We start from the raw sequence: 115,343 nt of genomic DNA, 5'->3' as shown, positions 1-115,343 counted from the left end.
ACGCACTAAGCAGGCCTGATGTATCGCGTCTTTGGCTGACATGCCTTGTTCGCGTTGGGCTTGCAACGCGAAGTCGACCATCAGAATACCGTTTTTCTTCACTATGCCTATCAGCAGAATAATGCCAATAAGCGCCATAATGGAGAAATCCAGCTGCCAGGCCCACAGCAATAAAATGGCACCTATAGCAGCCGAAGGCAGAGTAGACAAAATAGTCAGAGGGTGGACAAAACTCTCGTACAACACACCTAAAATGATATACACCGCTAGTAAAGCTGTGAAAATCAGTAAAGGTTGCGTCGCCAGAGAATCCTGAAAGGCCTGAGCTGCACCCTGAAAAGATCCGGACACAGAGGCTGGCATTTGTAGCTCTGCTCTGGCTTGCTCTAACGCATTCACTGCATCGCCCAAAGCCACACCAGCAGCCAGGTTAAAGGATAAATTCGCCGCAGGCTGCATACCATTGTGCGCAATAACTACCGGGCCACTGGTCGCTGGTAATATTTTGGCAAAGGCTAGCAAAGGCACCATATCCCCTGTAGTGGGTGAACGTAAGTGGAAATAGTTTAAGCTGTCCGCTGTACCACGCTGCGCTGGGTCCAGCTCCAGTATCACATTGTATTGGTTGGTTTCTGTCTGGTATTCGTTAATCTGGCGCTGACCAAAGGCATCGTACAAGGCCTGATCCAAATCAGCAGCGGCAAAACCTAAACGCGCGGCTTCCTGCCGGTCCAGCTCCAGCTTAATAATATTGGCGTCCCACTGCAGATCATTGGATAAGTCGGTAAAGATCGGATTTTGTCTGAGCTTAGCTGTTAAAGCCTGAGTCCAGGTCGCCAACTCTTCACTACTTAACGCCTTAAGCACATAACTGTATTGAGCACGGCCTGGGCCTGCGCCAAGGTTGATATCCTGCGCTGCCCGCAAAAACACCTGCAAGCCTGGTATTTGGGCAAATTGCGGTCTTAACCTATCGATAATTTCACTGGCGCTGGCATCCCGGTCGTCCGGGTCGTTTAAGACTATCCAGACCCGGCCAGAACCTGTGGAATTATTGCCCCCAACCAAATGGTTAAAGCCTGTGATATCGGGATCCTTTTTCAGTATGGCTTCCAGCTGTTTATGTTTGGCCACCATATCTTCATAAGAGATATCAGAAGCGGCCTGAGTGATCCCTATGACAAAACCTGTGTCCTGCAGTGGGAAAAAGCCTTTGGGTATCGCCATAAAACTGGCGACACTACCTGCCACTGTCAGGAAAAACACGCCAAGCATAATGCGCTGATGATCCAAAGCCCAGCTCAGCACTTTGTCATAACCTTTGACTAAGAGATCAAAAAAACCAGGATTATTTGGGTCATGAGCCGGTGCTTTATCCATAAAAATAGAAGCTAAAGTCGGCGCCAGCGTTAAACACACCACTACTGAAATCAAAATGGCTGCTGTGGCTGTTAACGAAAACTCTAAAAACAACTTGCCGATAATGCCGCCCATGAACAGCAACGGAATAAAAGCAGCCACTAAAGACACGCTGATAGAAACTACAGTAAAACCAATTTCCTGCGCCCCTTTCAGTGCTGCCATTCGTTTGGTCTCACCCGCCTCTAAATGCCTGTGTATGTTTTCAATCACCACTATGGCGTCATCAACAATAAAACCTACGGCTATGACGATGGCCACCAAAGTGAGGTTGTTCAGGCTAAAACCTGCCAGATACATAAAAGCGCAGGTGCCAATCAAGGACACACCAAGCACAGCAGACACTATTAAGGTAGCGGACCACTGGCGTAAAAACGCCGCCATCACAGCTATCACCAGTATCACAGCGATAGCCAGCGTCAGCTCCACTTCATGCAAGGAAGAGCGGATAGTCCGGGTTCTGTCGTTAAATACTTCAACTTTGACGTCTGCAGGTAAAGCAGCGGTCAGTTGAGGTAAAGCTGCTCTGATCCGGTCTGCTGTGGCTACTATATTGGCACCAGGCTGACGGCGAATAATCAAAGCCACACCTGATTCGCCATTCGGCCAAATCTGCACAAAATCGTTTTCTGCGCCAAGTTTCACAGTGGCTACATCGCGCAAATACACAGGGGCACCGTTGTTATAACTGACGATTAGATCAGCATATTCATCGGCAGAAAAAATCTGGTCATTCACAGTAAGAGTGGACACTCTGTTCGAGCCAAATAAAGCCCCTTTAGGTAAGTTGACGCTGGCGCGTTGCACTGCGGCACGAATATCCGCCAATGTAATGCCAGCAGCAGCCAGAACTTCGGGTTTGGCCTGAATACGAATGGCTGGTTTTTGCTGACCACCAATAAATACTTCACCCACGCCGTTGATTTGGGTCATTTGGCGCGCCAACACAGTTTCAGCTAAATCGCTGATTTCAGTGCGGGATAAGGTTTCAGAGGTGACCCCAATAATTAAGATAGGACTGTCAGCCGGGTTTACTTTACGCCAGGTCGGTAAGTTGGGCATATCAGGCAAACGACCTGCCGCCTGATTCAATGCTGCCTGTACTTCCTGCGCTGCAGTATCGATATTTTTTTCCAGCACAAACTGCAGCGTAATGTCGACTGAGCCCAAAGCGCTGCTTGAAGTCATTTCGGTAATACCAGGCACTGAACTTAAGGCCACTTCCAAAGGCGTAGCAACGGATGAGGCCATAGTTTCTGCACTGGCACCAGGCAAGCGCGCATTAACCTGAATAGTTGGAAAATCAGCCTCAGGTAAAGGCGCTATGGATAAACGGGGGAAAGCCAATACGCCCAATAAAATTAAGGCGAAGGTTAATAATACTGTGCCTATAGGGTGGTCCATACACCAGGCAAATATACTGCGGCTTTTCATGCTTTATTGCTCCACAGCAGCAGTTTGCGGGGCTTCAGTTAATATTTTCAACTCAGCACCTTTGCGTAGCCTGCTTTGACCATCCACTATCACTTGCTGACCTGTTTTTATGCCTGTGACTACCACCTGGTTTTTGTCCTGCAATACCACTTCAACAGCAGCAGTGGCGGCTTTACCTTGTTCGTTAAACCAGACAAAAGCCCCTTCAGGCCCTTGTTGTAATGCTTTGGCCGGAATAGTTAAAGCCTGTTCCAGCACCTTGCTTTGCAAGGCAATAACCACGGACTGACTTGGCCATAAAGCCATATCCGGGTTGGCAAAATCGGCTTTCACCCTGATAGTGCCAGTCGCAGCGGCCACTCTGTTGTCTACCACTTTGAGCTGGCCCTGAGCTAAAGGCTCTGCACCTTCCTTTAAATAAGCTAAGACTGGCACAGTTTGGTTTTGGCGGATTTGTTGGGTCAGTTGTTGCAGTTCAGGCAAACGCGACTGTGGCAAGGCAATTTCAATACTAATAGGGTCCAGCTGCACTACAGAAAATAAACTACTGGCATCACTGGTTCTGACATAGTTGCCGGCATCCACATTACGTATACCGACCTGACCTGAAATAGGCGACAGAATTTGGGTATAAGACAACTCCACCTGCTGTGCATTGATAGTCGCCTGCACGCTGCGCAGTTGTGCTTCCAATTGCTGCACTGTGGCTTGTTGCTGGTCGGCCATCTGCGCCGACACCGCCTGATCTTTACGTAAATTCTGATAACGTTTTAAATCAAGCTTCGCCACATCCAGCTGAGCTTGCACTACAGCTAACTGAGCTTTGGCTTGTTCATAAGCGGCTTTAATACTGCGATCATCAATCACCGCCAACAAGTCACCTGCTTTCACCAACTGGCCTTCTTCCACCAGAATACGCTGCAATATGCCGTCCACCTGAGGGCGAATTTCAACACTTTGCTGCGCTTTGACTTGTCCTATGGCCCGGATCCAGACAGGCACGCTCTGCTGTTGCACTAAAGCCGTTTTGACCGGCACAGCCGGGCCTTGTTGCGCCACCACAGCACAGCTCAGCCAAAGGCCGGATATCATCACTAGCTTTACCAATTTCATGCAAAAACTCCGTTTAATTCTGTAGTACAAACAGCCTGATCAGGCCAGCTTAGCATAGCGAATACCAGCATAAGTGACAGCACTGTTTCTTGTGTTGATTCAATATTTTGTAGCATTCTGACAAGCTAAACGATTTGGGCTCCACTAAGGATCAGCCAATGCGGTCAGGTGCAAAAAATAGCAGACCAGCAGAAGATTGTTTCACAGCGGCATTTACTCAGCTGTAAAACCCAAAAGATCCGCTATAGTTATTTAACCATTTATTAACAGGCGGAGTTCGGGATGAAACCGCTTTTGTATTTGTTGTTTTTCTGCAGTTTTACCCTGTTGGCGCAACAACAATGGCCAGCGGCGGAGTGCGATAAAACCGTAAAAAAACTGCAGCAGCTGGAACAAAAAATCAGCTCGGGTTACAGCCTAAAAGAAGCAGAGCAATTAAGCCTGGATCAACGTCTGCTGGAAAAACAGCTGGACCAGTTTTGCCAAAAACCTGTCTTAGCCTCAGACCCGCAAAAACCCAAAGCCAAAAAATCAGAGGCAAAAAAGACGGCCAAAGTAAAAGCTGCGGCAGATCCTTTGGCCGACATAGCCAAAGGCCCACAGCTTTATGTCAGCTCAGTGTCGGTCAAAGCCCCTTATCAGGGCAAAAAACTACAGGCATGGCTGGAGTATTACTCCGAACCTAAACAATGTTTTGGAGTGCGGGACAGCCGGCAAATGGTCTGGTGCGTGGAGCAACGTCAACAAGCCAAAGCGAATTTTGAGCGACAATGGCAGCAAAAATTCGCACTATCGCAACCAGAATGATAAGCTCCGACCAGTTGAACTCTGGAGCTTACTTTTATGAACGCCTTAACAAAAGCCAACTTACAACTCTGGTGGTTTGGATTTCGTTATATTCCGCTGATAGGTTTTTGCAAACCAAAAATTCTGGAATTAACAGACGAACGCACTGTGATCCGGATGCCACACCACCGTCATACCAAAAACCATCTGGGCAGTATTTATTTTGGTGCTCTGGCCATAGGCGCAGATTTAGCCGGTGCTTTTTTAGTGTTTTACAAGGCGCGGCAGAAAAAGCTGAATATCCATTTTGCCTTTAAAGACGTACAAGGCGAGTTTTTAAAACGCCCGGAAGCAGCAGTGCATTTCACCAGTGACGATGGAGCTTTAATCGATCAGATCATCCAGCAATCACTGGATACAGGGGAGCGGATTAATCAACCCGTCACTATTAATGTCACCTGCCCTTCCTTGCATGGCGACGAGTTAATGGCGAAATTCACTTTAACTTTGTCGGTGAAAGCGAAAAAGAAATCCTGAACCAACACCAAGCCTTGTTTGCAGCTCAGCCCGGACAAGGCTAAAATCGCCTTTTGATTGTAGAAGGTGGCAGGCATGCAGGACTTATTAGGTAACTTATTTATTATTTCAGCGCCAAGCGGGGCGGGAAAATCCACGCTGATTAACGCGCTGTTACAGCAACATGCCGATATGCAGCTGAGTGTGTCTCACACTACCCGTTCGCCGCGTCCGGGCGAAACCAATGGTGTACAGTACCATTTCACTGATGTGCCAAGCTTTAAACAACTGATTGCAGAAGACCAGTTTATTGAATGGGCTGAAGTCTTTGGCAATTATTACGGCACATCTAAAGCTGCTTTGGCTGATAAGCTGGCGCAGGGTATAGATGTGTTTTTAGATATCGACTGGCAAGGCGCCCGTCAGATTAAACAGCAACTGCCTTTTGTCACCAGCATTTTTATTCTGCCGCCCAGTGTTGACGCTTTAGAGCAACGGCTGAATCAACGTGGTCAGGATAGTGCCGAAGTCATTGCTGGCCGCATGGCCAAAGCCCGGGATGAGATCAGTCATGCCGATGAATACGATTATTGGGTGGTGAATGATGATCTGCAGCTGGCGCTGCAGCAGTTTTCCGGCATTATCCAGACTCAACGCTTAAAACAACAGAAGCAGGCGATACGGCAACAGAAGTTAATTTCTGGCCTGTTGGCGAACGAAACGAAATAGAGTAGACTATGCGGTCTTTATTCAGACCCAGATTAACCGGAGTGGCAGATGGCTCGCGTAACAGTTGAAGATGCAGTAAATAAAATTGGTAACCGCTTTGATTTAATTCTGGTGGCCTCACGTCGTGCCCGTCAGTTAGCTGTTGAAGGCAAAGAGCCAATGGTTGATCCGGAAAACGATAAGTCTACCGTGGTTGCCTTACGTGAAATCGAAAAAGGTTTTATCACCAACAACATTCTGGACCAGCAGGAACGTCGTGAACAGTTACAGCAAGAAGCGTCAGAAATGGCAGCAGTGGCTGCAATTATCGGTTCTGACGAATAATCTGAGCTTGTACCCTCTGCCAACGGTATCCGGCCGTTGGCAATAGTTTGAAATCCACGTATATTCAAAGGAACACGCCAAAGCGTTGTGCGTATTGGGGAGTTTCGGATGTATCTGTTTGAAGGCCTGAAAAATCAAATCAGTGCTTACCTGCCACCTGAGCAGGTCGTTCTGGTGCAACAGGCTTATGTTGTCGCCCGCGACGCGCACGCGCCACAAATTCGCTCCAGCGGCGAACCTTATATTACTCATCCTGTTGCAGTCACCAGTATCCTCGCTGAAATGCGGATGGATTACGAAACCTTAATGGCCGCGTTACTGCATGATGTGATTGAAGATACACCGGTCAGCAAAGAAGACTTAACCCGAATGTTTGGCGAAACAGTAGCCGAACTGGTGCAGGGTGTCAGTAAACTCGACAAAGTAAAATTCAAAGATATCAAAGAGTTCGAAGTTACTAACCTGCAAAAAATGTTTATGGCAATGACGCAGGATATCCGCGTTATTCTGATTAAACTGGCCGACCGCACTCATAACATGCGCACTATAGGTGCACTCAAACCAGAAAAACGCCGTCGTATTGCCCGTGAAACTTTAGAACTCTATGCTCCTATCGCCAACAGGTTGGGTATTCACAACATTAAAAACGAGCTGGAAAACTGGGGCTTCCGCGCTTTATACCCAATGCGGTATCGCGCTTTAGAAACTGCAGTCAAACAGGCTCGTGGTAACCGCAAAGAAATTATTGAACGCATTCAGTCAGAAATAGAACAGCGTATTAAAGCCGCTGGTATTGAAGCTGAAGTAGCTGGTCGTGAAAAACATCTGTATAGCATCTATCGTAAGATGAAAAGCAAAGAGCTGATGTTTAACGATGTGATGGATATTTATGGCTTCAGAGTCATTATCAATAGCATAGACAACTGCTACCGCGTACTGGGTGTAGTGCATAACCTGTTTAAGCCAATAGAAAGCCGCTTTAAAGACTATATCGCCATTCCAAAACAAAACGGTTACCAGTCTTTGCACACCTCCCTGATTGGTCCACACGGTATTCCGGTGGAAATTCAGATGCGTACCCGCGAAATGGATGAAATGGCCGATAAAGGTATTGCCGCTCACTGGTCATACAAAGGCGCAGGCGAAAACAAAAATACCACTGCGCAAATTCGTGCCCAGCGCTGGATGCAAAGTTTACTTGAGCTGCAACAAAGCTCCGGCAACACTTACGAATTTGTTGAAAACGTTAAATCCGAGCTGTATCCGGACGAGCTGTATGTATTCAGCCCTAAAGGTCAGATTGTTGAATTACCTATAGGTGCCAATGCGGTCGATTTTGCCTACACAGTGCATACCGACATAGGCAACAGATGCGTAGGCGCACGGGTGGATCGTAAACCTTACCCACTGAACAAACCTTTAGAAACAGGCCAGACGGTAGAAATTATTACCAGCCCTGGTGGAAAACCTAATGCCAACTGGCTGAACCATGTCGTCACCAGCCGCGCTATTTTAGGTATTCGTAATTATCTGAAAAAACAGCAACTCAGCGAGGCTGTTGGCTTAGGTCGCCGTTTGCTAACTTCAGCTTTAGGTGATGTAAAGCTGGAGAATATTCCGCCAGAACGTATTGAGCAGGTACTGCAAAGCACCACGCAAAAATCGCTGGATGAACTGCTGGTTGAAATTGGTTTAGGTAATCAACTGCCTATCGCTGTGGCCCGTCGTTTAATGGGTGGTTTTGATTCTGGCGAAGAAGCTTTGCCAGCTGAAAATCCGGCGAATCAAAAAACCAAAGCTTTTATTATTGGCTCTGAAGGTATGTTACTGACCTTCGCCAAGTGTTGCCGTCCTATTCCGGGTGATGAAATTGCCGCTAACGCCACGCCAGGCAAAGGCCTGAACGTGCATCGTGTTGAATGCCGCAATATTCGTGGCTGGGAAAAAGAGCCGGGTAAATACTTCCCGGTGAAGTGGGATAAAACAGGCGACAAACAGTTTTTATGTGATATCCGGGTCTTTATTGTCAACCAACCCGGCGTGTTGGCTAAACTAACAACAGTGATAGCCTCACAGGATTCCAATATTCAGGACTTGTCGACCGACGACAGAGACACTGGCGAATATGTGATTAAAATCACTTTGTCTGTGCGTGACCGTATTAATTTAGCCAACGTCATGCGCAAAATCCGTGTCTTGCCTGAAGTACTTAAAGTTTACAGAAGGAAATAGCTGTTATGTCAAAAGTGATCATCAGTACAGATAAAGCCCCTGCCGCTATAGGTACTTACAGTCAGGCCGTTAAAATTGGCACTACTGTGTATTTATCTGGCCAGATCCCTTTAGTACCAGAAACGATGCAGATGGTGTCTGAAAATTTCGCTGAACAAACCCAGCAGGTATTTGAAAACCTGACTGCCGTTTGCCAAGCCGCCGGTGGCAGCTTAAATGATATGGTCAAAGTAAATATCTTCCTGACTGATCTATCCAACTTCGCTACAGTTAATGAAATTATGAGTAAACATTTCAGCGCCCCTTATCCGGCGCGTGCCGCAGTGCAGGTCAGTGCTTTACCCCGTGGTGCTCAGGTGGAAATTGACGGCGTGATGGAAGTGCCGTCTACAAATTAACAGGGATAGCAGCTGTTTTAGTCCTGTAAGGCAAAACTGAGTGAATAAAATCCTATGTTGTCTATTGCTGTTAGTTTTTCCTCGTCTGGCAGCCGCAACAGAGATACCAGTCCTCACCTGGTGTCTGGATCATTTTTCACGCTTTCATGCCTATGAAACAGGCAAAGCTCCGTATGGGCCTTCTGTTGATTTAATGCAAGAGTTGGCCAAACGCGCAACGTTTCAACTGCAATTCAGTCCTAAAACCCCTTCAGCCCGCTGCTTCCGCCAAATGCAGACGGGCGAAGCGGATTTAATGACTAATCTGAATTTTACTGAGGAAAGGGCAGACTATATGTTTCTGCTGCCCTACAACGAACGCATTCCTGAGTCTTTATATTTACAAGCTGGTGACCAGCGCCACATCCGTAACTTCAACCAACTGCCCTCTTTAACTCTGGCGACTGTACGTAATTACGCCTATCACCCCAGCCTGATGCAACTGATTAAAACCTCTAAGCGCCATGTTGAAATTGACAGTATAGAAACTGGCTTTGAAATGTTACAACGTGGCAGAGTGGATGCATTGGTGGCCCCCACGCAAAGCTCGCTGGATGTGATTGCAAGCCACGCAGATATGCATTTTCAGTTTCAAAGAGCGCCTGTCGATTTTTCAGTGGTCGAAAAGCGTTTTATCAATATTGGTTTGTCGAAAAAGAGTCGGCACCTGGCACTAAAAGACCGCATCGAACAAGCCATAGCATCTATGGTGCAAGACGGCACAGTAAAAAAACTCTACGCTTTTGATCCACTCAAACATGGGCCTACCTACCTCGCTGGTTCACAACCTGAACAGCAAAAGTAGTCCCGAAACATAGCTAAAACAGCTCTGTGGCTATGCCTCCTGTCAATCACAGGTTAAACTGCCTGTTATCAGCCACTTAGCACGGTCTTTCTTTTGACAGTAACAGCACTGGATAGCCTATCCGTCAGCCAGCTAAAAGGTGTTGGCGCCAAAGTCAGTGAACTGCTGCATAAGCTGGGTATTCAGAGTGTGCAGGATTTGCTGTTCCACTTGCCTTTACGTTACGAAGACCGCACCCGCCTCTACCCCATCGCCGATTTATGGCCGCAGCAAAGCGCCACAGTACAAGGCGAAGTGATCAGTAGTGAAATTACCTTTGGTAAAAGACGTAGCTGGCTGGTGTCCATTCGTGATGGTTCAGGTCATTTAACCCTGCGCTTTTTCCATTTTAATGCAGCACAAAAAAATGCCGTCACTCCAGGCGTCACCTTAAGAGTGTTTGGTGAAGTCAAACGGGGCATGCGCGGTTTTGAAATGATGCACCCCGAATACAAAGTATTAAAAGACGAGCAGGCTCAGGATGTGGCAGAAACCCTGACTCCTGTGTACCCAAGCACCGAAGGTTTAAAACAAAACAGCTGGCGCAATTTAACAGACGCTGCTTTGCAGGTATTACAACGCAGCAGCCCAACTGAATACTTAGCGCCAGTGTTGGGCCAGAACAGCTGGTCTTTGTCCGATGCGTTATTTTATCTGCACAGGCCACCACCAGATGCATCCTTGCAACTACTGGAACAAGGCCAACATCCGGCGCAGCAGCGACTGATTTTTGAAGAATTAGTCGCTCAGCAGCTGTCGATGCTGCAATTACGCCAACAATGCCGCGTGCAACAAGGCCGCAGTTTTGTAGTGGATGAAACCCAGAACCAAGAGTTTTTAGCCGCTTTGCCTTTTGCACCGACTGGTGCCCAACAGCGGGTTATTAACGAAATCCGTCATGATTTAGCCCAAACCGAACCTATGTTACGTTTAGTCCAGGGCGACGTCGGCTCTGGTAAAACGCTGGTTGCGGCTTTATCGGCTTTAACTGTGTTGAGCCGTGGAGCTCAGGTTGCGCTGATGGCGCCCACAGAGCTGTTGGCAGAACAGCATGCCAATACCTTTAAAGCCTGGCTGGAACCTTTGGGTTATCAAATTGCTTGGCTGGCAGGTAAAGCCTCAGCCAAACAAAAACAACTGCAACTCTCTGCCATTCAGAGTGGCGACGCGAAAATGGTGATCGGCACTCATGCCTTGTTTCAGCAGCAGGTGCAGTTTCAGCAACTGGCCTTAGTCATTATCGATGAGCAGCACAGATTTGGTGTACACCAGCGGCTGGAACTGCGGGAAAAAGGCGCTGATACTGGTTTTTACCCTCATCAACTAGTAATGACAGCCACACCTATACCCCGCACTTTAGCCATGACAGCTTATGCTGACTTAGATACCTCTGTAATAGATGAACTGCCACCGGGTCGCACTCCTGTCACTACTGTGGTATTGCCAGACAGCCGCCGTGCTGAAGTCACAGAGAGGGTGCGTCAGGTGGTGCAGAATCAGGGCAGGCAAGCCTATTGGGTATGTACTTTGATCGAAGAGTCAGAACAGCTGCAATGTCAGGCGGCAGAAATGACAGCAGTTGAACTGACTGCAGCTTTACCGGATTTACGCATAGGTTTAGTGCATGGCCGGTTAAAAGCCGCTGAAAAACAACAAGTGATGGCCGATTTTAAAGCCGGTGAACTGGATTTACTGGTGGCCACTACTGTGATTGAAGTGGGTGTAGATGTGCCAAACGCCAGTTTAATGATTATCGAAAACCCGGAGCGTTTAGGTTTAGCTCAATTGCACCAGTTACGAGGCCGGGTCGGTCGTGGCAGTGCAGTCTCGCATTGTGTTTTGCTTTATCACGCGCCTTTATCGCCCACAGCTCAGGCCCGCTTGTCAGTGCTTAGAGAAAGTAATGATGGTTTTGTCATAGCGCAACGCGATTTAGAAATTAGAGGTCCAGGTGAGCTACTCGGCACCAAACAAACAGGCCAGGTCAGTTACCGCATCGCCGATTTGAGCAGGGATGCACAGCTCATTCCAGCAGCTCAACAGGCCGCTGCATTGCTATGGCAGCAGTATCAACCAAATTGTGCTCCGCTAATCCGCCGTTGGCTGGGTTTTAAAGAAATTTATGCCCAAGCCTGATCTGTTGTAATTTTCTGAAACACCACAACAACAGTTAATTACACAACTTCATTGCAGAACGCCCGATGATAGGATTCAGCCCGGCTCAACGGCTGAAATTTACTCAGAGGATTATCAGATGAAACACAGTGCGCTATGGCTTGTATTAAGCCTCTTTTCCGCTGTTGCTTTGGCAAAGGACGCTGAACTAGTTTCAGCGCAAGCTTTCTCGTCCGTGCAGCCTTTTTCCGTCAGTGGCGCTAACCCCAGAGCCTGGACATCCACTCTGAGTTTTGGTCCATGGCATAGCGCCAAAGCAGTACAGGGACCCACTTTAGGCTTTGGCCTGAAGTTACTTGGTGTTTCACTTGGCTATAGCAGCCAGGCCTATCAGCTGAGTCTGACCGATGGCAAAGACTGGCAACATATGGAATGTATCAGCGCCGCTGTGACGGGAACTAAAGATGGCTGGACTTTGGATCTGAGTCTGGGAGAAAAACCCGTTTTTGCCTGTGGTATTCAGGGAAAAGTGAATTCAACTATGCAGCTAAAAGCCAAGTGGGATAATAAGCTGGAAGGGACCTCTCAACTCTCTGATCGTGTAGTCCGTATCAACTCCTTACATCAGCTGAAAGGCGCAGCTTTTGACAGTATGGATCCTGTCGGCTACTTGTTGTCAGATCACCAAGGGCCACTGGCTCAGGTCGAAGTGATTAATAGCGGTAAAGTCTGGATCGATCCCTCTTTACCCGGGAATATACAGCTGGAGCTGGCAGCATTGGTCGCAGCTTTGTTATTGTATGTACCTGACAACAGCAATGATGACTTCTAAATGTTCCGAATTGCGCAGATAGACCATGTGGTACTCAGAGTGAAAAACCTGCAGCTGATGCTGGATTTTTATCAGCAGGTATTAGGCTGTACTCTGGAGCGACAGGAAACCGACTTAGGTTTATATCAGCTAAGAGCAGGCAACAGCCTGATTGACTTAGTGCCGGTCGAACAGCCACTGGGGCAACAAGGTGGAAAAGCGCCAGGTGCAGAAGGCCACAATATGGACCATTTGTGTTTACGTATCGAGCCTTTTGAATCAGAAACTCTGCAGCAGCATTTTAGAAGTAAAGGCGTCACAGCAGGGCCAGTGGAATCACGTTATGGTGCCGAAGGTAAGGGTCCGTCGATTTATATTCAGGACCCTGAAGGCAATACAATCGAAATTAAAGGTCCGCCCACCCTTCTTACTTAAACCCGCAGCGTTGTTGACTACTCTCTGTCGCCCCAGTCGCATAAGACCACTATGCTCTTGGGGTCGCCATCGCTTGTCGCCTAGCTGCTGCTTTAATTAATTTGGGTAATTTAAAGGACCTGAACTGCTGGTTTTTTCCGTAAAGCCAGATAGGCATCCAGTGAATAAACAATCAGCGCCAACCAGATAAAACCAAAGGTCACCAGTTTTGCCGCCGTCAGCGGTTCGTTATAAAGCCAAACCCCAAATACAAACATAAAACTTGGGCCTATGTACTGGAAAAAGCCCATAGTTGACAGTTGCAACCGCTTCGCCGCCGCGATAAATAGCAATAAAGGCACTGTAGTGACAAAACCTGCGGCCATCAGCCATAAGTTTAAACTCCAGCTGTTTTGACTCAAATCAGCCGCACTGCTGTCGGCAAACTGCCACCAGTAATACAAAGCCAACGGCAACAACAATAAAGATTCAACAAAAAGCCCGGTAATAGCATCGATCGCCAGCTTTTTCCGAAACAAACCATAAAGCGCAAAAGTACCGGCCAAAGTCAGGGCTATCCAGGGCACAGAACCAAAAGTCACCAATTGAATGACAACGCCTGTGACAGCCAGTGATAAAGCCAGCCACTGAAATTTGCGCAAACGCTCGCCGAGGAAAAACATGCCCAGCAATACATTCAGCAAGGGATTAATGTAATAGCCAAGACTGGCATCCAGCATATGATGGTTATTCACAGCCCAGATAAATAAGCCCCAGTTTCCGCCTAAAATCAGCGAAGTCCCTAACAACGCCAGCACCAGTTTAGGCTGGGCTAAAATCTGCTGCACTTTGTTCCACTGTTGCATTGCAAATACGATCAACACCAGCAAGACAAAAGACCAAACCACGCGGTGGATCAATATTTCCTGCGCAGGCACAAAATCGATTTGTTTAAAATAAAGCGGAGCTATGCCCCACAAGGTATAAGCGCCAGCGGCAAAAGCACCACCCAGTTTTTGCGCAGGACTTAACGTCATCAGTATCCCCTCGGTCCGCCGGACAGCTCCGGTTTATGCCGCGCATTGTACGTGACGCCAATGACAAAGGTAAGTCAACTCAAGCCAGTGGTTGCACTCTTGGCCGCAAACTGATCAAAACAGGCTTAAACCTATGCATAACGCAGTTCTTTTTGAAACTAATAACAGGGACGGCAAGCCCCCTGTAGGGAGCATCACCGTTTTTTTTAGTCAAAACAGCCAGAGAGCTCAGGCTGTGGCAGGTAGTTGAAATCTTTTAACTGCAGTATCCAATGTCCCGGCCATACTAGTCAGCTGCTGACTGGCAGCGGCCACTTGTGTCACCAACTCTGCATTATGTTCAGCAGCCTGATGCACCACACTGACACTGACATTAATCTCTTCAATAGCACTGCTTTGCTGTTCCGCTGCACTGGCTATCTGCAGGCTCATATCCCGTACCTTATCAATCGACATATTCACCTGTTGCATCAGAGCACTGGATTGACCTGAGAATGTAATAGTTTTGCCGCCTAATTCGCTGCTTTGCTGCATCTTTAGCACAGCTTGCTGAGCACTGTGACGGAAGGCACTGATCATAGCTTCTATTTCAGTGGTTGAGGTTTGAGTGCGCTGAGCTAGATGCCTGACCTCATCCGCAACTACGGAGAAACCTCGCCCTTGTTCACCCGCTCTGGCCGCTTCAATAGCAGCGTTTAAAGCCAGTAAATTGGTTTGATCCGCTATGGCCTTAATCACCACCAATACGGCACCAATGTTCTCACTGTTTTTCTCAAGCTCGGATAAAGAGGCAGAGCTTTCAGCGAGGCTTTTCACCAGCAATTCAGTACTTTGCACTGCTTGCGTATTGATGGCCTGACTGGAAACAGAATTCTGTGCCGCTTCTTCGCTTGCACAATGGGTAGTGGAAACACTTTGTGCGACTTCATGTGCTGTCGCCGACATTTCATGCATAGCAGCAGCAATTTGTTCCATCTGCAAACTTTGTTGCTGCACATTGTCCTGCACGCCCAAACTGCTATCTGCTAAAACAGTGGCTGCACCTGTGACTTCAACTGTAGAGCGCTGAACTAAAGTTAACAACTGTGCCAGGTCTTGTCTGGTTTGCTCCATTAGCTTTAGCATTTCGCCAATTTCTGCAGGCTCATCGGCCACTACAACCTGGCTGAGATTCCCCCGCTGCAACTCTTTTAGCGCTGCCATAGCCTTCGCCAGGCCTCTTTGAATAGCTTTGCGAGTGGAGCGACTGATCAGCACAGAAATCAGCATGACCAACACAGCGGCGATCACCACCTGCTGCTCTAAAGATTTAGTTTGCTCGTCAATACTTTGAATTTCGGCTGCTGTGAAACTTTCTACATTATGCAGCAAGGTTTTAATATCAGTCATTAACTTGTTATCTATCTGTGCCAGCTCCGCTTCCAGGTCCTGGGCTTGCTGCCCTGCCCCTGCTCGCTGAATTAACTGTTCAGCAAGAAGGTCCCACTCTGTGGACAAAGTCTTTATCGAATGCAGCAATGCTGTGTTTTTCTCCACCATAACCAGCTGTTGTTCCGTCATGCTTGCGGAAGGTTTCAGATATGGCTCAGCTTCGCGTAATGCATTTTTAAGCTGCGCAGAGCGATCGTTAAATTCTGCCTTGATGTGCTGAAACTCTGAGGTGCTTTGTGAGGACTGATGAGGGATATAACGCAGTTCTTTTTGTAACAACAACTCCTGAGCGTATTGCTGCTCGGTAATTTCCGTCAGTTTATCAATAGCGGGAGTATCTCTGTGCACTACATCAGCGAGATGGGCTTCTATTTTAGCCAGCTGTATAAACACAAAAGCAGTCATGACAACTACTCCGACACAAATCACGCCAACAGATAGCATCAGTCTTTGTCTGATAGACAGCTGCATATAACCTCCTTCATCTTAAAATTGATCGATCACATCCATGCAAAACCGACTAAGTAATGGAAAGTGGTACAACAAAACAACCATGCTGTTTTGCTTTTCATCTAGCACAGGTTTCATTATTATCAATTTGTCCTATTTGTCAACAGAAAGCAGCAAGGGCATATGGATAACTCGTAATAAAAAAGGTTACGAATATTAGGTATAGCTCATGGAAACAGAGCGCAGTGGAAATAAATCATGGAGATTCAGATAGGTAATATAAAAGCTATATGTCAGCTTGTGAGATTCTGGAATATCGAGTGGATAAAACAGTACTGCGCAGCGTAGGAGAAAAAACTCAACCCACCAGATAAGTACCGGTACCCAAAGCGATGTGAGTGCCCTGCTCGTTGTGCAATTCCATACGGCACACACAAACTTTATTACCAGTGCGGATCACCTGGGCTGTGGCAATAAACTGCTGGCCACGACCAGGTCTTAAGTAGTCGGTGCGAATATCGATAGTGCTCATTTTTCCGAGCTTTTCTGCTAGTTCAGTGTCAGCTATATCGCCCAATCGGGTTAAGGCACTGGACACAGCCATTAATCCGCCCACCACATCCAACACTGAGGCTATAACGCCACCATGTAAAATTTGCTGCACCGGATTACCCACCAACTGGCCTGCCCAGTCGAAACGCACTTCCGCTTGTTGCTCATCAAAACGGGTAACTTTTAAACCTAATAAACGATTAAAAGGCATTTGATCAAAAGTATCGGCGATAAAAGGTAATAACTGATCGGTGTGCATAAGGTTCTCAACTTCACTGGTAAGAGCAGTATGCAATCTACTCCAGCAGAGCCAATGACACAATGCCCAAGACAGCATCTGTAGTTTTGATTACAATGCGCCAGTTTTTTCGTAACGCAGCAGCGCACTTTGCCACAACTATTGTTCGACACCTTAAAACAAGCTTTTGGTTACAGCCAGTTCCGTCATGGACAACTGGAGGTGATCCAGGCTTGCCTGAGCGGTCAGGACAGTTTTGTGTTAATGCCAACAGGTGGCGGAAAATCGCTGTGTTATCAGTTACCTGCGTTGTTATTGCCTTATGTGACTGTAGTAGTTTCGCCCTTAATGTCGCTGATGAAAGATCAGGTCGACGCTTTGCAGGCCAATGGCATAGCGGCTGAGTTTATAAACAGCAGCCAAAGCAGAGAAGAAATTCAGGATGTGATCCGGCGTTTACGCCAGCAGCAGCTAAAACTGTTGTATCTGGCGCCAGAGCGTTTGTTGCAACCGGACTTTATGGCACGCCTTGCGGAAGTGGGTGTCAGTTTATTTGCCATAGACGAAGCACATTGTATTTCGCAGTGGGGCCATGACTTCAGGCCTCATTACACTGAACTGGCGCAGCTCAAGCAGTATTTCCCGCATGTGCCTATGATGGCGCTGACAGCCACAGCAGATCCGGCCACGCAAAAGGACATCAGTCGTCAGCTGAATTTACAGCAGCCTTATGTCTCCATAGGTAGCTTTGACAGACCCAATATCCGTTACACAGTACAGGAGAAATTCCGTCCGCTGGAGCAGGTGGTCAATTACCTGAAACAACAAGAACAACAAAGTGGCATTATTTATTGTGCTTCACGCCGCAAAGTGGATGAACTGACAGAACAACTTTCGGGCAAAGGTTTTCAGGTGGCGGCTTATCATGCAGGCTTAACCAATGAGCAGCGCAACTCAGTACAGGAAGCCTTTAAAAAAGACCAAATTCAGCTGATTATCGCCACAGTGGCTTTTGGTATGGGCGTCAATAAATCCAATATACGCTTTGTGATCCACTTTGAGCTGCCGCGCACTATCGAAGCATATTATCAGGAAACAGGCCGGGCTGGCCGTGACGGTGTGCCAGCCGAAGCTTTGATGCTGGTTGACCCTGCAGATATAGCCAGAATGCGCAGCTGGATAGAAAAAGATGAAAACAACAGCAGAACAGAAGTGGCTTTGCAACGCTTTAACCAAATGGCTGCTTTTGCACAAGCCCAAACCTGCCGGCGTTTAGTGCTGCTGAATTATTTTGGTGAGTCCAGCCAGAAACCTTGTGGCAACTGCGATATTTGTATAGACCCACCCAAACAATTTGATGGCACTGAACTGGCCAGAAAAGCGCTGTCCTGCGTGTATCGGGTTAATCAAAGTTTTGGTATGAACCATGTGATCGACGTGTTACGTGGCAGTCAAACCAGTCGTATTCATGAACTGGGCCACGACAAGTTATCTACTTATGCCATAGGCAAAGATGAATCCCACGATTATTGGCTGAGTATTTTGCGCCAGTTAGTACATTGCGGTTTATTACAACAAGATATCAGCCAGCATTCGGTGCTAAAGCTACAGGAAGCAGCCCGCGCTGTGCTACGCGCCGAGCAAACTCTGCAGCTGGCAGTGCCACGCTTAGTTCAAACCAAAGCCAGTAGCAGCAGTAAAACCACAGCGCCTCAAAACTACGACCGTAAGCTGTTTGCCCGCTTAAAAGTGCTGCGTAAAGCTATTGCAGAACGAGACGACGTACCGCCTTTTGTGGTGTTCTCAGACGCCACGCTGATAGAAATGGCGCAGGCGTGCCCAACCAACAGCGTGGAGTTTTTAGCCATCAGTGGTGTTGGCCAAACCAAACTGGGCCGTTATGGCGCTGATTTCCTTGATTTAATTAGTGATTATTTAGCAGGCGATTAACCCTATTGACAGATGGATGTAACCCAAAAAGCTAAGGATAGAGGTATGCAAAAACATAGTTTTCGTTTCATTGTTCTGTTGACGAGTGTGGTATTGATGGCTGGATGCAGTAGCTACGCCCCTAAGCAGGCTGCTGATGATTTTTTCGAAGCAGCAAACAATAATTCTGAACCCAACGGAAAAAATACAACACAACATCAACAAGATACAGAGCATTCATTAATAGCCGACGGCATAGTGGGTGGTTTATATGTTGGTTTTCAATGGTTAAGTTCGTTAGGACAAACGACCACAAAAAATTGAGCATTTGCCTGAATCTCCGTTCAGGCAAATGGGATCAAGATCACAGACAAGATTATTTCCCGGCATTTAACCCTGAAAAATACGCTGCTAAATCCAGAATATCGGCATCAGACAAGCCTGCCGCCATTGGCGACATCACCGCATGTTTACGTCCGCCATCACGGTAAGCTTTAATGGATGTCTCCAGATACTTCTGTTTTTGACCTGCCAAATTGGGGTAATCCGGCAAAACCGAAATTCCTTCAGCACCATGACAAGCCGAACACACCGCAGCTTTGGTTTTTCCAGCTACTGCATCCTGAGCTAAAACCGGTGCAGACAGCCCTACTAACACTAAGATTATCAAAGGTATAAATCGCATTATTGTTATTCTCCCTGACGATGGACTTGGGTTTATTTTTACTATGTTTTTTCCATTAAAGACCTAAGTACTTGTTTATACAAGCTGGATGACAAAATTCAGCCAAAGCATCAATAAAAAGCGCTTGAGCTAAGCAGATACAGCAAGGACAATGGGCCATTGCCGTTTTGGGGTTTGTTATGCCACTTCTTTTAAGTTCCACCTATGCATCAGCTTTACCCGATTTAGTCAGCGCAGTCAGCGTTACTGCTTTTGAGCAGCCAACACTTTTAGCCTACAGCGCTGACACCGCCGCTTTGTTACAACTCCCCGCTGCATTTTTTCAGCAGACAGATGCGGCTGATTACTTAAGTGGCAAAAAGTTGTTTGCAGGCAGCAAGCCGATAGCGCAAAAGTATGCTGGCCACCAGTTTGGTCAATACAATCCCGAATTAGGTGATGGCCGGGGTTTGTTATTAGGGGATGTTAAAGGCTCTGATGGTAAAAGCTATGACCTGCATTTAAAAGGCGCTGGTCGCACCCCTTATTCACGTTTTGGTGATGGCCGTGCTGTATTACGCTCCAGCATTCGCGAATTTTTAGCCTCCGAAGCTATGTACCATTTGGGTATTCCAACTAGCAGAGCATTAAGCCTGGTCGGTAGCAACGAGCCTGTACAACGAGAAACCATAGAACAAGGCGCCATGGTGATCCGGGTTTGCCCCAGCCATATCCGCTTTGGCCATTTTGAACACTGCTTTTATACCGGCGATAAAAACCAGTTACAGCGCTTGGTCGATTTTACGCTGCAGCAGCATTTTCCGGATTGCCTGAACACAGAGAATCCAGCTTTGGCTATGCTACAACAAGTGGTAGTGCGCACGGCAGAACTAATAAGCCAATGGCAGGCTGTTGGCTTTAACCATGGTGTGATGAATACCGACAATATGTCGATTTTAAGCCTCAGTTTTGATTATGGCCCTTATGCCTTCCTGGACGATTACGAACCAGGTTATATCTGCAATCACTCCGATCACAGCGGCCGTTATGCCTTTGACGAACAGCCTGGTATAGGCTTGTGGAATCTTAACGCCTTGGCTCATGCCTTATCACCTTTAATTAAGGTGGACGACTTGCGCACTGCGCTTGGCTTGTATGAACCGACACTGGTCAGCCATTACATGGCTTTGATGGGAAAAAAGCTGGGCCTTGTCAGCACAGAGCCGACGGATCGCGCTTTAATAGGTCAATGGCTGGCGTTATTACAGCAACAAAAACAAGACTACACTTTAAGCTTTCGCCGTCTGGCTGATTTCTCTGATGACGCCAAAGGCTCCTCCATCCGCGATCATATGCTGGACCTGGAGGCTTTTGACCAATGGGCAGAATTATACCGCGCGCGCCTGGCGAAGGAATCTGCTACAGCAGCTGAACGTAAAACCCAAATGAACAGCATCAACCCTTTGTATATACTGCGGAACTATCTGGCCCAGCAAGTAATTGAAGCAGCAGAACAAGGGGATACAGCACCATTGCATGAACTGATGCAGGTGCTACAACAGCCTTATCAGCTGCAGCCTGGTAAGGAAGCCTTTGCCGCTCCACCACCAGATTGGGGCAAAGGTATGGATATATCCTGCAGCAGCTAACGGAAGTTTTATGAATAACGAAACAACGAACAGTTTTATTGTACCAACTGATGAGACGCAGCTGTTGCTTGCGAAAATACGATGAGCAACTCCGCTATCAACAGCTTTATTGTACAAATTGAAGATAAACAGCTGCTACTGACGCCTTTATGGCCAATGGGTTTTGAGCAAGTACAGCGATGTAAAGAGTGGTTTGAACACAGCGCGATCAAAGCCGGTACTTTAGCTTATGGTGCAGACAGAGTGGAGCTGGGATTAAACTTTGCTAATGAAGTGTTTACCTTTTGTTACGAAGACTATAGCGAAAGTTTTTGGGTCACAGCTGACAGTGCTGGTGGCGCTATGCTACTGTCAGAATTAGCAAAAGAATTCAGCAACTTGGAGATTAGATGACAGTAAAACTGCAGCATGGATTAAAGCTATGGTGGCTTATGCTGCTGATGTTTTGTAATGGTGCTTTTGCTTTTCATGCTCAGGTCAATAGTTTTGATAAACTGCTGACCCGCCAGGAGCTGGGTCCTGCGTTGTATTTTCAACAGACTCATAAAGCCTTACCGCTGGAAGAACTTATTTTTGACCCCGAAAGACATCACGCTTTTCGTTTGGTCAGCGAATACAAAAAATCGCTGCAAAGCGCCGATCAGTCGCTGTGGTTGTTTACCCGTTTACATTACACAGGCCAGACCCCCATTCAGACCCTTGTGCACTACGATTTTCCATTAGCTGATGTTGTGCAGGTGTATAGCTACAACAGAGCAAAAAATGACTTGCAGCTATTGAGCAGTACCGGCGCTTCAGTGCCTTTTTATCAACGTGCCCTCGCCTACCGCAGCTTTGCTTTTCCACTGAATTTTGAACCAGGTCAGGAACTGGACTTGTTTATCAAAATACAGGATGCGGCTATCGCCCCTGTAGAGCTGACATTATGGCAACACAATAATTTCGTGTTGGATCAACTCTATAAAAACATTCTGGATGGCCTGTTGTGTGGTGTTTTATTGCTGATGGCTATCTACAACCTGTTTTTGTTTTTTTCCTTGAAACAACGGCTGTATTTGTATTATTCCGGTTTTTTTATTAATTGCGCTTTGGTGCTGGCAATTTTAAATGGTTTGGCTTTTGCGATGTTATGGCCTGATTACCCGGAAATTAATCAGGCAATTTTGTATGTTGCAGCAGGGGCGACCTTCACGTGCCTGACCCTCTTTAGTTGGCATGTACGCAAGCAACAAGGGGGTATTCTGGGACGGTTTGGTTTTTACCTGTGTTTAATCAGCGCCTTGTTATTGCTGTTCAGCCCACTCTATGCCAGCAGCCAATTAAGGTTCTGGGGTTTGTTGGTTGTCACCGCTTTGTGTCTTGGCGTCAACACCATGTTTGCACTGGTTTATGCCATCAAAGGGGATCGCACCGCTAAAACCTTTGCTTTAGGCTGGTCTTTTTTCTTTGGCTGTATAGTGGTGCTGGCGCTATCCCAGATAGGTTACTTACCAACAGCTCAGGCATGGCAATACCTGCTGTTAATGGCAGTCATGGGTAGCATGGCACTGATGAGTTTTAGCTTGCTGCAAAATATCAAAGGCGCCCAACAACAAAGTATTGATCATCAACGTCTCGCCAACGCACATTTACAGCAGTATTACGACATCTACCACAATGCCGTTGAAGGTATGTTTACCAGTACCTTGCAAGGCCAGTTAATTACTGCCAATCAGGCACTGCTGAGCATGCTGGGTTATCAAAGCCTGCAACAAATGCAACTGGATGTAGCAAAAACCGGCATGGCGCGTTATTACGCCAACCCGGAAGACAGAGCCCAAATACTGAAACAATTGCAACTGGGTGATAATAAGAACTTTGAAATACGGGGTTTACGTGCTGATGGCTCGGCATTTTGGGCTTTAATGTCAGCACGGCTGGCCGAAGGTGACGGTGCACAAAGTGCTTATGTGCATGGGTCTATAGTGGATATCACTGCCCATAAACAAAATACTGAACAGCTGGCTTACTTAGCAACTCACGACCCGCTCACCTCTTTATACAACCGGCATTATTTTATTGAACAGCTGGAACAGACGCTGCGATTTGAGCATAAAGCCACACTGCTTTATCTGGATATAGACCAGTTTAAGCTGATCAATACCACCTGCGATCACACAGCGGGTGACGCCTTGTTATGCCAAATCAGTAATCAGATGCAGCGGGTACTGGATGGCAGAGGTATTTTAGCCCGACTGGAAAGCGATGAATTTGTCGTGTTGTTACCTCACTTAACCAGTAATGAGGCTTTTGCTATAGCCCATCAACTGCTGGATACAGTGAAAGAATTCCGTTTTATCTGGCTGGATAGTGTGTTTCGCATTAGTGTAAGTATTGGTCTGGCAGAAAACTCAGACGGCAATAAAAATACAGAACATTGGTTAAAACAGGCAGATTCAGCCTGCTTTGTCGCCAAGGAAAAAGGCCGTAACCGCATTCATATGTTTAATGCAGAGGACGAAGAATTACAGCGCCATCAGTCTGAAATTCAGTGGTTAAAAACCTTACGCCAGGCACTGGAGCAAGATAACTTTGTGCTCTTTATGCAGCCTATTACTGCAATTCAGCAAGCTCAGTCTGGTTTGCATTATGAGTTGTTGCTGCGTTTATCTTTACCAGAGCAAGGTTTAATAGCACCGGGCAATTTCTTAAGCTCGGCCGAGCGTTATGGTCTGATGCCACAAATAGACCGCTGGGTGATCCGCAACTATTTCCGTTGGCTGGCACAACAACCTGCCCATCTGGCGGAGTTGAATTTGGCCAATATCAATTTATCCGGCGCTTCGTTAACTGACCCGCTATTCAAAGCTTATGTCAGCTCATTGTTCCGTGAGTATCGCATTCCTTTTTCTAAGGTGTGTTTTGAAATCACCGAAAGTATGGCGATTTTAAATGTGCACCAGACACTGGATTTTATTTCCCACTTCAGAAATCTGGGCTGTAAGTTTGCTTTAGACGACTTTGGCAGTGGTTTTTCTTCTTATGGGTACCTGAAAAATTTCCCGGTCGATTTTGTCAAAATTGATGGCAGCTTTGTCCGCGACTTACTGATCGATCCTTTTGACTGCGCCATAGTGCAGTCTATTCACGATATTGCCCGCGCTATGAAAATTCAAACCGTAGCCGAATACGTTGAAAACATGGAGATTTGTCACAAGCTGACCGATATGGGAATCGACTTCGCTCAAGGTTATGGTCTGGCCAAACCCCGCCCTTTATACCAGCAGGAATAACGGTTTATTCGCTGCTGTTTTTGCCATAAAAACTATATTTGTTTGCCCCTATTGCTGAGTCTCAAGAGCTGTCATTACAATAGCGCCCCGCCCCAGAGGGGTAATGCTGTTTGTTCGGAGAACCTATGCAGCAGCTGCGCGACACCGCTTCCCGGTTAATGATCCTTAACGACGAAATTGCCCAGACTTATAGTCGTTATCAAAACGATCGCAAGCTGTTTTGCCGCAGTGGTTGTGGTGAATGTTGCCTGCATCCGGGCATTGAAGCTTCAGTGCTGGAAATGTTGCCTTTGGCGGTGTATTTGTACGATGCAGGCCTTGCAGAAAGCACACTGGAGGCTTTGCAACAGCATGAGCAGGATGGCTGTTTTTTTTATCAGGCTTCCTCCGAAGATCGTAAAAGTGGCCAGTGTGGTGTTTACCCTTACCGCCCGGCAGTATGTCGTATGTTTGGTGCTGCAGGCTATCGTGGCCGTGAAGGCGAAGTTTTGCTGTCGATTTGCAAAGTGATACGCTCTGATGAACCAGACGCAGTGATAGCGACACAACAAAGCTTGAGCAGCGAAACCCCACCTATGATGCGTAACCACAAAGCCCAAATTGCTCAGCTGGATTATGAGCTCAGCAAAGAAAATATGCCGATTAAACAAGCGACAGCAGCTGCATTGGAAAAAGTGTTAACCAAAGCTTATTACGCTTCTTTTGCTGAATAACCCTTAGTTTTTCCCTGGAACTGCAGCAGGTTCTCTAGCTACTGCTTCCTGAGCAACAACGGGTTTCTCTGCATTCGGTTCAGGCTTTTTATCCGGTTGTTTGTCCGGCTTTTTATCCAAAACAGGAATTAAAGCTGCCACATTGGCATGGGGGATCAGCTTGACCTGATCCTGATGGTAAATCCATAAGTAGCTGACGGTGCGGGTAATAATCTGTACTTCATTCAACTGCCGGATTTCTTTGCCACCGGGGTGGATAGGATAAATCAGGCTGAGCTGATATTGTCCGGTTTGATGGGCTTTAATGGCTTGGCTTATTTTTGGTGTGTCTGAGCTACTAAAAAACACCAAATAAAAGACAAAAGCACTTAACCCCCACACCCAATTCGGCAGAAACGAGCTTGAACGATAGTACTTATCTATCCATAAGGCATACCGCTGGTACTTTTTCCTGCTTAGGCGCTCAAACCAAACGGTAAATGCCACAGAACAAATTCCTGTCATTAAATAAATTGCGGTTTGTGGATGAGCAATAGCTGCCAGCAAAAAGTCACTTAACTCAAGATAAGGCAAGGCATTAAACTGAAACTTATCCAGTAAGGATATAGTAAAAATCAGCCCCATAATGCTCGCGGTCAAATAACCAAAGGTTAAAGCCAAACTAGGATGCTTTAGGAAAAAGCGGCGTAAATTTCTTAGTTCAGCATCAGACTGTTGGTCCATTTGCTGGCCATAACTTAGCTTGGCCACTTCGGCAGGCAAGTCAGTAGTGTCCGTCGTCCGTTTTAACTCATCCATGGCAAAGTCTTATTTACATGATCATTACATGACTTTAAAGCAGCCCGTATCACAGAGCAATAACAAAATATCGTTAAGCTTTTGCTCTGTATTGGTTTTCTAAAAGGTGGATCAGAGGCGCTGCAAAAATTGTTTGGCGTAGCTCAGCGCTGTGTCGGTGTGGTTAAAATGTTGTGGCTTGTGCGAATGCTGGTATTTCATCTCCAACAACTGCTGCTGAATAGGGTTTAGGCCAATAAAACAGCGTAACACGCAGCCATGTTGATCTTCCCATCCACTAAAGTCTGTCATCATACTGATGGCATCTGGCGTTGCCAGCTCCCAGCCTTGCATATCCATAACCCTGGCCCATTTTTTACCAGCGAATCCTTGTACCGCAGCTTTTAAATCTTCAATGAGTTGCTCTGAGCCTTCTTTATTCCAGGCTCCCTGAATTTCACACAACAAAACTTCGCCTTGAGGTGTGACACTGAATTTACCATGGGCAATAGAATCGGTCATTGGTACTGCTCCTGTTCACTAACCATTTGAGTATAGACAGCTTTAGTCATCACCCAAATCAGTCAGCGCATAACGTTCAATTTTCTTCAGTAACCCCTGACGGGAAATACCCAAAGCTCGCGAGGCCTGGCTCTTATTGCCTTTATATTGGGTCATCGCCTGCTGAATTAAACGGATCTCCAAAGCTTTCACCTGCTCATCCAGACTGCTTAAGTCAGATCCAAGTACCAGTTCAGTGTCTGTATCCATGCTTTGATGCTCCAGATGCAGCAACTGAATATCGGCAACCCGGATCACACCTTGCTGTGCTATAGCAGCGACACTTTCCAGCGTATTCTTTAATTCGCGTACATTACCAGGCCAGTGCTTTTGCAAAAACCAGCTGATCGCAGCCGACTCCAGCTGAAGCTTCTGACCATACTGCGCACTGAGTTGCTCCAGGAAAAACTGAATTAGCAGTGGAATATCTTCGCGTCGCTCATCCAAAGCCACAGTTTCGATAGTGACACCTTTGATGCGGTAATACAGATCTTCGCGAAATTTACCTTGTTTGACTAAATCCGGCAGATTGGCGTTAGTCGCAGACACTAAGCGGATATCAATTTTTTGCTGCTCTCGTCCACCGACCGGATAAAAAGTACCTTCCTGCAACACCCGCAGCAGTTTCACCTGCATCGCCAATGGCATTTCACCTATTTCATCGAGAAACAAAGTGCCGCCATCGGCCAGTTTTAATAAGCCCTGCCGGTCTTTATCTGCGCCGGTAAAAGCCCCTTTGACATAACCAAACAGCTCACTTTCTAATAAATCAGCCGGAATAGCGCCACAATGCACTGAGACAAAAGCCTTGTCTGCGCGAGGGCTGAGTTCATGCAAAGCTCGCGAAATCACTTCTTTACCAGTACCGGACGGTCCTGTCACCAACACCCGAACTTCGGTTGGTGCTATACGTTGCACTAAGGTACGAACCGTCTCCATATGCCGCGAATGACCAGCTAACTTCGGCAAAAAACTATGTTGTTGCAAGCCTTGCTTTAACTGCCGTACTTCTTTCTCCAGCTGATGTTTAGTGATAGCGCGTTTCACCACTACAGCCAGTAATTCCGGGTCTATTGGCTTGGCAATAAAATCCCATGCACCTTGCGCTATGGCCTGCAATGCCAGCTCCCGATCAGCATGGCCAGTTAAAATAATCACAGGCCGTGTGGAAAACTCTGGCACTGAAGCCAAGGTATGAGCCGGGTCAAATTGAGGAGGTAAAGCCAGATCGAGCAAAATTAAATCTGCATCAAACTGCTGTAGTTTAGTGCGGGTTTCGTCCAGATTAGCGGCTCCGGCCACCTGATACCCCTGTTGCTGTAAAAAACGTTCCGCTAATAAACGAAAGGCTGGCTCATCATCGACAATTAAAATGCGCGCCTGATTAGGCGTTGTTGCGCTAAACATGGTGGATATCCTTTGGAAACAAAAGTTCAAAACTGACAGGCCAACCCAAATCAGTACGGAAGCTGATCTGGCCCTGATGGGCATCCATAATACGTTTGACAATGGCTAAGCCTAAACCGCTGCCACCACTGCGTTTACTGATAAAAGGCCGGAATAATTGTTCGGTGGTTAAGCTGAGATCCAAAGCAGGGCCATTGTTATGCACCTGCACCCGGATCACATCCCCGACTAAGGCCACTTCGACACTCAAGGTTGCATCGGCCTGATTACGTAAAAAAGCATTGGCGTTATCAAACAAGTTTAAGAACACCTGCTGCACTCTGTGCTGATCAGCCCGCAGCATCAAACCAGATGGAACCTTCAGCTCCAGTTTGACCTGCTGCCAGTCAAACTGTTGCAACAAGCTTTGCAGCAAAGGCTCCAGCTCAATCTGGCTGTATTGCAACTGCAAACGGCCTGAGTACACCAGCATATCGGAAATTAACCTGTCAGCTCTTTTCAGTTGCTGCTGAATATGGCCTCGCAATTCAGCATCAACACCAGCGGATGCCATAGAAATAATATTCAGCGGGTTACGTAATTCGTGCGCCATCGAAGCTGCCAGCGCGCCCATTTCCACCAGATGCTGCTGCGACAACTGCTGCTTTTCAGCTTCGGCCAGCTGCAACGACTGCGCCAATAGCTCACAGCTACTACCAAGCAATGAACCAAACACCTGAGCGACTAAACGGATACCGGGCGTCATATCATCCCAGCCCAGCAAATCCACCTGCCATCGCCCCTGTTGGGTATAACAACGGATTTTTAATTGGCTTTCACTGGCAAACAGACCTGAAGCTGCCGGCAATTCGACTTGTACATTTTGCTTAAGCGCAGCAGAGAGCAACTCTGATGCTTTTTCACTTAACCCGAGCCAGTTTTGACACAACCCCAATTGCTGACGCCAGGTGTTGATCAAGGCCTGATCCAAAGTAGCTCCAGGGTAAATTAATCGTTCAGCCAGTTTGGCGACAGGCCGGTAACAGGCTGCAGTAAGTAATAACACCAGACTGGAATACAACCACAACTGCCATCCAGGCACGTTTGCCAGCGCTTTCATACCTAACTGACCAAAAATGGAGCTGACCAAAGCCATCAGTAACAGCAATAACAAGGACATCACCAGCCAAAGTAAAGCTCTGTTTGCCAACGCATTTACCGCCAGCATCTGGTAACGCACTACGCCATAGACCAGCAATACCGGATAGCTGGGCAACAACAACATAGGATAAGGGAACCAATCCAGGCCAAAAGAAGGGAAGACCACAGGAGTAGCCAGCAATAAACCCCAACCGCCTGCTAAAAACATCGCGACAATAGAGCGTTTTTTATTACCCTGATGATAACGCCAGCCATACCACAACACAGCGTGGGCCAAAATACCCAGAGCGACTGTATACAGCAGATTTAAAAAACCATAGGAATGAAATACAAAAACCTGGCCCAAAGCTATGCTTTGCAGCACATCACCGGCGTCCAGACTCCAGCTCAGTAGCACAACCAATGCGGTCAGAAAATACAACCAGCCAATATGGCGTCGCGCCCAGCTTAACCAGGGGGCTTTTACCTGATCCTGTTCAACAAACCTCAAGGCAAAATGCAGGAAAAAGGTCGGCATCAGTGGATTGGCCAATAACAGGTAACGTCCCAGCTCTGGCTGGTCGTGTATGACAAAAACATGACCTAAACACCAAAGCGCCATCATGGCACCAAAGCCTGCTAAACCTGCCAGTGTCTGCTGATAACGGGAATGCCACCAGAGCCAACCCGACATCAATGCAGCGCAGCCACTGCTGACTAACATCATCAACTCAAAAGCTAAAATCAAATCCACAGCTCACCGTCAACGTTGTTGTCATCACTTTGGCTTTAAATCGTAAATCAAGTTAACACCCACTGCAAATCTTAAATTTTATTGATTTAGAATCATAAAGTTACAAATAAATAAAATTATGGCCTGATTCTGGCAATACAGGGATAAGCAGCGTTCTTGCTGCATAACTTGTCAACAAAGAGAACATTATGCCAGACCTGTCTATTCTTGCTGCCGAACTGCTGACCATGTTGCTGTTATTGTCTGTGGCGCTTGCGCCATCTGTGCTAAGCCGAGTCAAAGCCCCTAAATAACGAGGTTTGTATGGAACTTGATGTCAGTATCCTCTCGCGTATCCAGTTTGCCTTTACCGTAAGCTTCCATATTATTTTTCCGTCCATCACCATAGGTTTAGCCACGCTGATTGCGATTTGGGAAGGCTTATGGCTGAAAACCGGTAACCCACAGTATCTGCAACTGGCCAAGTTCTGGATCAAACCTTTTGCTATTACCTTTGGTATGGGCGTGGTATCCGGCATAGTGCTGTCATATGAGTTTGGTACCAACTTCTCTAAATTTTCTGAAATCGCAGGCGCTGTGCTTGGGCCTCTGATGGCTTACGAAGTACTGACGGCTTTTTTCCTCGAAGCAGGCTTTTTAGGTGTGATGCTATTTGGCTGGCAACGTGTTAGCGCCAAAATGCACTTTTTCGCCACAGTCACAGTAGCTATAGGCACCTGGATTTCTGCTTTTTGGATCATCGCTGCCAACTCCTGGATGCAAACGCCACAGGGCCATCAGATAGTCGACGGTAAATTTGAAGTCGTCAGCTGGCTTGAAGTCATTTTTAACCCCTCTATGCCCTATCGTTTAGTGCATATGTTACTGGCCGCTTTAATCACCGCAACTTTTGTGGTGATGGCCACTCACGCCTGGTATTTACGAAAAGGCCAGCATAAAGAATTTGGCCGCAAAGGTTTATCGATGATGTTGTGGTTCGCTTTAGTGCTGACACCACTGCAAGCCTGGGTGGGTGACTTACATGGCTTAAACGTGAAAGAACATCAACCGGTGAAACTGGCTGCAATGGAAGGGATCTGGCCAGAAAAAGAAGCCAATGTACCGCTGCTACTGTTTGCATTGCCTGATATGAAAGCCGAAGAAAACCACTATGAAGTTGCAGTGCCTGGTGTAGCCAGCCTGATCTTAACCCACGACTGGCACGGTGAATTACAAGGTTTAAAATCTGTTCCGGCAGAGGACAGACCTAATGTGCCTATGGTGTTCTTTAGCTTCCGCATTATGGTCGGTCTTGGCATGTTAATGATAGGTGTTGCAGTGCTGGGGGCTTATCTGCGCTGGCGTGGCACTTTATATCAAAGCAACTGGTTCCTCTGGCCTGTCAGCTTTATGGCTCCCACAGGTGTGATTGCTGTGTTAGCCGGCTGGTATGTGGTGGAAATTGGTCGTCAGCCCTGGATTATTTATGGGTTGGTGCGTACCAGTGAGATTGTCAGCCCCTTACCTGCTGAGCGGGTGCTGTTTTCGCTGACCTTGTTTGTCTTGACCTACAGCCTGCTGTTTGGTGTCTATCTGTACTTTATGCGCAAGCTGATCAAAAAAGGCCCAGCCCCTATAGAACATCTGGAACAACAACGCATCGGTGTCAAAGCCTCTGGTTACGCCTTGTCCTTTACCAAAGCTTTAGCAACTGACGCTGATGCAACTTCAACAAAAGGAGCCAACTAATGGAGCTGGAACTGAGTTTAGGCCTGTTTTATTTGCTACTGCTTGGCTTTGCCATTCTGATGTATGTGCTGCTGGATGGTTTTGACCTGGGTATGGGTATTTTGTATCCATGGTTTGATACAGACGCAGAACACGATCATTTAATGCGTTCCATAGCACACGTCTGGGATGGCAATGAAACCTGGCTGGTCTTTGGTGGCGTGATTTTATTTGGTGCTTTCCCTGCAGCTTATGCCTCTATCGCCTCTACGTTTTATCTGCCAATTATGCTGATGCTGATAGGTTTGATTTTCCGAGGTGTAGCTTTTGAATACCGTTTTAAATCAGATACTTCAAAAAGATATTGGAATACTGCCTTTGCTGTTGGATCCAGCCTGGCCGCTTTTTGCCAGGGCTTGATGCTGGGTACTTTAGTGCAAGGTGTACCGGCTGATTTTATTCATCAGTCCAGTTTCAATTGGCTTAGCCCGTTCAGCTTGTTTTGTGGTTTAGCTGTGATGGCAGGCTATGCACTGCTGGCCTGTTGTTATCTGGTGATGAAAAGCCGTGGTGAGCTGCAACAAAAAGCAGCGCGTTATGGCCAACGTTTACTACTGATTGTGATGCTATCCATGCTGCTGGTCAGCTTATGGACAGTCTGGATTGAGCCGGAGATCCGGGCTCGTTGGTTTGGCGGCTGGCATGCTTTATGGTTAATCCCACTGCCTCTGTTGTCGGTGCTTGCCGCCCGTTTATTATTCCGTGACTTAGGCCGGGTGAATCGCAGCCATAAAGCGGAAACTGCAGTGCATGAACGCCATGAAGAACGGCCATTCTGGCTGGCGTCTGGATTATTCCTACTGGCCTTTGTTGGCTTATTGGTTAGCGTATTCCCTTACCTGTTACCACGCCAGTTAACCTATATGGAGGCCGCAGCACCAGATAGCAGTTTGATATTTATGTTGCCTGGCATCTTCATTTTTGTGCCACTGATTTGCGCCTATACGTTGTGGGGTTACAAAATTTTCGCCGGCAAAGTAGAAGATTATCAGGAGGGCTATTGATGAAATTCGTTGGTAAAAAGTTGTCTCAAACCCAGTGGTTTGTCGTTTTATACCTGTCCGGCTTTTTAACTTTAACTTTAATTGCCTGGCTACTAAAACAAGGAATGAAGTTTTTATAGAGCCTTTAAAAATCAAGCATTTTTGCTCAAAAAATAACAGGATTTTATTGATCTGACACAAAAAAAGTGTTGATCAAAAGGCCTGTTATTTTCATTTTTTTCATTTTTTTTATTTGCATTTTAAAAAACACTGCTGCTATAGTCAGGTAAAGACCGAGCTGTTTTGGTCCTTACTGGGTGCGAAAGATGAAGTATTTAAGTTTTATCGCAGTGTTGTTTTACCTGAGTTTGCTGTTTCCTACGGCAGGTCACTCTGCATCCAGCAGTTGGGTAGACTTACAACAAGCGAATAAAAACTTCACAGTTGCCTTGGTAGCATCAGCCACCCATTCCTCGGTAGACTTAACAGAAACACCAACTGATGACGATAAAAGCTCTGTCAGCTGGAATAGCTTTGAATTTCCTGTAGCGCAGAATCGTTTTTATCAACAACCAGAAACTAGCTTCAATACAGTTCAGCAAAGCTGTTATGCAGCGCGTGCCCCACCTTTATACCTCTCTTAATTCATTGAAATAGTCAGAGTTTCAGGCTTTACCGCCGCCAGATCTGACGACATCTATTAATTGTATTGATATCCGGTTCGCTGCCTCTGAGCGGACTGATGAGAGGTTTCTATGAAAAAGTTAAATTTATTCAACGTTGATGTAATAGATCATTTAGTTCAGCCAGCCGAATTTGCCGAAGCAAATTTAAACTCAGCAGCGCTGGATTTCCTGTCTGATTTTAAAACCAACAGCCCTATGATGATTGATGCCAGTACCTGTGCAGTCGAAGCAGAGGATATGATGAATCATGAACATACCAAATTAAAAGTGGTGATAGACGCCAATCAGGAAATGATTGGTTTAATCAGCTACGAACAGTTGTCTATCCAGAATGTTCTGCAACGTTTAGGCAAAGGCGTCAACCGCACTGACCTGACAGTAGGCGATTTAATGCGTCCACGCGACGAAATTAAAGCGCTGGCTTATCAACAAATTAAACACTGCACTATCGGTGATGTACTGAACACTCTGCAACACAATGGCGAACAGTATTGTTTAGTGATCGATACCGAATCTCACCACATAAGGGGAGTGATATCCGCAAGCGATATCGCCAGCCGTTTGCATATTCCGGTTCATATTGAAAAAGCACCGACTTTTTTAAATATTTTCGACCGTATGTATGCCTGATCAACCTTTAGCGGGTAGTTAACTCGGCCCGTTAAAGCATGTTTTCTTCCTGGTTTTCCCCGTTTCGTAGTCATTCCCGCGGAACGGGGTTTTTGATAGCCGCCACAGAGCACAGGTACCTCCAAGACCTCCCCTCTGCCTGCATTGCTGGTTCATGGCGGCGTTTTCCAGATAACAAAACACTTGCACTTCCAAAGTACTTGCTTTCTACTCCAGTTGACTTTCAGTTTATGTCAATGAATGAGAAAAAGTTTGTTAACTGAGTCCTACCCACAAATGCTGAAGAAGCTTTTTAACCTGAGATCGGTTTAACGAGCCATGACTGTGTTCGCATTAAACTCCGCTTTAGTGATGTTCGATTGTGGCTTATTGTCCTTCAATTGATAGGCAATAAGTCCTGCAATCATGTTCAGTATAAAGCCATGAACGCTGCGGTGTCTGGAGTGTTCTATCTGTGAGGTATTTTTCAACTGGTCGTTGATAATTTCGATGATAAAGCGCCTGGAGAGCATAGCTCTGTCCCACAAGGATATGGCCTGTTGAAGATAGATACCAGCAACGCAGCACAGTGATCGTCAGCCAATTACCGGTGAGTAAATGGTATGGATTAATGGAAAATCCAACGGTGGCGGATGCTCTGTTAGATCGATTGATCCACAACGCCCATCGGCTGGAATTAACAGAAGAATCGCAACGGAAAAAAGTCTGGCTGAACCGACTGAAGTAAGTCAAAAGTGAGGAGTTACGAAGAAAAGATCAGATGGCCGGACGATACCGAAACAGCTGGCCGGACAAACCGAAATACGCATCTAGTGAGCATTAGTTCTCTACGGACATAGCCCCGACCGAACGATCACCGCCTCCATAGGAGGTGGTTTAATATTGACAATTAAATATCTTGCCTACAAAGATCATGAGTTAAATTATTCAATTGAATCATTTTCACTTGGTAATAGCTGTCTCTCTGCAGATCGAGGCGTCGCACCTGAAAAATTGTTATATGCATATATTTGTTTTGTTTCCCGAGACGAAAAAACCACTTCAAACTCTTGATATTGGCTGATCCCTCTGGCGGCAGCCATATCAGCCAAACCAGCACTCATCAATGTCGAGCCAAAGCCCCCCAAAGATGCCAGCAATTGCCCACTTACGGCAATACGTTCAACCTCTTCACCATCGTCCGCTGATAAAACAAAATAACTGCTAGTAGAATCGCCCTTGCGATACAAATCTTCTTGCAGCTTACTGAAGTCAAGATATTTATTCATCAATGGCTGCAAATCTTTAACTTGGATACCCAACACATCAGCTAACTCTTGCTGCCTTTGATCTAATAGTTGCTTTAATTCAATTTGTTCTTCAGCACTCAGATCCTGATAGTTTTTACTTAACGCATTTCTTACTTGAGGCAAAGCAAGAAGATCAACCTCAGGCTGTAATTGCTGAGCCTTGAGTTTCTCCATCGACTGTGCAAAATGCAAATATGCCTCGGTATCAGAGAAACCAAAAAAAGTAGCATAAGGTGTATATGAGGAAAGAGAGGTTTCCTTTACTGGCGCAGCTTGCAATGTTGAAGCAATGCCAATGCTTAAAACAAAAGCAGAAAACTTGATTATATTCATACTAAACACTCCATATTTAAAGTTAATGAAAAAAACAACCATGCAACATTAATCAACAATTTCACCCAAATCAACAACAAAGTTCCTAAAAACACATATGAATTAATGGCTTGAAATTTTACGTCGCATGTGAAAATAGGAGCCGCTCTGACGTTTACCTACCACATAGCACGATGTTCATGCATGACGGCGTTTTCCACAATGAAGATTTATGTCTTCAATTCAAAGAATCACCCGAAATAAACACCATCCCCCAGTGATTTCGCTAAAGCTTTCTTGTTTGCGGCAGATACATAAGCATCAGGTTTAACTGCTGTTGATAAGGAGATACAAATGAACGAAGCCAGCCGCTTACAAAGAATGCGTGAACTTGGAGTACGTCTCCAGGAGCTGCGTTTGCTGCCTTCACATTCTGTAAACTCTTATGCCGGAGCAGCTATTAACTTCTTGTTCCAGAACTATCAAATTGAAAAGCCTGCAGGCGCACCTTTGGATGTGACCCTACGAGCTTTAGCTACAGGCCTTGCCTTGAAACACAATATGCAAACCCGCCCTGATCCGGACAAAGTGATCGACTTTTTCTGTCGTCATTATCAGGTGCATTAACCACAATGCGTTCCGACTAAAGCTGCTGAAAAGCAGCTTTTTGCGTTATAAGTCAGGCTTTTGACCAACATTGGCTTTGGCTCAATCCTTTACACTGCTGCTTATATTTTATTACCTGGTGACGCTGATGCGAAGCAACCTGGATTGGTTTCGTCATGCTTTTGCTTATGAATGTGGCGCTATAGTTCTGAGAACTTTATGCACTTTGGCTGTGGCGGATACAGCTCTTGGTAGCGCTTCTGCTTTTTCGTTATTCAGCTCATTTACTGTGTTTTTGCTGACCTTAACTCACACTAAAGTGTTTGATTACTTCTTATGGCGCTCCACTGGCTCTTTAGCCAAAACAGGCAAAGTGCGGCTTTTGCATTGCGTCAGTTATGAACTGGCCGGCGCAGCACTTAGCATTCCTTTAACCTTATGGCTGCTGGACTTTAATCTGACTCAGGCCTTATGGCGTGAAGCCTTGATCTTTGTCGTGTTTTTGCTGTACACCTACCTGTATAACTATGGTTATGACTATTTTTTCCCGGTAACCCATGCCAAAACTTATTCTCAAAATAATTGATGTTGCAGCGCGGCGACAAGTGAATGAGTCCCCATGAGCATAGTTAACCTATGCGATTGGGGCGAGAGCATGCAGTCAACAAAGCAGCAGCTTCAAGTATGATGAGAATATCGATTCGCGCTTATACCCCTGAACTTCAGAGCCACAGCCATGATCACCATCAGTTAGTGTTGCCTCTGTCTGGCCGGCTCAATTTGCTGATTAATCAGCAACAATTTCAGGTCGCTACTGCAGAATGTCTGGTGATCCCAGCAGGCACTGAACACGGCTTTTCTGCCGCTGAACAATGCAGGTTTTTAGTTGTAGATTTAACCCATTTACCCGCCCATTTGCTGCAGTTAGCTCAACCTGTGTTTCAGCTGTCCGGCCGGATGCAACCGTACTTATTGGTATTGGAAGCGTTGTTAATAGAGCAGGATCAGCAATTGTTGCCAGCAGCACAGCAGTTTTTCCTGCAGTTGCTGGACGCTGAACAACCAGCACCAGCAGTGGATAAAAGGTTACGTCTGGCTCTTCTCTACATGCAGGAGCATCTGGCAGAAGAGTTAGATTTAGTGAAGCTAGCCAGTAAAGCCAGCCTGAGTTTAAGTCAGTTTAAACAACTGTTTCGCCAGCAGTTAGGCCGAAGCCCGGGCCAGTATTTAACGTCTTTACGAATGCAGCACGGCCGTACTTTAGTGTTGTTTTCTGATCTGGCAGTGCAGCAGATTGCTCTGGAATGCGGCTATCAATCGGCGTCTGCCTTTAGTGCGCGTTTTTCGCAGCTTTTTGGACAAAGCCCACAACAGTTCAGAGGACAGCAGTAAAGAGATTCTGCTAAAGCTGAATCAGCTCCACAGCACCACGTTTTTGCATAGTGACATAAAGTAAGGTCGGGTCTTTTTGCGAAAAAGTGACATTAGTCGGAAACTCGCCTTTGAGCTTATATTCCTTCAGCAACTTGCCATCCGGGCTGACCTTGGCAACAACAGCTTTACCATAACGGGCTATATATAAACTGCCGTTGGCATCGGTACGCATGCCGTCCAAACCAAAATCCGGGAACTGGATCAACAGCCTTTTGTTGCTGGCGTTCAGTTGCTCATCCAGATCGTAGACCCAGACCTTACGCTGCGCACTTTCGTTGACATACAAAAGGCGTTGATCCGGGCTGATCTCTACACCATTAGTGGTCCCCATGTCTTTTTCCACCAGCCTGGAGCTGCCGTCTGTATCAATGCGCCATAACTGACCTTTGTTGTTTTTCCAGTCCGGATCACTGGCAAAAATAACGCCATTAGTCGCTATAGTTAAATCGTTCGGCTGAAACATCTGAGGCTGATGAGCGTGTAACTCCAGCTTTTTACCGTCATAACGCCAGATATTGTGGCCGGTATAATCTGCTATAAACATTTGGCCTTTCTGGTCAAAACGAATGCCATTGCCAATGCTGCCTTTAGGTAAAGTCAGGGCTAAACTGACCTCACCTTTGGTACTGACTTTGCCAATAGTGCCTTCCACACCATAGTTCACTGCATATAAATTGCCGTCTTTGTCTGTAGCAGGGCCTTCTATAGTGGCATGGAAAACGCCGTCCGGCACAAAGTCGGTACTGTCGATCTGCGTTGTGGCCTGAGCGGTCAAACCGGAAATAGACAACAATAAAATCAGTAACTTATGCTTCATTCCTTTTATCCTTTGCTGTTTAAGCGGGCTGAATTCCCTGGCTGAACCTCAACAACTGTTCCGGGTCGTAACGGCTTTTCAACTGCTGCAGTTTTTCATAATGAGCACCATAATAAGCCGCAGACCAGTTTTTAATCAAAGCATCAGTGTAATTTAAATAAGCGCCACCCGTACTGTAGGGCTGCATCATACTTCGCATCTGGTTTACCCAAACAGAGGCTCGTTTAAGTTCAGCCTCCGGACTGCCAACAGGCCGGCTAACCAGATACTGAGCACTAAAAAGCGCATCTCTGTGGGCAAAAGCTGTCTGTTCGGCAGGTACTGAGCTGATAGCGCCCCCCATCAGGGTTAATAAAATACCGCCGGACAATCCTTGTTGCTGGCGTTGCTGCACTTGCTCCAATAAAGCTTCCAAACCTGCTCTGCTAATGACTTTATTGAAAAAATCTGAGCTGCCTGCCATAGCCACACGTTTCAGTTTGGCCTGTTCAGATTGATGCGGCAGTTTGCACTCTGGCATCTCCAAACCTGCGCAGTCGGTCAGCATATATTCGCGGTAATTATGCAGCACCACATCTTGCTCAACGGGCTGTACAGGTAATCGTCTTAACCAATTCACCCATTGCTGCTGTAATAATTTAATCTGGCCTACACTGATCACCCGTATTTGCAACTGGGGCTGATGGCCTTGTTCACCACTCCACCATAAAGCCGCCTGAGACCACAAAGCTTCAGGCAACTGGCGACTCCAGTGTTGCCATAAATTTAATACGGGCAAAGCGTCTTTTAAGGCAAAATAAGCATGACAACTTAAGATATCGGCCGTAGCAAAGGTTTGAAACTTCAGGCGGGTGACTATGCCAAACTGACCACCGCCACCTCCTCTTAAGCCCCAGAATAAATCGGCATTGTGTTGCTCATTACAACGTAATACGTCGCCATCTACTGTCACTACTTCAGCTTCAAGCAAGGCGTCGCAAGTTAAGCCATACAAGCGGTCAGCAATACCAAAACCCCCGCCCTGAGTTAAACCGGCAATGCCAACGCCAACACAGCTACCACCCGGAATAGAGCGGCCTTTTTGACTTAACTGGTCATAAATATCACCCAGCTTAGCGCCTGCCCCTATCCAGGCAGTATCCTCTTCCGGCTCAAGCTGAATATCCGCCATTAAAGCTAAATCCAGCAAAATTCCTTTGGTGCTGGAATAACCTGCATAGTTATGACCACCGCTGCGGCCTGTGATTGGCAGTTGAAACCTGCGGGCAAAAGCTAACACCTGCTGTACATCGGCGGTAGTAGCACAGCGAGCTATCACAGCAGGAATAATGCTGTCATAGCGGGAATTGGCGGCTTTATAAAATCGGCTAAAACCAGCATCCGAAGGGAACAATAACTGACCGGAAAAATCAGCTTTTAGCTGCTGCCAGTCGCTGCTTTCAGGCAAAGAGTGGGCAGGACTGAACTGGCAACCCGATACCGCAGCTAAGGCAGCTGCACTGCTTAAAGTTAAAAAATGACGTCTGTCCAAAGTGAAGTCTTTTCAAAATAACAACCGCAGGCAAAGTAGCATAAATTGGAGGGATCTTCTTGTGGCTTAGTTGAAATGACAAACAAAGGCTTTAAAAATGACTGATAGCCTCGTCAGATTTGAGCTTTCCCTTAATAGAAGAATTTTTAACAACTCCATCTAAACCTTCAGGCTTGATACTACGACTAAGCTATTTTACTTCGGATAAAAATAGATGAAAAAACTAATTACAATCAACGCATTACTTCTAACATCCACCATAGCCTGCGCCAAACCTGAAGTAGATTGCACAGTCTACCCCAACCAACAAAGCTCAGATTATCTATTGCCCTATCAGGTGGGCGAAGCCTTTCCTGTTGTCGTTTCGACCGGGCATTACCGGGCAGCAAATCAGGGTGTTGGTCTTTATGCGATCGACTTTGATATGCCTATAGGCACAAAAATAGTGGCCTCGCGATCTGGTGAAGTAGTGGCTGTCCGCGAAAATTTTCATGATGGCAATGGCAAAGATTTAGAAGAAAACTATGTTTTTATTCGCCATAGTGACGGCAGTGTAGCCCGCTATTTTCATCTGACCCACAATGGGGTTTTGGTGAACGAAGGTGACAAAGTCAAAGCCGGTGAACTGATCGCCCTCAGTGGTGATACAGGCCAAACTCTAAGCCAGCATCTACATTTTGATGTGCAGCAATGCGGCCCTAACCTGCCTCCAGGTTATAACAAAATGCCCTGCGGCCAAACCCTGCCTGTCACTTTTAAAAACACCAGCGATCATAGCTGCGGTTTAGAGGAAGGTGTTAGCTACAAAGCCTTGTAGGCTTGGTTGAGTTGGACACTGGTTAGATCGTCGTATTCTTACGCAACTTATGGAATAAACTATGCTTTGATAGGTAAGCTTTGCCTCAATTTAATCTAAAAGATTCTGTTGCGGCCTCTACGGTATAGAGTCACAAAGGATAGCGCAATCAAACTAAGTCTTTGTGCAATAAACTCAAGAGTCCTAGACAATACCCACAATCAAAGTTATCACAAAAGATAACAAGGTAGGGATTACCTATGAGTTGGAAAATTGATTTTTATGCTGGTGTAGAAGAACAGATCCTCGACATGCCAGCCAAAATTCAGGCAAGGATGATTAGGCTATTAGAGTTAATGGAAAAACATGTAGCAAATCAAGGCCCTCCGCATACCTAGTCTATGGGTAATGGCTTATTTGAAATATGAGCTAAAGCTCAGGAAGGGATTGGGCGCGGGTTATTTTGTTACTTAAAAGGCAAGCATATCTATGTGCTGCATGCCTTTGTAAAAAAGTCTCAAAAAACACCTAAAAATGAGCTGGAACTTGCTCGCGAACGACAAAAAGAGGTTCAACATTGATGAGTCTGCAAAAACTAAAACAACGTGCTTTAGATAATCCTGAAGTGAAAGCTGAATACGAGCAATTGGAGGCTGAATTTAACTTTATCGATCAACTCCTCTCCATGCGCACTAAAGCCGGGCTCACGCAAGAACAGGTTGCACAAAGGATGCAGACACAAAAGAGCAATATCAGCCGCTTAGAAAAAGGTAACTCCAACCCCAGCTGGTCTACGCTGGTGAAATATGCCCACGCCTGTGGTTTTGAGCTTTCGATTAAGTCGCATAAGATTTGAGTTTTCCCAGAACATATTACATTGCCCGGCGCAATCAGCATCAGATTGCCACGCATTATCCATAAAGGTTAATTAATTGATTTTTAATACTAAGATACGAGTTCCTCTATCCATAAACTAATCCGTGGAACACGGCGTAAAACTGGCCCCAGATCGGGTCGGGATAAACCCGACCCCTACAATTTTTTATCAGCTTTTAGGGAAACTTTAAGCCGGTGATTACCACAAATTAGCTCGCAGAAACCGCAAGCCTGAAACAACAAGCCCACCAATTTCCCCTTGCCGCCTGAAAAAAAGCTGTTTATGCTGGCTGCACTTAGCTTGTCGGAGTGCTGCACAAACCTGGTTTGTCAGCTGAGACCGCCCTTGGGCGGAATCCGTGGAACCTGAACAGGATAATACCTGCGGAGGGAAACAAGAGCGCAAACAGTGGCGGTGATCCGTCTGCCTGTTGGCGCACTCATTCGGCTCATCTGTTGATGGCTGTCCACGCTTTTCCCAAGCTCTGTTGAAAATTAACTATTTAATTATTTCACCGGAGTTTATATGTCAGAAAATCAAAACCGTCGCGCCACTCGCGCCGCTGCCGAACAATTTATTCAGCAGTTGCAGGGCCAGCCTTATCCTGCCAGCCGCAAGGTCTATATCGAAGGCGACTTGCCAGGCGTGAAAGTTGGTATGCGTGAAATTGCACTGCAGCCCAGTTTAATTGGCGGCACTAAAGACAAGCCGTTATTTCAACCCAATGCACCGGTTCGGGTCTACGACACGTCCGGTCCTTATTCCTGCCCTGATGCTCAAATTGATATACGTAAAGGCTTGCCCCCCCTTCGTACTAACTGGATCAAAGAGCGTAACGATACACAACTGGTGACAGACTTCGGTTCTGTCTACAGCAAAGAGCAGTGGTTGGATGAAAGCCTGCAAAGCTTAAGATTCGAGGCTTTAACAGAAAGACGCAAAGCCAAATCAGGTGTGTCAGCCACTCAACTGGCCTATGCCCGCCGTGGCATTATTACGCCGGAAATGGAATACGTGGCTATTCGGGAAAACTTAAGTCGCGCCAATCTGGCTGCAGCCACTGAAGCCCGAACTCAGCATAGCACCCAGCATCCGGGCCAGAGTTTTGGTGCCCACTTACCCAAACAAATTACTGCTGAATTTGTCCGGCAGGAAATAGCAGCAGGCCGCGCCATTTTGCCTGCCAATATCAATCACCCTGAAATTGAACCCATGATCATCGGCCGCAACTTTCTGGTGAAGGTCAACGCCAATATCGGCAATTCAGCCGTTAGTTCGTCCATCGAAGAAGAAGTGGAAAAACTGCTATGGGCCACCCGCTGGGGCGCAGATACTGTGATGGATTTATCCACTGGCCGTTATATTCATCAAACCCGCGAATGGATTATTCGCAACAGCCCTGTGCCTATTGGTACTGTGCCTTTGTATCAGGCGCTGGAGAAAGTTGGTGGCATAGCCGAAGACTTAAGCTGGGAATTATTCCGCGACACCTTAATTGAGCAGGCAGAGCAAGGGGTGGATTATTTTACTATTCACGCCGGAGTGCGCTTAGCTTATGTGCCTATGACGGCCAAACGCCTGACCGGCATAGTCTCGCGTGGCGGCTCTATTATGGCCAAATGGTGCCTGGCGCATCACAAAGAAAACTTTTTATATCAACACTTTGACGATATCTGCGACATTATGCGTGCTTATGATATCAGCTTTAGTTTGGGTGATGGCCTGCGCCCCGGTTCTATAGCCGATGCCAATGACGAAGCTCAGTTTGCCGAGCTGAAAACCTTAGGCGAACTGACCCACCGCGCCTGGGCTAAAGAGGTACAGGTAATGGTGGAAGGCCCGGGCCATGTGCCTATGCAGCTTATTCGTGAAAATATGCAGTTGCAGCTGGAGTACTGCGCCGAAGCGCCTTTTTATACTTTAGGCCCACTGACCACAGACATAGCACCGGGTTACGATCACCTGACCTCAGCCATTGGTGCCGCTCAGATTGGCTGGTATGGCTGCGCTATGCTGTGTTATGTCACGCCCAAGGAGCATTTGGGTTTACCTGATAAAAACGATGTCAAAGAAGGTTTGATTGCCTACAAAATTGCTGCCCATGCTGCCGATTTAGCCAAAGGCCATCCAGGGGCACAAATACGGGATGATGCTTTATCCAAAGCCCGTTTTGAGTTCCGATGGCAGGATCAGTTTAATTTAAGTTTAGATCCGGAACGCGCCCGCTCTTATCACGACCAAACCCTGCCCCAGGAATCCGGCAAAGTAGCGCACTTTTGTTCTATGTGTGGCCCTAAGTTTTGTTCGATGAAAATCAGTCAGGATGTGCGCGACTATGCCGCCAGTATTGAAGTGAAACAGCTGGATACTGAACAACAGCAAGCAGAAATGCAGAAAAAAGCGCAGCAATTCCGTGAGTCTGGTGCAGAGCTGTATCACGGCTCGGATTCAAAGTTGGAGGAACCTCAGTTATGAGCCCGACGCTGCTTATTCTGGGCGGCGGTTTAATGGGACGATTATGCGCTTTGGCTTTGTCCGAACCCGGATTTTGGCCAAAGCCAGCCCGTATTCGCCTGCTGGAAAAGGGGAGTTTTAGCCCTTCCCAAGAGCTGTATCAAGCCAGCGCTGCTTATGCCGCTGCCGCTATGTTGTCGCCTTTGGCTGAGTCTGTGCTTTTGCAGCAGGATTTAGTTGAACTGGGCTATCGTAGTATGCAGCTGTGGCAACAGCTGCAACAGCAGTTGCCGGATTTTGGCCTGCAACAACAAGGGGCTTTGCTGCTGGCCCATCCACAGCAACAGAACCTGTTATTGCATTTGGTCAGCCAAATTAAAGCCCAACCCGACTATCGCCCCAAATGGCTGACTAAAACTGAACTGGCCGAACTTGAGCCTTCGTTAGCGGCTCGTTTTCAGCATAGTTGTTATTTGCCAGGCGAAGGCCAGCTCGATAATCAGGCCGTCCTGAAGCATTCCCTGCAATTGTTACAACAAAGAGGAGTATCGCTGGAGGCTCAGTCCGCAGCTGAATTTCGGGGTGAAGAGCTTTGGTGTAATGGCAAGTTTGAAGCGGCTGATTTGGTGATTGATTGCCGTGGTTTAGGTGCGTCCACTGAATTGCCGCTATTGCGACCAGTGCGGGGAGAAGTACTGAGAGTCAAAGCACCAGCAGTACAACTTAGTCGCCCTGTGCGGTTATTCCATCCTCGTTATGCGCTTTATATAGCACCCAAAGGCGACGGCATTTTTGTGGTAGGCGCTACAGAGCTGGAATCGGCCGATCAATCCGGCCCTTCAGTGCGCTCTGCGCTGGAACTGTTATCGGCTTTGTATTCAGTAGACCCTGCTTTTGCCGAGGCAGAAATTTTAAGCCTGCAAGCCTCGGCCCGCCCTGCTTTGCCGGATAACAGACCTGAAATACAGCAAAAGCCTGGGTTAATCCGGGTCAATGGCTTATACCGCCACGGTTATTTATTGGGCCCAGCTTTGGCTGAACAAGTGGCCCAGTTGGCTTTGTCGCAGTTCAGCGAAACTAAGGAGCTGTGTTATGGCTGAACATATGAAAACAGAGCTAAGCATCTGGCTAAATGGCAAAATCGAGATCTTAAACTCCAGCCAGTTAAACGATCTTTTGCCGCGCTTTAAAGCCCCTTTTGCTGTGGCTTTAAATGGCCGTTTTATTGCGGCGGCCCAGTATTCAGACACACAACTTCAAGCCGGTGATCAGCTGGATATTGTCAGCCCTATAGCTGGAGGTTAAGTATGCCAACCGAATTTAATATTTACGGCCAAACCCTTCGCAGCAGGCTGATTTTAGGCAGCGCCTTGTATCCAAACCCAGCCTTGATGCAGCAAGCCCTGCAACAAAGTGGCTGCGAAGCTGTGACTTTAAGCCTGCGCCGTCAAGCGCCGGAACAGCATGGCGGCGAGCAGTTCTGGCAACTGATCCGTGATTTAAAACTCAGGCTCTTGCCCAATACCGCAGGTTGCCATTCAGTGCAACAAGCTGTGACTTTGGCGCAGATGTCGCGGGAAATTTTTAACACGAACTGGGTAAAACTGGAGCTGATAGGCGATGACTACAACCTGCAGCCCGACCCCATTTTATTATTACAAGCGGCCGAACAACTGCTGGCGGATGGTTTTGAAGTCTTGCCTTATTGCACCGACGATTTAGTGCTGTGCAAAAGGTTGTATGAACTGGGCTGCAAAGTACTGATGCCCTGGGCTGCGCCTATAGGTTCAGGTTTAGGAGTGCTCAATCCTTATGCACTGCGGACTTTAAGGGAACGTTTGCCGGATGCCACTTTAATAGTGGATGCAGGTTTAGGTTTGCCCAGTCACGCCTGTCAGGTAATGGAAATGGGTTTTGATGGTGTATTACTGAATTCTGCCGTGGCTTTGGCCAAAGATCCTGTATTGATGGCTTTGGCTTTTTCGCAAGCCGTAGCAGCTGGCCGCTCTGCATTTTTAGCAGGTGCTATGCCGAAACAGGACTTTGCCAGCCCTTCGACTCCCGTGCTTGGTATGCCGTTTTGGTTGCAGGAGGCACCATGATTCAAGTCAATAACACCGCAGTGATTTGGAGTATTGCGGGCTCAGACAATAGCGCAGGCGCTGGTATTCAGGCCGACTTAAAAACTATTCAGAGTTTTTCAACACCAGAACAGCCTCTGCACTTATGCACTTTAGTGACAGCTATTACCGCACAGCATAGTTCTGGGGTCGATGCCTGCATGGCGGTCTCTGTCGATCTGCTGCACCAACAGGCTATAGCTTTACTCAAAGATGCGAAGCCTGCTGTGATAAAAATTGGTCTACTGGCCAACAAAGCTCAGGTGCTTTGGCTAACTGATTTTTTACAACAGCTTAGAAAAAGCCAACCTGACTTACTGGTGATTTACGACCCAGTCGCTATCAGCAGTTCAGGCTCAAGCATGGCAGAGCCTGATTTATATCAGGCTGTGATCCGGCATTTATTGCCACAACTGGATCTGCTGACGCCTAACTTGCCAGAGCTGGAGGCTTTAACCCAAAGCTCCGATAGTCAGCAGGCTGTTGAGCTGCTATTTAAAGCCGGAGTAAAAGCTGTACTGCTCAAAGGCGGTCATACAGAGACTACAGTTTGCACCGATCAGCTTTTTATCAGCGCCGATTTTCGCTACCGTGCTTATCCGGCTTATACCCATCAAGTCAGCCTTCGCAGCCCCCGCCAACAGCACAACTTTACCCATGGCACAGGCTGTTATTTTAGTAGTGCTTTGGCGGCAACTTTGGCTTTAGGTTATGCGTTGGAAGATGCTTTTGTGGTGGCCAAAACTTATATCAATCAAGGATTAAGCCAGCCAGTTGTCATCACAGAATACACAGGCACTTTGGGGCATTACGGTTTTCCTGCTAAGCCAGAATATTTACCAGAGCTGCTCTCTGACGATCGTCAGCCACCAACCCAAGCCTTTACAGCCTTAAAATCACCTTTAGGTTTATATGTAATAGTACCTTCAGTCACAGAGTTACAAAGAGCCTTAGCCGCCGGAGTAAAAACCCTGCAACTACGGATAAAAAACACAGATCAGCAGCTGCTACGCCAACAGATCAAAGAAGCCATCCAACTTTGTCAGCACCCTGATATTCAGCTGTTTATCAACGATCATTGGCAATTAGCGCTGGAGCTTGGCGCTTATGGTGTGCATTTAGGTCAGGAAGATATTGATCAAGCCGACTTAGCGGCTTTGCAACAAGCCGGACTGCGGTTGGGAATCTCCTGCCATGGCTTTTATAAACTTTTAAGGGCGCAGCAGCTTTGCCCTAGTTATCTGGCGATAGGTGCAGTTTTTGCTACCCAAACTAAAAACATGGGCGGTAAGTTACAGGGGCTACAGAAACTGGCCCGTTACACTGCGTTATTCCCACAGATCCCTTTGGTGGCTATTGGCGGCATCAATGAAAACAATGCCAAAGCTGTGCTGGCGACGGGCATCAGGCACTTAGCTGTGGTGCAGGCTTTTGCGACTACTGCAGAGCCAAAACTATGGGTGCAACAGATGCAGCAATTAATCAGCGAGGCGCTTCATGCTGACTGATTTAGAATTTATCCGTTATAGCCGCCAGTTGATGTTGCCGGATTTTGGCGAAGCAGCTCAACAAAAATTGAAGCGAACTAAAGTGCTGCTAATTGGCTGTGGTGGTTTAGGCAATGCCGCCAGCCAGTATCTGGTGTCGTCCGGCATAGGCCAGTTGACTTTGGTCGACGGCGATAAAGTGGAGTTATCTAACCTGCAGCGGCAGGTGTTATTCCGCGACGCAGACAAAGGGTTTAACAAAGCCAAAATGGCGGCGCGCCAGCTTAAGCAACTCAACCCGCATGTCCAAATCAAGCCAGTTGAACAACATTTTAGTGCCAACAATGCCGCAGCTTTGCTGGAAAATACCGACTGGGTGCTGGATTGCACAGATAATTTCAAAAGCAGGAAACTGATTAATAAGCTCTGCCGACAGCATCAAATCAGTCTGGTCAGTGCGGCCGCTATAGCTCAACAAGGCCAGTTGATGCTCTGGCCTTTTGCCCATAACCCAAGCCCATGTTACCAATGTTTATTTCCGGATTTAACTGATCAATCCGGTAATTGCAGCAGCTTAGGCGTGTTAGCCCCTTTGCTTGGAATTATCGGTTCTATGCAAGCCATGTTGCTGATACAGCAAATTATTCAACCGGACCACCAGGCAAAATTTTGGCAGTTTGAGGGCTTAGGCTTTAGCTTAAAATCTTATGAGCTGCCACTTCAACACTGCAGTTGCAGCGAAGAAAAATAGCGTGAGATTGGTTTATAGCAACAAAGCTGTAAAGTTAAGTAGTATAAAAAGGTTTAAGCCACAGCAGGCATCAGCGCCCACCTGCTAAATCAATAAAAGTGCCTGTGGCGTAAGACGCCTGATCGGACAACAGCCATAAAATCGCTTGTGCAACTTCTTCCGGCTGGCCACCTCTTTTCATCGGAATGGCGTCTTTGATGCGATCAACCCGGCCCGGTTCACCGCCGCTGGCATGGATATCTGTGTAAATAAAACCTGGTCTCACAGAATTGACCCGAATGCCCTGATCAGCCACTTCTTTGGACAACCCCAAAGTGAAACTATCCAAAGCCCCTTTGGATGCGGCGTAATCTATGTATTCGCCGGGTGAACCAGTACGGGAAGCCACGGACGATACATTGACTATTGAGCCACCTTTGCCTCCCAGTTTGACTGACATCCGCTTTACAGCTTCGCGGGCACACAACATAGGCCCTATCAGATTGGCGGCCAATACCCGTTGTAAACGGCCTTGATCCATATCCAGCAGGCTGCTTTGCTTTTCCAAAATACCGGCGTTATTCACCAATGCAGTCACAGGCCCCAATTCCCGATCCACCCGCTGAAACAACGCCACTATCTGAGTTTCATCAGCAAGGTCGGCCTGCATAGCAACAGCTGTGCCGCCAGCGGCGCGAATATCGGCCACCACTGCATCTGCAGCCTGTTGATTGGTTAAATAATTAACACAAACCGCGTACCCCTGAGCTGCAGCCAGTTTTGCAGTAGCAGCACCAATCCCTCTGCTGCCTCCTGTAACAATCAGAATTTTTTTCATTTTATTTCTTAAATATCAGCTCAAACCCGTTTAAAACCAATCCTGAATCCACCCCAATGCCGGCCTTTGACCATGATAGGCACCGACAAATCATGCAAAATTTCGCCTGTGTCACGTTTATAGGTTTGTAGCAGCATAGGCTGAGTATTGCTACCACAGCGGCTGCCGGTGCGGTCGCTAAAGATACGTTTGGTACGGTTTTGCAGTAAGTCTTTTTCGTAGTTGCCCGTTAAGGCCTGACTGTATTTTTTATTGTGGGTCGGGAAATAGCCTTTACGATCGACACCACCAGCGTACAACACATTGCTGTGGCGCTCTAAAATAGGCTCCTGGATCAAAGGGAAAAACTGGTCGGTAAAGCTGTCGTAAGCGGTATGGAATTTTTGTGGATTAGTATTGGCGATCGCCTGGTACTGCTCGGCAAATAACTGTTGTTCTGTCAGCTTGCCGTCGCTGAGGGCTTTTTCAAATAAAGCCCCTATGGCAGCTGCGGCTTGCTGCGCATCTTTCAGTACAGGGTTAAAGAAGCTCTGGCTGGTGACTGTACTGAGTTCGCGATAAATACTTTCAGTTTCTACCGACAATTCAATGGCCTGATCCGCCACTGTGCTGCCTTTATGTTCTATCGCCGACAAGGCTTGATTAATACTCTGAATCGACTGACCCAATTGCTGGCTGGTATTTTCCAACCCGGTACTGACCTGCTCTATTTGCTCCAGCGCAGCAGACACCTGCCCTACTTCGGTATTGATACCATTAAAACCTGCCGCCACAGACTGCAATTCCTGCTGCACGTCACCACTTAACTGCACCAACTGCGTCATTACACCAGCAGTTTGCTCACTTTGGCTGCGAATATCAGCCAGCATTTTCGCTATGTCTTTGGTCGCTTCTGAGGTTTTACCTGCCAGAGCCCGCACTTCATCAGCCACTACCGCAAAACCACGGCCTTGTTCGCCTGCCCTGGCAGCTTCAATAGCGGCGTTAAGCGCCAATAAGTTGGTTTGATTGGCCACGCCTGTGATCACTTCAGTAATACGCTGAATATCATCGGCACTGCCCTTAAGTTGCTCCAACCGCGCAGCAGCATCGCTAACAGCGCTAGCTAACTGGTTGATGTTACCCACACTTTTTTGCAGGCGCTGATCGGCTGCACTGCAGGCATCGGCCGTATGAGTAATGCTATGGCTGATTTGCTGCAGATTATCAGTCAGTTGACCACTGGTATCAGCTAAGCCTGTAGCTGCGCTGCCAATCTGGCCGCAGTCGTCACCACTATGTTTGATGTCTTTAATTAAACCATCGATATAAAACGAAACTTCTGCCGCACCTATTGCCATTTTTGATGTGGCCTCGGTGATGTGATGAGCGCTGTCGACCTGCGCATTGGATTCATTTTGTGGCTGAACTTCTGGTTGTTGACGGCCGGACCACAGCAGAAAACCACTTACAGCCAACAGATTCAACAGCACCAATAGCCAGCTGTTGAAATCCAGCCACAGGTACAACACCTGCGCCGTCAGCCAGAGCACAACAAAAATCACTGCAGCACGTACATTTTCCATAACGACTTCCCATTCGACAAAGGCCAGAGACAAGATGGCAGAAGAAAACATGACAGAGCTGAGCACTCTGCGGTATTTCGGTTCTGGCAGTGTTTCTGTTATGTCAGCCACTGTCAAACCATCCTCGGGCGAATGCGACTAAAGTCTATGGCTGAGGCTGTAAAGCAGATTATTGCCGAACAGGAAAACCACTGTCGGTCCAGGCTTGCATACCACCAGCTATTGAATATAAGTCACGAAAACCCATACGCTGCAGCGACTCGGCGGCTAAAGCAGAGCGGGCACCAGAGCGGCAAATTAAATACAAAGGCTCACTCGCCAGTTCTGTTAAAGCGACTACTGCATCCTTATGCTCTGCAACAGCAGGATGCTGCGGCAACTGCATTTCCAGCACCCCACGCGGCATATTGACTGCAGTAGGAATATGACCAGTGGCAAACTCCGCAGGTTCACGTACATCAATAATACGAGCCTGACTGGTTTGTAATAAAGCAGCCAACTGCTGCACCGTCAGTTCCTGAATTTTCGTTTTGGCTTCGGCCACCAGCTGGGCTCCGGTTTTCATAAAAGCAGTCCTGTGTAGTGAGTTGGTTTTACTATATACCCAAATACAGCAGAGATGCAGCAAAAGGCTCAATTTGTCTTTTTAAAACAAAGTTAAAGCTCAATAGCGGCCGCTACTATATTCGCCAATCTAGCGCGCAGCTCTGTGATGGAAGTAGTGCGGTTGGGGTGAACACGATTCGATAACAAAATGATATAGGTGCGGCTGGCCGGGTCTAGCCAGATACTGGTGCCGGTAAAACCTGTGTGGCCAAAAGAGCCTTGGGGCAATAAATCCCCTTTAGGTGCTGAGTAGCCTGTTTGCATATCCCAGCCTAAAGCCCGGCTTTGGTTGCCTATAACAACCGGGGTTAATACACGTTGCACTGCCAGTGGGGATAATACTCTTTGGCCTTTAAGCTCACCGCCGTTTAATAGCATTTGGGCAAATAAGGCGAGATCGTCCGCTGTACCAAAAACTCCGGCATGACCTGCTACTCCGCCTAAACGCAAGGCTGTTGGGTCGTGCACTACGGCATGCAAATAGGGCTGGGCATAGTTTGGCAACAATTTGTGGTAATCCGCATCCCCGTTCAGCTGTTCAGTGGGTGCTATGCGCTGCAGATAAGCTGTATCTTGCAAGGGCTTATCCTGCGGCAAATAACGGCTGCCTTTCATCTGTAAAGGCTGAAAAATGCGTTGCTGTGCTAATAGATCCAAAGGCTGTTTTGTGACCTGTTCAACCACCAGGCCCAATAAAATAAAGCCTATATCTGAATACACAAACTGCTGATCGGGTTTGGTTTTTAACTGCAGCTTTGCAAGCGCAGCATCTAAACCAGCCTTGCCTTGCCAGAATTCACGTCGGTCAAAACCATCTGCCAAACCTGAACTGTGGGTTAGCAATTGCAGCATAGTGATTTTCTTCACTTCCGCATCGGTGAGTTGCTGCAGATACTTGCCAACAGGATCTGTAAGTCTTAACTCGCCCTGCTCCACCAGCTGCATAATTAAGGTTGTGGTCACTAAAGGCTTAGTTAAAGATGCTAAATCAAAAACTGTGTCTGGTGTGGCCACGGCAGCTGCAGGCGAATAGGTTTTAAAGCCAAAAGCTTTGCGATACAAAACCTGTTCGCCACGCCCTACCAGCACCACAGCACCGGGTAATTGCTTATCTGCAATAGCCTTTTCGACCAAAGGCGCTATGCGATCATAAGGTTCAGTTGCCATAACTGCAGAACTGACACAACACAACAGGGAAAATAGTATGCCTTTGATCTTCATAAATTTTTTCCCATTATATTTACCACAAATGTAGGGGCGGGGCTTGTCCCCGCCCGTCCAGAAGCCGGGTCGGTGTCGAACTAGGCTTGCCCTGCCCCTGTTGAGTTCAGTCCTCACTAAACAGAGCCAATAGATCCTGCGCCTCACCCTGCCAGATATGGCTTTGACCCAGACTGAAAATCTGATCGGCTAATCCTTGTTTAAACTGCTGTAACTGCTGCACTTTTTCTTCCACAGTTTTGCTGATAATCAGTTTATAGACAAATACTTGCTTGTCCTGGCCTATCCGATAAGCGCGGTCTGTTGCCTGATTTTCTGCAGCCGGATTCCACCAAGGGTCGTAGTGAATGACAGTATCAGCTGCCGTCAGGTTTAAGCCTGTGCCACCTGCTTTTAAGCTGATTAAAAATACCGAATTATCACCCTGTTGGAACTCGTCAATTTGTTCCTGGCGTTTTTTCGTCTGGCCTGTCAACTTACTGTAGCTGATATCCATATATTGCAGTTCCTGCTCTATCAGGCTCAGCATGCTGGAGAACTGACTGAAGATCAGTACCTTACGACCTTCTTCGATCATCTCAGGCAAAGTGTCCCGCAGCCACTGTAACTTAGCATTATTCTGCACCAACTGAGCTTGCTCTATTGGCAATAACCGAGCATCACAACAAGCCTGCCGCAGCTTTAACAAAGCGTCCAGATACTCCATCTGGCTGGCGGCTACACCTTTGCGTAGAAACATTTCCCGTACTTTGGTTTCCATTATTAAACGGATACTTTCGTACAAATTACGCTGATCCGACTCCATATCGAGCAGCTGCAGAATTTCGGTTTTATCCGGTAATTCGGTCGCCACCTGCTTTTTAGTGCGGCGTAACATAAAAGGTGCAATCCGCTGACGCAGCGCATGAGCCCTTTCTGCATCGGCTGACTTTTCTATGGGTTTGCGGAATACCTGCTGAAAACGAGCTTCTGTGCCTAATAAACCAGGCAAGACAAAATCAAATAAGGCTTTAAGTTCACCCAAATGGTTTTCCAGCGGCGTGCCTGTGAGCGCCAGCTTAAAGTCGGCTTTGACCAAGCGTGCACTTTGTGCCGACTGCGAACCGGCATTTTTAATATGCTGGGCTTCATCCAATGCCATCAGGCTAAAGTGATGGGTCTGGTAATAGGCGAGATCCCGCACCAGCAGTGGATAACTGGTGACTATTAAGTCGTATTTTTCCAGCTGGTCAAACAACGCCTGACGTTTAGGGCCGTATAAAGTCAGCACTTTCAGTGAAGGGGCAAAACGGGCAGCTTCCTGCGCCCAGTTGCCCAATAAACTGGTAGGACAGACGATTAAAGCCGGGTGTTTCAGTAAACCCGACTCTTGCTGATGCAGCAAAAAGGCCAGCGTCTGTACAGTTTTCCCCAACCCCATATCGTCGGCCAAAATACCGCCTAAGCCGAAACGGCGCAGAAAACAAAGCCAGCTTAAGCCCTGCTGCTGATAAGGCCGCAGCTGGGCTTTTAAAGTGACAGGCGCAGCTATATCTTCAATACCTTCAAAATGACGCAGCTGAGTCACCAACTGTTGCAAACGACCGGCATTTAGATAACGGATTTCTTCAGCGCCAGGGCCTGGCAATAAAGCGGCTTTGTAATCCGGTAGCTCTATTTCACTGGGGGCTTTTTTCAGGTTTAACAGTTCAACTATGGTGTCAATTAACGGCTGTATCAGGCTAACCGGCAAAGGCAATTTGCCTTGAGGTAAACTGAGCCACAAGGTTTCATCGGCGGCAGGCAAACCATAACTACGTAACCACTGAGTGATTAAAGGCAATAACGGAATTTGCTGACCATCAATTTCGACCTGAATAGCTAAACCAAAACCACCGGTGTTTTTGTCTGTGACTTCCAAATAAGCTTTGGCGTGGATCACCGCCTGATTAAAGGCTTTGTCCTGTTCAATACGCCAACCTTGTTGCTTTAAGTCCGGAATGGCTTGCAACAAAGGCTGCCATAACAGAGGGTTTTCCGGTCCTTCGCCACAGTCAAAATAAGGTGTTGTAGATTGCTCAACAGGCACTGAACGTAAACCATACTGGGATAGAGTTTCCAGCGCCTTGATTTCGCTGTCACGGTCGCGGCGAATAAAGACAGTCTGATTATCCAGCTGCAGCTGAGTTTGGGATTGTTGTAAATCCAATGGCAATAAATGCGGGCCATACGCCATCTGTAACACAGCCACAGCTTTGCTGACTTTGTTTTTTTGCGTCAGCAACTTCAACCGTAATACAGGAACTGGTTTGCTTTCAATTTTCTGCACCGCACTGTCGTCCGGCATAGGCAAATTGAGTGTGGGGAAAATTTGCTGCAACCGTTTCATGCTGTCCGGCAACACGGCAGCTGGCACAGGAGGCATGCGCATTAATAGCTTCAGTTCACGACCAGTGATGTCGCTTTCGAGTAAACCCAGCTGATTATTAATTAAATCGAGGTAACAAGGCGGATCGGTATACACCAGTTCCAGTTCACGATCTTTAGGCATTAATTGCAGTAACTGCCAGCCCGCTTTGCTTTTTAACCAGCGTAATTGCAGTGACAAAGTATCGCCCCAGAATAGCTCCCGGCGCTCTTCATCCAGCACACAACGGCCCGTTTCCAGCATTTTTAAAAGCAGCTGATAACCCCACTGATCTTCCAGCAAGGCCTGACGGCGTAAATCAAAAGCAAAAAACTGCTGCAATAACCGGTAATCATCTTCGGCCAGCCATAAAGGCCGGATTTGGCCGGAAAGCTCACTTTGCGCAATAATTTTGCCTTTGCTGAAGCTGCCATTTTTAGCTTGTTTCACCCTTTTCGGCAGCAGCTGTAAACCTAAACTACTGGGGCGCAGTTCATACAACACCGTATCTTCAGTAGTGTTGGCTGTAACTGGAGTATTGTATTGTTCGGCTTCGCTAAACCATTGGTTAAGCTGTCGTACAGGCTGTTGCACCGACTTTTGTTGCAGTTGATCCAGTTGGTGTTTCAGTTTCAGTAAGGCCGCCAGTACATGCTTGCATCTGCTGCCATCAGAGCAAGTACAGGAATCCGTCATTTGTACCTGACCATCGCGCTCGGATATAGAAATCAGCTGTTTAAAAGGACTAAAACCATCACCCCAAACCTGACTGCGGATTTGAGAAAAGTCAGCTTCATAATCCAACTGCACTACTTTACCGGCCAAAAAATAAGCCCGCGCCTTATGAAAGGTGGCAGGGTGAAACCAGAGTTGTAACTGCTCTGCAGAGACAGGAAAAACAAAATCAGCCGTCATACGCCAAATTTTTTAAAACCAAATGGCGTTTATGCTACCTCAAATTACAAGGCAGCCATAGCAGGCTTTTGTGTCACGGCTTAATCATCTGGGGATAATGTGGTTAATACCACATGCCTTTTGATGTCTTTGACTAAAATGCCGCATTTAAATAACTGCTTATGGATCTGTTTTTGAAAATACAGATCCAGCTTTTGTTCAAGTGCCGCAGCCAGAGCTGCTTCGGAATTAAACTGACAACGCACCAGTAAAGAGCCTGGGAAATGCTCATACTCCAGGCTAAACCAACAGCCGACAAAATCTGGATAAAGAGGCATGGCCAGCTCTTCCACTGCTTCCAGCGATTTCAGCACATTGGCCTGTTGTTTTAATTGCACCACACTTAGTTTTTTTGCCATCTGTTACTCATGATCCTGCTTCTGTACGGTGGGGATTATGCCATGAATTGAGCAGCATTAGCTTCAGGCTGCAACCCTAGCCTGCAACTGTTACTACAGCGCCTGTAAATTTTACCATTAGCTAAACAAAAACCTAAGACAGCCTGCGTTCATAAATCCTGTATAAAATAAACAATAACAGTGACTTATAGTGTAAAAGCCGATATTGGCATGATGCTCGCTTAGTGTACGAAGTACGTTCAACTGGTGCAGAAGCACTGAGGAGCAACTATGTTAGGCTGGGCTTTAACCTTTTTTATTGTGGCCATAGTGGCAGGTATTCTGGGTTTTGGTGGCATTGCAGGCGCTGCAGCAGGTATAGCAAAAATTATATTTATGATTTTTGTGGTATTGCTGGTTATTTCACTGTTAGCAAATGCACTGCGTGGCAAAACCCCTAAATTGTAAGTGGCCCCAAGCGGCTGAAGGAGAATGAAATGAAAACTCAAAGCACATTATTCAAAGTGGTGTTGGCTGTGATGCTGGCGACCTCTATCGCCGCCTGTAGTGAAAGCGATGCGGAAAAAGCAGAAGACAGAATGGAAGAGTTAAAAGCTCAGGTTGAAGATAAAGCTGAGCAAGCCACTGACAAACTGGAAGAAGCTGCAGACAAAACTGCAGATGCCATGGAAGACGCTGCTGACAAAACAGCAGAAAAGGCGAAAGAGCTGTGTGAAGCGGCCAAAGAGAAGGCAGACGCTGAAGATAAAGACTGTTAATGGTCTGAGGCGGGGGTTTAACCCCCGCCATTCTTTATCAGCAAGACGAGCACTTTAAAGCTCAACTTTCCTGCTGGTATTTTTCCAGTTTGTTGTAAAGCGTTTTTACACTGATCCCCAACTGTTGTGCTGTATCGGTTTTATTCCCATTATTTCGTTCCAGCGCTGCAAAAATGGCGGCTTTTTCCAATTCATCCAATGGCATATCTGACGGAACCTCAGCAACCGCAGCAGTTGCGGTCGCCTCTTCGATCAGCAGATGTTCAGGCTCAATCTGTTTGTCCGCCAAAATAAAGGCCCGCTCTACCGCATGCTTCAACTCACGCACATTACCTGGCCAGGCATGCTGTTTAATCACAGCTAAAGCTGCGTCAGACCATTGTTTTTGTTGTTGTTCACGCACATTACAATACGCCAGAAAATGTTGCGCTAAGCCAGCAATGTCACCTTCCCGCTCACGCAGTGGCGGCACTTTGACTGGAAACTGTGATAACCTGAAATACAAATCTTCCCGAAAAATGCCATCAGCCACAGCTTGAAGTGGGTCCCTGTTGGTTGCAGCTATAACTCTTACGTTGGCCATGCAGACTTTATTGCTGCCAACTGGCCTGTATTCACCACTTTCCAGCACCCGCAGCAACTTCACTTGTTGATCCAACGGCATTTCTGTCACTTCATCCAAAAATAACGTGCCTTGTTCAGCCTGAGCGAACACGCCCTGATGATCACGCAAAGCCCCGGTAAAGGAGCCTTTGACATGACCAAAGAGTTCGCTGTCGGTAAGCTCAGAACTTAAAGCACCACAATTAATGGCCACAAAAGGTTTGTCGGCTCTGTGACTGGCTAAATGCAGGGTATTCGCCACCAGCTCTTTACCAGCGCCACTTTCACCAATAATAAAAACGTTGGCTTCAGTCACGGCCACCTTGCGCACTGTTTTGTACAGTCTGAGCATAGCGGCAGAGGACCCGACCAATAAACCAAACTGATCCAAATCACTGCTTTGAACTCTGCGTTTTACCGCCACTGAAGATAACTGTTGATAAAAATCCTGTACCGCATCCAACACAGACGTCATATCCAGCGGATGACGGAAATGGTAGCCAGCACCAGAACGCATCAATTGATCCGTAGCCAGGTCTGGCAAGCCTTTACTGACCAGAATAAAGTCGATTCCAGCCAGCAGATTGCTTTGCTGTAACAAGTCGTACTGCGCAGGTTCAGTGCTGTCAATTTCAATAAAAGCCAAATCACAAGGCTGCCTGAGCAGTTGTTCTACCCAACATTCATCCGGCTGACTTTTACAAATAACAAAACGCCGGACAGTCTCTGACTGCAAAAGCTGGCTGGTTAATTCCGGGTCCTGCAGATGCAGGAACATAACGGGCTGGGTCATAAGTACCTTCCATAGTTAGAGCGTACTGACTGTAAATTTAACATGGGTCCTGAGTAAAACTTACCGATCGGCGCTCAGCTTCCCAGACAAGGAATTCAAAAATATCTATACATCATAAACTTACATCTTGGTACATGAATTGATAATGAATCTGCATAGTTTTATTTACTATGGAGTACCCATCTGATGACACCAAGCTTACCGAATCAAACCTCACAGGTCCGGGATATAGAACTGATCGCAGCTTTTAGTCTGTTGTTTAGCAGAGCCAGGCGTTTTTATCAGCAAAATGCAGAAACAGCAGGGTCAGGCAATCTGCGCCGGCACTTTGCAGCGCTGGCAGAGTTGCATCAACAAACTTTATATCTGTTACCTAAGCCAAGCCAAAGTCAGGTTGCGTCAGACGGGCTGGAGGCTTTGTATGAGCTTAGTCTTTGGTATGACAACAAACGAAGCCAAACGTCACTAGCCACTATACAGCAACAACTGGTGAAACAACTGCAATTGCAAAAAGCAGTGATCAGACACTTTGACTTACAGCAGTACCAGAAGACCTTGCTGCATTTTACCGCTAGTCTGCAAATAGCCGCAGATCAGCTGGCAAGTATCCAAACCAGTTGAACTGGCATGAAACTTTTACCGATCAGCCAGACAAAATTACAAACAAAAAATTAACATTAAATGAATGAAAAAATATATTCAAATTAAATCAACAACTTAAATTTTGGCATCAAACTGGCAATACCTCACTGTCTCACTAACAAAGGAGCGACACGATGAAACGCACAACATTAGCAGTGATGATTACTTTAACTTTGGCATCTGTATCTGCCATGGCCGCCAATGACTGGAAAGATGCAACCAAAGATGCCTGGATAGACGGTAAAGCCGAAACCACGCTGTTGCTCAATGGCAACCTGAATTCTTTTACCATAGACACCCATGTGAAAAACGGTGTGGTCACTTTAACAGGTGAAGTAGAAAGTGATGTGGATAAAGCCTTAGCCGCAGAACTGGTAGAAGGCCTGGAAGGCGTCAGCTCAGTCGAAAACAAACTGATGGTGAAAAAAGACAGCCAAACCCAAGCTGATCCAAAAGCCATCAGTGCCTTAAAAGATGCAAAAATTGCCACTGTGGTAAAAACCAGCTTGCTGTTTGAACCTGAAACCAGTGGCACCAGCATAGATGTAGACGTCAGCAACAGCGTCGTCACACTCAGCGGTACAGTAGACTCAGATGCGGAAAAAGATTTGGCCGTTGCCAAAGCTAAAAACACCAAGGACGTGGTGGATGTGGTAGATAAACTTACTGTATCAAAAGGCTGAGCCCTTAACACCAACGCCAAAGCCGGTCGTCAGTGGCCGGCTTTTTATCGCTCTGCGGCTACAACTCAGCGCCTTTCCCAGATCAGAACTTGATCAGTTTCACATCATGTAATAATGTAAGTTACATGAAAAGTGATAATAAACTCTCATCCATTTTGCATGTCATTCTGCATCTGGCTGAACATCATCAGGCCATGACGTCTGAGACGCTTGCCCTCTACCTGAAAACGAATCCTGTTGTGATCCGCCGCATGATGGCGGGCTTACGTCAGGCAGGATTAGTGGTTTCAGTCAAAGGCCATGGCGGGGGCTGGACTATAGCAAAGCCTCTTGAGGCCATCAGTTTGCGGGATGTGTATCAGGCTCTTGGTGCTCCCCGTCTCTTTGCTCAGGGGTACAGGCAGGAAGCGCCACAATGCCTTATCGAACAGGCGGTGAATGCGTCGCTGGACTCAGCTTTTGCGGCGGCAGAGCAACAACTGCTGCAAAAATTTGGCAGTGTTAATCTCTCTGATATAGCAGCTGATTTTGAACTCAGACGCCAGCAACATCTGGCGAATCTGCACAACCCACAACAACCCCCGAAAGAGTAAGCAGATATGGATCTTGATGTGATCATCCTGGGAGGCAGCTACGCTGGAATGGCCGCCGCTTTACAGTTAGTACGTGCCCGCCGCTCTGTCTTGGTGATAGACGCAGGCAGCAGACGCAATAGATTTGCTGACAGCTCGCACGGCTTTTTAACTCAGGACGGCAACAGCCCTGCCGCTATTGCTGCCACAGCCAAAGCTCAGTTGTTGGCCTATCCGACAGTGCAATGGCTGGATGCGTCTGCCCTCAGCGCTCACAAAATCGCATCCGGTTTTCAGGTCAATACAGAGCAACAAAGCTATCAGGCCAGACGTTTAATATTGGCTACAGGTGTGACCGATCAACTTCCTGACATTCCCGGTCTTGCAGAGCGTTGGGGCAAAAGTATTTTTCATTGCCCTTATTGCCATGGCTACGAGCTGGAGCAAGGCTCCATAGGTGTAGTCGCAGCCAGTCCACTCGCTTTGCACCATGCGCTGATGTTACCGGATTGGGGGCCAACCACTTTATTCACTAATGAATGTTTTGAGCCCGACGCAGAACAAAAAGCACAGCTGCTTGCCCGGGGTGTGGTGATTGAATCGGGTAAAGTGCTGCAGATTTCAGGCAAAGCGGATGTGCAGCTCACCACTGGTAAGACACTGCAGATGGCTGGCCTTTTTACCCAACCTGCCACCACAGTCAACAGCCCATTGGCAGAACAGTTAGGTTGCCAGTTTGAGCAAGGCCCAATGGGTGCTTTTATTCACACCAGCGCCAGCAAAGAAACCACTACAGCGGGCGTATTTGCCTGTGGTGATAATGCCCGTATGGCAGGTTCAGTGGCTATTGCCATAGGAGATGGTTCGCTGGCCGGAGCCATGGCGCATCAGTCTCTGCTGTTTAGCGCTATCAGCCACTAAACTCCTTAAACAAACTCCCTGTCGGATTTAATGAACACATTGAAAAACCGGACTCCAGCAAATGCTGAGTCTGGTTTTTAGTCCAATTCCCGATAAAACCCCAGAAATAACGCTGCTGCGATCAGGCTAAAACCAAGCCACTGACTTAAAACCGGAATATGCTGAAATAACAAAATACCTGACAACATAGTGACGGCAGGCGAAAAAGCCTGGAACAATACGGCCTTGCCAAGCCCGAGGTACTGCACAGCTTTGCTGAAGGCAAATAAAGCCAATACGCCGGATAAAACGCCCTGAAACAGCACTTGCTCAATCACATGATCAAAATCCAGCATCGAGATATGCAAAGGACCATGCAACACTAAATAAAGCGGGCAATAAATCAGCGACGACAATACAGCCACCACTACTGTGGCCGCTAACGCATCCACCTGCCAGTAGCGAACCAGCATTAAAAACAGCGCCCACATCAGTCCAGCCAGCGCAAAAAGTACATCCCCTCTCCAGAATGCGGCGCCGTCATGATCCGGAACTGCAAACGGCCGGGCCACTGCAGCCAGACCAACAAATAACACCAGCAAAGCCGCCAGATAACTGAACTTAAGTTTTTCCTTGTGACACAGCAGCACTATGGCCAGGCAAGATAAAATCAGCGCCAGAGCCTGGATCACAGTGCCATGAATAAGCGGAGCATAGGCAAAACCATGCAACGCCAAAATGGCAAACACAGGCCCGGCCAGCAGCGTCAACACCAAAGAACGCTGCCAGCCCACTCTCCGGAACATATTACTCAAAGCCAGCACAGGCAGCAGTAATAAGCCTGACGTCAGGTAACGTAAAAACGCTAGATCCTCAGCACTAAAACCATCAGCAATACCCTGACTGGATACGGCCATATAAGAACCCCAAATGCAGGAGCCAATTAGTCCGTACACCACACCGGTAAAATCGTTTTGCTCTGTGCTTTGCTGCATATTGTCGCTGTTGTTCATCTCAACACCCCACTGAAACGGCTGACCGGACGGATTAACTTTGACCGTATTTCAATTGCACAACCTGAGTGGTCTCACGCTGATTACTCAACGCAAAATCCAGAAAAGCCTCAGGAGCTAAAGGTTTGGCATAACAATACCCCTGCACTTCGTCACAGCCGCGGGCACGCAGCAGATCGGCAGTGGCCGTATCTTCCACCCCTTCAGCAATAGCTTTCAGATTAAAGCTGTGCGCCAGGGTGATAATGGATTGCACTATGGCTTCATCGTCCGGATTACGGGCTATGCCCTTGACAAAGGACTGGTCGATTTTCAGCTTGTCCACCGCAAAACGTTTCAGGTAGGCCATATTGGAGTAGCCTGTACCAAAGTCATCGATGGACAACTTCACCCCCAGAGCTTTTAACTGGGCAATAATCTGCATCACCCGCTCTGAATCCTGCAGCAGCATTGACTCTGTCAACTCCAGTTCCAGCCATTGGGCCGGTAAACCTGACTCTTCCAGCGCCTGCCGTACTTCAGCCACTAAATCGCCCTGACGGAACTGCACAGCTGAACAATTAACCGCCACCACAAAAGGCGCCATACCTTGCTTACGCCACAACATGGCTTGCTGACAAACTTCACGGATGAGCCAGTTACTGATCGGAATAATCATGCCGTTGGCTTCAGCCGCCGGAATAAACTCTGCCGGAGAAATCAGCCCTTCAACAGGATGTTTCCAGCGCAATAAAGCTTCAGCGCCAATAATGCGGCCTGTGTGTAAGTCCAGCTGAGGCTGATACTGGATAAACAGCTGTTTTTTGCTTAACGCCTGACGCAGATCGGTTTGCAGCATCAGGCGGCGCACGCCCTGCTCTCCCATAGTTCTGTGATAAAACCTGTAGGTGTTACGGCCATCTTCTTTGGCTTTATACAAGGCCATATCCGCCGCTTTCAGCAAAGCTTCAAAATCAGCGCCATGCAGCACATGAATAGCCACACCTATAGAAGGCGTCACTGAAACTTGCTGTGCTTCTAACTGCAGCGGTTGTTGAATTTGGGTAATAATGTCCTGCAATAACTGCTTCAGCTCTTCGTGCTGCTGCGCAATCCGTACCAGCAACAAGTATTCATCGCCACCCAGCCGGGCCACAGTGTCGATACGGCTTTTAAAAGACAACAAACGTTTAGCCACCGCATGCAATACGGCATCACCGGCGTAATGCCCCAGTGAGTCATTGATGTTTTTAAAGTTATCCAAATCCAGATACAGCAGAGCTATATGGCCATCCTGGCCATCAACACCAGCCTGCAACTGCTCAAATCTGTCTTTTAGTAACCAGCGGTTGGGCAGGCCTGTTAATGCATCGTGATAAGCCATATAACTGATGCGTTGTTCCTGATCTTTCCGCTCAGAAATATCCTGCAAAGTCACCACAGCCCCTATTAACTGCTGGTTTTTGATATTGGGATAAGCGCGGATCTCCACCTGAATTTGCTGCTGTTGCGCGTTAATAAAACTATGATCGTCGCAGTAAAACTCTTTGCCCTGACGGATTTGACTTAACAATCTGCCCATCAGATCCGTGCGTTCGCCGTTGTGATCAACAAAATGGATCTCAAGCGGTTTAGAGGATAAATCCGTGTCTTTGGCATAACCAAACAACTGCACACAACTCTGGTTACTGAAAGAACATTCGCCGCGTAAATTCAATCCAAAAATGGGGTGGCCCACTGAATGCAGCAATAATCGAATGTATTCCTCTTTGGCTTGCAATTCTTTGGCTGAGCGCTGCTCTTTGGCTCTGGTTTTTTGCAGGCGACGACTGAAAATAAAACTCAGCAGACAAATCAGCACAGATAACACAGTCGCCAGCGCTGAACTTAAATACCATTCCGCCAGATAATCTTTGCTGGCGTACCCTGTGACGACAACAAAAGGATAAGAGCCCAGTCTTTTAAAACCATACAAACGTTTCACCGCATCTACTCTGGAATGCATAAAAAGCACCCCTTCGTTTTGGCCTTCCGCCAGTTGCCGGTCTATTAAATCGGCTTCATAACGTGGCATTTTTTCAGTCCACTCGGGCTGACGTACTACTGTGGCAGGCGGGTCGATACGGCGCAGAGTTAACACACCTGCAGGCCCCAGTTCTACCTGGGCAAATAGCTTCTGAATGGCGTCCAATCGCACTGAAGTCGCCACCCAACCATTAAGTTCATGCCGGGTATTAAACAAAGGCACGGCCAGCGCCAGCCTGTTATCTGAAGTTTGTTCAAACAGCAGTGCAGGTAATTTAGGCGCATTGACCAGTGCCGGTATTTGCGAAAAATACAGCTGCGGATCTCCACCTTCAATGCTGAGTAGAGCCGAGCCATATTTACTCAGCACAATCAGCGGAGGCAATTCCGGGAAACGACTGGTCAGAGTCTGCAGGTGCTGGCGCAGCGTCTCCTGTTCCAGCTGACTTTTATCCAGCAAAGTGCTGTCCAGCATCTGCGCCACACTGCTGAGCTGAGTCTGTACCGGGTGCAATAAACCGGCGTTTAGTCTGGACTCCAGCGTCAGATTGATATTATGCAAATCAGCTTTGGCCTGACGTTCGGTTTGCAGATAAGAGATCAATAAAAAACCGCAGAGTAACAAGACAATACTCAGGTATAAAATCAGCCATAAACCGGTTTTGGCTACCACAACTGTGATCTGTGGCTTGCTGTTTGTGTCAGCAGCACCTGAAAAATGCTCTGATGCCACAGGAAAATGGATACTGTTCATAGTGTTATCCCACTGAACCTCTGCAGACCCCTGTGCTTTGACAAGGGTCTGCTTGTTCAGAGCTTGAAGTTAAAAGGCGAAACGGTCGACTAAACCTGCCAGATTTACTGCCAGTTTGGATAACTCCTGACTGGCTTGCGAAGTCTGGCTGGCACCGGCCGCAGTTTGAGTGGATAAATCACGGATTTTTAACAGACTTTGGTCAACTTCTCTGGCCACTAACGCCTGTTGTTCAGTCGCACCTGCTATCGCCAGATTACGTTCGTTAATCTGCGAAATGGCCAGCGTGATTTGACGTAAGGCCTGGTCTGCCGCTTTGGCTTGTTCCAGAGTAGCTTCAGCCTGCTGTGCGCTGAACTGCAGTGAATGCACTGTGTCATCGGTTTGGTGTTGCACAGTGTTGATCATATTTTCAATTTCCAGCGTTGACTGCTGGGTACGTTGCGCCAGCGAGCGCACCTCATCAGCCACGACCGCAAAACCACGACCACTTTCACCCGCTCTGGCGGCTTCGATGGCGGCATTTAATGCCAGCAGATTGGTTTGGTCAGCTATAGTGCGTATCACTTCCAGCACTTTGCTGATGCTTTGGGTGTGAGTCGCCAGAGTTTCAGCTTTATCAGAAACCGACATCACATTAGTGACCAAATCTTCAATCAGGCTGATGGACTGCGCCACCCGCTGATTGCCATCTTTGGCTTCACGATCAGACAACTGCGACAGTTCTGATGTAGAGACGGCATTGCCTGCCACTTCATTCACTGCAGAGGTCATTTGTGACATGGCTGTCGCGGTCAGTTCAATTTCATTACTTTGTTGCTGCAAATCGTTGGTACTGCTCCAAATCACTGTGTTCATTTCTTCTGTGGCTGAAGCCAGTTGCACAGCAGAATCGCGGATATTTTCGATCACATCTTTCAAATTTTTCCGCATCAGGTCCATAGCACGCAGCAAAAAGGCAGGTTCATCATTACCTTTGCACTCAATACTTTGACTTAAATCACCGCTGGCAATAGTTTCAGCAGCCAGTAAAGCTTTGCGCACAGGTAATACGATGCTACGGGTCAGCACTACAGCTAACACAACTGTCAGAACTACAGCCAGCAGTAAAGTTATACGTACCATCAAGGAAGACCGCTCGAAGTTTTGCTCATTACCAGCAGCAGCTTCAGCCGAACCTGCTTTGTTATAGGCAATCAGCTTTTCTAAGTTCAGACTGATACTGGCGCCACCTTCACTTAACTGACGGCTTAAAGATTCAGCTTCAGCATCGCTCAGGTTGTGCTGTTCAGCCAGACTGATCAGTTGGTTCAGATCATCAAAGTACAAGGTCAGGCTACGCTCCAGAGCCGTCATGGTGGCCAGCTCTGTTTCTGCTAAATCACGCAGTTTGTATTGCTCTTCCAGCTGCACTATCTCAGCACTGGCTTTATTGATCAGCGCTTTGCTTTTTGCCCGCACTGCATCATCTTTGCTGGCTCTGAATCTTTGCCCTTCCAGCCGCACAGTGCCAATTCTGTTATTCAGCTCCAGCAAGGTATTGATACCAGCTAACCAGTGCTGATCGATCTCTTTGGTGGCCTGATTCAGCCGCTGCATTTGTGACAAGCTGAAAAAGCCTAAAAACAACATAATTAACGTCAGTAACGCAAAACCACTGGCTGCTCTTTTTCCGATACTTATTTTTCTTAACAGCATGAGATGCTCCTTCCAACATAAACCTCAGGGTTCAGCCACAACACAGCAGAAGTGGCACATAGTGAGTCAACAGACTGAAACTTGTGACCTTGAGTAAATGCTAAGGCAAGGCTGAAGCTGAAACACTTCTACCTGGGGTAAGGGCAACTAAGGAAATGGTTTAGGCAATTAAAACCTTGGTATAAGCAGCGGTTAAAAAACAGCTGAACCCTGCTGTTTACAGCAGAGTTTCCAGCACCTTCAGCATTTCGGCCGAGCTGAAAGGCTTACTGAGAAAAGCGCTGGCACCAGCGGCCAATGCTTTTTGTTTTAAGCTCTCTTCAAAAAAAGCTGTGAGTAATACCACAGGAACAGGAGGGGTCATTTGTTGCAACAGCCCCAGCACTTCAAAACCACTCATGCCGGGCATTTGCACATCGGAAATCACGCAGGACACCAGAGTTAATTGGTCTGAGGCCAATAATTGACGGCCTGAAGCAAAGGTTTCTACCTTAAATCCCAGGCTACGCAGAAAGCTGCCTAAAGCAATACGGACAGAATCGTCGTCATCAAGCACATAAATCAAAGGCGGTTTCAACTGCATACTCCAGGTAGCCAACAAAACTTGTACAGCGTTTTGTTTTTAACAGGAACACAGCTTAACCGATAAAGAAAAAGCAGAACATTATACCGGGGTATTAACTTTTACTCAGTTCCAACTGTCCGGCCATACGAACCAGTTCAGCAAAATTTTTCGCCTGCATTTTTTTCATCATATTACCGCGATGAATTTTTACTGTGATCAGGCTTAAATTCAGCTGGTCTGCAATTTGTTTGTTCAGCAAACCTGCCACAGCCATCCGCATCACTTGCTGCTCCCTGTTGGTTAACGAGTTGAAGCTTTGACGCAATTCATCAGACACAGAATCCGCAGCCAGACGTTGCTGATCTTTTTGCAAGGCCGCCGCTATGGCATCCAGTAAATCCTGTTCACGGAAAGGTTTGGCCAGAAAATCCACAGCACCGGATTTCATTGCTTTGACCGTCATCGGAATATCACCGTGGCCTGTGATAAAAATCACCGGCAAGTCGATGCCTTTTTCCAGTAACTGACGATGAAAATCCAGACCATTAGCAAACTGCAGCCGCACATCGAGGATCAGACAACTGGGTACTGCAGCCAGGCTGACCTGCTGAAATTCGGCCACAGTAGCAAAGACTTCGGCTTTTAAGCCCACTGAGCGCAATAAACTGCTTAATGAATCCCGCACTGCCGGATCATCATCCAGCACATAGACTATGGGCGGTTTAGCCCCTGATGCAGTCTTAATCACAGAGGATCCGCTGCCAGTTGCGGCAGTTGCAGACAAAACACAGCTCCGGGAGGCTGCTTTTGTTCTGCCCATAACAAGCCATGATGTGCCTCAGCAATACTGCGGCAAATAGATAAGCCCATGCCCATACCTTCTGATTTTGTACTGTAAAATGCATCAAATAATAATGGATAATCCGCAGCTGTAATACCAGCTCCGGAATCAGCTACTGTTAACAGCCAGTTTTGCTGATCCGGCACTACTGTGACTGTCAAATAACGTTCAGACAGCGCAGTCTGCTCCATCGCCTGTTGGGCATTCACCAGCAAGTTAATCAATATTTGCTGTAACTGAATTTTATCTCCAGCCACCCAAAGCGGTCTGTCAGGCAACTGCTGACTGATTTGAATATGATGACGTTGCAGCTCCTTTTCAAGCAACAACACCGACTCAGAAATCACTTCACGTAAATCCAGCTGCAGCAAAGTCACAGTGCCTTTTTTCGACAAGGTGCGGATCCGTTTCACCACTTCAGCTGCTCTGTGTGCTTCTTTGACTATGGCACTGACACAGGAACTGATTTCAGGTAGATCGGGTTCTGGCCTGTTCATCCAGCGCAATGAGGCTTCGGCACTCATGCTGATGGACGCCAAAGGCTGATTAATTTCATGAGCTAATGATGCAGACATCTGACCTAAAGTGCTCAATCTGTTAGCCTGCTCCAGCGCTAATTGCTGCACCCGGAGTTTATCTTCAGCAAAGCGGCTTTCGGTCAAATCGTTGTTACTGATCAAAATAGACTGAGCTTTACCTTTGGCATCCAAAGCCACAGACCAGCGACTGGCCACTACCACTGGCTGTCCGGATTGATGCCGCTCTGTCAGTTCACCTTCATAATGACCAGTGGCGAGCAGTTGCTGCATCGCGTTTTCCGGTGTGTTGAGCAACTGACATAAGGTTTTGCCTATTGCCTGCTCCCTGCTCCAGCCATATAAGTTGCTCGCGCCCTTATTCCAGCTGGTGATCACTCCCTTCCTATCGCAGGTTAAAATGGCGTCATGAGTTTGCGACAATAAATACACTTGTTGTTGCAGCAAAGCTTTAGCGGTCTGGCTTTTCAGTGCCAGCACAGTGGTAATTGCAATAGCAGCAAGGCTTATCAGGCAACGGGCAAAAGCCGAGCTGTGTAAAGTCGCGCCATGCGACATAAAAAATGCAGTCAGGGTCAGCACTATGCACAAGGCGCCAACAGCAATAACGCCACGTTTTGAAAACATTTCGGCGGCCATCAGCACCACAATGACATAAAGCACAGCCACCGCAATTTGCAGTGAAGTGATGGTATCGGCAATAAAAATAGCTGCAGTGACAGCAGCACCAAATCCATACATCAAAGTGCTGACTGAGCTATGTGTAACCAGCATTCGTTTTTTAACTCTGTTATTAGCCTGAACAGATTGTCTACTATCTGCGAGACACCGGCAAAACACCAGTATACCAAGGTATAAAGACTGGACTGAGGCAAAACAAGGGAGTCATTAAAACTCCCTTCTCTATTCACTCAGCGTTGAATGAGTTAAGAACGTAAAAAAGCCAATAAATCCTGATTGATCTGGTCTTTATTGGTTGAAGGTAAACCGTGAGAACCGCCCGGATAAAGCTTTAATGTGGCATTTTTCAACAGTCTGGCTGCAGCTACCGCCGTAGTTTCAGCTGGCACTATCTGATCATCATCGCCGTGGATCACTAAAGCCGGCACATCGACCTTTTTCAGATCTTCAGTAAAATCTGATTCTGAAAACTGTTGAATGCAGTCGTACACATTTTTTAAGCCAGCTAACATGCCCTGATAACAAAACACATCCTGCAAGGCGGTGGAGACTTGAGCGTCCGGGCGGTTAAAACCAAAAAATGGTACCGTCAAATCACGGAAAAACTGATGACGATTGGCCAAAACACCAGCACGGATACCATCAAAAACCTCCATAGGTACACCATTCGGGTTATTTGCTGATCTGCCCATCTGAGGTGTCACAGCGCCAACTAATACCAGACCTTTGATCCGTGATGAACCATGACGACCTACATAACGGGTGACTTCGCCACCACCAGTAGAGTGCCCTACAAGCGTGACATCCTGTAAATCCAAAACCTCAATCAGGCTGGCTAAATCATCGGCATAGGTATCCATATCATTGCCTGCCCATGCCTGCTCCGAGCGGCCATGGCCACGGCGGTCATGGGCGATACAACGATATCCCTGTGATGCGAGGAAAAACATCTGATCTTCCCAGGCATCAGAGCTTAGTGGCCAGCCATGACTGAACACCACCACAGGACCTGAGCCCCAGTCTTTGTAGAAAATTTTCGTACCGTCTTTCGCGCTAATAGTTGTCATCCGATCATTCCTTATTCATCTGGTGATTGCAGATCCGGGGCTGTTCTGGCCTCTGCCAGCTCAGCAGCACTGATACTAGAGCACGCCTCCAAAGCCACCTATTATGCCTATGTATAGGTACATTTAATTGCCAGACTCAGTAGAGTGATACAGCAGAAATTCCTTAACACTGAGCTGATACGCGAAGGGTGGATTGAATGGGTAAAAACAGACTGGAAACCCTGTTTGACGGCGTACTCGCCATTATTATCACTATTATGGTGCTGGAAATGCACATACCCACAGGACATAACATCGAAGCTTTATGGCCTCTGGCTCCGGTAGTTTTTAGTTATGTGATGAGTTTTATCTACTTAGGTATTTACTGGAACAATCATCATCATATGCTCTATGTTTGTGACAAAGTGACAGGCTCTATCCTTTGGGCCAACCTGCATTTGTTATTCTGGTTATCTTTGATCCCCTTTACCACGGCCTGGATGGGAGAAAGTCAGTTTTCAGCCCAGCCTGTTGCGCTTTATGGTTTTGTGTTGCTGATGACATCTTTTGCGTATTGGATGTTGCAACACCGGATCATTGTGTCGCAAGGCGAGCAATCCAGGCTGAAATATGCAGTAGGGAAAGACTGGAAAGGCCGCTTATCCATGGTGTTTTATTTGGCAGGCACTTTGTTGTCTTTTGTCTCACAGTGGCTGGCTTTAGCTATTTACATCGCTATCGCCATACTCTGGCTGATCCCGGACCAGCGCATAGAGCGCAGTCTGGAACATGAGGCCAACTAGCCAGAGTAGTTAACGACCTCTGGCCTGAGTTATATGTAAGCGTTCTGTGATCCGCACCAGATCGGTTATAGATTTGGTGCGCATTTTGTTCATGATCTGCTTTTTGTGCACCTTAATGGTAATTTCGCTGACCGCTAATTCAGCCGCAATTTGTTTGATCAGCAAACCACCGATAATAAACTCCAGCACCTGCTGCTCACGGGGAGTCAGCAAATTGTAGCGGGCAGCCAGCTCACACTGTTCAATACGATGCTGCAGATTGGCCTGATCGGATGTTAAAGCTTCAGCCACAGCAGCCAGCAAGGCATCAGGGCAAACAGGTTTGGTTAAAAACTCACGGGCGCCCTTTTTCATCGCCTGCACACTCAGAGGAATAGAACCGTATCCTGTAATAAAAATCACCGGAATTCGGGCCTGTGTGCTGGCCAGTTGTTCAATAATGTCCATACCATTGGAGTCTGGCATTTGCATATCCAACAGCAAACAAGCCGGAGTGTCTGGCATAGTGCTGTTCAAAAAATCTGTACCAGATGCAAAATCACGCACTGTGTAACCAGCAGATTGCAATAAGCTTACCAGTGCCGACCTTACCTGATCTTCATCTTCCACTACTATCACCAAGCCGCTCATTGTTTTTCTCCGTTAACATTGTTCATTCAGGGTTTGACCAGTGGCAGAGAAAACGAAAAGACTGTACCAAGCGGAAGTCTGGCCTCTGCAGTCAATCGCCCGCCGTGGTTTTCGACGATAGACCGGCAAATAGTCAACCCCATGCCCATACCTTCTTTTTTCGTCGTATAAAAGGCGTCAAACAGCCGTGCTTTTGTCTCATCGTTAATGCCTGGGCCTGTATCTTCCACCCGGATAACAATAGTCTGATCATCTTCTGTAAAAGTAGAGATAGTTAATACTCTGGGCCTGTCTGTGACTTCGCTCATAGCTTCGATGGCATTCATTACCAGATTCAGCATCACTTGCTGTAACTGCACCATATCGCCGAGAATATCGGACAATTCGGCAGCCAGCTGCAACACCAATGCGACTTTACGCCTTGCCATCTCACTGCGGGCTATAGCCACAATATGATTCAACACATCATGTATATCCAGTACCGTCAGTTCTGCTTTGGTGTTTTTAGTTAAAGCCCGTAAACTCTGGACAATTTCGCCTGCTCTTTGCCCTTCTGTCGCTATTGCCTGCAAACTGGCGCTGACGTGCTGTAAGTCCGGCGTGTTGCGATGCAACCAGCGTAAGCCTGCTCCGGCGTTGGCAACAATAGACATCAAAGGCTGATTAATTTCATGAGCGATAGAAGAGGTTAACTGACCGACTGTACTAATACGCGAATATCTGGCGAGATCACTTTGGGCTAATCTGAGCGCATCTTCAGACACTTTACGTTCAGTGATATCAAGCACAAGTCCAATGAATCCAAAAAGTTTGCCCTCTACTAAAGTTGGTTTTCCAATCCCCAGAATGTGGGTAATGCTGTCATTCGGTTTCAGCAGCCGATACTCTGTATGAATAGGTTTTTGATGAGCAATTGATTGATATAAACTTTCCTTGACCGCCTCTATGTCGTCCGGATGCACCACAGAACAGAAAGTCTCAAAACTTATGACTTTACTACCTGGCTCAAGGCCGAATATACGACCGTACTGCTCTGAACAATGTATTACATTTTCAGTAAACTCCCATCGCCAGCACCCCATCTGCCCAATTTCCTCACTCAAAGCCTGAGAGGCAACGGAAACTTTAAGCGATTTTTCAGCGGCCTCTTTAGCGGCGACAGCCTCTTCAGCAATTTTTTGCAACCGGAGATTTTCCAGGCATCCGGACATTTGCGCTGCCAAAAAAATAAGAAGACTCGTCTGATCTTCAGCACGGCTGTCGTGCCGGCCTTTGTACTCAACATAGAGTATGCCAACAAGGTCACCACGACATACCACAGGAACACTAATTGCGGCGTCGAAAGGACAGACTTGCAGATAGGGATCCACATCATAAGGAGGCTGATGCAAATCCCGAACATGAAGCAGTTGTTTACTCTTAACAGTGCCGGCTAATATTGAAAATGGAAAATCCGCAGCATCAATATCCTGCTGTATATGATCAACCCGGATCTCTCCTTCAGATATGTCACCACGCATTAATAACAGAGGTACAGGGTTTTCTACACTCACTAAGGCACAGCGTTGGGCTTGGCCATGTTCCAGTGCTGCTTTTAACAAATCCCTGAGTAAATTTTCAGGATCCTTGTCGAATTGAATAGAATTTAAAACAGCGGAAAAACCTGTGTCAGAAGCGCAATGTTGTAAAGCTGGCGATGCAGGCTGAATGGTTGTCTGGTCGGTAGCCTCTGGTTGTAAATGAACATAACTTTCCCGTATCTGTTTGACTTTGCCTTTGGAGCCCCAATTGTTGTAGTAATGCAAGGCATAGTTCAGATGTGCTTTCGCACTGGTGAATTGATTGAATTCAAAGGCCAAACGTCCTGCAAGTTCATGTGCCAGCGCTTTGTATTGCAGGAAATCACCATCTTTGCTACTACTGATCACCTGCTCAAACAACGCCATTGCAGCAAAAAAATCCCCCTCAACTCTCTTTAACTCAGCATTCAGGATCAGCGCTTTATCAGAGAAAGTCTCTGGATTTAATGATGCCCAATGTCCTACCTTTTCGATGCAAGACAGCAATACGGATTTGGTTAGTGTGGAATGCTGATTTGATTGATGACACGCACTTAAAGCAAGCGCATGGTAAAACTCAAGTTCAAATAAATAAACATGCCCGGGCATTATCCAGGTTAAATCACTGGCCTTTTCAAAACTACTGCAGGCTTCTGAAAATTCTGTCGCTAAATAATGCAGAACACCTTTGTAAAACCAATAGTAAAAAGAAACTGCCGGATAGCCGGCATTATCAGCATAGGCGGTGACAGTTTTGTTGACAGCGATGGCTGCAAGAGCTTGTGTAAACTGCTCACCACAAAACCTTTCGCCCTTGAGGCTCTGAAGAACCTGTACAAAGTTTTGCTGCAAAATAATCACATCTGAAATTCCGGATGCTGATAATTTTTGTCCGCAAATGAGGCTTGGTTCAGAAGCTAATAACAATGTGCTCAGAGGCTGGCCTTGCACATGAAGGAGGCTAAAACGATGACAAGATAAGGATGTGCCGGATATCAAATCATTTTCTGCTTGTGCCTTATCGATCCCTCTACCAATACAATCCAATGAATAATAAAAGGAGTTGCTCCAGCAACTTTGCAGACTCAAAGCTAACCAAACTTTTGCATTATTCTGAGCAAATTGCTGATGTCCAAGCAAAGACTTCACGAGCAGACAATATTGTTTTCCCTGTTGATACTGTTGATATCTGTGGCCAATCAACACACTAAACCAACTCAGGGCAACTAAGGTAAAACTACTCATACGGTAAAGAAGGCTCAACTCAAGGAGATGGCAAACAAGTAAAAACCTGAGATTAGGAGAAACTACAACTGCAGGATGAAGCAGCAAAACCATCAGCTGGCATTGCACTTCAACTTGAGTTTCGCAGCAAGGGGCTGCGAGCAGAAAAGAGTCTTTATCCCGCTCACTCAGCCGCAGACTGACTGCACTAAACGCCGCGTCACACTGCTCATCGCTAACCTGCCTGCACAATGTGAGCCCATATAGTTCCAACTCTCCCAAACCAAAATCCAATGCAGCATGAATTTGGCCGCGACCAAGCAGTGCCTCTAACTTTATACAACTAGCCTGGCCCCTCTGTAGTATTGAATTAAAACACCCCTCTGAGCTATCTAACCATTGCTGACATGTGTTTAGCTCACCCCGCTGCAACGCATCTGCGGCAAGGTTTAATTTTATATCGTTGGCGACTATCCCGTAGGTTACAGGATAGTGTGTGAGCAGAGTGTGAGCCAGATTAAAACAATTCTGGCTGAATGTGAGAGCATGCGATGCCTTTGCTTTCATCGCCACATTAACGGCTGCGGTTATAATAAATTCAGGTTCTTTTTCCTGTATAACCAGCTCTGGTACCTGAATTAAATATTGCAGTGCCCGGATAATAAGTGTTTCATCATCAGAGATATAAGCCCTGGACAGCCAATGATTTCCAACCTGAAGTATTATATTTTTATGTTCAAGCCGTTCAATTGAAGCATGAATAATCAGACGAACCAAATTCAGTCGATATGTGTAATGCGAGTCAGATTCAGACAGCCAATCCAATGGCAGTGCAGGCAGTATCATACTTTCAAACTGCGAATGCTTGACGCCCAGGATTTCAAGTAGCATATCGCTGTTAACAGCATCATCGACCACTGACAGATATTTTAATAATTTCTGAGTAGGCTCTGGAAGATCATATAACTTATTAAACACATCTTTATAAAAAAGATCACTGTATTCAAAACCAGCAGCTCTTGCTTTATCAATAAGCAGTATCCCACTATGGAGATCACGAGTCACACTATTGTTTTGTGCGAGAGCGTTTAACAAAAATTTAATTTGTGCCGGGAAACCTTTTGTCTTTTTAAACACAATATGACTGAGTTGTGCAATATCAGGATGGTTGCAGTTTAATGTTTTTGACAATACGTGATGAACCTGACTCTCTGTAAAAGGAAGCAATTCTGCATCCAGATATTGCTCAGAGTACCAGAGTGAGTCACGTAATGAATTCTGCACTGCTTCACAAAGCACTGAGTCGGCCCGCACAGTACACACCAGAACAAAAGATAATTTTTGAGAAGTGTTCAGTAAGGTGTGGAGTAACACTTGACTGGATTCGTCCAAGTTCTGGATATCATCTAAGACGACAAGCAAAGGACGCCCCACTGTCGCAGTGGAAAAAGCCTTAATAAAAGCCAAAACAACATCCTGAAAACTGTATAAACGATTCTCTGATGAACTTTCATTTGCCTGGCAAAATCGGGCGAGTTCAGGGATCCATTCAAGGGCCTGCACACTATTCAGTTCAGGAAAGTGTTTAAACTGCCTCTGCCAATAACCTGTTTCCCCGTCAGGGGTGGACAGAAACTCTGTTATGCCATGTCGAAAAGCCTGTATCAGGCAGGCAAAGGGAACAGCACCTGAGGGGCGGCTGACTTTAGCAAAAGCAACAAAATTCTTTTTATGTTTAATGGAGGCTATAAAGTGGTGAAGCAACGTTGATTTGCCAACTTGAATCGCCACTAATTTCCTAGACACCTTTCAGTTAGATAAACTAACTCAAAGAGAGGTGCCTATGAGCAGTAAACGTTACCCCGAAGAATTCAGAATCGAAGCAGTTAAGCAGGTCGTTGATCGCGGCCATTCAGTTGCGGATGTTGCCAAACGGCTCGATATCACCACGCACAGCCTGTACGCCTGGATTAAAAAGTACGGTCCTGACAAACAACAGCATAATGATTTGGCTGACGCTCAGGCCGAGATTAAGCGACTGCAAAAAGAGCTGAAGCGAGCCACCGAAGAGCGCGACATTCTAAAAAAAGCCGCGGCGTACTTCGCAAAGCTGTCCGACTAAGATACGCCTTCATTAAAGAACACTGCGACAGCTGGCCGGTGCGCTGGCTTTGTAACATGTTGGATGTGCATCCCAGTGGATACTATGCGTGGAGTAAGGCATCGCTGTCGAAACGCGATAAAGCAAACCGGCGGCTGACAGGATTAATAAAACAGTTTTGGCTGGAGTCTGGTTGTGTGTATGGCTACCGTAAAATTCATTCTGATTTACGTGATTTCGGCGAGTCTTGCGGCATTAACCGGGTATACCGGTTGATGCAATCCGAAGGGCTTAAAGCACAGGTTGGATATCGCAAACCCAGATCACGTAAGGGGGACAGCCATATCATTACGCCGAACCGCTTGCAGCGGCAGTTTAATCCGTTAGTGCCTGACGAGGTATGGGTAACTGATATCACGTACATCCGCACGCATGAGGGGTGGCTGTATTTGGCTGTGGTTGTGGATTTGTTCTCGCGCAAGGTTGTTGGCTGGTCGATGCATTCCCAAATCAGCAAAGATATTGTGCTGAACGCATTGCTGATGGCCGTGTGGCGACGTCAGCCTAAAAAACAGGTGATGGTTCACTCCGACCAAGGGAGCCAATACACCAGCCATGACTGGCAGGCATTCCTGAAAACTCATGGCTTACAAGGCAGCATGAGCAGACGCGGAAACTGTCATGACAATGCAGTGGCAGAAAGCTTCTTCCAGTTGTTAAAGCGAGAGCGGATCAAGCGGAAAGTCTACACGACGCGTGATGAGGCCAGAAGTGATGTGTTTGATTACATTGAAATGTTTTACAACAGTAAACGGAAACATGGTTCCAATAATCTGCTGTCACCGGTAGAGTATGAAAACCGTTACCAAGAACGGCTGGGAAGTGTCTAGTTTATTGGTGGCGATTCAACTCCATTTTCCCCTTTGACCAGAGCAACGCCCGGGAAATGAGTAGTGCGTGTATTTTCAACGGCGAGATGCAGCTTGGACAATGCCTCATCTTTGAAATAAAGTTCTTCTGAAGAAGATAATTTATTTTGTAAATTAAGAGGGTCCAGGTCATACATTTTTGTATATCTTTGTAGCCAGTTATCCTTCATTTTTCATCTAATACCATACTGGTGCCATCTAAAGTCTGCATCTTTTTGCACTGCCTAACCAATTTGATTCCTGGCCCGCATTCTGGCAAGTCGGCGACTTATTACGTCATGCCTACGCTCATTTATAGGCACAAGAGATATTGCAATAATAGAAATAAGCGCCATCAGGCCTGGCAACCAGATCAGGGCTAATTCAAAGCCTACCGCTACATTTGGAGCCTGCTGTTCTGATACCGGGTTAAACCCGAACCATCCGACCAGGCCAACAGACAAGGCCGCACCAGCTGCATATCCAGCCTTATTGGCAATTCCAAAAAACGAAAAATAACTAGCGTTTCTTTCACTGCGGGACTTCAAGGTACCATAATCTGAGATATTTGTTACAAGCGATTGTGCAGTCACAGATCCTATCGCATTGGCAGCACCAACAAGTATATTCGCAATAAACATGATGGCTAAGGTGTAATGCCCATTAAATGCAAATGGAAGTAACGGAACTGTCAACAGGATACATAAACCACTTATACAAAAAGCAATTTTCCTGCCCAATCTGGCACTAAGAAACACCGCAACCGGAGAGAAAATAAAAGCTGAAAAGGTAAAAGCAAGCAATATGAAAACATAGTATTCTCCTATGCCTAAATAAGAATCCATAAGTATAAAACCTAATCCTGCATAACAACCCCAGGCTAGGCTAATCGAAATATGGGCTATCATAAAAATTAAAAAAGGCCGGTTTTTAATTATTCCCTTCAACACTTCCATGATACTTACAGGTGGTATATTTTTTTCATCTTGATTTATTTTTTTATTCCCGGCACCACCAAAAGTGTACAAAAATATAAAAAGAGCAGGCACTGACAAACCTATAGCCAGGACAGCTGAAAAATTCATAGTCTCGATGGTCACTGCTGTAGATGAAAACATTGGCAGTAACGGAATAAACAGAAAAGCAATAATGCCGCAATAGGTGCCTATGGACTTGTAACCATATAAAGACGTACGCTGGTGAGCATCTTTTGCCAGTTCGCCAGCCAGAGCGGCGTAAGGTATAGCGTATAAGGTTACGCCTAAGTAAAAAAGAACAGACCAGGTGGCGAAATAACTTACACTTACGCCTTCTTGAGGCGTGAATAAAAACCAGTAACTTAAACAGGTCAGCAGAATACCACTTGCAATAAAGGGTAACCGGCTACCTACTTTTGTATAGTTTCTGTCAGAAAGGTAGCCAACAATTAAATCCGTAACAATATCAGTCAGCCGGCCTATAACTATTACTAAAGAAATCATAGTGAGTGGAATTTGATATTGTTTTGCGTAAATACCAGGCAGCACGTTTTGAGAAAACATCATCAACCCTATGATAAAGGGCAACAATGAATAGGCCATATTGAACTTCATTGTGGATCTACCATTTTAATTATCCGGCTTCTGCATAGGCTCAATGCGGCTTCTCTCTCAGTCAGCAAAGTACGCCATCACCACCACATTCAGCACCAGTAGAATAACAGTTTTCCGAACCGTCAAAGCCCGCACTTTAATAAAAAAGTCCTGAAATAAAGAGCTGTATCGCAGAGCCGTTGCGGTTTTGCCGAATTATTTCCTTTATGGGTATTGTCAGCTGGTGGAGAAGGCGTTTTTCAGGATATAGAGAGGGGTATTACTACCCGTTACGACACACTGATCAGAAACTACGCCAGCAATAGAACCTTAACCTTTGTGATTATGCGGCTGCCAATGCATTACTGAATCAATGATATGCAAAGATGAACGGCCTCAGGGTAATGCACTGAAATTCAGGCCCCGACTATATCCTCTATAGTTTTCAGCAACAGTTCAACATCCACAGGCTTAGGTAAAAATAGCAAAGCGCCGGCGCGTGCTATATGCAACTGAGTCTCTAAATCCGCATGACCTGAAATAAAGACTGTAGGGATAGTTACCCCTCCGGTACGCAACTGTTCAAATAACTCAATACCGCTGACGCCTTTCAGCTTTACATCAAGCACCATAAAACGGATGCTGCCAAGCATATCACTTTGCAACACAGCTTCGGCAGATTCAAACAGTAAGGTTTCATAATTCACAGAGCGCAATAAGTTATTTAAAGCAGTACGAACAGACTGCTCATCATCGACAATTGCAACCAAAGTGCCTGTACCATCAACTTTCTGCATATGATTCCCGTACAACAATGAGAGTAACCTTCCTTTTGAGTCCACAGCCTAGAAAAGGTTGTTGCAATCATCCAGCAACGGCTGAATCAACACTTCAGGGTTCAGACATCGTCTTTTGTAGTAGTGACTTTTGCTGCTTCAGTTTTTGCGACTAAAGTCACAGGTGTACCAGTGATTTTAGGGACACATTCTGTTTTAAACCATAACATAGTCACAGGCTGGCCCGCGACCCATTGTTTCACTACAGGTACAATTTGCTCACCAATCAGCATGCCAAGCAAGCCTAACAAGGCAATAGCGGGAGGAGCTGGTGAACGCACCTGCATCAGCGCATAAATAATACCCACCAACAAACCGGCACCCAGCGACAACAGATATAATTTCATACAAAACTCCTTGGACTAAACAGCCTGAAGGGTTCGGGTTAGCTGGCTTTATCCACCAGTTAACCCGAACAGAGTGCTGTGTTTTATCAACTGTCCCTCAGACTTTGGTGCAGCAAAGAGCAAGGGGCAGTCCCACAGCAAACATTACTTAGCGGCGACCGGCGCCAGCGTTTCATGGGTGCTGACTGTGCGTTGTGGTGCTTTATGCACCATGGTATAGGCGTAATCCACCCCCATACCATAAGCACCTGAGTGCTCTTTCACCAGAGCAACTACAGCGTCGTACGTATCTTTGTGTGCCCAGTCGCGTTGCCATTCCAGCAAGACCTGTTGCCAGGTCATAGGCACTACACCAGCCTGAACCATACGTTGCATGGCGTAGTCATGAGCTTCTTTGGAAGTGCCGCCCGAAGCGTCAGCCACCATATAAATTTCGTAGTCGCCTTCGAGCATGGCGCACAAAGCAAAAGTGGTGTTACAAACTTCAGTCCATAAACCTGCAACTACCACTTTCTTTTTGCCGTTTTTAGCTAAAGCGTCACGAACTTTCTGGTCGTCCCATGAGTTCATTGAGGTGCGTTCCAGAATTGGTTTACCTGGAAATACATCCAATAATTCTGGATAGGTGTAGCCAGAAAAGCCCTGAGTTTCCACTGTAGTGATGGTGGTAGGAATGTTGAAAATTTTGGCCGCTTTTGCCAGGCCTACCGTATTGTTTTTCAGGGTTTGCCGGTCAATTGACTGCACACCGAAGGCCATTTGTGGCTGGTGATCGATAAAAATAAGCTGACTGTTTTGTGGAGTCAGTACTTCAAGTTTAGGGTTTGCCATTTCTATAATTCCTTCTATTGCCAATCACGGTGTAATTACTATCCGCGTACTGACCTGATTAATAAGCCAACTTCCGCAAAACACAGCTTCAGCAAAGAAAAACAACAGCACGCTATGCCCGCTTAGTGAGGAAGCGGCGCAAAAACGAAGCGACAATATCTGCTATCACTTGCTGGTTGCCACCGCCCTAGCCTGAATAAATCATCAGAGCTGAACAGATACTAGAAGTGGATCCGGTCTTTCACCATTATCTGTTTGTATAGCTAGACTGCCCGCCGAATCTTTCCCACACTCAAGCCACTGGAAAAGTTTTCACCTCCCCTAAAGCCCTGCCAGGATCGCAGTAGCTGGGTTGCAATTGACTAAGGAGCATGCCGATGGATAAGTCTTCACAACAGGATCTGATCCTGATCAACGGTCGTTTTCATACCATGGATAATGAACAACCTGTTGCCAGCGCCGTATTAATCCGCGACGGCAAGTTTGTTGAAGTGGGTGCTACAGCTGAAGTACTGCGTCATCAGACTGAACAAAGTCAGGTGATCGATCTGAAAAACCGCACTGTCATTCCTGGTTTAAATGACTCTCACCTGCACCTGATCCGCGGTGGTTTAAACTACAACCTGGAATTACGCTGGGAAGGGGTACCTTCTGTGGCAGATGCACTGGCGATGCTCAGAGTTCAGGCGGACCGAACCCCTCATCCTCAGTGGGTACGGGTCGTAGGTGGCTGGACAGAGTTTCAGTTTGCCGAAAAACGTATGCCAACTTTGGATGAAATTAATAAAGCAGCACCAGACACTCCGGTGTTTTTATTGCACTTGTACGACAGAGCTTTATTAAACCGCGCTGCTTTAAAAGCTGTGGGCTATACCAAAGACACACCCAATCCTCCTGGTGGTGAAATTCAGCGTGATGCCAAAGGCAACCCGACCGGCATGCTGATAGCACGGCCTAACGCCATGATTTTGTATGCCACTCTGGCAAAAGGCCCAACTTTGCCTTTATCGCATCAAATCAATTCCACCCGGCAATTTATGCGTGAACTCAATCGCCTGGGCGTTACCAGCGCTATTGATGCAGGTGGTGGTTTCCAGAATTACCCTGATGATTATCAGGTCATAGAACGCCTGGCTAAAGACGGTCAGCTGACAATACGTATCGCCTATAACCTTTTTACCCAGAATAAAGGCGCTGAACTGCAAGACTTCCAGAAATGGACACAAATGGTAACACCGGGGCAGGGTGATGATTTTTACCGCCACAATGGCGCAGGCGAAATGCTGGTGTTCTCCGCTGCCGACTTTGAAGATTTTGTCGAACCCAGACCTGATTTAGCCGACAACATGGAACAACAACTGGAGCAAGTGGTGCGGCATCTGGTAGAAAACCGCTGGCCTTTCCGCTTGCATGCCACCTACAACGAGTCCATCAGCCGTATGCTGGATGTGTTTGAAAAAGTAAATAAAGACACGCCATTTAACGGCTTGCGCTGGTTATTCGATCATGCCGAAACCATTACTGAAAAAAATATCGAACGGGTGCGGGCTTTAGGCGGCGGTATAGCTATTCAGCACCGGATGGCCTTTCAGGGCGAATACTTTGTCCGTCGTTATGGCCAGCAGGCGGCACAACAAACCCCTCCTGTAGCCCGGATGTTAGAAATGGGTGTACCTGTTGGCGGTGGTACAGATGCCACCCGGGTTGCCAGCCATAATCCATGGACAGCTTTGTATTGGTTAGTCTCAGGTAAAACAGTGGGCGGCACCCCTTTGTATCTGGATAAAGATTGTTTACCGCGCGATACAGCGCTGGAACTCTGGACAGCAGGTAGTGCCTGGTTTTCTGGTGACCTGGATAAAAAAGGCCGGATTAAAGCCGGGCAACTGGCGGATTTGGCGGTATTAAGTTCTGACTTTTTTACCGTCCCTGAAGAAGAAATCAAAGGCATTGAGTCTGTGATGACTATAGTGAATGGCAAAGTAGTGTATGCCGTCAGCGACTTCTCAAGTTATGGTCCTGCACCTATTCCTGTGGTCCCTGAATGGTCTCCTGTCACTTTAGTGCCGGGACATGCCCGGGTCCATCCGCTGATCAGTGCCTTACCGCACCAATGTGCCGGCTCTTGTGGTGTACATGGCCATTCCCATGATGTGGCGCGCCGCTCCGATATGCCAGTGTCAGACCATAACTCGTTTTGGGGTGTGTTAGGTTGCAGCTGTTTTGCTTTCTAAGGACAGGAGCTGAACAAATGAAACTAACCACCCCTGCTTTTTTACAACAGCCTGATTTGGGCCTGCTGTTTTTACGCCTCAGCGGCTCCTTACTGGTGCTGCTGATCCACGGTTGGCCCAAGCTGCTGCATTGGCAGACAGAATTGCAGCGGATTGACGACCCGCTGCATTTAGGCAAAGCCGTTACTTTAGCCTGTGCACTTTTTGCTGAAGTACTTTGCCCTCTGGCCATTATGGCCGGCATCTGGACCCGGCTGGCTTGCCTGCCCTTCTTGTTTTTATTACTGGTGTCTATGCTGCTGGTCCATGCTGACTGGACTCTGGAACAAGGCCAATTTGGCTGGTTGTTGATCATCCTCTTTAGCACTATAGCTTTGGCAGGCCCTGGTCGCTTTGTGATGTTTCCCGCGAAAAAAGGACGGCTTGTATGAGTATCGAATCTAAACATCGTTTTCAGGCCATCAGCCTGGGGTTTTTGGCCGGTTATGTAAACACCTTAGGTTTTGTCGCTTTGTTTGGTTTATTGACAGCCCTGATCACTGGTAACTTTGTTCTGATAGGTGCCAGTTTAGTCAGCGAATCCAATTCCGCTGTGCTGATGAAGTTTTTAGCTTTTCCGGCCTTTATTCTGGGGATTGCTGCTATCCGGATCCTGACGATTTGGCTGGACAATAAACAGCAGCAAAATTTGCAAATCCAACTGACTGTTTTACTGCAGTTAGTGCTGCTGGTAGCTTTTATGGTTGTAGGCTTAGTGGCCTCCCCTATTGGAAAAGAGCCCACCACATTGGCCATGATCTGCGGCATGCTGGGCGCAGCAGCTATGGGCGCACATAGCGCTTATACCCGCTTGCTGCTGCCCCATCTGGCCCCCACTTCAATGATGACAGGCAATGTGACACAAATCGTGCTGGATCTGATAGAGCTGATGTCAGGCAAAGGCGATGCTGCCACCAAAAGCAGAGTTTTTAAATCGTTCTGGCCTATAGCTGCCTTTGCGATCGGCGCTTTAGTGGCCGGCTTTTGTTATATGCAGGCTGGTTTCTGGGCTTTGTTAGTACCTATTGGCATTTTGCTGTGGCTGTTACGCAAAGAACATTATTGCGACCTTGAAGCAGAGCAGTCCTGATGCAAATAAAAGCTTTGACCTCTGTGGCACTGCTGAGCGCTGCAGGCTTTAGTTCAGGTCTAGTTGCAGTGGAACTGGAAGGTTTTATTAAACATCAGGATATTTACCAGCAGGAACTGACAGATGCGGATCATCATGCTCTGCTTAGTCGTTTTTTGATCCGGCATAGCTGGCAAACATCAGAAAACAGTAGTTTGCTGCTGGAAGGGATCAGTGCTTATGACTCCAGTTATGACAACCAGACCTATTCAGTGGAACATAATACGGCCGATATTCACCAGCTGATTTTTAAAACTGATATAGCCGATACCAGTATCAGCTTAGGCCGGCATGTCTGGTCTGTTGGTAACCAACGTCAGCTCGGCAAAAGAGAAGGCACCAACGTCAGGCGGCGTTTTGACGGAGTTTTGCTAAACCAGCAGCTCGACAGCTATACCACAGTGTCCTTTTATCATGGCTACAGCGTAAAAAGTAAAGCTAAGGCTTTGGATGACAACAGAGATCCGGATTTAACCGCAAGCGGCATCATTTTTCAAAAGCAGCAACTGCTGGTTCACGCGATCAATTACCGCGACAGCCGTGGCCAAAATCAGGATGATATTTATGCGATAGAAACCGAATATCAGCATAAGGTGGAAGCTTTTGAAGCGTTTTACCAGCTGATTTATCAGTTTGGTGATCGCGGCCCACAACAACTCTCAGCCTGGTTCAGCCAACTGGAATGGGCTTATACCCTGGCGCAGCACAGGCTGTCTTTTACTGCCAGTTATGCGTCAGGCGGCGCCTCACAAGATGCGGACAGCCACGAGTTTCAGCCCCTGTTTGCCAAAGCGCCTTATTACTCAGAAGCCGGTGTATTTGCCACTACCAATATTCAGCATATAGGCCTTGCTTGGCTTTATCCGCTGACAGAAAACTTCAGCCTGGGGCTGGATGCGAAAAAACTCTACCGCGTTCAACAAGATGGCGCTATTTACGGCCCTGGCCAAAGCCTGTTGCTGCCGGCCGATCAGCAATCGGGTAAAGCCTTGGCGAATAACTACAGCTTTCAATCCGAATATAAATTCAGCCCGCATATCAGCTTAGAGCTGGTAGCGAGCTTTATTGATATTCAAACTGGCAGCAATCAAAGCCCGGCCCTGCGCAACAGCAGCTTTTTTGAAACTATGCTGCATTACCGGTTTTAACTTGATTAAGGCTTAGTCTTTGCCGCTGGTTCCACAGGCACAGGTACACCTTTGCTATGCCATTTCATCACGACAAATTTCAATGGGGTTTTGCCCGTGTTGCGAATGCCATGCGAATCCCAGGGTGCTGCATATAAAATATCGCCCGCTTTAGCAGCAATATCTTTGTCTTTCAGCGACCAGACACCCTCGCCTTCAATCACCATCAGATACTCTTCTTCGGCATGAATATGAGGTGGATGAATTTCTTTGCCTGGCTCAATCACAGCCACACCAGTCAGCGCATCCTGGGTACCAAAAGTAGCTTTGGTAAAGTAACTGTAAAATACATAACCATCGCCTTTTTCAGCTTTAGCTTCTGCTTGTGTCACAATTTGCGATGGCTGATCCGGCTCTGCCGCTACCGTGCTCAGGCAGTTCAAAGCCAAACCTGCAGCTAACCCTAACTTTAATTTAAACATCCCTCGTCTCCTGCTGAATGATCTTACTCTTACACTGCCCTGAATTGCAGAGTAGGTCAAACAGCTATTGGTCTGATCTGTATAGTGAAACCCTGAATAAGCCGCGCTGGACTCATAAAAATAGCCTTTGCTGCTTATCCTTGTTAAGTTACCTGTTCAAACTACAAAAGTTCGTAAAAACCCTACCGCCACTGACAACGCATAAGAACTACAAAGAGCTTAAAAATGGCCGAAGCTGTTCGTTTGTTTTTACACCTTCAATCGACAAGGGGAAAATGATGATAGTTTTAACACCAAAAAGCCTACTGATGCTTGCCCTAAGCACGGCTTTTCTGCTCAGCGGCTGTAGTGACAACACTGCTGCCAAAGCCAGCAACAGTTCATCCGCCACTGTGCCGCTCGCCACCATTAAAAGCGGCCAATTACAGGGCATAGCAGAGCAAGGTATTGAGATTTATAAAGGTATTCCTTATGCCGCTGCGCCTGTTGGCCAAAACCGCTGGCGCGAGCCTCAAGCTGTCACTGCCTGGTCAGGTGTGCGTGAGGCGACCCGCTTTGGTAACGACTGTATGCAAAAACCTTTTGCCAGTGATGCAGCGCCTTTAGGTGAAACTCCAGCCGAAGATTGTCTTTACCTGAACGTCTGGACGCCGGCTGACAAAGCTAAACCAGCCCCTGTTTTAATCTGGATCCATGGTGGTGGTTACGTCAATGGCGGCGCTTCCCCTGCGGTCTACGACGGTGCTGAATTTGCCAAAGCAGGTGTAGTCTTTGTCAGCTTTAACTATCGTTTAGGGCGATTTGGATTTTTTGCTCACCCCGCTTTAACGGCGCCCAAAGAAGGCCCGCTGGGTAATTACGCTTTTATGGATCAGATCGCCGCCGTCAAATGGGTGAAAGACAACATAGCGGCCTTCCATGGTGACCCAGAGCAAATCACCATTATGGGTGAATCTGCCGGTGGTGGTTCTGTGCATACCCTAATGCAAGCGCCAGCCAGTAAAGACCTGTTTCAACGAGCCATTATTATGTCGGGCGGTGGACGCTCATTAATGGGTGAGCGCAGCTTAACCGAAGGCACAGAGCAAAATCCTTCCGCAGAACAGATAGGCCTGAATTTCGCTGAAAAACACGGTATAGCCAAAGACGACCCGGACCTTGTCGCTAAAATGCGCGCTTTATCGGCTGAAGCCGTTTTAGACGGGCTCAGCCTGATGGATTTCTTTAAGCCTGCAGAAGGCAAACCCACCTATGTCGGTGGCCCACTGGCGGATGGCAAGATAGTTTTAGGCAGCACTCAGCAGATGTTAGAGACTGGGCAAGTCGCCAAAATCCCAGTCATGGTAGGAACCACCAGTCAGGATATAGGTTTTACTATGTCGCCTGACAAAGACAGCCTGTTTGCATCTTTTGGTCCTTATGCTGACGAAGCACGCCAAACTTACGATGCAACAGCCGAACTGCCGCTGCAACTGCTTAACTTTATGGTTGGTCAGGACAGAGGCATGCAGGAACCTGCCCGCTATGTTGCGAAAAAGATGACTGCACTGGGCCAGCCAGTGTACCTCTATCGTTTTAGTTATGTGGCAGAAGCCATTCGTGACGGCCAGGGCGCGCAGCACGCTGCCGAAATCCCATTTTTCTTTCAAACCATAGACAAAAAATATGACGCTCTGACAGAGCAAGACAAAAAGGCCTCTGCCCTGCCCTTTAGTTATGTGGTGAACTTCACCAAAACCGGTAATCCCAATGGTGATGGCTTAGCAAACTGGCAGGCTTTTGACGCTGCACAGGGCAATATCATGGATTTCACTATGCAGGCCGAGGCAGTGCATGGCGTAGACCCATGGAAAGCTCGTATGGATCTGGTTGAAAAAGCAACAGAACTTAAACAATAGTGACTGCTGAGTTTGGCATCATCGGGCCTGATGCAGTGTGATCAGGCCTGGTTGTTTTACTCAGGGTTGGGTTCTTTTTGAGATGAGGCAAGCATTGGCGCCTGATTTGAGTAACAACTTAACCAGAGAAGATTAGCTGTGAGCAAAAGCAGACGTTGACGCCCCGCGCAAGCTTGTGAGCTTGGCAAGGCCCGCAGGCCCCGAATGACACTGATTGTTATATTTATCTCTACCAATGCGCTTTAAGCTTGTGAAGCTTAAAAAGATATGGAATTTGAAGGATGGGATCTAAACGAACCATCATACTGTCATTGAATATCACCTCAAAAAGCATGGTTCCCAAGGTTAAAGCCAACCCAATGTACCCAAATACAATGCAAGCACTTAGCCCCCAGTCTTTACCAAAAATTAATCCGTATGCGCACAATCCGTTTATTAGAATCACTGTTGATATTATCAAGGGCATTAATGCCTTGGCATTACTCTCGTATTCCAGTCCAAACATTGTGTATGAAGAACTGAAACCAAAAATGAGTGAACCGACATAAAGGAAAGGTACAAACGCCCCCATAACAATAAATAGCCACCCAAAAATCTTTATCCAAAGGGGTATTAGAGCTTTTCTAGCCTGCGACTTGTTATCACTCGTTTCTTGTGCGTTTGTTACAGTTTCCAACTTTTACTCCATAAAATATAACGTCGAGCTAAGAGGTAGTTTTTCAGTTGTGATTTTGTGGAAGTCCAGTCATTACACAACAACTAACAATACTGCCCCGCTACCCAACCCGATGCCCAGGCCCACTGGAAGTTGTAGCCTCCTAACCAACCTGTGACGTCTACCACTTCGCCGACAAAATACAGGCCTGGTTGTTTTTTTGCTTCCATGGTTTTGGACGAAAGTTCGTTGGTGTCGACTCCACCTAAAGTGACTTCGGCGGTGCGGTAGCCTTCGGTGCCGTTGGGTTTAAAGACATAGTGCGTCAGACTGTCGGCCAGGCGTTGAATGGCCTTGCCTTGCAGCGCTTTAATAGGCTGATTCTGAAACAGATTCAGCTCCAGCAGCTTTTCAACTAAACGTTTTGGCAGCAAACGCGACAATATAGTTTTAAGTTCCTGCTCAGGGTGTTTTTGCTGTTGCTCCAGCAGGAATGCGTTTAGATCCTGCTGCGGTGCTAAGTTAATAATCAGCTCGTCGCCCGGTTGCCAGTAGCTGGAGATTTGCAAAATAGCCGGGCCACTTAAGCCCCTGTGGGTGAACAGCATATCTTCCGGAAATACCACATCGTTGGCTTGCGCCGTCACAGGCAAAGACACACCACTGATTTCTTCAAACACAGCTTTATCGGCCGGTTGCCAGGTTAAAGGCACTAAGGCAGCGCGCACTGGCAATACATTTAAACCAAACTGTTCAGCCAGCTGAAAACCATAAGCAGTAGCGCCTAAATTTGGCAGGCTTAAACCACCACATGCCACCACTAAGCTCTGACAACTGCGGCTAAGTTGAGGTGTTGTGACTGTATAGACACCATCAGCAAAACTGACATTTTGAATATCCTGTTGCAGCGCAATAGACACGCCCGCCTTGTCGCACTCTTGTTGCAGCATGTCCACTATGTCTTTGGCGCTGTCGTCACAAAACAGCTGGCCCAGCGTTTTTTCGTGATAAGCAATGCCGTATTGTTGCACCAAAGCAATAAAATCCCATTGGGTGTAACGGCTTAAAGCCGACTTACAAAAATGCGGGTTTTGCGATAAATAATTAGCCGGGCTGGCATAGATATTAGTGAAGTTACAGCGGCCACCACCTGACATCAGAATTTTGCGGCCTATACGTTTGCCATTGTCCAGCACCAGGGTTTTGCGACCTCGTTTGGCAGCTTCAATAGCGCTGAATAAACCTGCGGCGCCTGCGCCTATAACGATCACGTCCCACTGCTGCATTAGTTTGTACTCTGTATGGTTTGGCTTATCTGTTGTGACTGGCCATGGCCCGCTTGCTGATAACCCAGCTCCAGCGCGGCAAATTGGTCGGGCTGCCAATGGAAGTTTGGCAACTGCTGTTTTTCTTTGTTTAGTGAGCGTAATAACCGCTGCAGATTCTGTGTTTTCCAGCTTTGATCAGCATAGTCTGCAGCTCTACGAATAGCGCATTTATCAAAGTCTATTAGCCAAAACTGGCCCTGATTATCCAGCAAAATATTGTGGCAATTTAAGTCGGAGTGATACACCTGATGCTGGTGGAAAGAGGCAATGACAGCACCAAGCTGTTGCCATTCGGCATGACTTAAAGGCCGTTGTTGCAGCAGATGAGCCAGGTCTGTGGTGCCTGGGATACGTTCAATCAGGATATCCGCGCTATAGCTAAAGCCGTGTTTTTGATACAAAGCAGCACAAGGCCGTGGCACTGGTAAACCCCATAAGCGCATTTGCCAGAGTAAACTAAATTCCGCCATAGCCCGGCTTTGTGCCGCAGGTTCTGGCCAGAACTTATCTTTGTTCAGTTTGCCGACCAAACCACCACGGTAATAATGCCGCAACACAGCCTCTTGGCCGTTTTGCTGGCGGATAAACCACACCGTATTACGGCCTTTGGACTGACCAATGACTAAGCCCTGCTGTTGCCAAAATTCCGCTTGAAAATAGGCCATGTCAAAGTTCGGATAAAAGTATGGATCAAACCAAGCTAAAGCATTGTCTGTATTTAATTTTTTAACTTCAGCCATTGGCAAAAAATGATTCACCTGAGCCATCATCCGCGCCACAGCACCCTGTTGCAGCTGATAGAGTTTTAAGCCCTTTGCACCTAGTGTAATGGCCAGTTCGGGTTGCTGCGTAAGTTGAGTCACAGTGCTGACCAGATCGGCCACAGTGCTGACCTGAACATAAGCCTGCTGCTGTTGCAGCAACTGGAATACCAGCTGGAAATTAAACACATGAGGGCCAGATAACACAGCTTTACCAAAGGCCATAGCTTCCAGCGGATTATGACCACCGCGCTCAATCAGACTGCCGCCGATAAAAACAAAATCGGCCAGTTGATACCAGCTTAATAATTCACCCATTGAATCGCCAAGCCACACTTGGGTACTGGCATCAGGCAAACCATTGACACTGCGACGGACAAACTTCAGCTGCTGCTGTTGTAATAGCTCTGCTACTGCATCAAAACGCTCGGGATGGCGCGGTACCAGCACCAGCAATAATTGTGGGAACTGCACTTTTAACTGCTGATAAGCCTGAATAAGCAGCTCATCTTCACCGGCATGAGTGCTGCCAGCTACCCAAACTATCCGGCCTTGCAGCAGAGGTTTTAAGCTGTGCGCCAACTGGGTGCTAGTTTTTGGCACATCCAGTTCAAATTTTAAATTACCTGCCACTTGCACTTCTTTTGCACCTAAAGCCAAAAAGCGGCGGGCGCTGTTTTTGTCCTGCGTCAGAATTTGGCTGATGCTCTGCAGCATAGGCTGAGTGAAAGCGCTAAAACGCCGGTAGCCTTTGGCGGAACGTGCTGACAAACGGGCGTTGACCACTAAAGTCGGAATAGAGAGCGCTTTGCAATTCGCTACCAGATTAGGCCAGAGCTCAGTTTCTAAAATCAGCAACAACTGCGGTTGCATCCATTTCAGCCACCGACGCATCAACACAGGGTAATCAAAAGGCAGGTAACAATGCACAAGGGTTCTGCCAAGTTCCCGCTGTTCCGCCTGTAATTTTTGGATAGCAGCAGAAGCCGTAGGCGTAGTACAGGTAATAGTTAAAACCAACTGCGGATACTGTTGTAACAACTGTTTAATCAAAGGTTTGGCCGCATTAAACTCCCCCACTGAAACTGTATGCAGCACTATGCCGTCTTTGGCTGATGTTGCTGGCAAACTAAAAGCAAAACGTTCAGCAAAACGCTGGCGATAAGCCGGGTCTTTGCGCGAACGTAGCAGCAAATACAGCAGTAACAGCGGAGTCAGCGCCAGGATCAGGGCGCTGTACATCAGCCTGAACAGGAAAAAGCGGCTTTGCATTTAGCTTTTTGCTTTGGCTTTTGCATCAGCCACCATAGTGGCCAACGCGGCATATTTATGAAAAGCATACTGGCCCAGCACTATGGCCATCAGTAATCCACGCCAACCGTCGAGGAAACCCAAACGCAGCACGTACTGCTGAATAAAGTCGGTGAAAAAGCGCAGAATGGCAAAACCTAAGCTGGCCTTTTTGCCACGGGCGAATTTATCTTCAGCACCTAAACAGGCATATTTCACATGCTTTTCCTGACAATGCTGATAACTGCGCCAGCTGTGGTGAATAATGGCCGATTTTAATACCCGCACTTTTTCATAAGGCAATAACAGAGTTTCGTGCACCTGACGGTCTTTAAAACTGGCGCCTGTTTTTAAAAACAATTTGCCCTGCGGTGTGGAGTACCGGCCATGTTTCAGCAACTTGCCGAAAAAGTAGGTGTGCCATGGCATTTTGATAAAGTTGGCATCTAAATCTGGCTCCGCCAATACCTGATCAATTTCTACTTTCAGTTCAGGTGTAAGCACTTCGTCGGCGTCTATGCTCAAAACCCAGTCATGTTCGCACCAGGCTAAAGCGCGGTTACGCTGCGGGCCAAAGCCAGGCCAGTCAGTTTGATAGACTTTGTCGGCGTATTTTTCGGCGATTTCAACTGTTCTGTCTTTACTGCCCGAATCAACCACTATCAGTTGATCAACCCAGCCAGCCAGTGACTGCAAACAAGCTTCAATGCGGTCTTCTTCATTGCAGGAGATGACAAAACAGGAAATTTTACGGCTACGCATGCTTACACCTCGTCCTGTTTGGCTGGAGTAAACTGCACCTGCGACAGATCACCAGAGAGGTGGTTGTTGCGGATAGATTTCAGCTGGAACCGGTATTTCAGGTTACGCCAAAACGAAGTGCCACCTTTACGGGTGCCGCCGCTCATTTTGTCGATTTCGCTTTCAAAGCGGCTGGCTGACCATAAACGGTACGGCAACATGGAATATACAGTCAGGTTCAGCTCAGGGTAAAATTGCAGATCCACATCCACAGGGCGGAAAAACTTAGGCCGGCTCAGCAGCTTTTTAGCGCCTTGCAGCGTTAAGGCATAACCTGTGGTGCAGTTCGGTACTTTGGCAAAATTCACTAGTTGATAGCCATCACCCAGATCTTTTTTCTGCTCACCAGTGCCTGCTCTGTCATCGGCTAACTTAATCATATCCCAGTGTTTTAGTTGGGTGATTTTTTCCAGCACTGTCAGAAATTCAGGCTCTAAATCAATATCGTCTTCCAGAATAAAGGCCATGGCGATATTTTCATCGACCATGCGCTGCCATAAAGTGCGGTGACTTAAATAACAGCCAATTTCACCGGGTGACAAAGGACGGCGGAATTTTTGCTGGTTTAATGCTGGATCATAACAAGCCGCTACTTCAGCCTGGCTCAGGTTTTTGCCATAAATAGCACTGAAGCGTTCAGCGTCCAAACCCAGCTTGTGCAGCTGCTTTTTGGCTGATTCATAACGCTCGGGGTTGGAGTCCAGATTAATTAACCAGATTGGGTATCCTGCAAACTGTCCCATGTTTTTTTCCACTTTATTCTGCTTCTATGCAACGATTTTACCTGAACGCCTTCTAAAGACAGAGTTTTTTTTCCCGCTATGCCGCTGAAGACAAAGCCGATGGATAAAAAGTTCTTTTGCAATAAACAAGATCCGTTAAAATGCCTTCAATCACAGAGCTAAACAGAGCCTCCTATGTCAGATTTAAAACAAAGCTTTTTAGATAGTTTAAAACGTCACCGTGACGCCTTTGCCACAGTGGAAGCCTATCACGAGCAAGCCATGCAGCTGTTGGACGCAGTGCAAAACTGCTTAAAACAAGGCGGCAAAGTGGTCTGGATGGGTAATGGCGGCAGCGCAGCTGACAGCCAGCATTTAGCAGCTGAATTTATGGTGAGATACAAAGCAGAACGTGGCCCTCTGGCTTCTATTGCCTTAACTACCGATACTTCTATTCTGACAGCCCACGCCAATGACTACCATTTTGACAGCGTGTTTGAACGTCAGGTGTTAGGTTTAGTGCGGCCACAAGACGTGGTGATTGGCCTGACGACTTCAGGCAAAAGCCCGAATATCAATTTAGCTTTAAAAGCCGCCAATGACCTGGGCGCTTTCACAGTCGCCCTGACTGGCCGTGATGGTGGTTTAGTCAAAGACATCGCCAAACTGCCTATTATCGTTAAAAACGACGAAACAGCCCGTATTCAGGAAGTGCATATGTTTATTGGTCACTGGCTTTGTGAAGCGCTGGATTTAGCCATTACGGGAAACAACTAATGATTAACCTGAGCCTGCTGCAAAATTTGTCTTCTGCTTCTGTGCTGGTGGTGGGTGATGTCATGCTGGACCGCTATTTTAATGGCGACTCGCAGCGTATATCGCCTGAAGCCCCAGTGCCTGTGGTGAAAATCAGCAAAATTGAAGACAAAGCCGGTGGTGCTGCCAACGTGGCACGCAATATCGCCCATCTGGACGGTAAAGTAGGCTTATTAGGTATTATTGGTCACGACAGCGCCGGCGAATCCTTGCAGCAGTTGCTGGCCGGTGAACAAATTCATTCTGAACTGCTAAGTCAGGATCACAAACCTACCATTGCCAAAATGCGGGTGGTGTCGCGCCAGCAACAAATAGTGCGGCTGGATCAGGAAGAAATGTTCAGCAATGCTGACGCTGAACTCTTGGCAGAACGTTTCGCTGCTGTGTATCAGAACTACGATGTGATCCTGTTCAGTGATTACAACAAAGGCTCGTTGCAACAGATTTCCAAAATGATCAAACTGGCCAAAGCGGCAGGCAAAACTGTCTTGGTTGACCCCAAACAAGCTGACTTGTCGGTCTATGCCGGTGCTGATGTCATCACGCCAAATTTAGGTGAGTTTAAAACCGCTGGCGGCAAAACAGCTTCAGTGGAAGAAATGCTCAGTTCAGCCCGCGAGCTGATGCAAAAAGCCGGTTTAGCTTCGATTTTATTAACCCGCAGCGAACAGGGCATGAGCCTGATTACCGCCACTGAACATTTCCACTTCCCGGCCCAGGTGCTGGAAGTCAGCGATGTGACTGGTGCTGGCGATACCGTCATAGCCACTTTAGCTGTGATGTTAAGCGCAGGCATGTCCTTGCATGATGCCACTCAGCTGGCTAACTTAGCGGCTGGCATAGTGGTCGGCAAAGTGGGAGCTGCTACTGTATCGCCGGAAGAGCTGGCGGCTAAGCTGAACAAAGATTTATTCCGTCAGGGCGATTTTTATCAGACGCCTTTTGACAAAGTACTGCAGCATATTCAGTTTGCCCGTCAAAACGGCGAGCGTATTGTCTTCACCAATGGTTGCTTTGATATTTTACACGCTGGCCATGTACGTTATTTAGCTCAGGCTAAGGCGTTGGGTGACCGTTTAGTGGTGGGCCTGAATTCAGATGCTTCAGTGCGCCGCTTAAAAGGCGAACAGCGCCCTATCAACAGTCTGGAAGACCGAGCTACAGTGCTGGCAAGCCTCGCCAGTGTCGACTGGGTAGTGCCTTTTGGTGATGACCTTGCAGAAAACGACACACCGCTGAAATTAATCAGCACTATATTGCCTGACGTTTTAGTCAAAGGTGGCGACTACAGCATTGAAACCATAGTAGGTGCAGACGTCGTGATAGCTAACGGTGGTGAAGTGCAGGTACTGACTTTTGTTGATGGCCGCTCCACCAGCAAAGTAATACGAAAAATTCAGGACTTGCAGGGAAATAACTGAGTTGTCGCAGCCCATAACCTCTATTTGTATTCTGCGTTTATCCGCTATCGGTGATGTCTGCAATGCAGTGTCTGTGGTGCAGGCGATACAACGTCAGCACCCGCAGGCGCAAATCACCTGGATTATCGGCAAAGTGGAAGCGCGTTTGCTGGAAGGTTTGCCTGGTGTACGTTTTGTCGTCTTTGATAAAAAGCTGGGTAAAGCCGCCTACAGCCAGTTAAATCAGGATTTAAAAAACGACTATTTTGATGTGCTGCTGCATATGCAGGTGGCCTTTCGCGCTAATGTCGCTTCACTTTGCATCAAAGCCCGCAAAAAGATTGGTTTCGACTGGCACACTGCCAAAGAGCTACATGCGCTTTTTATGCGTCACCGCATAGAGCCAGCGCCACGCAGTCATGTGCTGGATGGTTTCCGCCAGTTTGCTAAAGCTATTGGCGTGACAGAACAACAGCTTGGTACAACGCCAACATGGCAACTGCCTATACCGGAAGCCGATGAGTTATGGGCTAAACAGCAACTTGCAGCTGTTGGCAATGCTCGTGTTTTGATTATCAGCCCGGCCGCTTCCAAAGCAGAACGTAACTGGTTACCGGAGCGTTATGCGGCTTTGGCCGATTATGCCAAGGCGAAAGGCTTTGCAGTGATTTTATGCGGTGGCCCAACTGAACTGGAACGCAATTTAAGTCAGGCCATTTTGGCATCAGCTCAGCAGCCCATCACAGATCTGACAGGTAAAACCAATTTAAAACAACTGCTGGCGTTGTTAAAACACGCAAGTTTAGTCTTGGCACCAGATACTGGACCTGCGCATATGGCGGTCGCTGTTGGTACGCCTGTGATAGGTTTGTATGGCCACAGCAATCCGGATCGTACCGGGCCTTATTTGTTCCGTCAGTATGTGGTCGAGGTCTATCACCAGTCGTTGCTGGAGCAACAAGGCAAAACCGCAGCAGAGCTGAAATGGGGCACCCGTGTCAAAGGCAGCAATATTATGCAAAAAATAGCTGTAGATGCAGTGACCGCTATGTTCGATAAAGTAGTGGCAGAGCAGCAGTTATGAAACAGATGCAAAAAGCCGCCTTTTTAGACCGTGACGGCGTAATTAATATCGATCATGGTTATGTCAGTAGCCCGGACCAGTTCGAGTTTATCGACGGAGTCTTCGACGCTTGTCGTCATTTGCAGCAACAAGGTTATTTACTGATAGTGGTCACTAACCAATCCGGTATAGGCCGCGGTTATTATAACGAGCAGCAGTTTTATGCCTTAACCGACTGGATGAAAGCTCAGTTTGAGTCGCACGGCGTGACGCTAACCGACGTGTTCTTTTGTCCTCATCATCCGGTGAATGCCAATCCACCTTATCAAATCGACTGCAATTGCCGTAAACCAGCTCCTGGTATGTTGCTGCAGGCCATTGAAAAGTATCATATAGATGTGAGTTCAAGCCTGATGCTAGGCGATAAAAAAGCCGATATGCAGGCCGCCAAAGCCGCTGGTGTGGGCCGTAAAGTACTGGTGTTATCCGGCCAGACACTAACAGCAGAAGACCAGGCCAGCGCAGATGAAATCTGGCCTTCGATTAAAGCGGCTTTGGGCTTGGTAACCAACTAAAGTTCTGGCCTGCACTTGTACAAGGAATGTAATGCAAAAACTTTTAGCTATGTCCTTAGTACTGCTGATATGTGGCGGCCTGGTTTTTATAGGCACGAATAATAGCAATACTCAGCCTCAGCAAATTTCTGATATTCAAGAACCCAACCCAACTCCTTTAGCCCTGGAGTTGGAAGTAGTCACAAAGCCCAATTCCAATCCTTCAGCACCAGATCCAGCTGAACAGATGGTCGTGATTGAACGAACAGACTGGAAACTGGATCAGCCTCTGCGTACTCAACTGACAAGACTGAAAAATCGGGCAGACCAGGGCGAACTGCAGGCTGCTTATGTGCTGGCAATGAACTTAAGGTTTTGTGCTTCAGCAGCGCTAAATGAAGCTGATTTAGAAGCTCGTTTGCAACAAGCCTATGACTATAAAGACGACGGCCTTGCCATAACGAACATCAAAGAACGCTACGAGTTTTGCGCCGGAATAAACCAACAGCAACGCAATGAGTTTTACGCTTATTTAGAAACTGCAGCTAAAGCCGGCTATGTGCCAGCTCAGGAGGAGATGGCCACAATCACGCCAGAGCAGTTCATGAAGTTGGCAGGTGAAACTGAGCTGGAACGAGAAGCCTATATCCAAAAGCGGGATGACTTTATTCGGCAGCAGCTGTTATTGCTGGAGTCCGCGTCACAACACGGCAGTATCCCAGCACTGATCACCCTGTCGAATATGCACCACTCACAAAACTATGGCGAACATGGCCGTGCTAAGTCCTACGCCTTTAACCTGCTGATCCTGGAACTGGCGGACGACAATGAATTGCAAAGCAGATACTCATGGTTTGTACAACGTCGTCAGTCAGAACTCACACCAGAGCAAATTGAACAAGCCCACACTTTGTCAGAGCAATGGCTGGCAAGGATCAAAGCCAATGGCACTCTGTATTTGCCCTGATGTATTTGCCCTGATGTATTTGCAATGAGGGTGCTGGGCTGTTGTTTTATCAATCAAAAAAGAGCTGGTTTACACCAGCTCTAACATCACTTCAGCTTTACTGACTTCAAACTGTTTAGGTTCATCGACATTCAGCGCTGTTACTACACAATCATCGACCACCATAGCGTAACGCTTTGAGCGCACACCACCAAAATCGCCGGTCTCAACGTCCAGACCCATAGCTTTGGCGAACTTGCCTGCACCGTCTGCTAAAAACACAATGTCAGTAGCGTTATGAGCTTTGCCCCAGGCATCCATCACATAAGCGTCATTGACCGAAGTACAGATAATACGGTCCACACCTTTGTCAAAAAACTGCTGAGCATGTTCGATAAAACCTGGTAAATGGGCCGCGCTGCAGGTAGGAGTAAAAGCACCTGGTACAGCAAATAACACCACTTTCTCGCCTTTAAATACTTCAGCTGTGGTCAGGTTGACAGGACCATTGTCGGTTAAACGTGCAAAAGTTACTTCGGGTAAGGTATCGCCAATTTTGATCATAAATTTATCCCTTTTTAATCCAGCTAATTCAGTTATTCCCGTTGATTTAGTTAATCCAGGGCTGCTTTGACATAGACATCAAATCTGTTCGCTTTGCCAGTAATTTGCATGCTGGGTTTTTGCCCTGCTAAAAACTCTGCATAACCAGGTCGCTTCACTACCACTCTTTTGCTGGCCAGTTGCCATGCCAGCGGAAACAAAGCGTCGGCATCGTCATCTGTGCCGACCACCTGATGAAAAGCCTGCATTTCTTTTTTTACCAAAGCCGACTTCTCGCGGGCCGGAAACATTGGGTCTAAATACACTACATCCGGGCTTGGCAATTGAGTTAACGCCTGTTGTGACGGCGCAAACACCAGTTGCATCCGTTCAGGCAGCCAATGTGCTAATTCGGGATCCAGACTGGCACGGCGTAAGCCATCGGCCAGTAAAGCTGCTACTGCAGGCTGACGCTCCACTAAGGTCACTTTCGCCCCCAGACTGGCCAGTACTAAGGCATCACGGCCTAAACCTGCCGTGGCGTCCACTACTGTTAAACCCGGTTTTTTAGTTAAGCCCACAGCTTTGGCTATGGCTTCACTTTTACCGCCACCAAATTTACGTCTGTAGGTCGCTGCACCACTGGCGAAGTCGACCAGTATATCGCCTTGTTTATTCAGTTCGGTGTTGCGCAACACCAAAGCATCTCCTGTCCAGCATAAATACCAGCCCGCAGGTGACTCTGTTGCATGCAAACCAAACTGCTGTTGCAGGCTTACCGCCAGTTCAGCGGGAAAATCAGGCTGGGTTAAATAACAAGTGGTGGACATAGCGTCACTTTAACTTTTCACATCAGGGAAAACTATGGCTAGTGTAACCGTCATAGCCCTGTTTGAAAAAGGGGTCAGATCACATTGTTAACTGCTAACAATGTGATCTGACCCCAATTTACGTTTATAACTTGCGGATATTATCTGCGCCGTCGCGGTCTATCAGGCGAACAAAAGGATCGACACCTACATACAGAGGTTTTTGATCCAGCACCAGCTCAATGCTGTTTTCTCCTGTCAGCAACTGATGTTTCTTCAGATAAATCACGCCACTTTCACCCGTGGTTTGATCCGGGTCGACACTGAACACTCCAATATCGATTTGCTCAGCCAGCGCTTGGGTGGTTTCAACCCCTTTGTCATCAGCCACTAACTTGTCGGCATGCAGAATCAAATTCAGCTGGAACTTGCCATCGGCCAATTCAGTCACTTTGGCGTCTTTCACCCGTAAATCATACAAGGTGATGTTATTAAACAAGTCGTCAATAAAAGCCTTTTCTTCCGCCGCTGTGTTCTGGCCTAAATAACTGACCAGATCCAAAGTGGTTGGGAAAGGGTCATTACGGTAACGATAACGTTCGTTAAAGGCCTTTAAGTTGGCATTTAAGCGCTCTTCACCTAAACGGTCTTTAATCGCCATCATCACCACTGAACCTTTTTGGTAATGAATATACCCCTGGCCTTCAGAACGTAATAAAGGTTGCTCTCCAAGGCGTTCAGTAGAACGGCCCTGTAAATAGCGGTCTAACTCAATTTTCAGGAATTTACGGATCTTGTCGGCACCGTATTTTTTCTCCATCACCATCAAAGCTGAATACTGCGACAAACTTTCCGAAATCACTGCACTACCCTGCACATCAGCAGCGCCCACTTGATGCCCCCACCATTGGTGCGCCACTTCATGAGCCGTAACGTAATACACAGGATCGATATTTTCCGGATCACGCAGGTCGGTAATAAAGCCGATTTGCTCAGAGTAAGGCACTGTATTGGCAAAACTCTGGGCAAAACTGCGGTAACCAGGGAACTCGATAATACGCAGCTGTTTGTGCTGGTAAGGACCAAAAGCAGCAGTGAAGTAGTCTATCGAATCTTGCACTGACTCCACCATACGCTCCACGTTCCACGGGTGGCCTTTATGGTAATAGACTTCAATAGCCACGCCATTGTGCTGCGCTTTTTTCACTTCATAACGGCCTGAACTGATGGAGTAGAAATTCACCATAGGCTGGTCCATTTTGTAACTGAAGTAATTACGGCCATCCTGTTGCCATTGTTTTTGCAGATATCCAGGGGTTAAAGCCACTTGATCTGCTTCAGTGGATACTGTTGCTTCAAACTGAATAAAATCACCATCAGCGCCAAAGAAGTTCTGCGTATAAAACTTAGAATCTTCCAGCTTATTGGCGCGCTCGTTTGGCTCTAAATCACGTTTTAAGCGCTCGTGTCTGTCTTGCAGCTCGAAACCGTCCTGATAACCAAAAGTTGGCAATAATTCTCTGTTGTTAATAAAGGTTCCGTTTTCAACCACCGACGAATCAAAACCTGTTTCGCGCAGCCCTCTGGATTCACGGGTCAGTTCAATGACACCTGCAACTGTAGCACCAGGAGCGACCGGAGTACTGAAGGTTAACCATGAAGTACGGAATTTAACGTCCCGCTCTCCCAGGCTGGCGCCTTCAATAGTCACTGTCATTTGCTGAGTATTCTCAGGCCAGTTCACCAGTAGCTTCTCAACAGGCTGTTGCGATTTGTTTTGCCACTGAATTTGCATCCTGGCTACGACTTTCTGCTCTGATGGATACAGGTCAATTTGCGCATTTACGTTGGTAGTGACTAACACAGGTAAAGTTGCATACTGAATAAAGGCTTTTTCATACTCAGCCTGTAAATCCGTGGTTTCTTCAGCGGTCACGTAGTTATTCAGCACTATGGTTTGCTGATAGATAAAAGCACCAGTAGCAACAGCAACCACAGCAGATACAGCAATAACAGCTTTGCCGGTTTTACCTAAGTGGTAACCCAGTTTGCTCCAGCGTACTTTCAGGCTTTGCAGCGGCCCTCTGTGGTATAAACCGTAACCCAGTACAAATAAAATGCTGCTTATAGCCCCCCAATACAACATATACACCGAATGGGTCGTTAAGCTGCTGGCGTACTGATTCAGGTCGGAAAAACCTATGGAGGGTGAAGAGCTGAAGTTATATAAGCTGTGACCTAAACCCCAGGATGCCATCACCATAGTGCTCAAGAAATAACCAACAAAAAGCCCCATACCGACAAATTTATTCGGGCTTAACACCTGCAGGAAAAACGCCAGCACAGCACTCATGATAAAAGGCAGCAGGAAGAAAAAGCCTAAACGGATCAGGTACTGCACCAGTTCAAAGTTTTCAATACCTTTAATCAGCTGGTAACTGATAGTGGTTAAAATACCGATCACAATCAAAGTTGCCATCACCAGCGCCATAGCCAGTAACTTGGCGGTCCAGAAAGTCAAATTCGGCACTGGCATAGTATCGATAATATCGCCCATACCACTATTGCGTTCACGCCACACCACTTCAGCACTGTAATAGACAATGACAATAATCATCAACAAGCTGACAGAACCAATCACATGACCCACCATGGTCTGAGTCAGAGGCCAATTTGAGGTGCCGTACCAGCCAAAGTCAGCAAAAAGCGGACCGATCAGCTGCGCTATCGTAATTAAACCAAGGATCACAAAAGGTGCAGTCAACAACACTTGCTTCACTTCAAACCTTAACCGAACCCAAAAGGCCGGTAGAAGTGCTGTTGCAGAGGATTTTCTTTGCAAGGTTTCCAGTGACAGTTCAGGCTGTTTCAGTTCAGCTTTTTTAGATTTTTTTCTGTCTTTTCTGTCCAGTGAAGGCAATTTAAATAAACCGGAAATAGCCAGTAAGACGACAGCGACCCCCAGCCATAACAAGCGGTTTTGCAGTAATACGCCTTCAAAACTAATCAGCAGCGTGTTTTTCTCCTGAATAGTCCAGTAACGGGTGACATCTAAAAAGGTACGTAAACCAAAAGGATCTAACAAAGCTGCCCAAACCCGGTATTCAGGTAAACGCGCCACTGAACCGGAGACTATATAAAGCACCAGCAATACTACAGCAATCAGATACAGCGCCATCATGGAGCGGAAACGTGCGGCTATGGCATAAAACAGAGCTGAGATGATAAAAAAGCTAGGAACAGACAACACCAGATAGTTATAGACATAAGCCCAGAGGTTGGTGGGACCAAAACGACTGGCGTCGACCCAAGGCATAAAGCTCGCCAGTAACATACCCAATGGCACAGCGATATAGACCAATAACACCACCAGATAGCTGCCAAAAAAACGGCCAAACTGGTAAGCAAAAGGCGACACAGGCTTGCTGTAGATCAGCTCTTCCATCTGATGTTGCTGATTGCGAACAGCGCTGCTACCCACAAAATTCACCACCAAAAACATGGCAAATAAACTTAAAGTCAGCAGCGTTTGGCCTATAGCAAAAGGGCCATTTTTAAATACCTCGCCACCACCGCCTATAGTGACATTGTCTGAGGCGACAGATAAAAAGCTGACTAAAAACAGCAATAAACTGACGACATAAAAAGAGGGCTGGCTCAGATAATAGCGCAGCTCAAAGCGGGTCATTAAACCAAACATAACCTCTCCTAAGCCGCAACTTGTGCTGAGCGATGATTGGATAAACAGGAGAAGTACACATCTTCCAGACTAGCAGCAGTAGGCGCAAAACCTTCAGGTGCTTGCTCTGCAAATACATGCAATACAGTGCGGCCTGCAAACAGGCGCTTGGAGATCACTGGCAAGACTTTTTCCAGTTCAGCCGCTTCCTGTTGTGACACTGTTTTAGTCCAGATCTGGCCGCCCACCTGTTGAATCAAATCCAGTGGGTTGCCTTGTAATAAAATCTGCCCACCGGCCAATACCGCCATAGCAGGGCACAGCTCTGCCACGTCATCGACTATGTGAGTGGATAAAATGATGACTTTTTCTTCACCCAAACTGACCAACAGGTTATGAAATCTGTTGCGCTCTTCCGGATCCAAACCTGCGGTGGGCTCATCAACAATCAATAAGTCCGGGTTACCCAACAAAGCCTGAGCTATACCAAAACGCTGGCGCATACCGCCGGAAAAACCGCTGACGGCTTTGTCTTTATGCTGAAATAAGTTGGTATGAGCCAATAAGCCTTCAACCAGCTCTTTACGCTCTTTTTTCTGGGTGAAACCTTTGAGTACAGCCAGATGATCCAGCAGTTCAAAAGCGCTGATACGTGGATAGACGCTAAAATCCTGTGGCAGATAACCCAGCGTTTTGCGAAGCGCCTGCGGGTCTTTTAATACATCAATGCCATTAAAAACAATGCTGCCACTGTCGGGCTGCTGCAAAGTAGCAATAGTGCGCATTAAGGAAGATTTACCAGCGCCATTAGGACCTAACAGGCCAAACATACCTTTGCTGATGGATAAATTGACGTTATTCAGCGCTTTAACGCCATTGTCGTACGTTTTGGTCAGACCGTGAATTTCCAGCATAGGGAGAACTCCATGTTGTAGTAATGATTACATCAAACTAACATGGAGCGTGCTGATTAGTAACTAATCAATGAGTTACAAATGAAGTGAAGTTGTAACAAGTTATTAAAATGTCAGAGCTTGCTCTGACCTTTTCATCTACATCTTGAGTCCTACATAGTTATCGCCACAACTAAAGGCGACAACTTTGCTGATTTCCTGCAAACTTAAACCAGACTCTTGCTGCCACACATTAAATTGCTGTTGAATAGCTTTCTGGTTTTTCTGGCTGCTCAGGCCGCCTTCGACCACACCAAAGTTACGCAGATAAGCTTCTAAATCCTGACTGAGAATAAAGGTATCTTTACCCAGCACACGTAAGGCATAAGCCCCTGTATTCCCCCCCAGACGAGCCCCATGTTTCTTTAAATAACCCCATAAGCCAATAATATCTTCGCCGGACCACTGGGCTAAAAAGGCACCAAAACTGCCATATTTGTCAGCCACCTGCTGGATCATCAAGGCATTGTCGCGTATGGCAAATACTTTGGTGGCATTGCGGATAATACGGGGATCTGTAGCTTTGGCCGCTAACATTTCATCACTCATCAGCAGCATTTTTTCCGGTTCAAAACCAAAAAACAGTTCTTCAAAACCAGGCCACTTGTTTTCCACCACAGACCAGACAAAACCTGACTGAAAAATCTTTTTGCTGAACTCACTTAAACATTCAGCATCCGTCAGCTGTTGTAACTGAGCTGCCGTGCGGGGTTTTGATAACAAAGCCTGCAATGCTGCTTTGCCACCTTTGCGCTCTGCGGCTCTGTGGTAAATCAGTTCAAACTTTTCAACAAAAGCCATCAAGGCCTCTCCATTAATTAGTGTCATGTAGGGGCGCGGGCTTGTCCCCGCCCGTACCTGTTCGGGCGAGGATCTCCATCAACTAAGCTGCTATACCCATATGTCGCAGCAAAGCAGCGTTAGACGGCTCACGACCCCGGAAGGCTTTAAACAGCTCCATAGGTTCTGCGCTACCACCTTTTTCTAAAATGCAGTGCAGGAAATCCTGACCCACAGCAGCATTAAAAATGCCTTCTTCTTCAAAACGGCCAAAAGCATCAGCAGACAATACTTCAGCCCATAAATAGCTGTAATAACCAGCGCCATAACCCCCAGCGAAGATATGACTAAAACCATGCTGGAAGCGGTTAAAACGTGGCGGCATGATCACAGAAACCTGCTGGCGTACATCATCCAGAATGTGCTGAACGCGACCACCCAAAGCCGGGTCGTATTCGGCATGTAAGCGGAAATCAAACAAGGCAAATTCCAGCTGACGCACTAAAAACAACGCCGATTGGAAGTTTTTCGCGGCCAGCATTTTATCCAGCATATCTTGTGGCAAGGCTTCGCCTGTCTGGTAATGCCCCGAAATTAACGCCAAAGCTTCTGGCTGCCAGCACCAGTTTTCTAAAAACTGGCTGGGTAATTCCACCGCATCCCAGGCAACACCACTAATTCCAGCCACTGCTGATGCATCGACCTGAGTCAGCATATGGTGTAAGCCATGACCAAACTCATGGAATAAAGTCACGACTTCGTCGTGAGTAAATAACGCAGGTTTGCCGCCTACTGGTTTATTAAAGTTACAGGTTAAATAAGCTACAGGGGTTTGCAGGCTGCCATCGGCTTTCCAGCGTCGGCCCTGACAATCATCCATCCAGGCACCACCACGTTTTTTCGCTCGGGCGTATAAGTCCAGATAAAAACTGCCGCGCAGCTCACCTTTGGCGTCAAAAATGTCGTAGAAACTGACGTCCGGATGCCAAACATCAACGCCTTCACGTTGTTGCACCTTAATGCCAAATAACTTGCCTAACACGCTGAATAAACCCGGCACTACTTTGCTTTCCGGGAAATAAGGCCGCAGCGCTTCGTCCGAAATGGAGTATTTAGCTTGTTTTAATTTTTCAGAATAATAAGTGACATCCCAGGCGCTTAACTCGTCGACACCAAATTCTGCTTTGACAAAAGCTTTTAATTCGGCCAGATCCTGCAAGGCCTGAGGTTTGGCACGACGGGCTAAATCGGCTAAAAACTCCAGCACCTGAGCCGGACTTTCGGCCATTTTAGTGGCCAGAGACTCTTCAGCAGCGTTTTTAAAATCCAGCAACTGCGCCAGCTCATGTCGCAAGGCCAAGGTTTCTTCAATAATAGCGCTGTTGTCAAACTGTCCTGCTGTTGGGCCTTGATCGGAAGCTCGGGTGCAATAAGCCTGATATAACTCAGCGCGTAATTCGCGATTGTCGGCATAGGTCATAATGGCGATATAACTTGGGAATTCCAGCGTAAACACCCAGCCTGATAATTCTTTTTGCGCCGCAGCTTCAGCCGCTGCCAATTTTGCATCTTCAGGCAAACCTGCCAGCAAGCTTTCATCTTCAATATGTTTAAACCAGGCCTGAGTTGCATCCAGCGTATTGTTTGAGAAATTCGAGGCCAAATCAGAAGATCGACTTTGAATTTCGCCATAACGCTGCTTTTTTTCATCTGATAAACCAATACCGGACAACTTAAAATCGCGTAAGGCGTTTTGAATTACTTTTTGCTGCGCTGTAGTTAAAGTGGCGTATTCAGCGCTTTGCGACAGCTTTAAATAGGCCTGATACAAACCTTCGTGCTGGCCAACATAGGTGCTGAAATCCGATAACAGCGGCAGGCAGCTTTCGTAAGCTTCACGTAATTCAGGACTATTTTTTACCGAATTTAAATGCGACACAGGCGACCAGAATTTTCCAAGCTCATCGCTGTTTTCTTCCAACGCCACAATCAGCGACTGCCAGCTTGGGTTCGGTTCTTGCACCACTGCTTCGATATCCGCAGTGCACGCAGCGATCAACTGCTCTACGCGGGCTTTGATTTGGCTTGGTTCAATTTGACTAAATACAGGTAAGGCTTGGGTCATGGATACTCTCTGATCTTTATCTCTGGATACTGCGAACTCTCTATAAAAGCAGTATTGGGGCTTTTACAGCATACTCAAGCAAAGGAGTGGTTTAAAGGAAGATTTTTCTGTGGCTACACTTATAGTGTATGAAAAAAAACAGAGCGCTAACGCGCTCTGTTTTAACCTTTGGCGCCCAATCTCTGAACACGCCAATTAAACGACCAATTTTTATTAGGCTACTTTGCGGCGAAATATTCGCCCCGCCATAGCCACCAACATAAATAGGCCCCAACCACCGAACGAACCGCCGGATGATTTAGGTTTCACTTCAGTCACAACCTGATTGTTTTGCACTGTTACACTTACCACAGCAGTGCTGCTCAGTGAACCATCAGATACTGTCACTTCAAAGCTGTAGCTGCCCGCTGCAACATTATTGAGTGTCAATTGAGCGCCGTTAGCCGAAGTGGTTAGCGTGCTGCCTGACTTCTGCACCCAGCTGTAACTCAACGTATCGCCGTCAATATCAGTACTGCCAGAAGCATCTAAAGTGATGTTGCTGCCCGCAGTGCCGGTTACGCTGCTGCTGGACACTTTGGCCACAGGTGCATCATTGGCAGGAGTCACTGTCAGTTTAAAGCTAGTGCTGGCTTTATCATCCGGCAGCTCCAAATCCGCTACTGTTACCGTCACAGTGGTGGTACCTGTAAAATCAGCATCAGGTTTCAGGCTGAAGGTGGCGCCCGACTGATGGCCATCCACAGTAGCAGTGACATGTTCACCACTCACAGTGATGCTATTGGCGCCGTTGTTTTCATCGGCGTAAAGCACCTGGATGCCTGTTAATTCGCCATCCTCAACCACTGTGGCATTGCGGATCACACCCAGAGTCAGATTACCGGGAACCTGAATCGTCTGACTTACCTGTGTATCCACCATCCCTTCGACCTGACTGGTAATATTCAGTGTCAGGTCTTTTGCGATAGCGGCATGCGTTACTTTAGCATTCAGCGTCACTTCAAACTGAGATGACTCTGGTCCCACATAGTTGTAACACAGCACTTTGCCGACACTTAGCATAGAATCCAGATCATTGTAGGCATATTTGGTACCTAAATATCCTTCGAGCGGACCATAGGAAGTTTTTGCACCTCTGTAGCCCTGAACGCCCACCGAGCCTCGGTTACTGCCAGCGAAGTCCAGTTGGTTATAGGCCATGATCATTTCGTATTCGCCTTTGCCAAAGCGGGTTTGGTTATTCAGCAGCAGCTCAAATTCAAAGCGATCGTCACCTTCGCCATACAGATAATTGCCTTTCGCGTCTCTGCCCAGATAAGGCATAGTGCGCATGCCATCCCATTCGACAATTGCCCAACCATCCGTTGAACTCGCCAGCGTCACGCCACTAGTCGCGCTCAGAGGTGTTGCTGCAGCATCTCTGGTATAAGGCACACCTCCGATACCTCGCCATAAAGCACCTATAGCCTGATAAGGAAAGCTGTTGTAAGGAAAGACGTAATGCATATTGAAGAAATAGGGTAAGCCTTCAAAAGTGATATTACCGTTACCACGAATATACATAGCCGCAGAGGCAGCCTCTGGATTGTTGTATAGCGAGAAAGCACCACCATCATTAAACAGCAGGCTATAAGGGATCATGGTCCCCAGGCGCGAATCTCTGGGTGTGTCACCAAAGCTTGGGCTATAACCAAAACTACTCAGGTTGACATATCGATCGTTTTTCTGGCCAAAGTCAGGCACCCGACACATGTCGTCTTCTTCGCTCGTACTAACCTGATAGGACGGTGTCTGCTTTTCCGTGTCCGGCTGGGTACCTTTAAGAGTTAACACACCATTTTCCAGAGCAATGTCCGATACGATACTGTTATCACTGACCAACACATTGTCGGCTGTAAGTTCTAGTCCGGCTGGAACAGCAGCTGTTAAGGTAAAGTCACGGTCGGCACCAGTTAAGTTCGGCAGTACTTTCAGTTTCATGCTTACAGACTGGCCTACTCTGGCTGCGGTTTTATCCGCACTGAGGCTGATATCGTCCACACCGCGGCTCAGTTTGAACGGAACAAAACCAACGTTACCCGCATTCAGAGCCGAAGTGCCAATGTCAAAGCCTGAGTAGTACAAATCGCCTTCAACCATATCTGGCAGGTCCCAGCGAACTTCTGCCGTTACTGGTGTTTGACCATCGTTTTGCGCCGGAATAGACACGCTCAGATCACTCGCTTCTGTATCGGAGACGACCGCATAAGTGTACTCATAACTATCAGTACCTGGCGTCATATAGTCATTGGCGTTATACAACACCACAAAATATTTGCCTGGGTCAGGGTCGTTCACGTTACAGAAGTTACTATAGGCCACATGCCAGGATACACAGAGCATCTCTGTATCAAGATCCATGTTGCCATCCTGGTTGAAGTCTTTGCCAAGATAGACAATCATATTGCCGAAATCGGCCGAATTTTCATTACTAGACTCGGTACGACGTAAGCTCTCGACTATTAATCGTTTGCTATTTGCCGGCACATCAATCCAGAAACTGTGAGTGGCTTCATCCAGTTTGTTTTTCGCGTCGTCCTGTTCTGCTAGTGGCCAAGGGAAAGTGAAGTCATCGTCTTTAGGCAGGGTAATGCTATGGCGCTCAGCTTTTACTGGTTCGTAAGTCCGGGTTACACCCTGCGTCATAACAGGCACAGGAATATCTTTCAGGCTGTAGCTACTCTGATTGCGATGCGCTGTAACACTGACACGCTCTGGCAAACCTGCGTTGTCGTATTTGAAGACCACAGGCAAACGCATGTTCGGTGCTTTACCGTTGTCTTCCTTGAACATCAGGTGTGAATGCAACTCCACTTCAGAATTACCTTCAACATCCTGTGTATTAGTAACAGAGGCACGAACCATCACAGTCTGGCTTTCACCAGCTTTGAGACTGAAGCTTTCCGGAGCTACTTCCAGTTTGACGCCTTGCTGGACATAACGCTGGTCATCATAAGGAGACCAGTTGGTCACTTCGTCGGTTGACAGGCTCCAACTACCGTCTTTAGTGGCGGTAAAAGTACGTATCCAGCTGCAGCTTGGTTTACAGCTGAAGTTCACCATTTCCGGTAAGTTCAGTTTATGCACCAAGCCACCATTGGCTGGATTAGCCGCCAGCATGTTGTCGTAACTCTCGTCCATAATCAGACCAGCATCAATAGCACTAGCAACATTGATTCGGCCTGTACCTGCACGGTATACCTCAGCTTTCGGGTTCTTTTCCCACGTCTGACCTTTCTGAATGGCATAGGTCACCACAGGTTCAGCCGTTAGCTGCAGTGCCGACTGCTTCTGCGCTACTGTCCAGTCAGGATGTGCCTGAGTCATCAAAGCCAGAGCACCCGCCACATGGGGTGCAGCCATAGATGTACCGCTGTAGACGGCAAAGTCTGAAGTCACAGGAGTTTGCCCTAAACCTGCAGCAAAAGGACTTTCATCGTTGGTGGCTGCATAAATGTCCACACCTGGCGCTGTGACTGATGGCACCAGATGTTCAGGATTGGCTCGGCCTGGTCCACGGGACGAGAAATCAGCCAACTTATCGGCTTCAGATTCATCAATGACCCGTTCAATTCGGGTTGCGGAAATCGTCAGTTGATGCCCTGTTGCACTAGTACTGTTCAGCCAGTTGTTCATGCTGTTTCGCCATTGAGCACTGGTAAGATGAATACCAGGCACAGCATATACATCTGTCTTCACCACAGTGCCTTCGTCGCCTGAATCAGTAGCGTTATACAGAATAAAGCCTTCAGCACCACCGGCCGCGACATTGGCTGATTTTTCTATCCGACCATTGGTGCCACGTTGACAGGCCACAATAATATTGGCCGGATTATTACTGCCATCTAGATAAGGGGCGCCATCTTTATTCGTCAAATGATCAAAAGTGCCCGCCGCAAAAGGCGCTGTGCATTGTGCGTTACCAAAATCAGCGGCCTTAACCACTATGCCTGTCAATGAATTCTGGTTAATACCGCCACCGGAGATAGAGGCTGCAGGCGTGTTAGTGCCGCCACTAAAATTCTGCAACTGCGTTTCTATTTCAATTGTTCGGCCTGTGCTTGATGCGGCCACGTTCAATAACCAAGGAGACACGTGATCAATATAAGAGCCCAGTTCCAGATATCCATCTGTACCGGCATTACCAGCTGACGCCGCCACAGCGATACCTGCCTGATGTGCTCCTAAAAATGCCAGTTCAATGGCATCTTCCCAAGGTGACGTCGTATTCGAAACATTACCAATAGAAAAGTTTATGGCATCGACACCGTCACTAACGGCGTCTTCAATAGCGGATATTAAAGCTTCGCCCGGACAGCCTTCTAAGGGGTAACAGACCTGGTAAGAAATAATATTGGCATGAGGAGCCACACCTGAAATTTCCGGGAATAAACCTGCTTTAATCACGCGGCCATCACCTGTTGCGCTGGCTTCAGGAGCTAAATAATCGACATTTTTCAGCACGTTACCTGCTGCTGTCGATGCCGTATGAGACCCATGACCTGACACATCCTCACCCACAGCAGGATAGACACCAGCATAGGTATCAGTGATCACTTTGTAGCTGCGCACGCCTATCAGCTTGTCATTACAACGGTTCTTAAATTCATCCAGTGCACAATCACCCAGATAATTACCTGAGCCGAGTGGATTCACATGGTCGTAGCCGTCATGGCCTATATCCGCAAAAGCTGGGTGGTCGGTATTGACCCCAGTGTCGATGATACCAACTATAGTGCCTTCACCTTTAAACGCTGTATTTTGGCTAGTCTGGCCGACCCAGACTTTATCGGCGCTAATACGTTTTGGCCCTACATCTGTATGCAACTGATACAACTTGGAACGCTGCACACTGACCACATCAGGCAAAGCAGCAATTTTCTCTGCTTCATCCTGCGTCATGGTCAGACTGAAACCATTGATTGTATTAACAAACTGCTGGCGTACAGGCCTGGATCCAACCACCTGACTAATTTGAGTCAGCACATTTTGCTGCTTTTGCAGCAAAAACTGCTGGTAATTCTCTACAGCAGCAGAAATGGGCTGACCATGTTCAAACAGTCGCTGTTCAGTAGAGGCTTTTTTGATTTGTGTCGCAGCCAGACCACTGATCCCGCCCTGGTATTGGCTGACCGGGCTATGCCGCAAACGGACTATGTAAACCTGTTCACCCGAAACATCGTCTTCTCGAACAAACTTCGACTGTTTCGGTTGTAACATGACATTCAGACCTTCGTCTGCCTGTAACCTGTTTTTTTCAGCACGGATATGTTGGCGTTTTTTAATCTGCTCTGCAGTTATGGAAACAGCTTTTAAAGTTTTAGCAGGCGACTGCATTCCAGCCGCGGAAGTCCCTTGGTCTGTTGCTGCATGAGCTATGGCAATACCACTAAGGGCACCGGCCACAGCATAAGCAATGGTTTTTAATTTCACTTGATTCTCCGAATTTTGAATTTTTATACTGAGCGCCGGTTATTTTTCCGGCGTCAAGTTATCTAAACATTCGTTGACTCAGAGCTGCGAAGCATTTCATGTATCAGTTTGTATCATGTAATTAAAAGTTGAGATTTCCAGAAAAAGTCTTGTTAAGCTGGCGCGGTAAATTTGCAGGCGAATCTCATGAAGTTTTTGGTTCAGATTATTCTACTTACCCTGTGCTGGTTGCCAGGCGTCCAAGGGGCGACTCAGCACATTGACAGCAATAAGTGGCAGTTTTCACTCTCGGCCGGGCAAGGCCTACTCACTACTCCACTAGCCGGCAGAGCTGATTTGAAAGGCAATCTTCTGCCAACAGTCAGCTACTATGGCGAGCGTTTTTATCTGGAAAACAGCTATGTCGGCTATAGTCTGCTGGAACAGGAAAACTGGTACATCGATCTGGTCGGGTCGTTAAACGAAGACGGCATGTTTTTCGAATTGGACGGTACTAATAAATTTGGCTGGTGGGATGCTCTGGGTTTTCACCGTACCAGTTTTATTGGCGACCAGCCCGGTTTAGAAGTGCAACCTTCCCGTGGCTCTTTCGGAACATTCCCCGCTAATGACGAACCAATAGCGAGCAACAGCTACCAGGATATTAAGCGGAATTTATCCTATATGGGAGGTATTAGCCTGAATTGGCTAACCAATTTCTTCGATATTCGGCTAAGCGCCTTGAAGGATGTCAGTGGCGTTCATCATGGTCAGGAACATCACCTGACAATCCGGAAAAACTACCAGTTCGAACAATGGTCCTGGCAATTTAGAGCTGGGTTGACCTACAAAGATCAAAAGCTCAACAACTATTACTACAATCTTCGCCCTGAAGAAGTCAATCAGATGCAGCCTCAGTTCAAGCTCAGTGGAACCTGGCATTACTTTTACGGCATAACTCTGAGTTATCAGCTGACACCTGAATGGGCACTACTGGCTTACTGGCAAAGAAACGTTTTAGACGATGCACTTTTACAGAGTCGCTTGCTTGCAAGAGACTCTTACTACGGCCGTTTTGTTGGTGTGAGGTACAGTTTTTAATGTGGTACCGTTCCGGTTTCTTGTTGCAGTTGTTGACTGTGACGTTGCTGCCTTGGGCAACGCAAGCGCAGAACGAATTGCAACTGGTGCTAACGCCTCAGCTCTGCGTGGTGACCGAGCACGAGCCGTTATGTCAAACTGAGGTTAGTCTGATGGTACAAGGGGGTACCGCGCAGGAAGTCTGCCTGTTTGAGCAAAATCAGAAACATAGCTGTAAATTACATCAACCGCCGGCAGTGACTAAGTTTAGTCTGAAGATCCAAAGCAAAACCAATAAGCCTTTCCAAATCAAAACCTCACAGGGGCAACTTCTGGCTGCAGCCCAATTGCAACTGGTGCAATTTCAGGGCGCGTTGAAACGCCACAATCGTGGCTATTTGTGGAACATGATGTAATGCACCAACACAGCCGTATTCTGTTGATAGAAGACGACCACGGTCTAGCTATTGGGATTTGCGAATATTTGCTTGAGCAAGGCGTGCGGATTAGCCACGTCCCCGATGCCAGATCTGCACTGCAATGCACAGAGCATTTCGATTTAATCCTTTGTGACATTATGTTGCCGGACGAGAATGGCGTTGCTTTGCTGCCACAACTGCATCAACGCTGGAGTTGCCCGATACTGTTTCTGACGGCACTATGTAGTGCACAGGATCAGATTGCCGGTCTGGAGGCTGGTGCTGCAGATTACCTTTGTAAACCAATAGACCCAAGCCTGTTACTGGCTAAGATACGTAGTTGCCTTAGAGCTAATCAGCGCTTGTTACAACCCAGCAGGCAGATCGAGCTTCATGATCTGGTAATAGATTTTGCTCTGAATCAGGCCAGGCTGGCGGGTAAACCCTTGCAATTGACCAGTCTGGAATTTGATATTTTGTGTTTTTTCATTACCCGACCAGGCCATATTGTGAGCAGGGAATTGCTATTTCAGCACTTAGTCGGCCGTGAATATGACGGATTATGTCGCGCTATAGACATACGCATCAGCCGATTACGTAAACATTTGGAACAACTCGAAGTGCAGGGATTGTCCATTATTACAGTCCGAGGCCAGGGCTACTTGTTTAACTATCTTCCAGCCGCCACCCCTGGCTAATCACCAGACCACAAGTTTTCTCAGGTGCCTATGAAACGCCAGTTTATCCGCTTTTATATGATGTTATTCCTGTCCTGCATTACATTACTCTGGGCCATCGGTAGCAGTTACCAATGGATCCGTCTGGATCCCTGGAATTATCAACTCGATGCATCTCCGCTTTTTGATTTACAGCAAAAACAAGGGCTGCTCATCCAACAGATACCGGAGACCTCACTGTTTTTTCCAGCAGAACTGCGTTCTGCACTGGAACGCGGTAAAGTAATAGCTGTTTCCATTTCAGAGCATGAATCCCTGTTTTACCGGCAAAGTCTGCAACAAGGTATGCTGGATCAACTGGGACCACTGCCGCAATCCACTAATCTGGATGACAACCTCGCGCTTTGGGTCAATGGCGCATTGGCCTTTCTATTGCTCGGATTGCTGTGGCCGGTGTTCCGGGATATCCGTCATTTAACTAAAGTCACCCATAAGTTTGCACAGAAAC

Annotated in this window: 102 protein-coding genes, 2 pseudogenes and 1 riboswitch (2 of these 105 running past the window's edge); of the genes and pseudogenes, 56 read left to right on the top strand and 48 right to left on the bottom strand. The window is 47.1% G+C overall.

All coding sequences use genetic code 11. From position 1 onward, the window contains the following. Together EK374_RS02290 and EK374_RS02285 are read right to left on the bottom strand one after the other, a co-directional pair. A protein-coding gene (locus EK374_RS02290) for a multidrug efflux RND transporter permease subunit (RefSeq protein WP_127019747.1) crosses the window boundary here: on the bottom strand, positions 1 to 2,853 show its 5' portion. 201 nt of this gene lie to the left of the window's left edge; the window shows 2,853 of its 3,054 coding nt (coding positions 1–2,853); its start codon is at positions 2,851 to 2,853; the stop codon falls past the left edge of the window. Between the two features lie 3 nt (positions 2,854 to 2,856). Further along, the gene (locus tag EK374_RS02285; RefSeq protein ID WP_127019745.1) at positions 2,857 to 3,966 is read right to left on the bottom strand and encodes an efflux RND transporter periplasmic adaptor subunit; all 1,110 of its coding nucleotides are present in this window, start codon (positions 3,964 to 3,966) and stop codon (positions 2,857 to 2,859) included. A gap of 282 nt (positions 3,967 to 4,248) precedes the next feature. Here EK374_RS02285 and EK374_RS02280 point away from each other — a divergent pair, with 282 nt between their 5' ends. From EK374_RS02280 to EK374_RS02235, 10 genes are all read left to right on the top strand, one after another. After that, a complete protein-coding gene (locus EK374_RS02280) occupies positions 4,249 to 4,773 on the top strand; it encodes a hypothetical protein (protein WP_127019743.1) in 525 nt (174 codons plus the stop codon). 36 nt (positions 4,774 to 4,809) lie between these two features. Then, complete coding sequence (locus EK374_RS02275; protein WP_127019741.1) at positions 4,810 to 5,289, top strand: PaaI family thioesterase; 480 nt, start codon at positions 4,810 to 4,812, stop codon at positions 5,287 to 5,289. Positions 5,290 to 5,364: 75 nt separating this feature from the next. Continuing rightward, complete coding sequence (gene gmk / locus EK374_RS02270) at positions 5,365 to 5,997, top strand: guanylate kinase (RefSeq protein ID WP_127019739.1); 633 nt, start codon at positions 5,365 to 5,367, stop codon at positions 5,995 to 5,997. Between the two features lie 48 nt (positions 5,998 to 6,045). Further along, entirely contained in the window at positions 6,046 to 6,321 is a 276-nt protein-coding gene (gene rpoZ / locus EK374_RS02265; protein WP_127019737.1) for a DNA-directed RNA polymerase subunit omega, read from the top strand. Positions 6,322 to 6,429: 108 nt separating this feature from the next. Then, positions 6,430 to 8,553, top strand: a complete 2,124-nt coding sequence (gene spoT / locus EK374_RS02260) for a bifunctional GTP diphosphokinase/guanosine-3',5'-bis pyrophosphate 3'-pyrophosphohydrolase (protein ID WP_127019735.1) — start codon at positions 6,430 to 6,432, stop codon at positions 8,551 to 8,553. Between the two features lie 5 nt (positions 8,554 to 8,558). Further along, entirely contained in the window at positions 8,559 to 8,951 is a 393-nt protein-coding gene (locus EK374_RS02255) for a RidA family protein (protein ID WP_127019733.1), read from the top strand. Between the two features lie 40 nt (positions 8,952 to 8,991). Further along, positions 8,992 to 9,795: a substrate-binding periplasmic protein gene (locus tag EK374_RS02250; protein WP_127019731.1), complete on the top strand. Its 804-nt coding sequence runs from the start codon at positions 8,992 to 8,994 to the stop codon at positions 9,793 to 9,795. Between the two features lie 93 nt (positions 9,796 to 9,888). Continuing rightward, positions 9,889 to 11,970 carry an ATP-dependent DNA helicase RecG gene (gene recG, locus EK374_RS02245; protein WP_127019729.1) on the top strand — a complete coding sequence of 694 codons (2,082 nt, stop codon included), beginning with the start codon at positions 9,889 to 9,891 and terminating at the stop codon, positions 11,968 to 11,970. A 118-nt stretch (positions 11,971 to 12,088) separates the two neighbouring features. Next, positions 12,089 to 12,781 carry a hypothetical protein gene (locus EK374_RS02240; RefSeq protein ID WP_127019727.1) on the top strand — a complete coding sequence of 231 codons (693 nt, stop codon included), beginning with the start codon at positions 12,089 to 12,091 and terminating at the stop codon, positions 12,779 to 12,781. Next, positions 12,782 to 13,195 carry a VOC family protein gene (locus EK374_RS02235; RefSeq protein WP_127019725.1) on the top strand — a complete coding sequence of 138 codons (414 nt, stop codon included), beginning with the start codon at positions 12,782 to 12,784 and terminating at the stop codon, positions 13,193 to 13,195. 110 nt (positions 13,196 to 13,305) lie between these two features. Here the strand turns inward: EK374_RS02235 and rarD are convergent, their stop codons facing one another. The 3 genes from rarD to EK374_RS02220 all read right to left on the bottom strand — a co-directional run bounded on the left by rarD (position 13,306) and on the right by EK374_RS02220 (position 16,903). Further along, positions 13,306 to 14,211 carry an EamA family transporter RarD gene (rarD, locus tag EK374_RS02230; protein ID WP_127019723.1) on the bottom strand — a complete coding sequence of 302 codons (906 nt, stop codon included), beginning with the start codon at positions 14,209 to 14,211 and terminating at the stop codon, positions 13,306 to 13,308. 228 nt (positions 14,212 to 14,439) lie between these two features. Beyond that, positions 14,440 to 16,113 carry a methyl-accepting chemotaxis protein gene (locus EK374_RS02225; protein ID WP_127019721.1) on the bottom strand — a complete coding sequence of 558 codons (1,674 nt, stop codon included), beginning with the start codon at positions 16,111 to 16,113 and terminating at the stop codon, positions 14,440 to 14,442. Between the two features lie 337 nt (positions 16,114 to 16,450). Next, on the bottom strand, positions 16,451 to 16,903 hold the full coding sequence (locus EK374_RS02220) for a thioesterase family protein (RefSeq protein ID WP_127019719.1): 453 nt from the start codon (positions 16,901 to 16,903) through the stop codon (positions 16,451 to 16,453). Between the two features lie 129 nt (positions 16,904 to 17,032). On the opposite strand from EK374_RS02220, the gene recQ reads away from it, so the two are divergent. Together recQ and EK374_RS02210 are read left to right on the top strand one after the other, a co-directional pair. Beyond that, positions 17,033 to 18,832: a DNA helicase RecQ gene (gene recQ / locus EK374_RS02215; protein WP_127019717.1), complete on the top strand. Its 1,800-nt coding sequence runs from the start codon at positions 17,033 to 17,035 to the stop codon at positions 18,830 to 18,832. A 45-nt stretch (positions 18,833 to 18,877) separates the two neighbouring features. Beyond that, a complete protein-coding gene (locus EK374_RS02210) occupies positions 18,878 to 19,135 on the top strand; it encodes a hypothetical protein (RefSeq protein WP_127019715.1) in 258 nt (85 codons plus the stop codon). Positions 19,136 to 19,187: 52 nt separating this feature from the next. On the opposite strand, the gene EK374_RS02205 is transcribed toward EK374_RS02210, so the two are convergent. Then, entirely contained in the window at positions 19,188 to 19,496 is a 309-nt protein-coding gene (locus EK374_RS02205) for a c-type cytochrome (RefSeq protein ID WP_127019713.1), read from the bottom strand. Between the two features lie 179 nt (positions 19,497 to 19,675). Here EK374_RS02205 and EK374_RS02200 point away from each other — a divergent pair, with 179 nt between their 5' ends. The 4 genes from EK374_RS02200 to EK374_RS02185 all read left to right on the top strand — a co-directional run bounded on the left by EK374_RS02200 (position 19,676) and on the right by EK374_RS02185 (position 25,109). Further along, on the top strand, positions 19,676 to 21,124 hold the full coding sequence (locus EK374_RS02200) for a protein adenylyltransferase SelO (RefSeq protein WP_127019711.1): 1,449 nt from the start codon (positions 19,676 to 19,678) through the stop codon (positions 21,122 to 21,124). A gap of 81 nt (positions 21,125 to 21,205) precedes the next feature. After that, positions 21,206 to 21,517, top strand: coding sequence for a DUF3630 family protein (locus EK374_RS02195; RefSeq protein ID WP_127019709.1), 312 nt, complete (start codon positions 21,206 to 21,208; stop codon positions 21,515 to 21,517). After that, positions 21,514 to 24,396 (top strand): EAL domain-containing protein, encoded by a 2,883-nt coding sequence (locus tag EK374_RS02190; RefSeq protein WP_127019707.1) that lies wholly within the window; start codon positions 21,514 to 21,516, stop codon positions 24,394 to 24,396. The genes EK374_RS02195 and EK374_RS02190 overlap by 4 nt, the downstream gene beginning before the upstream one ends. Before the next feature lie 125 nt (positions 24,397 to 24,521). Continuing rightward, entirely contained in the window at positions 24,522 to 25,109 is a 588-nt protein-coding gene (locus EK374_RS02185; protein WP_127019705.1) for a YkgJ family cysteine cluster protein, read from the top strand. Positions 25,110 to 25,112: 3 nt separating this feature from the next. Here the strand turns inward: EK374_RS02185 and EK374_RS02180 are convergent, their stop codons facing one another. From EK374_RS02180 to EK374_RS02165, 4 genes are all read right to left on the bottom strand, one after another. Next, positions 25,113 to 25,907 (bottom strand): hypothetical protein, encoded by a 795-nt coding sequence (locus EK374_RS02180; protein ID WP_127019703.1) that lies wholly within the window; start codon positions 25,905 to 25,907, stop codon positions 25,113 to 25,115. Positions 25,908 to 26,018: 111 nt separating this feature from the next. Next, positions 26,019 to 26,408, bottom strand: coding sequence for a hypothetical protein (locus tag EK374_RS02175; protein ID WP_127019701.1), 390 nt, complete (start codon positions 26,406 to 26,408; stop codon positions 26,019 to 26,021). Positions 26,409 to 26,450: 42 nt separating this feature from the next. Beyond that, positions 26,451 to 27,854, bottom strand: a complete 1,404-nt coding sequence (locus tag EK374_RS02170) for a sigma-54-dependent transcriptional regulator (RefSeq protein ID WP_127019699.1) — start codon at positions 27,852 to 27,854, stop codon at positions 26,451 to 26,453. After that, positions 27,847 to 29,727 carry a sensor histidine kinase gene (locus EK374_RS02165; protein WP_233280314.1) on the bottom strand — a complete coding sequence of 627 codons (1,881 nt, stop codon included), beginning with the start codon at positions 29,725 to 29,727 and terminating at the stop codon, positions 27,847 to 27,849. Before EK374_RS02165 ends, EK374_RS02170 begins: the two co-directional genes overlap by 8 nt. A gap of 303 nt (positions 29,728 to 30,030) precedes the next feature. Here EK374_RS02165 and EK374_RS02160 point away from each other — a divergent pair, with 303 nt between their 5' ends. The 4 genes from EK374_RS02160 to EK374_RS02140 all read left to right on the top strand — a co-directional run bounded on the left by EK374_RS02160 (position 30,031) and on the right by EK374_RS02140 (position 33,793). Beyond that, on the top strand, positions 30,031 to 31,455 hold the full coding sequence (locus EK374_RS02160) for a cytochrome ubiquinol oxidase subunit I (protein WP_127019697.1): 1,425 nt from the start codon (positions 30,031 to 30,033) through the stop codon (positions 31,453 to 31,455). Further along, on the top strand, positions 31,455 to 32,498 hold the full coding sequence (cydB, locus tag EK374_RS02155; RefSeq protein ID WP_206099266.1) for a cytochrome d ubiquinol oxidase subunit II: 1,044 nt from the start codon (positions 31,455 to 31,457) through the stop codon (positions 32,496 to 32,498). Before EK374_RS02160 ends, cydB begins: the two co-directional genes overlap by 1 nt. Before the next feature lie 305 nt (positions 32,499 to 32,803). Beyond that, positions 32,804 to 33,121, top strand: a complete 318-nt coding sequence (locus EK374_RS02145; RefSeq protein WP_127019693.1) for a hypothetical protein — start codon at positions 32,804 to 32,806, stop codon at positions 33,119 to 33,121. A 111-nt stretch (positions 33,122 to 33,232) separates the two neighbouring features. Continuing rightward, the gene (locus tag EK374_RS02140) at positions 33,233 to 33,793 is read left to right on the top strand and encodes a CBS domain-containing protein (protein WP_127019691.1); all 561 of its coding nucleotides are present in this window, start codon (positions 33,233 to 33,235) and stop codon (positions 33,791 to 33,793) included. A gap of 308 nt (positions 33,794 to 34,101) precedes the next feature. On the opposite strand, the pseudogene EK374_RS02135 reads toward EK374_RS02140, so the two are convergent. After that, positions 34,102 to 34,335, bottom strand: a pseudogene (locus EK374_RS02135) (transposase); the annotation flags it as partial. Between the two features lie 26 nt (positions 34,336 to 34,361). Between EK374_RS02135 and EK374_RS02130 the strand changes: the two are divergent. After that, positions 34,362 to 34,520: an ATP-binding protein gene (locus tag EK374_RS02130; RefSeq protein ID WP_325049699.1), complete on the top strand. Its 159-nt coding sequence runs from the start codon at positions 34,362 to 34,364 to the stop codon at positions 34,518 to 34,520. A 196-nt stretch (positions 34,521 to 34,716) separates the two neighbouring features. Here the strand turns inward: EK374_RS02130 and EK374_RS02125 are convergent, their stop codons facing one another. Then, positions 34,717 to 35,415: a hypothetical protein gene (locus EK374_RS02125; protein ID WP_127019689.1), complete on the bottom strand. Its 699-nt coding sequence runs from the start codon at positions 35,413 to 35,415 to the stop codon at positions 34,717 to 34,719. Between the two features lie 333 nt (positions 35,416 to 35,748). Between EK374_RS02125 and EK374_RS02120 the strand changes: the two genes are divergently transcribed. The 3 genes from EK374_RS02120 (at position 35,749) to EK374_RS02110 (ending at position 37,392) form a co-directional block, all read left to right on the top strand. Beyond that, positions 35,749 to 36,021, top strand: coding sequence for a hypothetical protein (locus EK374_RS02120; RefSeq protein ID WP_127019687.1), 273 nt, complete (start codon positions 35,749 to 35,751; stop codon positions 36,019 to 36,021). Between the two features lie 127 nt (positions 36,022 to 36,148). Then, complete coding sequence (locus EK374_RS02115) at positions 36,149 to 36,586, top strand: chlorhexidine efflux transporter (RefSeq protein ID WP_127019685.1); 438 nt, start codon at positions 36,149 to 36,151, stop codon at positions 36,584 to 36,586. A gap of 98 nt (positions 36,587 to 36,684) precedes the next feature. After that, a complete protein-coding gene (locus tag EK374_RS02110) occupies positions 36,685 to 37,392 on the top strand; it encodes a helix-turn-helix domain-containing protein (protein ID WP_164731796.1) in 708 nt (235 codons plus the stop codon). Positions 37,393 to 37,402: 10 nt separating this feature from the next. Here EK374_RS02110 and EK374_RS02105 read toward each other — a convergent pair whose 3' ends face one another. Next, entirely contained in the window at positions 37,403 to 38,251 is an 849-nt protein-coding gene (locus tag EK374_RS02105) for an SMP-30/gluconolactonase/LRE family protein (protein ID WP_127019681.1), read from the bottom strand. Between the two features lie 19 nt (positions 38,252 to 38,270). Then, complete coding sequence (locus EK374_RS02100; protein WP_127019679.1) at positions 38,271 to 39,782, bottom strand: FAD-binding oxidoreductase; 1,512 nt, start codon at positions 39,780 to 39,782, stop codon at positions 38,271 to 38,273. A 214-nt stretch (positions 39,783 to 39,996) separates the two neighbouring features. Between EK374_RS02100 and EK374_RS02095 the strand changes: the two genes are divergently transcribed. The 10 genes and pseudogenes from EK374_RS02095 to EK374_RS02055 all read left to right on the top strand — a co-directional run bounded on the left by EK374_RS02095 (position 39,997) and on the right by EK374_RS02055 (position 48,267). Continuing rightward, a complete protein-coding gene (locus EK374_RS02095; RefSeq protein WP_127019677.1) occupies positions 39,997 to 40,599 on the top strand; it encodes a M23 family metallopeptidase in 603 nt (200 codons plus the stop codon). 239 nt (positions 40,600 to 40,838) lie between these two features. Continuing rightward, on the top strand, positions 40,839 to 40,976 hold the full coding sequence (locus EK374_RS20845; protein ID WP_233280313.1) for a type II toxin-antitoxin system RelE/ParE family toxin: 138 nt from the start codon (positions 40,839 to 40,841) through the stop codon (positions 40,974 to 40,976). A gap of 45 nt (positions 40,977 to 41,021) precedes the next feature. Then, a pseudogene (locus EK374_RS20840) lies at positions 41,022 to 41,159 on the top strand (type II toxin-antitoxin system RelE/ParE family toxin); the annotation flags it as partial. Next, positions 41,159 to 41,434, top strand: a complete 276-nt coding sequence (locus EK374_RS02085) for a helix-turn-helix domain-containing protein (protein ID WP_127019675.1) — start codon at positions 41,159 to 41,161, stop codon at positions 41,432 to 41,434. The pseudogene EK374_RS20840 and the gene EK374_RS02085, both read left to right, overlap by 1 nt. Positions 41,435 to 41,749: 315 nt before the next feature. Beyond that, a riboswitch (TPP riboswitch) is annotated at positions 41,750 to 41,865 on the top strand. Between the two features lie 115 nt (positions 41,866 to 41,980). Next, positions 41,981 to 43,930, top strand: coding sequence for a phosphomethylpyrimidine synthase ThiC (gene thiC, locus EK374_RS02080; protein ID WP_127019673.1), 1,950 nt, complete (start codon positions 41,981 to 41,983; stop codon positions 43,928 to 43,930). Next, a complete protein-coding gene (locus EK374_RS02075) occupies positions 43,927 to 45,009 on the top strand; it encodes an FAD-dependent oxidoreductase (protein WP_127019672.1) in 1,083 nt (360 codons plus the stop codon). Before thiC ends, EK374_RS02075 begins: the two co-directional genes overlap by 4 nt. Further along, on the top strand, positions 45,002 to 45,214 hold the full coding sequence (gene thiS, locus EK374_RS02070; protein ID WP_127019670.1) for a sulfur carrier protein ThiS: 213 nt from the start codon (positions 45,002 to 45,004) through the stop codon (positions 45,212 to 45,214). Before EK374_RS02075 ends, thiS begins: the two co-directional genes overlap by 8 nt. Positions 45,215 to 45,216: 2 nt before the next feature. After that, the gene (locus EK374_RS02065; RefSeq protein WP_127019669.1) at positions 45,217 to 46,011 is read left to right on the top strand and encodes a thiazole synthase; all 795 of its coding nucleotides are present in this window, start codon (positions 45,217 to 45,219) and stop codon (positions 46,009 to 46,011) included. After that, positions 46,008 to 47,537, top strand: coding sequence for a thiamine phosphate synthase (thiE, locus tag EK374_RS02060; protein WP_127019668.1), 1,530 nt, complete (start codon positions 46,008 to 46,010; stop codon positions 47,535 to 47,537). Before EK374_RS02065 ends, thiE begins: the two co-directional genes overlap by 4 nt. Then, positions 47,527 to 48,267: a HesA/MoeB/ThiF family protein gene (locus EK374_RS02055; protein WP_127019667.1), complete on the top strand. Its 741-nt coding sequence runs from the start codon at positions 47,527 to 47,529 to the stop codon at positions 48,265 to 48,267. The genes thiE and EK374_RS02055 overlap by 11 nt, the downstream gene beginning before the upstream one ends. Positions 48,268 to 48,337: 70 nt before the next feature. Here EK374_RS02055 and EK374_RS02050 read toward each other — a convergent pair whose 3' ends face one another. The 6 genes from EK374_RS02050 to EK374_RS02025 all read right to left on the bottom strand — a co-directional run bounded on the left by EK374_RS02050 (position 48,338) and on the right by EK374_RS02025 (position 56,175). Then, positions 48,338 to 49,084: an SDR family oxidoreductase gene (locus EK374_RS02050; protein ID WP_127019666.1), complete on the bottom strand. Its 747-nt coding sequence runs from the start codon at positions 49,082 to 49,084 to the stop codon at positions 48,338 to 48,340. Positions 49,085 to 49,104: 20 nt separating this feature from the next. Further along, positions 49,105 to 50,760: a methyl-accepting chemotaxis protein gene (locus EK374_RS02045; RefSeq protein ID WP_233280311.1), complete on the bottom strand. Its 1,656-nt coding sequence runs from the start codon at positions 50,758 to 50,760 to the stop codon at positions 49,105 to 49,107. A gap of 58 nt (positions 50,761 to 50,818) precedes the next feature. After that, entirely contained in the window at positions 50,819 to 51,214 is a 396-nt protein-coding gene (locus tag EK374_RS02040) for a rhodanese-like domain-containing protein (protein ID WP_127019665.1), read from the bottom strand. A 92-nt stretch (positions 51,215 to 51,306) separates the two neighbouring features. Then, the gene (locus tag EK374_RS02035; RefSeq protein WP_127019664.1) at positions 51,307 to 52,476 is read right to left on the bottom strand and encodes a serine hydrolase domain-containing protein; all 1,170 of its coding nucleotides are present in this window, start codon (positions 52,474 to 52,476) and stop codon (positions 51,307 to 51,309) included. A 106-nt stretch (positions 52,477 to 52,582) separates the two neighbouring features. After that, positions 52,583 to 55,777: a DEAD/DEAH box helicase gene (locus EK374_RS02030; protein ID WP_127019663.1), complete on the bottom strand. Its 3,195-nt coding sequence runs from the start codon at positions 55,775 to 55,777 to the stop codon at positions 52,583 to 52,585. A gap of 80 nt (positions 55,778 to 55,857) precedes the next feature. Further along, a complete protein-coding gene (locus EK374_RS02025) occupies positions 55,858 to 56,175 on the bottom strand; it encodes a hypothetical protein (RefSeq protein WP_127019661.1) in 318 nt (105 codons plus the stop codon). Positions 56,176 to 56,445: 270 nt separating this feature from the next. Here EK374_RS02025 and EK374_RS02020 point away from each other — a divergent pair, with 270 nt between their 5' ends. Further along, positions 56,446 to 56,622 (top strand): DUF1328 family protein, encoded by a 177-nt coding sequence (locus tag EK374_RS02020; RefSeq protein WP_127019659.1) that lies wholly within the window; start codon positions 56,446 to 56,448, stop codon positions 56,620 to 56,622. A 29-nt stretch (positions 56,623 to 56,651) separates the two neighbouring features. Next, positions 56,652 to 56,933 carry a hypothetical protein gene (locus tag EK374_RS02015; RefSeq protein ID WP_206099265.1) on the top strand — a complete coding sequence of 94 codons (282 nt, stop codon included), beginning with the start codon at positions 56,652 to 56,654 and terminating at the stop codon, positions 56,931 to 56,933. A 61-nt stretch (positions 56,934 to 56,994) separates the two neighbouring features. Here EK374_RS02015 and EK374_RS02010 read toward each other — a convergent pair whose 3' ends face one another. After that, the gene (locus EK374_RS02010) at positions 56,995 to 58,329 is read right to left on the bottom strand and encodes a sigma-54 interaction domain-containing protein (protein WP_127019657.1); all 1,335 of its coding nucleotides are present in this window, start codon (positions 58,327 to 58,329) and stop codon (positions 56,995 to 56,997) included. 186 nt (positions 58,330 to 58,515) lie between these two features. Between EK374_RS02010 and EK374_RS02005 the strand changes: the two genes are divergently transcribed. From EK374_RS02005 to EK374_RS01990, 4 genes are all read left to right on the top strand, one after another. Beyond that, a complete protein-coding gene (locus tag EK374_RS02005) occupies positions 58,516 to 58,950 on the top strand; it encodes a hypothetical protein (RefSeq protein WP_127019655.1) in 435 nt (144 codons plus the stop codon). A 155-nt stretch (positions 58,951 to 59,105) separates the two neighbouring features. After that, on the top strand, positions 59,106 to 59,654 hold the full coding sequence (locus EK374_RS02000) for a BON domain-containing protein (RefSeq protein ID WP_127019653.1): 549 nt from the start codon (positions 59,106 to 59,108) through the stop codon (positions 59,652 to 59,654). A gap of 125 nt (positions 59,655 to 59,779) precedes the next feature. Next, positions 59,780 to 60,247 (top strand): Rrf2 family transcriptional regulator, encoded by a 468-nt coding sequence (locus tag EK374_RS01995; RefSeq protein WP_127019651.1) that lies wholly within the window; start codon positions 59,780 to 59,782, stop codon positions 60,245 to 60,247. A gap of 6 nt (positions 60,248 to 60,253) precedes the next feature. Next, the gene (locus EK374_RS01990) at positions 60,254 to 61,147 is read left to right on the top strand and encodes an NAD(P)/FAD-dependent oxidoreductase (protein WP_127019649.1); all 894 of its coding nucleotides are present in this window, start codon (positions 60,254 to 60,256) and stop codon (positions 61,145 to 61,147) included. Positions 61,148 to 61,224: 77 nt separating this feature from the next. On the opposite strand, the gene EK374_RS01985 is transcribed toward EK374_RS01990, so the two are convergent. The 7 genes from EK374_RS01985 to EK374_RS01955 form a co-directional block, all read right to left on the bottom strand. Beyond that, positions 61,225 to 62,139 carry a DMT family transporter gene (locus EK374_RS01985; RefSeq protein WP_127019647.1) on the bottom strand — a complete coding sequence of 305 codons (915 nt, stop codon included), beginning with the start codon at positions 62,137 to 62,139 and terminating at the stop codon, positions 61,225 to 61,227. A gap of 34 nt (positions 62,140 to 62,173) precedes the next feature. Next, positions 62,174 to 64,897: a putative bifunctional diguanylate cyclase/phosphodiesterase gene (locus tag EK374_RS01980; protein ID WP_127019645.1), complete on the bottom strand. Its 2,724-nt coding sequence runs from the start codon at positions 64,895 to 64,897 to the stop codon at positions 62,174 to 62,176. Between the two features lie 69 nt (positions 64,898 to 64,966). Further along, positions 64,967 to 66,595 carry a methyl-accepting chemotaxis protein gene (locus EK374_RS01975; protein ID WP_206099264.1) on the bottom strand — a complete coding sequence of 543 codons (1,629 nt, stop codon included), beginning with the start codon at positions 66,593 to 66,595 and terminating at the stop codon, positions 64,967 to 64,969. A gap of 217 nt (positions 66,596 to 66,812) precedes the next feature. Continuing rightward, positions 66,813 to 67,172 (bottom strand): response regulator, encoded by a 360-nt coding sequence (locus EK374_RS01970; RefSeq protein WP_164731795.1) that lies wholly within the window; start codon positions 67,170 to 67,172, stop codon positions 66,813 to 66,815. Between the two features lie 100 nt (positions 67,173 to 67,272). Next, complete coding sequence (locus tag EK374_RS01965; protein ID WP_206099263.1) at positions 67,273 to 67,908, bottom strand: response regulator transcription factor; 636 nt, start codon at positions 67,906 to 67,908, stop codon at positions 67,273 to 67,275. Then, entirely contained in the window at positions 67,905 to 69,311 is a 1,407-nt protein-coding gene (locus EK374_RS01960; RefSeq protein ID WP_127019639.1) for a PAS domain-containing sensor histidine kinase, read from the bottom strand. The genes EK374_RS01965 and EK374_RS01960 overlap by 4 nt, the downstream gene beginning before the upstream one ends. Before the next feature lie 152 nt (positions 69,312 to 69,463). Next, positions 69,464 to 70,285: an alpha/beta fold hydrolase gene (locus EK374_RS01955; RefSeq protein ID WP_127019637.1), complete on the bottom strand. Its 822-nt coding sequence runs from the start codon at positions 70,283 to 70,285 to the stop codon at positions 69,464 to 69,466. A 197-nt stretch (positions 70,286 to 70,482) separates the two neighbouring features. Between EK374_RS01955 and EK374_RS01950 the strand changes: the two genes are divergently transcribed. Beyond that, positions 70,483 to 71,067, top strand: coding sequence for a TMEM175 family protein (locus EK374_RS01950; protein WP_127019635.1), 585 nt, complete (start codon positions 70,483 to 70,485; stop codon positions 71,065 to 71,067). Between the two features lie 9 nt (positions 71,068 to 71,076). Here the strand turns inward: EK374_RS01950 and EK374_RS01945 are convergent, their stop codons facing one another. Further along, the gene (locus EK374_RS01945; RefSeq protein ID WP_127019633.1) at positions 71,077 to 71,697 is read right to left on the bottom strand and encodes a response regulator transcription factor; all 621 of its coding nucleotides are present in this window, start codon (positions 71,695 to 71,697) and stop codon (positions 71,077 to 71,079) included. 26 nt (positions 71,698 to 71,723) lie between these two features. After that, entirely contained in the window at positions 71,724 to 76,271 is a 4,548-nt protein-coding gene (locus EK374_RS01940) for an ATP-binding protein (RefSeq protein ID WP_164731794.1), read from the bottom strand. Between the two features lie 52 nt (positions 76,272 to 76,323). On the opposite strand from EK374_RS01940, the gene EK374_RS01935 reads away from it, so the two are divergent. Further along, positions 76,324 to 77,471, top strand: a protein-coding gene (locus EK374_RS01935) for an IS3 family transposase (RefSeq protein ID WP_127019341.1) whose coding sequence is annotated in 2 segments (ribosomal slippage) — positions 76,324 to 76,561 and positions 76,561 to 77,471 — 1,149 coding nt in all. Because the reading frame shifts where the segments join, the coding sequence is not laid out codon by codon here. Here the strand turns inward: EK374_RS01935 and EK374_RS01930 are convergent. The 5 genes from EK374_RS01930 to EK374_RS01910 all read right to left on the bottom strand — a co-directional run bounded on the left by EK374_RS01930 (position 77,468) and on the right by EK374_RS01910 (position 81,074). Next, complete coding sequence (locus EK374_RS01930; protein ID WP_127019629.1) at positions 77,468 to 77,680, bottom strand: hypothetical protein; 213 nt, start codon at positions 77,678 to 77,680, stop codon at positions 77,468 to 77,470. The two genes, EK374_RS01935 and EK374_RS01930, sit on opposite strands and share 4 nt — an antisense overlap. A 54-nt stretch (positions 77,681 to 77,734) precedes the next feature. Next, entirely contained in the window at positions 77,735 to 79,081 is a 1,347-nt protein-coding gene (locus EK374_RS01925; RefSeq protein ID WP_127019627.1) for an MFS transporter, read from the bottom strand. A gap of 395 nt (positions 79,082 to 79,476) precedes the next feature. Beyond that, the gene (locus tag EK374_RS01920) at positions 79,477 to 79,857 is read right to left on the bottom strand and encodes a response regulator transcription factor (protein WP_127019625.1); all 381 of its coding nucleotides are present in this window, start codon (positions 79,855 to 79,857) and stop codon (positions 79,477 to 79,479) included. A gap of 101 nt (positions 79,858 to 79,958) precedes the next feature. Continuing rightward, positions 79,959 to 80,243: a XapX domain-containing protein gene (locus tag EK374_RS01915; protein ID WP_127019623.1), complete on the bottom strand. Its 285-nt coding sequence runs from the start codon at positions 80,241 to 80,243 to the stop codon at positions 79,959 to 79,961. Positions 80,244 to 80,387: 144 nt separating this feature from the next. Further along, positions 80,388 to 81,074: a hydrolase gene (locus tag EK374_RS01910; protein ID WP_127019621.1), complete on the bottom strand. Its 687-nt coding sequence runs from the start codon at positions 81,072 to 81,074 to the stop codon at positions 80,388 to 80,390. 377 nt (positions 81,075 to 81,451) lie between these two features. Here EK374_RS01910 and EK374_RS01905 point away from each other — a divergent pair, with 377 nt between their 5' ends. From EK374_RS01905 to EK374_RS01890, 4 genes are read left to right on the top strand one after another with little or no spacing between them, the layout of a single operon-like run. Beyond that, positions 81,452 to 83,308 carry an amidohydrolase gene (locus EK374_RS01905; RefSeq protein WP_127019619.1) on the top strand — a complete coding sequence of 619 codons (1,857 nt, stop codon included), beginning with the start codon at positions 81,452 to 81,454 and terminating at the stop codon, positions 83,306 to 83,308. Between the two features lie 17 nt (positions 83,309 to 83,325). Then, positions 83,326 to 83,739, top strand: a complete 414-nt coding sequence (locus EK374_RS01900; RefSeq protein ID WP_127019617.1) for a DoxX family protein — start codon at positions 83,326 to 83,328, stop codon at positions 83,737 to 83,739. Further along, positions 83,736 to 84,437, top strand: a complete 702-nt coding sequence (locus EK374_RS01895; protein ID WP_127019615.1) for a YoaK family protein — start codon at positions 83,736 to 83,738, stop codon at positions 84,435 to 84,437. Before EK374_RS01900 ends, EK374_RS01895 begins: the two co-directional genes overlap by 4 nt. Further along, positions 84,437 to 85,624: an alginate export family protein gene (locus EK374_RS01890; RefSeq protein WP_127019613.1), complete on the top strand. Its 1,188-nt coding sequence runs from the start codon at positions 84,437 to 84,439 to the stop codon at positions 85,622 to 85,624. The genes EK374_RS01895 and EK374_RS01890 overlap by 1 nt, the downstream gene beginning before the upstream one ends. A gap of 5 nt (positions 85,625 to 85,629) precedes the next feature. On the opposite strand, the gene EK374_RS01885 is transcribed toward EK374_RS01890, so the two are convergent. Continuing rightward, complete coding sequence (locus EK374_RS01885; RefSeq protein WP_127019611.1) at positions 85,630 to 86,085, bottom strand: cupin domain-containing protein; 456 nt, start codon at positions 86,083 to 86,085, stop codon at positions 85,630 to 85,632. A gap of 275 nt (positions 86,086 to 86,360) precedes the next feature. On the opposite strand from EK374_RS01885, the gene EK374_RS01880 reads away from it, so the two are divergent. After that, complete coding sequence (locus EK374_RS01880; RefSeq protein ID WP_206099262.1) at positions 86,361 to 87,983, top strand: carboxylesterase/lipase family protein; 1,623 nt, start codon at positions 86,361 to 86,363, stop codon at positions 87,981 to 87,983. A gap of 229 nt (positions 87,984 to 88,212) precedes the next feature. Here EK374_RS01880 and EK374_RS01875 read toward each other — a convergent pair whose 3' ends face one another. The 5 genes from EK374_RS01875 to EK374_RS01855 all read right to left on the bottom strand — a co-directional run bounded on the left by EK374_RS01875 (position 88,213) and on the right by EK374_RS01855 (position 93,561). After that, positions 88,213 to 88,659 (bottom strand): hypothetical protein, encoded by a 447-nt coding sequence (locus EK374_RS01875; protein ID WP_127019609.1) that lies wholly within the window; start codon positions 88,657 to 88,659, stop codon positions 88,213 to 88,215. A gap of 83 nt (positions 88,660 to 88,742) precedes the next feature. Continuing rightward, positions 88,743 to 89,924, bottom strand: coding sequence for a BaiN/RdsA family NAD(P)/FAD-dependent oxidoreductase (locus tag EK374_RS01870; RefSeq protein ID WP_127019607.1), 1,182 nt, complete (start codon positions 89,922 to 89,924; stop codon positions 88,743 to 88,745). Next, positions 89,924 to 91,999, bottom strand: a complete 2,076-nt coding sequence (gene waaA / locus EK374_RS01865; protein ID WP_127019605.1) for a lipid IV(A) 3-deoxy-D-manno-octulosonic acid transferase — start codon at positions 91,997 to 91,999, stop codon at positions 89,924 to 89,926. Before waaA ends, EK374_RS01870 begins: the two co-directional genes overlap by 1 nt. Then, positions 92,000 to 92,779: a glycosyltransferase family 2 protein gene (locus EK374_RS01860; RefSeq protein WP_127019603.1), complete on the bottom strand. Its 780-nt coding sequence runs from the start codon at positions 92,777 to 92,779 to the stop codon at positions 92,000 to 92,002. A 2-nt stretch (positions 92,780 to 92,781) separates the two neighbouring features. Then, on the bottom strand, positions 92,782 to 93,561 hold the full coding sequence (locus EK374_RS01855) for a glycosyltransferase family 25 protein (RefSeq protein WP_127019601.1): 780 nt from the start codon (positions 93,559 to 93,561) through the stop codon (positions 92,782 to 92,784). A 174-nt stretch (positions 93,562 to 93,735) separates the two neighbouring features. On the opposite strand from EK374_RS01855, the gene EK374_RS01850 reads away from it, so the two are divergent. The 5 genes from EK374_RS01850 to EK374_RS01830 are packed head-to-tail and all read left to right on the top strand — an operon-like array spanning position 93,736 to position 98,340. Next, positions 93,736 to 94,317, top strand: a complete 582-nt coding sequence (locus tag EK374_RS01850) for a D-sedoheptulose-7-phosphate isomerase (protein WP_127019599.1) — start codon at positions 93,736 to 93,738, stop codon at positions 94,315 to 94,317. Beyond that, positions 94,317 to 95,777 (top strand): bifunctional D-glycero-beta-D-manno-heptose-7-phosphate kinase/D-glycero-beta-D-manno-heptose 1-phosphate adenylyltransferase HldE, encoded by a 1,461-nt coding sequence (gene hldE / locus EK374_RS01845; protein ID WP_206099261.1) that lies wholly within the window; start codon positions 94,317 to 94,319, stop codon positions 95,775 to 95,777. Before EK374_RS01850 ends, hldE begins: the two co-directional genes overlap by 1 nt. Before the next feature lies 1 nt (position 95,778). Further along, the gene (locus tag EK374_RS01840; protein WP_233280310.1) at positions 95,779 to 96,840 is read left to right on the top strand and encodes a glycosyltransferase family 9 protein; all 1,062 of its coding nucleotides are present in this window, start codon (positions 95,779 to 95,781) and stop codon (positions 96,838 to 96,840) included. Further along, positions 96,837 to 97,394 carry a D-glycero-beta-D-manno-heptose 1,7-bisphosphate 7-phosphatase gene (gene gmhB, locus EK374_RS01835; RefSeq protein ID WP_127019596.1) on the top strand — a complete coding sequence of 186 codons (558 nt, stop codon included), beginning with the start codon at positions 96,837 to 96,839 and terminating at the stop codon, positions 97,392 to 97,394. The genes EK374_RS01840 and gmhB overlap by 4 nt, the downstream gene beginning before the upstream one ends. Before the next feature lie 31 nt (positions 97,395 to 97,425). Beyond that, complete coding sequence (locus EK374_RS01830) at positions 97,426 to 98,340, top strand: hypothetical protein (RefSeq protein WP_127019594.1); 915 nt, start codon at positions 97,426 to 97,428, stop codon at positions 98,338 to 98,340. Positions 98,341 to 98,409: 69 nt separating this feature from the next. On the opposite strand, the gene EK374_RS01825 is transcribed toward EK374_RS01830, so the two are convergent. From EK374_RS01825 to EK374_RS21035, 7 genes are all read right to left on the bottom strand, one after another. Next, positions 98,410 to 98,883, bottom strand: a complete 474-nt coding sequence (locus tag EK374_RS01825; RefSeq protein ID WP_127019592.1) for a peroxiredoxin — start codon at positions 98,881 to 98,883, stop codon at positions 98,410 to 98,412. Positions 98,884 to 98,933: 50 nt separating this feature from the next. Beyond that, on the bottom strand, positions 98,934 to 99,692 hold the full coding sequence (locus tag EK374_RS01820) for a class I SAM-dependent methyltransferase (protein ID WP_127019590.1): 759 nt from the start codon (positions 99,690 to 99,692) through the stop codon (positions 98,934 to 98,936). 124 nt (positions 99,693 to 99,816) lie between these two features. Next, the gene (locus tag EK374_RS01815) at positions 99,817 to 103,371 is read right to left on the bottom strand and encodes an ABC transporter permease/M1 family aminopeptidase (RefSeq protein WP_127019588.1); all 3,555 of its coding nucleotides are present in this window, start codon (positions 103,369 to 103,371) and stop codon (positions 99,817 to 99,819) included. A gap of 8 nt (positions 103,372 to 103,379) precedes the next feature. Next, positions 103,380 to 104,264, bottom strand: coding sequence for an ABC transporter ATP-binding protein (locus EK374_RS01810; RefSeq protein ID WP_127019586.1), 885 nt, complete (start codon positions 104,262 to 104,264; stop codon positions 103,380 to 103,382). A gap of 138 nt (positions 104,265 to 104,402) precedes the next feature. Beyond that, positions 104,403 to 105,104, bottom strand: a complete 702-nt coding sequence (locus EK374_RS01805) for a DNA-3-methyladenine glycosylase I (RefSeq protein WP_127019584.1) — start codon at positions 105,102 to 105,104, stop codon at positions 104,403 to 104,405. A gap of 82 nt (positions 105,105 to 105,186) precedes the next feature. Next, complete coding sequence (gene prlC, locus EK374_RS01800; RefSeq protein ID WP_127019582.1) at positions 105,187 to 107,208, bottom strand: oligopeptidase A; 2,022 nt, start codon at positions 107,206 to 107,208, stop codon at positions 105,187 to 105,189. Between the two features lie 213 nt (positions 107,209 to 107,421). Further along, the gene (locus EK374_RS21035) at positions 107,422 to 112,680 is read right to left on the bottom strand and encodes a S8 family peptidase (RefSeq protein WP_127019580.1); all 5,259 of its coding nucleotides are present in this window, start codon (positions 112,678 to 112,680) and stop codon (positions 107,422 to 107,424) included. 186 nt (positions 112,681 to 112,866) lie between these two features. Here EK374_RS21035 and EK374_RS01790 point away from each other — a divergent pair, with 186 nt between their 5' ends. The 4 genes in view from EK374_RS01790 to EK374_RS01775 are tightly spaced (at most 30 nt apart) and all read left to right on the top strand, a layout consistent with a single transcriptional unit that may run on beyond the window. Further along, positions 112,867 to 113,760 (top strand): MipA/OmpV family protein, encoded by an 894-nt coding sequence (locus EK374_RS01790; RefSeq protein WP_127019578.1) that lies wholly within the window; start codon positions 112,867 to 112,869, stop codon positions 113,758 to 113,760. Next, positions 113,760 to 114,155, top strand: coding sequence for a DUF3019 domain-containing protein (locus EK374_RS01785; protein WP_164731793.1), 396 nt, complete (start codon positions 113,760 to 113,762; stop codon positions 114,153 to 114,155). The genes EK374_RS01790 and EK374_RS01785 overlap by 1 nt, the downstream gene beginning before the upstream one ends. Beyond that, complete coding sequence (locus EK374_RS01780; protein ID WP_127019574.1) at positions 114,155 to 114,856, top strand: response regulator transcription factor; 702 nt, start codon at positions 114,155 to 114,157, stop codon at positions 114,854 to 114,856. The genes EK374_RS01785 and EK374_RS01780 overlap by 1 nt, the downstream gene beginning before the upstream one ends. Positions 114,857 to 114,886: 30 nt before the next feature. Further along, positions 114,887 to 115,343: the start of a sensor histidine kinase gene (locus EK374_RS01775; RefSeq protein WP_127019572.1), read on the top strand. 746 nt of this gene lie beyond the right edge of the window; the window shows 457 of its 1,203 coding nt (coding positions 1–457); the start codon lies at positions 114,887 to 114,889; the stop codon falls past the right edge of the window.

This window comes from Rheinheimera mangrovi (assembly GCF_003990335.1).
GTDB lineage: Bacteria > Pseudomonadota > Gammaproteobacteria > Enterobacterales > Alteromonadaceae > Pararheinheimera > Pararheinheimera mangrovi.
This window is presented reverse-complemented; position numbering and strand designations above follow the sequence as displayed.

What these genes read in the sequence shown, in the direction of transcription:
- EK374_RS02285 (WP_127019745.1), bottom strand. Translation starts at nt 3,966, where the DNA reads ATGAAATTGGTAAAGCTAGTGATGATATCCGGCCTTTGGCTGAGCTGT.
- EK374_RS02280 (WP_127019743.1), top strand. Translation starts at nt 4,249, where the DNA reads ATGAAACCGCTTTTGTATTTGTTGTTTTTCTGCAGTTTTACCCTGTTG.
- EK374_RS02275 (WP_127019741.1), top strand. Translation starts at nt 4,810, where the DNA reads ATGAACGCCTTAACAAAAGCCAACTTACAACTCTGGTGGTTTGGATTT.
- gmk (WP_127019739.1), top strand. Translation starts at nt 5,365, where the DNA reads ATGCAGGACTTATTAGGTAACTTATTTATTATTTCAGCGCCAAGCGGG.
- rpoZ (WP_127019737.1), top strand. Translation starts at nt 6,046, where the DNA reads ATGGCTCGCGTAACAGTTGAAGATGCAGTAAATAAAATTGGTAACCGC.
- spoT (WP_127019735.1), top strand. Translation starts at nt 6,430, where the DNA reads ATGTATCTGTTTGAAGGCCTGAAAAATCAAATCAGTGCTTACCTGCCA.
- EK374_RS02255 (WP_127019733.1), top strand. Translation starts at nt 8,559, where the DNA reads ATGTCAAAAGTGATCATCAGTACAGATAAAGCCCCTGCCGCTATAGGT.
- EK374_RS02240 (WP_127019727.1), top strand. Translation starts at nt 12,089, where the DNA reads ATGAAACACAGTGCGCTATGGCTTGTATTAAGCCTCTTTTCCGCTGTT.
- EK374_RS02235 (WP_127019725.1), top strand. Translation starts at nt 12,782, where the DNA reads ATGTTCCGAATTGCGCAGATAGACCATGTGGTACTCAGAGTGAAAAAC.
- rarD (WP_127019723.1), bottom strand. Translation starts at nt 14,211, where the DNA reads ATGACGTTAAGTCCTGCGCAAAAACTGGGTGGTGCTTTTGCCGCTGGC.
- EK374_RS02225 (WP_127019721.1), bottom strand. Translation starts at nt 16,113, where the DNA reads ATGCAGCTGTCTATCAGACAAAGACTGATGCTATCTGTTGGCGTGATT.
- EK374_RS02220 (WP_127019719.1), bottom strand. Translation starts at nt 16,903, where the DNA reads ATGCACACCGATCAGTTATTACCTTTTATCGCCGATACTTTTGATCAA.
- EK374_RS02210 (WP_127019715.1), top strand. Translation starts at nt 18,878, where the DNA reads ATGCAAAAACATAGTTTTCGTTTCATTGTTCTGTTGACGAGTGTGGTA.
- EK374_RS02205 (WP_127019713.1), bottom strand. Translation starts at nt 19,496, where the DNA reads ATGCGATTTATACCTTTGATAATCTTAGTGTTAGTAGGGCTGTCTGCA.
- EK374_RS02200 (WP_127019711.1), top strand. Translation starts at nt 19,676, where the DNA reads ATGCCACTTCTTTTAAGTTCCACCTATGCATCAGCTTTACCCGATTTA.
- EK374_RS02195 (WP_127019709.1), top strand. Translation starts at nt 21,206, where the DNA reads ATGAGCAACTCCGCTATCAACAGCTTTATTGTACAAATTGAAGATAAA.
- EK374_RS02190 (WP_127019707.1), top strand. Translation starts at nt 21,514, where the DNA reads ATGACAGTAAAACTGCAGCATGGATTAAAGCTATGGTGGCTTATGCTG.
- EK374_RS02185 (WP_127019705.1), top strand. Translation starts at nt 24,522, where the DNA reads ATGCAGCAGCTGCGCGACACCGCTTCCCGGTTAATGATCCTTAACGAC.
- EK374_RS02180 (WP_127019703.1), bottom strand. Translation starts at nt 25,907, where the DNA reads ATGGATGAGTTAAAACGGACGACGGACACTACTGACTTGCCTGCCGAA.
- EK374_RS02175 (WP_127019701.1), bottom strand. Translation starts at nt 26,408, where the DNA reads ATGACCGATTCTATTGCCCATGGTAAATTCAGTGTCACACCTCAAGGC.
- EK374_RS02170 (WP_127019699.1), bottom strand. Translation starts at nt 27,854, where the DNA reads ATGTTTAGCGCAACAACGCCTAATCAGGCGCGCATTTTAATTGTCGAT.
- EK374_RS02160 (WP_127019697.1), top strand. Translation starts at nt 30,031, where the DNA reads ATGGAACTTGATGTCAGTATCCTCTCGCGTATCCAGTTTGCCTTTACC.
- cydB (WP_206099266.1), top strand. Translation starts at nt 31,455, where the DNA reads ATGGAGCTGGAACTGAGTTTAGGCCTGTTTTATTTGCTACTGCTTGGC.
- EK374_RS02145 (WP_127019693.1), top strand. Translation starts at nt 32,804, where the DNA reads ATGAAGTATTTAAGTTTTATCGCAGTGTTGTTTTACCTGAGTTTGCTG.
- EK374_RS02140 (WP_127019691.1), top strand. Translation starts at nt 33,233, where the DNA reads ATGAAAAAGTTAAATTTATTCAACGTTGATGTAATAGATCATTTAGTT.
- EK374_RS02125 (WP_127019689.1), bottom strand. Translation starts at nt 35,415, where the DNA reads ATGAATATAATCAAGTTTTCTGCTTTTGTTTTAAGCATTGGCATTGCT.
- EK374_RS02120 (WP_127019687.1), top strand. Translation starts at nt 35,749, where the DNA reads ATGAACGAAGCCAGCCGCTTACAAAGAATGCGTGAACTTGGAGTACGT.
- EK374_RS02115 (WP_127019685.1), top strand. Translation starts at nt 36,149, where the DNA reads ATGCGAAGCAACCTGGATTGGTTTCGTCATGCTTTTGCTTATGAATGT.
- EK374_RS02110 (WP_164731796.1), top strand. Translation starts at nt 36,685, where the DNA reads ATGATGAGAATATCGATTCGCGCTTATACCCCTGAACTTCAGAGCCAC.
- EK374_RS02105 (WP_127019681.1), bottom strand. Translation starts at nt 38,251, where the DNA reads ATGAAGCATAAGTTACTGATTTTATTGTTGTCTATTTCCGGTTTGACC.
- EK374_RS02095 (WP_127019677.1), top strand. Translation starts at nt 39,997, where the DNA reads ATGAAAAAACTAATTACAATCAACGCATTACTTCTAACATCCACCATA.
- EK374_RS20845 (WP_233280313.1), top strand. Translation starts at nt 40,839, where the DNA reads ATGAGTTGGAAAATTGATTTTTATGCTGGTGTAGAAGAACAGATCCTC.
- EK374_RS02085 (WP_127019675.1), top strand. Translation starts at nt 41,159, where the DNA reads ATGAGTCTGCAAAAACTAAAACAACGTGCTTTAGATAATCCTGAAGTG.
- thiC (WP_127019673.1), top strand. Translation starts at nt 41,981, where the DNA reads ATGTCAGAAAATCAAAACCGTCGCGCCACTCGCGCCGCTGCCGAACAA.
- EK374_RS02075 (WP_127019672.1), top strand. Translation starts at nt 43,927, where the DNA reads ATGAGCCCGACGCTGCTTATTCTGGGCGGCGGTTTAATGGGACGATTA.
- thiS (WP_127019670.1), top strand. Translation starts at nt 45,002, where the DNA reads ATGGCTGAACATATGAAAACAGAGCTAAGCATCTGGCTAAATGGCAAA.
- EK374_RS02065 (WP_127019669.1), top strand. Translation starts at nt 45,217, where the DNA reads ATGCCAACCGAATTTAATATTTACGGCCAAACCCTTCGCAGCAGGCTG.
- thiE (WP_127019668.1), top strand. Translation starts at nt 46,008, where the DNA reads ATGATTCAAGTCAATAACACCGCAGTGATTTGGAGTATTGCGGGCTCA.
- EK374_RS02055 (WP_127019667.1), top strand. Translation starts at nt 47,527, where the DNA reads ATGCTGACTGATTTAGAATTTATCCGTTATAGCCGCCAGTTGATGTTG.
- EK374_RS02050 (WP_127019666.1), bottom strand. Translation starts at nt 49,084, where the DNA reads ATGAAAAAAATTCTGATTGTTACAGGAGGCAGCAGAGGGATTGGTGCT.
- EK374_RS02040 (WP_127019665.1), bottom strand. Translation starts at nt 51,214, where the DNA reads ATGAAAACCGGAGCCCAGCTGGTGGCCGAAGCCAAAACGAAAATTCAG.
- EK374_RS02035 (WP_127019664.1), bottom strand. Translation starts at nt 52,476, where the DNA reads ATGAAGATCAAAGGCATACTATTTTCCCTGTTGTGTTGTGTCAGTTCT.
- EK374_RS02030 (WP_127019663.1), bottom strand. Translation starts at nt 55,777, where the DNA reads ATGACGGCTGATTTTGTTTTTCCTGTCTCTGCAGAGCAGTTACAACTC.
- EK374_RS02025 (WP_127019661.1), bottom strand. Translation starts at nt 56,175, where the DNA reads ATGGCAAAAAAACTAAGTGTGGTGCAATTAAAACAACAGGCCAATGTG.
- EK374_RS02020 (WP_127019659.1), top strand. Translation starts at nt 56,446, where the DNA reads ATGTTAGGCTGGGCTTTAACCTTTTTTATTGTGGCCATAGTGGCAGGT.
- EK374_RS02015 (WP_206099265.1), top strand. Translation starts at nt 56,652, where the DNA reads ATGAAAACTCAAAGCACATTATTCAAAGTGGTGTTGGCTGTGATGCTG.
- EK374_RS02010 (WP_127019657.1), bottom strand. Translation starts at nt 58,329, where the DNA reads ATGACCCAGCCCGTTATGTTCCTGCATCTGCAGGACCCGGAATTAACC.
- EK374_RS02005 (WP_127019655.1), top strand. Translation starts at nt 58,516, where the DNA reads ATGACACCAAGCTTACCGAATCAAACCTCACAGGTCCGGGATATAGAA.
- EK374_RS02000 (WP_127019653.1), top strand. Translation starts at nt 59,106, where the DNA reads ATGAAACGCACAACATTAGCAGTGATGATTACTTTAACTTTGGCATCT.
- EK374_RS01995 (WP_127019651.1), top strand. Translation starts at nt 59,780, where the DNA reads ATGAAAAGTGATAATAAACTCTCATCCATTTTGCATGTCATTCTGCAT.
- EK374_RS01990 (WP_127019649.1), top strand. Translation starts at nt 60,254, where the DNA reads ATGGATCTTGATGTGATCATCCTGGGAGGCAGCTACGCTGGAATGGCC.
- EK374_RS01985 (WP_127019647.1), bottom strand. Translation starts at nt 62,139, where the DNA reads ATGAACAACAGCGACAATATGCAGCAAAGCACAGAGCAAAACGATTTT.
- EK374_RS01980 (WP_127019645.1), bottom strand. Translation starts at nt 64,897, where the DNA reads ATGAACAGTATCCATTTTCCTGTGGCATCAGAGCATTTTTCAGGTGCT.
- EK374_RS01975 (WP_206099264.1), bottom strand. Translation starts at nt 66,595, where the DNA reads ATGCTGTTAAGAAAAATAAGTATCGGAAAAAGAGCAGCCAGTGGTTTT.
- EK374_RS01960 (WP_127019639.1), bottom strand. Translation starts at nt 69,311, where the DNA reads ATGCTGGTTACACATAGCTCAGTCAGCACTTTGATGTATGGATTTGGT.
- EK374_RS01955 (WP_127019637.1), bottom strand. Translation starts at nt 70,285, where the DNA reads ATGACAACTATTAGCGCGAAAGACGGTACGAAAATTTTCTACAAAGAC.
- EK374_RS01950 (WP_127019635.1), top strand. Translation starts at nt 70,483, where the DNA reads ATGGGTAAAAACAGACTGGAAACCCTGTTTGACGGCGTACTCGCCATT.
- EK374_RS01945 (WP_127019633.1), bottom strand. Translation starts at nt 71,697, where the DNA reads ATGAGCGGCTTGGTGATAGTAGTGGAAGATGAAGATCAGGTAAGGTCG.
- EK374_RS01930 (WP_127019629.1), bottom strand. Translation starts at nt 77,680, where the DNA reads ATGAAGGATAACTGGCTACAAAGATATACAAAAATGTATGACCTGGAC.
- EK374_RS01925 (WP_127019627.1), bottom strand. Translation starts at nt 79,081, where the DNA reads ATGAAGTTCAATATGGCCTATTCATTGTTGCCCTTTATCATAGGGTTG.
- EK374_RS01920 (WP_127019625.1), bottom strand. Translation starts at nt 79,857, where the DNA reads ATGCAGAAAGTTGATGGTACAGGCACTTTGGTTGCAATTGTCGATGAT.
- EK374_RS01915 (WP_127019623.1), bottom strand. Translation starts at nt 80,243, where the DNA reads ATGAAATTATATCTGTTGTCGCTGGGTGCCGGTTTGTTGGTGGGTATT.
- EK374_RS01910 (WP_127019621.1), bottom strand. Translation starts at nt 81,074, where the DNA reads ATGGCAAACCCTAAACTTGAAGTACTGACTCCACAAAACAGTCAGCTT.
- EK374_RS01905 (WP_127019619.1), top strand. Translation starts at nt 81,452, where the DNA reads ATGGATAAGTCTTCACAACAGGATCTGATCCTGATCAACGGTCGTTTT.
- EK374_RS01900 (WP_127019617.1), top strand. Translation starts at nt 83,326, where the DNA reads ATGAAACTAACCACCCCTGCTTTTTTACAACAGCCTGATTTGGGCCTG.
- EK374_RS01895 (WP_127019615.1), top strand. Translation starts at nt 83,736, where the DNA reads ATGAGTATCGAATCTAAACATCGTTTTCAGGCCATCAGCCTGGGGTTT.
- EK374_RS01890 (WP_127019613.1), top strand. Translation starts at nt 84,437, where the DNA reads ATGCAAATAAAAGCTTTGACCTCTGTGGCACTGCTGAGCGCTGCAGGC.
- EK374_RS01885 (WP_127019611.1), bottom strand. Translation starts at nt 86,085, where the DNA reads ATGTTTAAATTAAAGTTAGGGTTAGCTGCAGGTTTGGCTTTGAACTGC.
- EK374_RS01880 (WP_206099262.1), top strand. Translation starts at nt 86,361, where the DNA reads ATGATGATAGTTTTAACACCAAAAAGCCTACTGATGCTTGCCCTAAGC.
- EK374_RS01870 (WP_127019607.1), bottom strand. Translation starts at nt 89,924, where the DNA reads ATGCAGCAGTGGGACGTGATCGTTATAGGCGCAGGCGCCGCAGGTTTA.
- waaA (WP_127019605.1), bottom strand. Translation starts at nt 91,999, where the DNA reads ATGCAAAGCCGCTTTTTCCTGTTCAGGCTGATGTACAGCGCCCTGATC.
- EK374_RS01860 (WP_127019603.1), bottom strand. Translation starts at nt 92,779, where the DNA reads ATGCGTAGCCGTAAAATTTCCTGTTTTGTCATCTCCTGCAATGAAGAA.
- EK374_RS01855 (WP_127019601.1), bottom strand. Translation starts at nt 93,561, where the DNA reads ATGGGACAGTTTGCAGGATACCCAATCTGGTTAATTAATCTGGACTCC.
- EK374_RS01850 (WP_127019599.1), top strand. Translation starts at nt 93,736, where the DNA reads ATGTCAGATTTAAAACAAAGCTTTTTAGATAGTTTAAAACGTCACCGT.
- hldE (WP_206099261.1), top strand. Translation starts at nt 94,317, where the DNA reads ATGATTAACCTGAGCCTGCTGCAAAATTTGTCTTCTGCTTCTGTGCTG.
- gmhB (WP_127019596.1), top strand. Translation starts at nt 96,837, where the DNA reads ATGAAACAGATGCAAAAAGCCGCCTTTTTAGACCGTGACGGCGTAATT.
- EK374_RS01830 (WP_127019594.1), top strand. Translation starts at nt 97,426, where the DNA reads ATGCAAAAACTTTTAGCTATGTCCTTAGTACTGCTGATATGTGGCGGC.
- EK374_RS01825 (WP_127019592.1), bottom strand. Translation starts at nt 98,883, where the DNA reads ATGATCAAAATTGGCGATACCTTACCCGAAGTAACTTTTGCACGTTTA.
- EK374_RS01820 (WP_127019590.1), bottom strand. Translation starts at nt 99,692, where the DNA reads ATGTCCACCACTTGTTATTTAACCCAGCCTGATTTTCCCGCTGAACTG.
- EK374_RS01815 (WP_127019588.1), bottom strand. Translation starts at nt 103,371, where the DNA reads ATGTTTGGTTTAATGACCCGCTTTGAGCTGCGCTATTATCTGAGCCAG.
- EK374_RS01810 (WP_127019586.1), bottom strand. Translation starts at nt 104,264, where the DNA reads ATGCTGGAAATTCACGGTCTGACCAAAACGTACGACAATGGCGTTAAA.
- EK374_RS01805 (WP_127019584.1), bottom strand. Translation starts at nt 105,104, where the DNA reads ATGGCTTTTGTTGAAAAGTTTGAACTGATTTACCACAGAGCCGCAGAG.
- prlC (WP_127019582.1), bottom strand. Translation starts at nt 107,208, where the DNA reads ATGACCCAAGCCTTACCTGTATTTAGTCAAATTGAACCAAGCCAAATC.
- EK374_RS01790 (WP_127019578.1), top strand. Translation starts at nt 112,867, where the DNA reads ATGAAGTTTTTGGTTCAGATTATTCTACTTACCCTGTGCTGGTTGCCA.
- EK374_RS01785 (WP_164731793.1), top strand. Translation starts at nt 113,760, where the DNA reads ATGTGGTACCGTTCCGGTTTCTTGTTGCAGTTGTTGACTGTGACGTTG.
- EK374_RS01780 (WP_127019574.1), top strand. Translation starts at nt 114,155, where the DNA reads ATGCACCAACACAGCCGTATTCTGTTGATAGAAGACGACCACGGTCTA.